This is a genomic window from Streptomyces armeniacus (assembly GCF_003355155.1).
Lineage (GTDB): Bacteria > Actinomycetota > Actinomycetes > Streptomycetales > Streptomycetaceae > Streptomyces > Streptomyces armeniacus.
Genome location: NZ_CP031320.1, coordinates 5145346 through 5258695, shown reverse-complemented (window position 1 = coordinate 5258695; position 113350 = coordinate 5145346). Strand labels below are relative to the sequence as shown.

105 protein-coding genes, 5 pseudogenes and 1 riboswitch (2 of these 111 running past the window's edge) are annotated in these 113350 nt (G+C 72.4%); of the genes and pseudogenes, 51 read left to right on the top strand and 59 right to left on the bottom strand.

What is annotated here, in order from left to right:
* A protein-coding gene (locus DVA86_RS22985; protein WP_208881042.1) for a hypothetical protein crosses the window boundary here: on the top strand, positions 1-15 show its final stretch. It extends 186 nt beyond the left edge of the window; only the last 15 of its 201 coding nucleotides appear in the window; its start codon lies beyond the left edge, outside the window; it ends in the stop codon at positions 13-15.
* A 53-nt stretch (positions 16-68) separates the two neighbouring features.
* Here the strand turns inward: DVA86_RS22985 and DVA86_RS22980 are convergent, their stop codons facing one another.
* From DVA86_RS22980 to DVA86_RS22965, 4 genes are all read right to left on the bottom strand, one after another.
* Positions 69-2360, bottom strand: a complete 2292-nt coding sequence (locus tag DVA86_RS22980) for a glycosyl hydrolase (RefSeq protein WP_208885037.1) — start codon at positions 2358-2360, stop codon at positions 69-71.
* Between the two features lie 223 nt (positions 2361-2583).
* Positions 2584-3579: a methylmalonyl Co-A mutase-associated GTPase MeaB gene (meaB, locus tag DVA86_RS22975; protein WP_208881041.1), complete on the bottom strand. Its 996-nt coding sequence runs from the start codon at positions 3577-3579 to the stop codon at positions 2584-2586.
* Between the two features lie 64 nt (positions 3580-3643).
* On the bottom strand, positions 3644-5887 hold the full coding sequence (gene scpA / locus DVA86_RS22970; RefSeq protein WP_208881039.1) for a methylmalonyl-CoA mutase: 2244 nt from the start codon (positions 5885-5887) through the stop codon (positions 3644-3646).
* Positions 5887-7872: a methylmalonyl-CoA mutase family protein gene (locus DVA86_RS22965; RefSeq protein WP_208881037.1), complete on the bottom strand. Its 1986-nt coding sequence runs from the start codon at positions 7870-7872 to the stop codon at positions 5887-5889. The genes scpA and DVA86_RS22965 overlap by 1 nt, the downstream gene beginning before the upstream one ends.
* A gap of 688 nt (positions 7873-8560) precedes the next feature.
* Here DVA86_RS22965 and DVA86_RS22960 point away from each other — a divergent pair.
* Positions 8561-9058, top strand: a complete 498-nt coding sequence (locus DVA86_RS22960) for an NPCBM/NEW2 domain-containing protein (protein ID WP_208881035.1) — start codon at positions 8561-8563, stop codon at positions 9056-9058.
* Here DVA86_RS22960 and DVA86_RS22955 read toward each other — a convergent pair.
* From DVA86_RS22955 to DVA86_RS22945, 3 genes are all read right to left on the bottom strand, one after another.
* Complete coding sequence (locus tag DVA86_RS22955) at positions 9020-12580, bottom strand: BTAD domain-containing putative transcriptional regulator (protein WP_208881034.1); 3561 nt, start codon at positions 12578-12580, stop codon at positions 9020-9022. The genes DVA86_RS22960 and DVA86_RS22955 overlap by 39 nt on opposite strands.
* 149 nt (positions 12581-12729) lie before the next feature.
* Positions 12730-13524 carry a methyltransferase domain-containing protein gene (locus DVA86_RS22950; RefSeq protein WP_208881032.1) on the bottom strand — a complete coding sequence of 265 codons (795 nt, stop codon included), beginning with the start codon at positions 13522-13524 and terminating at the stop codon, positions 12730-12732.
* A gap of 419 nt (positions 13525-13943) precedes the next feature.
* A complete protein-coding gene (locus DVA86_RS22945) occupies positions 13944-16295 on the bottom strand; it encodes an asparagine synthase-related protein (protein WP_208881031.1) in 2352 nt (783 codons plus the stop codon).
* Positions 16296-16963: 668 nt separating this feature from the next.
* Here DVA86_RS22945 and DVA86_RS22940 point away from each other — a divergent pair.
* The 4 genes from DVA86_RS22940 (at position 16964) to DVA86_RS22925 (ending at position 22469) form a co-directional block, all read left to right on the top strand.
* On the top strand, positions 16964-18433 hold the full coding sequence (locus DVA86_RS22940) for an NsdA family TPR-like regulatory protein (protein ID WP_208881029.1): 1470 nt from the start codon (positions 16964-16966) through the stop codon (positions 18431-18433).
* A gap of 112 nt (positions 18434-18545) precedes the next feature.
* Positions 18546-19838: an L-2-hydroxyglutarate oxidase gene (gene lhgO, locus DVA86_RS22935; RefSeq protein WP_208885036.1), complete on the top strand. Its 1293-nt coding sequence runs from the start codon at positions 18546-18548 to the stop codon at positions 19836-19838.
* 255 nt (positions 19839-20093) lie between these two features.
* On the top strand, positions 20094-20912 hold the full coding sequence (gene trmB / locus DVA86_RS22930) for a tRNA (guanosine(46)-N7)-methyltransferase TrmB (RefSeq protein ID WP_245997009.1): 819 nt from the start codon (positions 20094-20096) through the stop codon (positions 20910-20912).
* Positions 20913-21089: 177 nt separating this feature from the next.
* The gene (locus DVA86_RS22925) at positions 21090-22469 is read left to right on the top strand and encodes a PrsW family intramembrane metalloprotease (RefSeq protein ID WP_208885034.1); all 1380 of its coding nucleotides are present in this window, start codon (positions 21090-21092) and stop codon (positions 22467-22469) included.
* Between the two features lie 29 nt (positions 22470-22498).
* On the opposite strand, the gene DVA86_RS22920 is transcribed toward DVA86_RS22925, so the two are convergent.
* The 5 genes from DVA86_RS22920 to DVA86_RS22900 form a co-directional block, all read right to left on the bottom strand.
* Positions 22499-23194, bottom strand: coding sequence for an alpha/beta fold hydrolase (locus DVA86_RS22920; RefSeq protein WP_208881027.1), 696 nt, complete (start codon positions 23192-23194; stop codon positions 22499-22501).
* A 67-nt stretch (positions 23195-23261) separates the two neighbouring features.
* On the bottom strand, positions 23262-24308 hold the full coding sequence (locus DVA86_RS22915) for a hypothetical protein (RefSeq protein WP_208881025.1): 1047 nt from the start codon (positions 24306-24308) through the stop codon (positions 23262-23264).
* Entirely contained in the window at positions 24305-24652 is a 348-nt protein-coding gene (locus DVA86_RS22910) for a PadR family transcriptional regulator (RefSeq protein WP_208881023.1), read from the bottom strand. Before DVA86_RS22910 ends, DVA86_RS22915 begins: the two co-directional genes overlap by 4 nt.
* Positions 24653-24892: 240 nt before the next feature.
* Positions 24893-28339 (bottom strand): GH92 family glycosyl hydrolase, encoded by a 3447-nt coding sequence (locus DVA86_RS22905; protein WP_425470908.1) that lies wholly within the window; start codon positions 28337-28339, stop codon positions 24893-24895.
* Between the two features lie 199 nt (positions 28340-28538).
* Positions 28539-28961, bottom strand: coding sequence for a MarR family winged helix-turn-helix transcriptional regulator (locus DVA86_RS22900; protein ID WP_208881021.1), 423 nt, complete (start codon positions 28959-28961; stop codon positions 28539-28541).
* Between the two features lie 165 nt (positions 28962-29126).
* On the opposite strand from DVA86_RS22900, the gene DVA86_RS22895 reads away from it, so the two are divergent.
* Positions 29127-29960, top strand: coding sequence for an SDR family NAD(P)-dependent oxidoreductase (locus tag DVA86_RS22895; protein WP_208881020.1), 834 nt, complete (start codon positions 29127-29129; stop codon positions 29958-29960).
* Between the two features lie 88 nt (positions 29961-30048).
* Positions 30049-31326, top strand: coding sequence for an NADH:flavin oxidoreductase/NADH oxidase family protein (locus tag DVA86_RS22890; RefSeq protein WP_208881018.1), 1278 nt, complete (start codon positions 30049-30051; stop codon positions 31324-31326).
* Positions 31327-31361: 35 nt separating this feature from the next.
* On the opposite strand, the gene DVA86_RS22885 is transcribed toward DVA86_RS22890, so the two are convergent.
* Both DVA86_RS22885 and DVA86_RS22880 read right to left on the bottom strand, forming a co-directional pair.
* Positions 31362-31763 (bottom strand): NUDIX hydrolase, encoded by a 402-nt coding sequence (locus DVA86_RS22885; protein WP_208881016.1) that lies wholly within the window; start codon positions 31761-31763, stop codon positions 31362-31364.
* 72 nt (positions 31764-31835) lie between these two features.
* On the bottom strand, positions 31836-32327 hold the full coding sequence (locus tag DVA86_RS22880; protein WP_208881014.1) for an ATP-binding protein: 492 nt from the start codon (positions 32325-32327) through the stop codon (positions 31836-31838).
* 115 nt (positions 32328-32442) lie between these two features.
* Between DVA86_RS22880 and DVA86_RS22875 the strand changes: the two genes are divergently transcribed.
* Together DVA86_RS22875 and DVA86_RS22870 are read left to right on the top strand one after the other, a co-directional pair.
* Positions 32443-33294, top strand: a complete 852-nt coding sequence (locus DVA86_RS22875) for a helix-turn-helix domain-containing protein (protein WP_208881013.1) — start codon at positions 32443-32445, stop codon at positions 33292-33294.
* Positions 33275-33538, top strand: a complete 264-nt coding sequence (locus DVA86_RS22870; protein ID WP_208881011.1) for a DUF397 domain-containing protein — start codon at positions 33275-33277, stop codon at positions 33536-33538. Before DVA86_RS22875 ends, DVA86_RS22870 begins: the two co-directional genes overlap by 20 nt.
* 124 nt (positions 33539-33662) lie before the next feature.
* Here DVA86_RS22870 and DVA86_RS22865 read toward each other — a convergent pair.
* From DVA86_RS22865 to DVA86_RS22850, 4 genes and pseudogenes are all read right to left on the bottom strand, one after another.
* Positions 33663-34274 (bottom strand): annotated as a pseudogene (locus DVA86_RS22865) (maleylpyruvate isomerase family mycothiol-dependent enzyme); the annotation flags it as partial.
* Between the two features lie 10 nt (positions 34275-34284).
* Complete coding sequence (gene cpt, locus DVA86_RS22860; RefSeq protein WP_208881009.1) at positions 34285-34881, bottom strand: chloramphenicol phosphotransferase CPT; 597 nt, start codon at positions 34879-34881, stop codon at positions 34285-34287.
* A gap of 164 nt (positions 34882-35045) precedes the next feature.
* Positions 35046-35831, bottom strand: a complete 786-nt coding sequence (locus DVA86_RS22855) for a DUF899 family protein (protein ID WP_208881008.1) — start codon at positions 35829-35831, stop codon at positions 35046-35048.
* Positions 35832-36029: 198 nt separating this feature from the next.
* The gene (locus DVA86_RS22850; RefSeq protein WP_208881006.1) at positions 36030-36977 is read right to left on the bottom strand and encodes an alpha/beta hydrolase family protein; all 948 of its coding nucleotides are present in this window, start codon (positions 36975-36977) and stop codon (positions 36030-36032) included.
* Positions 36978-37152: 175 nt separating this feature from the next.
* Between DVA86_RS22850 and DVA86_RS22845 the strand changes: the two genes are divergently transcribed.
* From DVA86_RS22845 to DVA86_RS22830, 4 genes are all read left to right on the top strand, one after another.
* Positions 37153-37749 carry a TetR/AcrR family transcriptional regulator gene (locus DVA86_RS22845; protein WP_245997003.1) on the top strand — a complete coding sequence of 199 codons (597 nt, stop codon included), beginning with the start codon at positions 37153-37155 and terminating at the stop codon, positions 37747-37749.
* Positions 37750-37785: 36 nt separating this feature from the next.
* A complete protein-coding gene (locus DVA86_RS22840) occupies positions 37786-38763 on the top strand; it encodes an NAD-dependent epimerase/dehydratase family protein (protein WP_208881002.1) in 978 nt (325 codons plus the stop codon).
* A gap of 141 nt (positions 38764-38904) precedes the next feature.
* The gene (locus DVA86_RS22835; RefSeq protein ID WP_208881001.1) at positions 38905-39750 is read left to right on the top strand and encodes a hypothetical protein; all 846 of its coding nucleotides are present in this window, start codon (positions 38905-38907) and stop codon (positions 39748-39750) included.
* 75 nt (positions 39751-39825) lie between these two features.
* Positions 39826-40656, top strand: coding sequence for an MOSC domain-containing protein (locus DVA86_RS22830; protein ID WP_208880999.1), 831 nt, complete (start codon positions 39826-39828; stop codon positions 40654-40656).
* 26 nt (positions 40657-40682) lie between these two features.
* Here the strand turns inward: DVA86_RS22830 and DVA86_RS22825 are convergent, their stop codons facing one another.
* On the bottom strand, positions 40683-41030 hold the full coding sequence (locus DVA86_RS22825) for a glyoxalase superfamily protein (protein WP_208880997.1): 348 nt from the start codon (positions 41028-41030) through the stop codon (positions 40683-40685).
* A gap of 178 nt (positions 41031-41208) precedes the next feature.
* Here DVA86_RS22825 and DVA86_RS22820 point away from each other — a divergent pair.
* A pseudogene (locus tag DVA86_RS22820) lies at positions 41209-41969 on the top strand (SAM-dependent methyltransferase).
* 61 nt (positions 41970-42030) lie between these two features.
* Positions 42031-42474, top strand: a complete 444-nt coding sequence (locus DVA86_RS22815; RefSeq protein ID WP_208880995.1) for a PPOX class F420-dependent oxidoreductase — start codon at positions 42031-42033, stop codon at positions 42472-42474.
* A gap of 476 nt (positions 42475-42950) precedes the next feature.
* On the opposite strand, the gene DVA86_RS22810 is transcribed toward DVA86_RS22815, so the two are convergent.
* From DVA86_RS22810 to DVA86_RS22800, 3 genes are all read right to left on the bottom strand, one after another.
* Entirely contained in the window at positions 42951-44225 is a 1275-nt protein-coding gene (locus DVA86_RS22810; protein WP_208880994.1) for a M23 family metallopeptidase, read from the bottom strand.
* Between the two features lie 12 nt (positions 44226-44237).
* Positions 44238-44380, bottom strand: a riboswitch (cyclic di-AMP (ydaO/yuaA leader).
* A 209-nt stretch (positions 44381-44589) separates the two neighbouring features.
* The gene (locus tag DVA86_RS22805) at positions 44590-45801 is read right to left on the bottom strand and encodes a PP2C family protein-serine/threonine phosphatase (RefSeq protein WP_425470907.1); all 1212 of its coding nucleotides are present in this window, start codon (positions 45799-45801) and stop codon (positions 44590-44592) included.
* An 81-nt stretch (positions 45802-45882) separates the two neighbouring features.
* Positions 45883-46419, bottom strand: a complete 537-nt coding sequence (locus DVA86_RS22800; RefSeq protein WP_208880992.1) for a hypothetical protein — start codon at positions 46417-46419, stop codon at positions 45883-45885.
* A gap of 353 nt (positions 46420-46772) precedes the next feature.
* On the opposite strand from DVA86_RS22800, the gene DVA86_RS22795 reads away from it, so the two are divergent.
* Positions 46773-47699 carry a glycoside hydrolase family 16 protein gene (locus tag DVA86_RS22795; protein ID WP_245997000.1) on the top strand — a complete coding sequence of 309 codons (927 nt, stop codon included), beginning with the start codon at positions 46773-46775 and terminating at the stop codon, positions 47697-47699.
* Positions 47700-48017: 318 nt separating this feature from the next.
* Here the strand turns inward: DVA86_RS22795 and DVA86_RS22790 are convergent, their stop codons facing one another.
* Complete coding sequence (locus DVA86_RS22790; protein WP_208880990.1) at positions 48018-49376, bottom strand: FAD-binding oxidoreductase; 1359 nt, start codon at positions 49374-49376, stop codon at positions 48018-48020.
* 210 nt (positions 49377-49586) lie between these two features.
* Between DVA86_RS22790 and DVA86_RS22785 the strand changes: the two genes are divergently transcribed.
* The gene (locus DVA86_RS22785; RefSeq protein ID WP_208880988.1) at positions 49587-50123 is read left to right on the top strand and encodes a DUF6153 family protein; all 537 of its coding nucleotides are present in this window, start codon (positions 49587-49589) and stop codon (positions 50121-50123) included.
* A 105-nt stretch (positions 50124-50228) separates the two neighbouring features.
* Positions 50229-50909 carry a DUF305 domain-containing protein gene (locus tag DVA86_RS22780; protein ID WP_208880986.1) on the top strand — a complete coding sequence of 227 codons (681 nt, stop codon included), beginning with the start codon at positions 50229-50231 and terminating at the stop codon, positions 50907-50909.
* Positions 50910-51023: 114 nt separating this feature from the next.
* Here DVA86_RS22780 and DVA86_RS35445 read toward each other — a convergent pair.
* Positions 51024-51143 (bottom strand): annotated as a pseudogene (locus tag DVA86_RS35445) (RidA family protein); the annotation flags it as partial.
* On the opposite strand from DVA86_RS35445, the gene DVA86_RS22775 reads away from it, so the two are divergent.
* Together DVA86_RS22775 and DVA86_RS22770 are read left to right on the top strand one after the other, a co-directional pair.
* Positions 51106-51606, top strand: coding sequence for a TetR-like C-terminal domain-containing protein (locus DVA86_RS22775; protein ID WP_245996997.1), 501 nt, complete (start codon positions 51106-51108; stop codon positions 51604-51606). The pseudogene DVA86_RS35445 and the gene DVA86_RS22775 overlap by 38 nt on opposite strands.
* A 193-nt stretch (positions 51607-51799) precedes the next feature.
* Positions 51800-52336 (top strand): hypothetical protein, encoded by a 537-nt coding sequence (locus DVA86_RS22770; protein WP_208880983.1) that lies wholly within the window; start codon positions 51800-51802, stop codon positions 52334-52336.
* Between the two features lie 59 nt (positions 52337-52395).
* Here the strand turns inward: DVA86_RS22770 and DVA86_RS22765 are convergent, their stop codons facing one another.
* Entirely contained in the window at positions 52396-52899 is a 504-nt protein-coding gene (locus DVA86_RS22765; protein ID WP_208880981.1) for a hypothetical protein, read from the bottom strand.
* Between the two features lie 208 nt (positions 52900-53107).
* On the opposite strand from DVA86_RS22765, the gene DVA86_RS22760 reads away from it, so the two are divergent.
* Complete coding sequence (locus DVA86_RS22760; RefSeq protein WP_208885030.1) at positions 53108-53407, top strand: ArsR/SmtB family transcription factor; 300 nt, start codon at positions 53108-53110, stop codon at positions 53405-53407.
* A gap of 17 nt (positions 53408-53424) precedes the next feature.
* A complete protein-coding gene (locus tag DVA86_RS22755; protein ID WP_245997721.1) occupies positions 53425-53988 on the top strand; it encodes a YbaK/EbsC family protein in 564 nt (187 codons plus the stop codon).
* On the opposite strand, the gene DVA86_RS22750 is transcribed toward DVA86_RS22755, so the two are convergent.
* The 3 genes from DVA86_RS22750 to DVA86_RS22740 all read right to left on the bottom strand — a co-directional run bounded on the left by DVA86_RS22750 (position 53976) and on the right by DVA86_RS22740 (position 57133).
* Positions 53976-54869: an ABC transporter permease gene (locus DVA86_RS22750; protein WP_208880978.1), complete on the bottom strand. Its 894-nt coding sequence runs from the start codon at positions 54867-54869 to the stop codon at positions 53976-53978. The genes DVA86_RS22755 and DVA86_RS22750 overlap by 13 nt on opposite strands.
* Positions 54869-55906, bottom strand: a complete 1038-nt coding sequence (locus DVA86_RS22745) for an ATP-binding cassette domain-containing protein (protein WP_245996994.1) — start codon at positions 55904-55906, stop codon at positions 54869-54871. The genes DVA86_RS22750 and DVA86_RS22745 overlap by 1 nt, the downstream gene beginning before the upstream one ends.
* A 246-nt stretch (positions 55907-56152) precedes the next feature.
* Complete coding sequence (locus DVA86_RS22740; RefSeq protein ID WP_245996993.1) at positions 56153-57133, bottom strand: aldo/keto reductase; 981 nt, start codon at positions 57131-57133, stop codon at positions 56153-56155.
* A 157-nt stretch (positions 57134-57290) separates the two neighbouring features.
* Between DVA86_RS22740 and DVA86_RS22735 the strand changes: the two genes are divergently transcribed.
* From DVA86_RS22735 to DVA86_RS22715, 5 genes are all read left to right on the top strand, one after another.
* The gene (locus DVA86_RS22735; RefSeq protein ID WP_245996990.1) at positions 57291-58817 is read left to right on the top strand and encodes a four-carbon acid sugar kinase family protein; all 1527 of its coding nucleotides are present in this window, start codon (positions 57291-57293) and stop codon (positions 58815-58817) included.
* Positions 58814-59848 carry a 4-hydroxythreonine-4-phosphate dehydrogenase PdxA gene (gene pdxA / locus DVA86_RS22730; protein ID WP_245996987.1) on the top strand — a complete coding sequence of 345 codons (1035 nt, stop codon included), beginning with the start codon at positions 58814-58816 and terminating at the stop codon, positions 59846-59848. The genes DVA86_RS22735 and pdxA overlap by 4 nt, the downstream gene beginning before the upstream one ends.
* 40 nt (positions 59849-59888) lie before the next feature.
* On the top strand, positions 59889-60674 hold the full coding sequence (locus DVA86_RS22725) for a DeoR/GlpR family DNA-binding transcription regulator (protein ID WP_208880973.1): 786 nt from the start codon (positions 59889-59891) through the stop codon (positions 60672-60674).
* Positions 60675-60743: 69 nt separating this feature from the next.
* Positions 60744-61361, top strand: coding sequence for a helix-turn-helix domain-containing protein (locus DVA86_RS22720; protein ID WP_208880971.1), 618 nt, complete (start codon positions 60744-60746; stop codon positions 61359-61361).
* 55 nt (positions 61362-61416) lie between these two features.
* Positions 61417-61560: a DUF6126 family protein gene (locus DVA86_RS22715; RefSeq protein ID WP_208880969.1), complete on the top strand. Its 144-nt coding sequence runs from the start codon at positions 61417-61419 to the stop codon at positions 61558-61560.
* Between the two features lie 6 nt (positions 61561-61566).
* Here DVA86_RS22715 and DVA86_RS22710 read toward each other — a convergent pair whose 3' ends face one another.
* Positions 61567-62349 carry a thioesterase family protein gene (locus DVA86_RS22710; protein WP_208880967.1) on the bottom strand — a complete coding sequence of 261 codons (783 nt, stop codon included), beginning with the start codon at positions 62347-62349 and terminating at the stop codon, positions 61567-61569.
* Between the two features lie 445 nt (positions 62350-62794).
* Here DVA86_RS22710 and DVA86_RS35435 point away from each other — a divergent pair.
* Positions 62795-62974 (top strand): annotated as a pseudogene (locus DVA86_RS35435) (peptidase M15); the annotation flags it as partial.
* A gap of 196 nt (positions 62975-63170) precedes the next feature.
* Positions 63171-64355: a glycoside hydrolase family protein gene (locus DVA86_RS22705; RefSeq protein ID WP_208880966.1), complete on the top strand. Its 1185-nt coding sequence runs from the start codon at positions 63171-63173 to the stop codon at positions 64353-64355.
* 92 nt (positions 64356-64447) lie between these two features.
* Here DVA86_RS22705 and DVA86_RS22700 read toward each other — a convergent pair whose 3' ends face one another.
* The gene (locus DVA86_RS22700; protein WP_208880964.1) at positions 64448-65053 is read right to left on the bottom strand and encodes a dihydrofolate reductase family protein; all 606 of its coding nucleotides are present in this window, start codon (positions 65051-65053) and stop codon (positions 64448-64450) included.
* On the opposite strand from DVA86_RS22700, the gene DVA86_RS36310 reads away from it, so the two are divergent.
* Positions 64967-65770 (top strand): cholesterol oxidase substrate-binding domain-containing protein, encoded by an 804-nt coding sequence (locus DVA86_RS36310; RefSeq protein WP_208885026.1) that lies wholly within the window; start codon positions 64967-64969, stop codon positions 65768-65770. The genes DVA86_RS22700 and DVA86_RS36310 overlap by 87 nt on opposite strands.
* On the opposite strand, the gene DVA86_RS22690 is transcribed toward DVA86_RS36310, so the two are convergent.
* From DVA86_RS22690 to DVA86_RS22650, 9 genes are all read right to left on the bottom strand, one after another.
* Complete coding sequence (locus DVA86_RS22690; RefSeq protein ID WP_208880963.1) at positions 65757-66497, bottom strand: enoyl-CoA hydratase/isomerase family protein; 741 nt, start codon at positions 66495-66497, stop codon at positions 65757-65759. The two genes, DVA86_RS36310 and DVA86_RS22690, sit on opposite strands and share 14 nt — an antisense overlap.
* A gap of 13 nt (positions 66498-66510) precedes the next feature.
* Complete coding sequence (locus DVA86_RS22685) at positions 66511-67647, bottom strand: cytochrome P450 (RefSeq protein ID WP_245996983.1); 1137 nt, start codon at positions 67645-67647, stop codon at positions 66511-66513.
* 204 nt (positions 67648-67851) lie between these two features.
* Entirely contained in the window at positions 67852-69207 is a 1356-nt protein-coding gene (locus tag DVA86_RS22680; RefSeq protein ID WP_208880960.1) for a cytochrome P450 family protein, read from the bottom strand.
* 7 nt (positions 69208-69214) lie between these two features.
* On the bottom strand, positions 69215-69814 hold the full coding sequence (locus DVA86_RS22675) for a GTP-binding protein (RefSeq protein ID WP_208880958.1): 600 nt from the start codon (positions 69812-69814) through the stop codon (positions 69215-69217).
* Positions 69789-70160 carry a DUF742 domain-containing protein gene (locus tag DVA86_RS22670; RefSeq protein ID WP_208880956.1) on the bottom strand — a complete coding sequence of 124 codons (372 nt, stop codon included), beginning with the start codon at positions 70158-70160 and terminating at the stop codon, positions 69789-69791. The genes DVA86_RS22675 and DVA86_RS22670 overlap by 26 nt, the downstream gene beginning before the upstream one ends.
* Positions 70157-70537, bottom strand: coding sequence for a roadblock/LC7 domain-containing protein (locus tag DVA86_RS22665; protein WP_425470905.1), 381 nt, complete (start codon positions 70535-70537; stop codon positions 70157-70159). The genes DVA86_RS22670 and DVA86_RS22665 overlap by 4 nt, the downstream gene beginning before the upstream one ends.
* 20 nt (positions 70538-70557) lie before the next feature.
* Positions 70558-71703, bottom strand: a complete 1146-nt coding sequence (locus DVA86_RS22660; RefSeq protein ID WP_245996981.1) for an ATP-binding protein — start codon at positions 71701-71703, stop codon at positions 70558-70560.
* Between the two features lie 497 nt (positions 71704-72200).
* Complete coding sequence (locus tag DVA86_RS22655; RefSeq protein ID WP_208880954.1) at positions 72201-73055, bottom strand: NAD-dependent epimerase/dehydratase family protein; 855 nt, start codon at positions 73053-73055, stop codon at positions 72201-72203.
* Between the two features lie 133 nt (positions 73056-73188).
* On the bottom strand, positions 73189-73941 hold the full coding sequence (locus DVA86_RS22650; protein ID WP_208880952.1) for a VOC family protein: 753 nt from the start codon (positions 73939-73941) through the stop codon (positions 73189-73191).
* A 258-nt stretch (positions 73942-74199) separates the two neighbouring features.
* Between DVA86_RS22650 and DVA86_RS22645 the strand changes: the two genes are divergently transcribed.
* Positions 74200-74757 (top strand): sugar O-acetyltransferase, encoded by a 558-nt coding sequence (locus DVA86_RS22645; protein WP_208880950.1) that lies wholly within the window; start codon positions 74200-74202, stop codon positions 74755-74757.
* A gap of 3 nt (positions 74758-74760) precedes the next feature.
* Here DVA86_RS22645 and DVA86_RS22640 read toward each other — a convergent pair whose 3' ends face one another.
* From DVA86_RS22640 to DVA86_RS22620, 5 genes are all read right to left on the bottom strand, one after another.
* Positions 74761-75813, bottom strand: coding sequence for an LLM class flavin-dependent oxidoreductase (locus tag DVA86_RS22640; protein WP_208880948.1), 1053 nt, complete (start codon positions 75811-75813; stop codon positions 74761-74763).
* 141 nt (positions 75814-75954) lie between these two features.
* The gene (locus DVA86_RS22635) at positions 75955-77481 is read right to left on the bottom strand and encodes an APC family permease (RefSeq protein WP_208880946.1); all 1527 of its coding nucleotides are present in this window, start codon (positions 77479-77481) and stop codon (positions 75955-75957) included.
* Positions 77482-77557: 76 nt separating this feature from the next.
* A complete protein-coding gene (locus DVA86_RS22630) occupies positions 77558-77815 on the bottom strand; it encodes a hypothetical protein (protein WP_208880944.1) in 258 nt (85 codons plus the stop codon).
* Positions 77812-79341: an FAD-binding oxidoreductase gene (locus DVA86_RS22625; protein WP_208880942.1), complete on the bottom strand. Its 1530-nt coding sequence runs from the start codon at positions 79339-79341 to the stop codon at positions 77812-77814. The genes DVA86_RS22630 and DVA86_RS22625 overlap by 4 nt, the downstream gene beginning before the upstream one ends.
* Positions 79338-80597: a (Fe-S)-binding protein gene (locus tag DVA86_RS22620; RefSeq protein ID WP_208880940.1), complete on the bottom strand. Its 1260-nt coding sequence runs from the start codon at positions 80595-80597 to the stop codon at positions 79338-79340. The genes DVA86_RS22625 and DVA86_RS22620 overlap by 4 nt, the downstream gene beginning before the upstream one ends.
* 227 nt (positions 80598-80824) lie before the next feature.
* Here DVA86_RS22620 and DVA86_RS22615 point away from each other — a divergent pair, with 227 nt between their 5' ends.
* Entirely contained in the window at positions 80825-81574 is a 750-nt protein-coding gene (locus DVA86_RS22615) for a FadR/GntR family transcriptional regulator (RefSeq protein ID WP_208880938.1), read from the top strand.
* Between the two features lie 116 nt (positions 81575-81690).
* Positions 81691-82416 carry a cache domain-containing protein gene (locus DVA86_RS22610; RefSeq protein ID WP_208880936.1) on the top strand — a complete coding sequence of 242 codons (726 nt, stop codon included), beginning with the start codon at positions 81691-81693 and terminating at the stop codon, positions 82414-82416.
* A gap of 99 nt (positions 82417-82515) precedes the next feature.
* On the opposite strand, the gene DVA86_RS22605 is transcribed toward DVA86_RS22610, so the two are convergent.
* Positions 82516-83451: an NADP-dependent oxidoreductase gene (locus DVA86_RS22605; RefSeq protein ID WP_208880934.1), complete on the bottom strand. Its 936-nt coding sequence runs from the start codon at positions 83449-83451 to the stop codon at positions 82516-82518.
* A gap of 140 nt (positions 83452-83591) precedes the next feature.
* On the opposite strand from DVA86_RS22605, the gene DVA86_RS22600 reads away from it, so the two are divergent.
* The gene (locus tag DVA86_RS22600; RefSeq protein WP_208880932.1) at positions 83592-84065 is read left to right on the top strand and encodes a MarR family winged helix-turn-helix transcriptional regulator; all 474 of its coding nucleotides are present in this window, start codon (positions 83592-83594) and stop codon (positions 84063-84065) included.
* A 32-nt stretch (positions 84066-84097) separates the two neighbouring features.
* On the opposite strand, the gene DVA86_RS22595 is transcribed toward DVA86_RS22600, so the two are convergent.
* Entirely contained in the window at positions 84098-85972 is a 1875-nt protein-coding gene (locus DVA86_RS22595; RefSeq protein ID WP_208880930.1) for a serine/threonine-protein kinase, read from the bottom strand.
* 315 nt (positions 85973-86287) lie between these two features.
* On the opposite strand from DVA86_RS22595, the gene DVA86_RS22590 reads away from it, so the two are divergent.
* From DVA86_RS22590 to DVA86_RS22580, 3 genes and pseudogenes are all read left to right on the top strand, one after another.
* Positions 86288-87097, top strand: a complete 810-nt coding sequence (locus DVA86_RS22590; protein ID WP_208880928.1) for an FHA domain-containing protein — start codon at positions 86288-86290, stop codon at positions 87095-87097.
* A 155-nt stretch (positions 87098-87252) separates the two neighbouring features.
* Positions 87253-88176: a polysaccharide lyase family 7 protein gene (locus tag DVA86_RS22585; RefSeq protein WP_245996978.1), complete on the top strand. Its 924-nt coding sequence runs from the start codon at positions 87253-87255 to the stop codon at positions 88174-88176.
* 91 nt (positions 88177-88267) lie between these two features.
* Positions 88268-89997 (top strand): annotated as a pseudogene (locus DVA86_RS22580) (alpha-L-arabinofuranosidase C-terminal domain-containing protein).
* Between the two features lie 21 nt (positions 89998-90018).
* Here DVA86_RS22580 and DVA86_RS22575 read toward each other — a convergent pair.
* The 6 genes from DVA86_RS22575 to DVA86_RS22550 form a co-directional block, all read right to left on the bottom strand.
* Entirely contained in the window at positions 90019-90249 is a 231-nt protein-coding gene (locus DVA86_RS22575; protein ID WP_208880926.1) for a DUF6480 family protein, read from the bottom strand.
* Positions 90250-90360: 111 nt separating this feature from the next.
* A complete protein-coding gene (locus DVA86_RS22570) occupies positions 90361-91284 on the bottom strand; it encodes an SDR family oxidoreductase (RefSeq protein ID WP_208880925.1) in 924 nt (307 codons plus the stop codon).
* A gap of 27 nt (positions 91285-91311) precedes the next feature.
* Positions 91312-92070: a class I SAM-dependent methyltransferase gene (locus DVA86_RS22565; RefSeq protein WP_208880923.1), complete on the bottom strand. Its 759-nt coding sequence runs from the start codon at positions 92068-92070 to the stop codon at positions 91312-91314.
* 112 nt (positions 92071-92182) lie between these two features.
* Positions 92183-93040 (bottom strand): class I SAM-dependent methyltransferase, encoded by an 858-nt coding sequence (locus DVA86_RS22560; protein WP_208880922.1) that lies wholly within the window; start codon positions 93038-93040, stop codon positions 92183-92185.
* Between the two features lie 308 nt (positions 93041-93348).
* Entirely contained in the window at positions 93349-93519 is a 171-nt protein-coding gene (gene rpmF / locus DVA86_RS22555) for a 50S ribosomal protein L32 (RefSeq protein WP_208880921.1), read from the bottom strand.
* Positions 93520-94206: 687 nt separating this feature from the next.
* On the bottom strand, positions 94207-94425 hold the full coding sequence (locus tag DVA86_RS22550; RefSeq protein WP_208880919.1) for a hypothetical protein: 219 nt from the start codon (positions 94423-94425) through the stop codon (positions 94207-94209).
* A gap of 199 nt (positions 94426-94624) precedes the next feature.
* On the opposite strand from DVA86_RS22550, the gene DVA86_RS22545 reads away from it, so the two are divergent.
* Both DVA86_RS22545 and DVA86_RS22540 read left to right on the top strand, forming a co-directional pair.
* The gene (locus DVA86_RS22545) at positions 94625-95938 is read left to right on the top strand and encodes an aminotransferase class V-fold PLP-dependent enzyme (RefSeq protein ID WP_208880918.1); all 1314 of its coding nucleotides are present in this window, start codon (positions 94625-94627) and stop codon (positions 95936-95938) included.
* A gap of 344 nt (positions 95939-96282) precedes the next feature.
* Complete coding sequence (locus DVA86_RS22540) at positions 96283-97080, top strand: SpdA protein (RefSeq protein WP_222623354.1); 798 nt, start codon at positions 96283-96285, stop codon at positions 97078-97080.
* A 249-nt stretch (positions 97081-97329) separates the two neighbouring features.
* Here the strand turns inward: DVA86_RS22540 and DVA86_RS22535 are convergent, their stop codons facing one another.
* Together DVA86_RS22535 and DVA86_RS22530 are read right to left on the bottom strand one after the other, a co-directional pair.
* The gene (locus tag DVA86_RS22535; RefSeq protein WP_208880917.1) at positions 97330-98604 is read right to left on the bottom strand and encodes an MFS transporter; all 1275 of its coding nucleotides are present in this window, start codon (positions 98602-98604) and stop codon (positions 97330-97332) included.
* Positions 98601-99965 carry an MBL fold metallo-hydrolase gene (locus DVA86_RS22530; protein ID WP_208880915.1) on the bottom strand — a complete coding sequence of 455 codons (1365 nt, stop codon included), beginning with the start codon at positions 99963-99965 and terminating at the stop codon, positions 98601-98603. The genes DVA86_RS22535 and DVA86_RS22530 overlap by 4 nt, the downstream gene beginning before the upstream one ends.
* A gap of 86 nt (positions 99966-100051) precedes the next feature.
* Between DVA86_RS22530 and DVA86_RS22525 the strand changes: the two genes are divergently transcribed.
* From DVA86_RS22525 to DVA86_RS22515, 3 genes are read left to right on the top strand one after another with little or no spacing between them, the layout of a single operon-like run.
* The gene (locus DVA86_RS22525; RefSeq protein ID WP_208880914.1) at positions 100052-100720 is read left to right on the top strand and encodes an ArsR/SmtB family transcription factor; all 669 of its coding nucleotides are present in this window, start codon (positions 100052-100054) and stop codon (positions 100718-100720) included.
* Positions 100717-101928, top strand: a complete 1212-nt coding sequence (locus DVA86_RS22520) for a cysteine desulfurase family protein (protein WP_245996975.1) — start codon at positions 100717-100719, stop codon at positions 101926-101928. The genes DVA86_RS22525 and DVA86_RS22520 overlap by 4 nt, the downstream gene beginning before the upstream one ends.
* 25 nt (positions 101929-101953) lie before the next feature.
* Positions 101954-102277 (top strand): sulfurtransferase TusA family protein, encoded by a 324-nt coding sequence (locus tag DVA86_RS22515; RefSeq protein WP_208880911.1) that lies wholly within the window; start codon positions 101954-101956, stop codon positions 102275-102277.
* On the opposite strand, the gene DVA86_RS22510 is transcribed toward DVA86_RS22515, so the two are convergent.
* Positions 102274-102726: a MarR family winged helix-turn-helix transcriptional regulator gene (locus DVA86_RS22510; protein ID WP_222623352.1), complete on the bottom strand. Its 453-nt coding sequence runs from the start codon at positions 102724-102726 to the stop codon at positions 102274-102276. The two genes, DVA86_RS22515 and DVA86_RS22510, sit on opposite strands and share 4 nt — an antisense overlap.
* A gap of 78 nt (positions 102727-102804) precedes the next feature.
* On the opposite strand from DVA86_RS22510, the gene DVA86_RS22505 reads away from it, so the two are divergent.
* Positions 102805-103464, top strand: coding sequence for a class I SAM-dependent methyltransferase (locus tag DVA86_RS22505; protein ID WP_208880909.1), 660 nt, complete (start codon positions 102805-102807; stop codon positions 103462-103464).
* On the top strand, positions 103461-103883 hold the full coding sequence (locus tag DVA86_RS22500) for a spore germination protein GerW family protein (protein WP_208880908.1): 423 nt from the start codon (positions 103461-103463) through the stop codon (positions 103881-103883). The genes DVA86_RS22505 and DVA86_RS22500 overlap by 4 nt, the downstream gene beginning before the upstream one ends.
* A 59-nt stretch (positions 103884-103942) precedes the next feature.
* Here DVA86_RS22500 and DVA86_RS22495 read toward each other — a convergent pair whose 3' ends face one another.
* The 3 genes from DVA86_RS22495 to DVA86_RS22485 all read right to left on the bottom strand — a co-directional run bounded on the left by DVA86_RS22495 (position 103943) and on the right by DVA86_RS22485 (position 106909).
* Positions 103943-104518 carry an MFS transporter gene (locus DVA86_RS22495; protein ID WP_425470904.1) on the bottom strand — a complete coding sequence of 192 codons (576 nt, stop codon included), beginning with the start codon at positions 104516-104518 and terminating at the stop codon, positions 103943-103945.
* 51 nt (positions 104519-104569) lie between these two features.
* Positions 104570-105790 (bottom strand): FUSC family protein, encoded by a 1221-nt coding sequence (locus DVA86_RS22490; protein ID WP_245996974.1) that lies wholly within the window; start codon positions 105788-105790, stop codon positions 104570-104572.
* 327 nt (positions 105791-106117) lie between these two features.
* Positions 106118-106909 carry a class I SAM-dependent methyltransferase gene (locus tag DVA86_RS22485; RefSeq protein ID WP_208885014.1) on the bottom strand — a complete coding sequence of 264 codons (792 nt, stop codon included), beginning with the start codon at positions 106907-106909 and terminating at the stop codon, positions 106118-106120.
* A 170-nt stretch (positions 106910-107079) separates the two neighbouring features.
* Here DVA86_RS22485 and DVA86_RS22480 point away from each other — a divergent pair, with 170 nt between their 5' ends.
* Positions 107080-107673, top strand: a complete 594-nt coding sequence (locus DVA86_RS22480; RefSeq protein WP_208880905.1) for a TetR/AcrR family transcriptional regulator — start codon at positions 107080-107082, stop codon at positions 107671-107673.
* 47 nt (positions 107674-107720) lie between these two features.
* On the opposite strand, the gene DVA86_RS22475 is transcribed toward DVA86_RS22480, so the two are convergent.
* Positions 107721-109058, bottom strand: coding sequence for an MFS transporter (locus DVA86_RS22475; protein ID WP_208880904.1), 1338 nt, complete (start codon positions 109056-109058; stop codon positions 107721-107723).
* Between the two features lie 56 nt (positions 109059-109114).
* On the opposite strand from DVA86_RS22475, the gene DVA86_RS22470 reads away from it, so the two are divergent.
* The 5 genes from DVA86_RS22470 to DVA86_RS22450 form a co-directional block, all read left to right on the top strand.
* The gene (locus tag DVA86_RS22470; RefSeq protein WP_245996972.1) at positions 109115-109699 is read left to right on the top strand and encodes a CGNR zinc finger domain-containing protein; all 585 of its coding nucleotides are present in this window, start codon (positions 109115-109117) and stop codon (positions 109697-109699) included.
* Positions 109700-110069: 370 nt separating this feature from the next.
* Entirely contained in the window at positions 110070-111353 is a 1284-nt protein-coding gene (locus DVA86_RS22465; RefSeq protein WP_208880902.1) for a YeeE/YedE family protein, read from the top strand.
* A 157-nt stretch (positions 111354-111510) separates the two neighbouring features.
* Positions 111511-111996: a hemerythrin domain-containing protein gene (locus DVA86_RS22460; RefSeq protein ID WP_208880900.1), complete on the top strand. Its 486-nt coding sequence runs from the start codon at positions 111511-111513 to the stop codon at positions 111994-111996.
* A 281-nt stretch (positions 111997-112277) separates the two neighbouring features.
* On the top strand, positions 112278-112685 hold the full coding sequence (locus DVA86_RS22455; protein ID WP_245996971.1) for an ANTAR domain-containing protein: 408 nt from the start codon (positions 112278-112280) through the stop codon (positions 112683-112685).
* Between the two features lie 482 nt (positions 112686-113167).
* Positions 113168-113350, top strand: partial view of an SDR family oxidoreductase gene (locus DVA86_RS22450; protein WP_208880897.1) — the start only. 567 nt of this gene lie beyond the right edge of the window; the window shows 183 of its 750 coding nt (coding positions 1-183); its start codon is at positions 113168-113170; its stop codon lies beyond the right edge, outside the window.

The following is a 113350-nucleotide window of genomic DNA, read 5'->3' as shown; positions in this document are numbered from 1 at the left end:
GTCGCCCCGTTGTGACCCGCGTCCGGCCGGGACCGCTCGCGGTCCCGGCCGGACGGTGGCCGGTCCCGTCAGCCGGTGTCACTCGCCGACGACTTCGGTGGCACTGTCAGCGTGTGGCCGTCGGAGAAGGTCACTGTCTGCTCGCTGTCACCGTAGTTGTGCGCGGCATACGTACGGGTGTCACCCTTCGCGAAGACCGCTGCCGTCGGACTGTCGGCTGTCACCGACGTGTCAGGGGCGCCCGTCGTGGCAAGGGTGTTGATCCAGTGGTGGATGTGCGCCCAGGACTCGCCCGCCTCCGGTTCGTACTCCCGCGGGTCCGCGTCGTACGCCTGCTTGGCCGCCGCCGGATCGCTGAGCGCGCGGAACTCCCAGAGGATCTCGCGCCACTCCTGCGCGGGCCCGCCGTTCTCCCGTTCCATCTCGGCGAGGTTCCGGTCGATGGCCGCCTTGTCGCGGGCCAGGTGGAGCGAACCGCCGGTGACCGGGAGGACGTTGATGCCGTGGATCTCCTCCGGGTTGGCGGTCCACCAGGTGCTGTACGCGCCGCCGTTGCTCCAGACCATGCCGAGCGTCTGGTGCCCGAAGCCCTCGGGGAAGACCTCCTGGTCGCCGTCGAACCAGTACTGCCGGATCGTCTCCGACTCGGTCGTCAGCAGGTAGACACCCAGGTCGCGGACCGAGGTGTCGCCGGTCGCGGCGCCCCACATGATCATGGCGGCGCTGAGGTTGACCGACTCGGACGAGGACTCCTGGTTGTTGCCCGCCGCGAAGCCCTGGTGCCCCGAGGCCCAGCTGTGCCCGGCGTACACGTCGAAGCCGCGCAGGAACGGGTAACGGGCGTCGCCGCGCGCCGGGTTGGCCGCGTCCGCGATCAGCTCCTTCACCATGCCGCCCCAGGCGGAGTCGGCGGCCCACGCCGGGTCGTAGCGCGCGACCACGGCGGCGGCCATGACGTAGTACGAGTAGTGGAAGTGGTGGTCGTTCAGCTCCTTGTCGCTGCCGTACGAGGCGGGGTAGCCCGTCAGGGTCTTCCAGTCCCCGTCGTAGCTGAACTCGGAGGCGCCGCCCGCCGTGAGCCACTCCTCCAGCCGCTCCTTGACCGCGGCGAGCAGCTTGTCGCGCGCCCCGGTGGCGCCGGCCTGCTCGGCGAGGGGCACGAGCTGGGCGAGGCGGCCGAACGCCTTGCCCGTCCAGTACGTGTCCGTCGCCCCGTTGAACGGGTCGGGGGAGTCCGCCACCTCGTTGACGTACGCCGCCAGTTGGCCCTTGTCGACGCCGCCGGTCTCCGGCAGCGCGGGCAGTACGCCCGTGACGTCCTGCGAGGTGGTGAACGAGCCGCCGGCCCGTACCTTCATCGTGCCGCGCGGCGACACGTACTCGTGGCCGGTGAGCTCGTCGGAGGTGTGCTGCCACTGGTGCCGGTACAGCGCCTGGAGCGTGCCGGTCTGCTCGCCCTCGCGGGCCTCGGTCTCCAGCGTGTACGTGGCGTTGAGCCTGCCCGCGGCTGCGTCGTAGTCCCAGTCGACCTTCGAGCCGGTGACGAAGCTGTACGCGTACGTGCGGTACTCCTCCAGCGCCTCGGGGCCGGGGAGCACGGCGACGGAGTAGTAGCCGGCGTCGGCGAGTTCGGCGCTGATCTTCGTGCCGGAGACGGTCCAGTCGCTGCCGCCGGGCGCGAACAGGCCGTAGTGGTGGCCGCCGACGGTGACGCCGAGGACGCTGCCCTCGTCGGCGAACACCTCGGGCGCGGCACCGGCGTTGATCTCCGCGGCGCCGCCGGTCGCCTCGGCGTAGACGTACGGGCTGCCGTGCCCGATGGTGGCGCGCAGGGTACGGCTGCCGTCCGACCAGTACGGGCTGACGGTCCAGTCGGACCAGCCGTCGGCCTTCGTGTCGGGGGAGTCGAGGCCGGCGACGCCGAGCGTGAGGTCGGCCTTGTGCGCGAACTCGTACTGGCGGCCCTCGCCGACGACGGCCGGCTCGGTCGGATAGCCGATCTCGAGGCCGCCGTTGACGGCCTGGTAGCTGAGCGGGTGGCCGTACATGGGCTGGGAGTACGGCTTGTCCGGATAACGCTTGAACACCAGCGACGACCACCAGTCGTTGGTGGGTACGGGCTGGCCCGCCATGCGCTCGGTCACCTGCGGCGTGACCGGCCGGTCGGTGCTGTCGACCGGGCCCGAGGTGCCGGCGGGCCGGGTGTCGGAGTAACTGCCGCTGCCGACAGGGATCTCGGCGGCGGCCGCGGGCTGCCCCGGCACCAGGGAGACCCCGGCCGCGGCGGTGGCCAGGACGGTGAGGAGGACGGCCGCGCGTCTGTGTCTGCGGTGCGCGCGTCTGTGCTTGCTGCGCTGGATGTGTGATCTCACGTGCTGTGTACCTCGCAACCTTGGGGGAGAGGAGGACAGCGGACTGAGAGCGCTCTCTTGGTGCCCGTGAAGCTAGACGCGACTCCAACCTGTGTCAACGCTTCTTACGAAAGCCCGGCAGATGAGGTGTCCGGACTTCAGGAAGTGAACGCCCGAGCGGCGCCGCCGACTTGGAGCGCGGGGCGGGGGCGGGGGCGGGGCGCGGAACGCCTCAGCCCTTGCGGAACGCGTTCACGAGCCGCTCCGCCGCCAGCGTCGGCGTCAACGTCCCCTCCCGCACCTGCCGTTCCAGCTCCGGGGCGAGGCTGCGTACGTCCGGGTGCTCGCGCAGCCGGGCCATCAGCTGCTCGCGTACGGTCGCCCAGGTCCAGTCGACCTGCTGATCCCGCCGCTTGGCCTGGAGCCGGCCCCGCGCGTCCAGCAGCTGCCGGTGCGCCTCCAGCCGCTCCCACACGGTGTCCAGCCCCGTGCCCTCGCGCGCGCTGCACGTGAGGACCGGCGGCGTCCACGCCTCGTCCTGCGGCTGCAACAGCCGCAGGGCACCGGCCAGTTCACGGCCCGCCGACTTGGCCTCCCGCTGGTGCGGCCCGTCGGCCTTGTTGACGGCGACGACGTCCGCGAGCTCCAGGACACCCTTCTTGATGCCCTGCAGCTGGTCGCCCGTGCGGGCCAGGGTGAGCAGCAGGAACGTGTCGACCATGTTGGCGACGGCCGTCTCCGACTGCCCGACGCCGACGGTCTCCACCAGCACCACGTCGTAACCCGCCGCCTCCATCACGACGATCGTCTCCCGCGTCGCCCGCGCCACCCCGCCCAGCGTGCCGGACGTCGGCGAGGGCCGTACGAACGCGTGCGGGTCCACGGCCAGCCGCTCCATCCGCGTCTTGTCGCCGAGGATGGAGCCGCCCGTACGGCTGGACGACGGGTCGACGGCGAGGACCGCGACCCGGTGCCCCATCCCGGTGAGCATGCTGCCGAGCGCGTCGATGAACGTCGACTTGCCGACGCCCGGCACCCCGCTGATGCCGATCCTGCGCGCCTTCCCGCTGTGCGGCAGCAGCTCGATCAGCAGCCGCTGGGCCAGTTCCCGGTGCGTGTCGCGGGTGGACTCGACGAGCGTGATGGCGCGTGCGATCCGGGCCCGCGACCCGGACAGCACGCCCTCCACGTAGCTCTCGATGTCGATCTTCGCCGGCTTCGCTGTCATCGGTGTCAGCGGCTCACAATCGGTGCCATCAGTGCCATCTCGGTGCCATATGGGTGTCAGCAGCTCACAACTCGTGCCCGAGCGCGCCGGCCAGCTGCCGCAGCAGCTCGTACGCCGCGTCCGGGATCACCGTGCCGGGCGGGAACACGGCCGCCGCGCCGGCCTCGTACAGCGCCTCGACGTCCTGCGGCGGGATGACGCCGCCCACCACGATCCGGATGTCGCCCCGGCCCGCCTCGGCCAGCTCCTCGCGCAGCGCCGGAACGAGCGTCAGGTGCCCGGCCGCCAGCGACGAGACGCCCACGACGTGCACGTCCGCCTCGACCGCCTGCCGCGCGACCTCGGCCGGCGTCTGGAACAGCGGGCCGACGTCCACGTCGAAGCCGAGGTCGGCGAAGGCCGTGGCGATCACCTTCTGGCCCCGGTCGTGGCCGTCCTGGCCCATCTTCGCGACGAGGATGCGCGGGCGCCTGCCCTCGGCCTCCTCGAACGCCTCCACCAGTCCGCGCGTGCGCTCCACTCCCGGTGACATCCCGGCCTCTTCTCGGTACACCCCGGTGATCGTACGGATCTGCCCCGCGTGCCGCCCGTACGACTTCTCCAGCGCGTCCGAGATCTCGCCCACAGTCGCCATCGCCCGCGCCGCGTTCACGGCCAGCGCCAGCAGGTTGCCCTCCAGGCCGCCGCCCTCGCGGTGCCCCTCCCGCGCGGCCGCGGTCAGCGCGCGCAGCGCGTCCTGGCAGGCGGACTCGTCGCGTTCGGCGCGCAGCCGGCGCAGCTTCTCGATCTGCTGGGCGCGCACCGCGGAGTTGTCGACCGCACGGACGTCGATCCGCTCGTCCGTGTCGACGCGGTACTTGTTGACGCCGATCACCGGCTGCCGCCCCGAGTCGATACGCGCCTGGGTGCGCGCCGCGGCCTCCTCCACGCGCAGCTTCGGGATGCCCGCGTCGATGGCCTTCGCCATCCCGCCCGCGCCCTCGACCTCCTCGATGTGCTGCCAGGCGCGCCGCGCCAGGTCGTACGTCAGCCGCTCGACGTACGCGCTGCCGCCCCACGGGTCGACGGTCCGGCAGGTGCCGGACTCGTGCTGGAGCAGCAGCTGCGTGTTGCGGGCGATACGGGCGGAGAAGTCGGTGGGCAGCGCCAGCGCCTCGTCGAGCGCGTTCGTGTGCAGCGACTGCGTGTGCCCCTGGGTGGCGGCCATCGCCTCGACGCAGGTGCGGGTCACGTTGTTGTACACGTCCTGTGCTGTCAGCGACCAGCCAGAGGTCTGGCAGTGAGTGCGCAGTGACAGCGACTTGGCGTTCTTCGGCTCGAACTGGTTGACCAGCTTCGCCCACAGCAGCCGGCCCGCGCGCAGCTTCGCGATCTCCATGAAGAAGTTCATGCCGATTGCCCAGAAGAACGACAGCCGCGGCGCGAACGCGTCCACGTCCAGCCCCGCGTCCAGCCCGGCCCGCAGGTACTCCACGCCGTCGGCGAGGGTGTACGCGAGCTCCAGGTCGGCCGTCGCGCCGGCCTCCTGGATGTGGTAGCCGGAGATGGAGATGGAGTTGTACTTCGGCATCTTCTGCGACGTGTACTGGAAGATGTCGGAGATGATCCGCATGGAGGGCTGCGGCGGGTAGATGTAGGTGTTGCGGACCATGAACTCCTTGAGGATGTCGTTCTGGATGGTCCCGGCCAGCTTCTCGGGCGGCACGCCCTGCTCCTCCGCCGCCACGATGTACAGCGCCAGTACGGGCAGCACCGCGCCGTTCATCGTCATCGACACGCTCATGCGGTCCAGCGGGATGCCGTCGAACAGCTGCCGCATGTCGTAGATCGAGTCGATCGCGACGCCCGCCATGCCCACGTCGCCGGTGACGCGCGGGTGGTCGCTGTCGTAACCCCGGTGGGTCGGCAGGTCGAACGCCACCGACAGGCCCTTCTGGCCGGCGGCGAGATTGCGCCGGTAGAAGGCGTTGGACTCCTCGGCGGTGGAGAAGCCCGCGTACTGGCGGACGGTCCACGGCTGGTTGACGTACATCGTGGGGTACGGCCCGCGCAGATACGGGGCGATGCCCGGGTACGTGTCCAGGAAGTCCAGGCCCGCCGTGTCCTCCCCGGTGTACAGCGGCTTGACCTCGATGCCCTCGGGCGTCTCCCAGCCCAGGTCAGCGGCGCTCTTGCCGGTCCGCTCCTGGACGGCCGCCCGCCACTGCGCGGCGGTCGCACCGGGCGTCGTACCGGCCGTGTCCTCCGGGTCCAGCGCGATGCCCGTGAAGTCCGGTACGGTGCCCGGCCGTTGTGTGTCGCCCTGCATTACGCCACTCCCATACGGTCGAGAACGGACGAGAGGACGGCGACCGCGTCACTGCCCGCGTGGATGAACTCGTCGACTCCGGCCCGCTGCCACGCCTCCCGGTGCTCACCCGGCTTCCCGGCGAGCAGCACCCGCCGCGCGCCCGCCCCGGCCAGTGCCGCCGCCACCGCCCCGGCCTGCTCCGCGTACAGCGCGTCGCTGGAGCACAGGCACGCGACGCTCGCGCCGCTGCGTACGAACGCGTCGGCGGCCGTGTCCGCGTCCACCGTCACCGGCTCGTGCACGGGCTCGATGCCGCCCGCCTGGAACAGGTTCGAGGCGAAGCCCGCGCGCGCGGTGTGCGCCGCGGCCGGGCCCAGCGCCGCCAGGAACACCTTCGGGCGGGCACCCGTCGCGGCGAGGTGCGCGTCGGAACGCGCACGCAGCGCCTCGTACGCCTCGTCGCGCCGCACCCTCGGGAGACCGCTGCCCGTTGCCGGGGCGGGCGGCCGCTCGCGCTCCACGGGCGGCTGGTCCAGGATCGGGTACTCGCTGACCCCGGTGATCGGCTCGCGCCGCCGCGCAAGATCCTCCTGCCGCCGCTCCCACGTACGGGCGACGCGGTCGCGTACGAGACCGGAGCCGAGCGCCGCGGCCTGACCGCCCGCGCGCTCGATCTCCTGGAACCACTCCCAGGCGGCGTGCGCCAGTTCGTCCGTCAGCCGCTCCACGTACCAGGAGCCGCCCGCAGGGTCGATGACCCGCGCCAGATGCGACTCCTCGACGAGGATCGTCGAGGTGTTGCGCGCGATACGGCGCGCGAACGCGTCCGGCAGCCCCAGCGCGTCGTCGAACGGCAGCACGGTCACCGCGTCGGCGCCGCCCAGCCCGGCGCCCAGACAGGCGACGGTGGTGCGCAGCATGTTCACCCACGGGTCGCGCCGCGTCATCATGACCGAGGAGGTCACCGCGTGCTGCCGCTGCGCGGCGGCCGCGGACGTGACCCCGCACACCTGCGCCACCCGCGCCCACAGCCTGCGCGCCGCGCGGAACTTGGCGATCGTCAGGAACTGGTCGGCGGACGCCGAGTACCGGAACTCCAGCTGCCCGCAGGCCGCTTCGGCGTCCAGCCCCGCGTCCGTGAGCGCACGGAGGTACGCGACGCCGGTGGCCAGCGAGCAGCCCAGCTCCTCGGCGGGCGAGCCACCGGCCTCGTGGTACGGCAGCGCGTCCACGGTGAGCGCGCGCAGACCGGGGTAGTCGCGGTGGCACGTGCGGGCCAGTTCGGCGGCTGCCGCGTAGGGGTCTGCTGTGGAGTCTGCGTCTCCTGTGCCTGCGGTTGAGGCCGTGCCTTCTGTTGAGGCCGCGCCTGCTGTGGAGCCCGTACGGGCGAGGGTGGCGAGCGGGTCCGCGCCGAGGTTGCCGAGTGCGGCGCTGCGTGGCACGTCGCGCTCCGCGTACAGGTCGAGCAGCGCGCGGGCGGCGGGCGCGAAGTCCGTACCGGCGTCCAGCACGACCGGCGCCAGATCCAGGTACACGCCGCGCAGGGCCGTCGGCAGCGCGGACACCGGGATGCCGCCGGAGTCGCCGGAGCCGTCGTCGTCTGGGCCGTCTGAGCCGTCCGCGCCGACGGAGAGCCACAGGGCGCCGACGCCGTTCTCCAGGTCGTTGAGCACCGCCTCGTTGACCCGTTCCGGATCGGACCCGGCGTGCCGCTGCCGCACCTCCCAGCCGGCAAGCGCGGTGCCCTCGGGTTTCCCGCCCCGTACGAAGGGGGCGGCACCCGGGAAACCGGGGTCGGCGGCCGTGTCGTCGGCGGTGTACAGCGGACGGGTCGCAAGCCCGTCCTGAAGCGGAGTGGACAGGGCGTCCTCAGCCGCGTCCCCGGAGTCCGGAGTGGCACCCGTCTTGCGCAGCACGCCTTCGACGAGGCGCTGCCACTGCTCGCGCGACGCGTCCGGGAAATCGGCGGCGAGGGAAAGCCCGTCGTCGGGCAGGACCGTCATAAGAGCAGGTTAGAGGAAGCGGCTAAAGGGAGTCCTGCCCGAACGGACGTGACGTTGGCCTCGCGGCGGCGAATCGGGACAGAGGGAATGCCTTACTAGAAGTCCCACTAGTTCAGCCCACCCGCCACGCCAGCCCGTCACCCCAGGCAATCCAGCCCGTCCGGCGTTTGAGGACGGCCCTCAGCCCGCGGCGTGGGACCGTCGCCTGTGGGCATGCACCACGTCGTGCGGGGCGCGGCCCGGGAACGGGCCGGGGTTCGTCCTCAACGCCGGACGGGCTGGATTTTGTGCGGTTCATCCATGGCTGCCGCGCAAGCCGGCTGAGGACTGTCCTCAAGCGCCGGACGGGCTGGAGAGGGTGCGGCTTCGCGCACAACTGCCGCTCGGACGTGGCCGAGGGCCGTCCTCAAGCGCCGGACGGGCTGGGTGGCCCGATCGGCTGGGTGGTCGGCAGCGGCCGGAAGCGAGGGATGGGCGTCGTGGCCCGGAAAAGGCAGGGGCGGCGGAGGCCGCCCCTGTCCTAGCGTCGGCGCATGAGCCCCGAACACCCCACCCGTTACGGACCGGTCCTCGACCCCCGCCCCCTCTTCCCCCGGGTGCTTATGAGTTTTTGGAAGCCACCGAGGACGACCGAGACCTACACCTAGGCCTTCGTCGGCAGCGGCAGATGGGTATAAGGGACAGCCCGGTGCCCGAGCCCACCCCCACGCCCACTCCGACACCGCCGCCCAAGCCGCCGCCACCCGCGGACTACCAGCTGAACCGGCTGGAGTACGACCTCCTCGACCGGGACGGCAAGAAGGACGAGCCGACCGTACGGATCGGCGAGAGCAGCTGGATGTGGCAGCGCGAGCAGGTGCGGATCGACGGCAAGACGTACAGCCACGGCATCACCGTGAACTCGCTTTCGAGGGTGACGATCGACCTCAACCGCGCCTGCACGGCGTACGACGCGCTCGCCGGAGTCGATCAGCTGACCCTGGGGAATCGTTCGGTCCGGTTCTCCGTGCTCGGCGACGGCGCACAGCTGTGGGAGTCCCCGATGGTCCGCCGGAACCAGCCGCCCGTGCCCGTGCACGTGCCGCTCAACGGTGTGGAGACGCTGCAGCTCGTCGTGCAGCCGCGGGGCCCGATGGGCGCGGCGGCGCTAGCCGACTGGGCGAACTCCGAGATCACCTGCCGCTGACGTCGCGTCCGTCAGGAGCGCGCCGAGCAGCTCCGCCGCCTCCGCCGGCGACGGCGCCGGGCCGTCCACCGGCTGCCCGCCGGCGGTCGCCCGGATGCGCCCGTCCTCGCGCAACTCGGGGACGCTGGCAGGCAGTTCGCCGCGCGCCTCGACGGCGCCGTCCGCCAGCCGTACGGCCGTGCGCGGATGCCCGGCGGCCAGCACCGCGATCGCGGCGCTGAGCAGCAGGGTCGCCGTCAGGGTCTCGGGCATCTGGCAGTCGTCCGCCGTCCGCAGCGTGTCCCGCATCTCCCGTACGGCCTCCAGCGGCCGTACGCCCTCGGCCGCGGTCACGCGCGCGGCCTGCGCGGAGAGTACGAGGTGGAAGACCGCCGGGGGCGTGCCCCGCGTCGCGAGGTCCGCGGTCTGCCCGCAGAGTGCGCGGGCGCGCGCCGTGTCGCCGCGCTCCAGGCAGATCCAGCCGCGGAGGAACGTGCTGTACGCCTGCGCGTCCACGACGTTCAGCCGTTCGGCGTCCTCCATCGCGCGCTCGGCGAGCCTCTCGGCCTCGCCGACGTCCCCCTGCCGGTACCAGGTCTCGGCGATACGGGCGAGCAGGAACGGTATCTCCGTCTGCGCGCCCAGTGCCTGCGCGTGCCGCAGGGCGGTCTCGTAGCGGCGCCGCGCCTCGTCGTACGCGCCGCGCATCGTCTCGATCTCGGCGTGCAGCCCGGACACCTGGCTGATCAGCCAGCGGTCGCCGGTGGCCTGCGCGAGAGCGTCGATTTCCGGCAGATCGAAGGCCCCGCGCACGAGGCTGAAGGGGAGGTCGACGTGTATGTGCGCGCGGAAGAGGAGCACGACGGCGAGCTCCCAGGTGCCGCCGAAGGCACGGCAGTTGGCGACCGACGCGTCCATCAGGGACCCGAGTGAAGACGGTCTGCTCTCCTCGCTCACCGCGCGGTCCATGTAGACCGTGAACGGCCAGAGCAGGCCGGGGAAGCGGGTGCTCTCGGGCACCGGGCGGCGGAAGATGTCCAGAATCCGGTTGGTGGCAGGCCGCACGTCCAGCTCCATCAGCGTCTTCCGGTCCTGCTGCTCGTAGAGCAGGAAGAGGCGGAGCATCTGGAGTTCGAGGCACTGCATCTCCTCGGCGGGGTCGCAGTCCGCGAGGTCGCCCGGCAGCAGGTCGAGGGTGTGCGAGATCCACTCGCCGCCCTCGTCGCGGTAGTTGCGCAGCCACCAGAACCAGCCCATCGCCAGCACCAGTGCCACCGCGCGCTCCCGGTCGCGGGCCTGGAGGACGCGGTGCAGCACCGCACGGATGTTGTCAAGGTCGGACTCGACGCGCGGGAACCAGGCGAGCTGCTCGGTGGAACGCAGACGGGGCTCGGCGGCGGTGACGAAGCGGACGATCTGCTCGGTGTGCCGGGCCTCGGCCGCCGCCAGTTCCGCGGGGTGCTCGGCGGCGCGCTCCCTGGCGTACTCGTGGATGGTTTCGAGCAGCCGGTAGCGCACGCCGGTGTGGACGGCGGAAGCGGGCCGGTCGGTGGTGAGGATGGACTTGTCGACGAGCGCGCTGAGCACGTCGAGGACGGCGTGCTCGGGGACGTCGGGCGCGTACGCGCTGTCGGGCCCGTACGTGCCGTCGGGCGTGTCCGAGCCGGAGGCGTCCGGGGGATCTGCGGCTACGGTCCCCGGGCCCGCGCACACGTACTCCGCCGCCGACAGCGTGCAGCCGCCCGCGAAGACGGAGATCCGCCGCAGCACGGCACGTTCACGTTCGTCCAGCAGGTCCCAGGACCAGTCGACGACGGCGCGCAGCGTCTGCTGCCGCGGCAGTACGGTGCGGCTGCCGCTGGTGAGCAACCGGAACCGGTCGTCCAGCCGGTCCGCGATCTGGCGCGGGGCCAGCGAACGGAGCCGGGCGGCGGCCAGTTCGATGGCGAGCGGCAGCCCGTCCAGGCGGCGGCAGATCTCGGCGACGGCCTGCCGGTCCTGTGCCGAGGCGTCCGGGGTGAAGCCGGGCCGGGCGGCGACGCCCCGTTCGGAGAACAGGCGGTGCGCGGGCGCGGGCGGCAGCGGCTCCACGGGACGTACGGTCTCGCCCTGTACGCCGAGCGGTTCGCGGCTGGTGGCCAGGACGACGAGGCCCGGGCAGCGCGCGAGAAGCGTTTCGGCGAGGGTGGCGGCGGCGCCGATGACGTGCTCGCAGTTGTCGAGGACGAGCAGCAGCGTGCGGTGCGCGCAGTGCTCGATGAGCCGGGCGGTGGCGTCCACGGCGGCGTGCTCGTGCGCCGTACCGCCTCCGCGGGACGCCTCGATGGTGCTGGAGAAGAGCGCCGTCTCGCGCCGCCCGAGCGCGCTCAGCACCGCGCCGGGGACGGCGGCGGGGTGGTCGAGGGGCGCGAGTTCGACCATCCAGACACCGTCGGCGTACGGGGCGGTGGCGCGCGACGTGCCCAGCGAGGCGCCGGGGTGCGAGGCGCCGCCGTACGAGGCGCCGCCGTACGGGCCCGGGGCGTGCGTGGCGCCTCCGGCGAGCAGGTCGGCGACCTGCTCGGCCAGCCGCGTCTTCCCGGAGCCGCCGGGTCCGGTGAGCGTGACGAGACGAGAGCGGCTGAGGTCGCCGCGGAGGGTGTCCAGATCGGCCTCCCGGCCGACGAAGCTGGTGAGCCGGGCCCGCAGGTTGCCGGGCACGGACACGGTGTCGGGTGCGGCCCCGGCCGACTCGGCCCCCGCACCGGCCCCCGCACCGGCCCCGGGGCCGGGCGCCTCTCCGCCTGGCGCGGTCTCGTCGCGCGGGGCCGCCGACGCGAGCAGTTCCGCGTGCAGCGCACGCAGCTCCACGCCCGGGTCCGCGCCGAGCCGGTCGGCGATCTCGCGCCGTACGGACTCGTACGCCTCCAGCGCCTCCGCGAGCCGTCCCGTGTCCCGCAGTGCGCGCAGGCGGAGGGCGTGCAGAGGTTCGTCGAGCGGATGCTCGGCCACGAGTTCCCGCAGCTCGGGCAGGACGTGTGCGGCCCGGCCCAACTCCAGGTCGGCGGCGATGCGGAGCTGCACCGTGGACAGCCGGAGCGCCTCGGGGCGCGCGGCGGCCGAGGCGCGCTCCGGCAGGTCGGCGAGCGCCGGCCCGCGCCACAGGGCGAGGGCCTCGCGCAGCACGGTGGTGGCGGTGGCCGGATCGCCCGCCTCCAGTGCGCGTTCGCCGTCCTGCGCGAGCCGTTCGAAACGGTGCAGGTCCACATCGTCCGGTCCGGCCCGGAGCCGGTAGCCGCCGCCAGTGCCGGACTGCACGGCGTCTTTGCCCAGCGCGCGGCGCAGCCGCCCGACGAGTGCCTGCAGCGCGGCGGGCGCGTCCTCGGGCTGCGCGTCGGGGTCTGTCCAGACCTCCGCGATGAGCGCGTCCACCGGTACGGCAGCGCCGCTCCGCGCGCGCAGCGCGAGCGCGGCCAGCAGCGCGCGCAGCCGGTGGCCCCCGAGGGGGACCGGCCGCCCTTGCTCGTCCCGCGCCTCGGTTGCGCCCAGTATCAGGTACCGCACTCCGCCATTGTCCCCGGGTCAGGCCGCGGTGGCGGCCGAATTTCGCGCCGGGCGGTCCCCCGGCCCCGCGTCAGTCCGGCGGGGACCAGCCCCGCGGCCCCCGCTCGGGGCTGTCCTCAGCCCGGCCTCAGCCCGGCCTCAGCCCGGCCTCAGCCCGGCCTCCGTGCCTCGAGGAGAAAGCGGTGGGAGTACGCCACGAAGGCGCCGAAGCGTTCGATGAAACGGTGGAGTTCCGCCAGCCGGTCGCGGTACGCCTCCACCGTGAAGTCCGGAACGGTCCAGATCACCTTGCGGAGGAAGTGGACCACCGCGGCGATGTCGTGGAACTCCATACGCAGCGCCGCCTGCCGTACGTCCACCACCTCCAAACCGGCCGCCTCGGCCGCGGCGACGGCCGACATCACGCTCGTACCTGACGTGGTGGTCAGCGGATCGGCGGGCGGTGGCAGGGGCGGGACCGGCTGGGGCCCCATCATGTACTCGGTCAGCTCACGGACCGTGCCCGAGCCCACGTGCTGGGCGAGGTACGTGCCGCCCGCGCGGAGCACCCGGTGCACCTCGTCCCAGCGGATCACGACCGGGTGCCGGCTGGCGACCAGGTCGAAGGAGCCCTCGGGGAACGGCAGGTCGGCGTCGTCGGCCGCCTCCACGACGGTGGCGTCGAACTTGGCGAGGTTGCGGCGGGCGATCTCCACGTTCGGCGGCCACGACTCCGTTGCGGCCAGGACCGGCGGGGCGGCCGGCGCAGGTACGGAGGCGAGCACCTCGCCGCCGCCGGTCTGGACGTCGAGTCCGGCCTCGGCCCGCGCCATGCGTGCGGCCAGCAGCTTGGCGTAGCCCCAGGAGGGGCGTTCCTCGGTGGCACGGCCCTCGAACCAGGAGAAGTCCCAGCCCTCGGTCGGCACGGCCGCGCCTTCGGCGACAAGATCCTCGAACGTGGGCATGGCGCCGAGGATCGCAGGCGGCGCGGGCCGTACGCACGGGGTTTTCGGGCGGGGCTTCCGGCCCGGGGCCGCGCGCCGTTCGCTACCGGCGGTCGCGCTTGCGGCCGCGGGCGGCGGGGGCGGGCGCGCCGGTGCACACGCGGCGCACCTACGCGCACGCGCTCCCCGTTCGCTCGCACGCTGTGCCACCGCGCGCCCCGGCGGCTGTCCCGGGCCGCCACGCACTCAAGCCGGTCCGGCGTTTGAGGACGCACCACGGGTACGGCGGACCGGCAGTGGACCGCGAGGACCGAATCCATCCGGCACTTCGGTGGCCGCTTCGGTCCGTCCTCAAACGCCGGACGGGCTGGAAATGCCCGGTGGCCGCCCCGGTTCGCGTCGAACACCGCCGGACGGGCCGGACCGGTGGAGGCGGGGCGTCAGAGGGCCGGGCGTTCCTGGGCCGGGGTGACGCCTCCCGCCGCCGCCCGTTGGCGCGGGGCGGCGGAGCCCGTCCAGCAGGTGCCGCGGCGGGCGAGCAGGCGCCGTAGCCACACCTCCGTGGACACCAGGTCGGCGAGGCCGTCCAGCGGCAGCGGTTCGCCGTCCGCCGCGGCGCGCAGCGCCTTGCGGACGACGCGGGCCTCGATCAGGCCCGCGTCCGCGAGCAGCGGCGCCTCGAAGAGGTCCAGGAGCGGGCCGACGGCGACCCGCAGCCCCGCCCGCGCGGACGCCGTCTGGGAGGCGTGGGAGGGCGCGCCCCAGCCCTGGGGCAGGTCGTGTACGCCGGCGCCCGCGAGCACCGCGCGCAGCACCTGCGCCCGGTGGCCGGGTTTGACGCGTGCCGCTTCGGGGAGCGCGCGGCAGGCGCGTACCACCTGGTTGTCGTAGAACGGCGCGTGCAGCCGCTGGTTGCGGATCTCCGCGGCCTGTTCGAGCACCCGCTGGTCCGCGGCCTGGCGGGCGAGGGCTGCGCGGGCGCGGCGTTCGCCGGGGCGGGTGGCGTCCAGGGGGCGCGCGACCGCCGCGGCCTCCAGCCGCAGCGACACCTCGGCCAGCGCCTCGCCGGTCATCCAGCGCGCCGCCGGGCCGGGCCGGCACCAGGTGAGCGCGGCCAGCGACGCGTCCAGCGCGGTGGGCCCGTCGGCACCGCCGCCCATGCCGCCGGTGCCGTCGTACGGGTCGCCGTACGCCTCCGTGAACCGCCGCTCGCGCAGCCGTGCCGCGGCCTCCTCGACGCCCTCGCGGTACGACGTACGGGCGAGCTTGCGTGCCGCGCGGTAGACCGTAAGGGGCGCGAGCAGCGCGCGGCCCCCCGCGTAGCCGCGTTCCGCGCCCTCCGCGCGCGCCAACGCGCCCGCGGGGCGCAGCAGATGGCGCCGCCGCCGGTCGAGCAGGAGGTCCGCGAGCCGCGCCGGGTGCGCGTCCAGGACCTGGCGGGCGCCGAGCCCGACGAGGTGGTCCGCGCTGCCCGCGGAGAGCCGCAGCCGGTGCCTTTCGGCAGCGACGAGGGACGGGCCCGGCTCGTCGGTGAGCGGCCCGCTCTCCAGGTCGGCGTACGGGAGCGCCTCGTCGCCGCCGGTGACGACGACGTGGTGCAGACGGGGGTTCTCGGCGATGGCGCGGGCGCGTTCGAGTTCGGCTTCGTAGTCGCCGGGTGCGGCCGGGGCGGCGCCCGAAGTGGCCGCGGCCGTCAGGTCGTTGAAGGTGACGGCGAGCAGGCGTTCGCCGGCCTCGGTGTCGCCGGTGCCGACAACCGTGCCGGGCATGCCGGGCAGTCCGGCGGCGAGGAGGGCGAGGGTGGCGGAGGCGGGTCCGCCGGACAGGTCGGCGCCGATGCCGGGGGCGGGCCCGGGGCGGCCGCCCCGGGCGGCACGTCTCTCCGCGGGGCCCATGCCGGGCACGGGCCCGGGGTCGAGCCGGTCTGCGATGTCCCGGAGTGCTCCCTCGTCCGCATGCCGCGGCGCGGACAGCCGCGCCCGTACGGCCTCCACGAGGGCGTCGCGTACGCCCGCGACGGCGGTGTCCGCGTCGACGGGCGCGGGGGCGGACAGGACGAGAGACGCGGCCTGTTCGTAGCCGGCGATCTCCCGGCTGCTGCCGTCGCGCAGGATGAGCGCGTGCCCCGGCGGTACGCGTCGCACGCCCGCGTACGGCGTACCGTCGCCGAGCGCTTCGGGCGCGTCGGGGCAGGCGAGCAGGGCGGCCAGGTGTGAGATGTCGAGCTGCGCCTCGACGAGGTCGGCGAGGGGGAGCGCGGCGGTCGCGTACGCGTTGCCGCCGGCCCACGGCGTGTGGAACACCGGCCGTACGCCCGCGAGATCGGTGGGGATGGTGATGCGGCGGCCGACGCAGGCCACGGCCGTGTAGCTGCCGGGCCAGGCGGTCAGGTGCCGGAACGCGCCGCCGCGGGTGGCGAACAGGCCGATGCGGAGCTCCTCGTCGGAGGCGCCGCAGTGGCCGAGGACGGCGAGCTTGTTGTCCGAGTCGCCGTGGATGACGCGCACTTCGTCCGGGCGCCAGTCGCCGACGGCCCACAGCGGGTCGGGGTCGCCCCAGAGGAGCTGGGCGCCGACCGGGCGTACCGTTTCCCCGGCCGCCGGGCCCGCGCCGGTGCCGTACGCGCCGGAGCCGGTGCCGTACGCACCCGTGCCGCCGTACGTGTCGCCGTATGCGCTGCCGTAACCGCTCCCGTTTCCGCCGCCGTTGCCCGATCCGTTGCCGTACGTGCCGCCGTACGGTCCTCCGGGCACTCCCGCGGCGCTGCTGCTCCATCCCACCAGCCATCGCATCGCCGCCCGCCTCCGCCCGTAGCGTCCATAAGGCCCAACAGGGGCCGAAAGGCCCAAAAGCCCAACTGGGTCCAGGGGCTCGCAAAGCCCGAAAGGTGCTGTTGCCAGCCGCCGTTGTGACCATGCTGCCACGAATAGGGCATGCCGGAGGCGCTCAAGGGGCGCGCGACTTTGTGAAGTGCGCCGCGCATGCGCACCCGTGGGGCCGCCCGCGGTCGAGCCGAGCCAGGTGCGGAATATGCCGGGTGAGTCAACCGGTGTCATTCGGCCAAATGTCAGTCCGGGGGACGAGTGCGCCCCCCGGACCGAACCGCCGCCCGCGGGGAATGTAGACGGCGGTGTCCCCCAGCCCACTGGTCCAGTTCAGTGGGCCGACCCACGCGACTCACATGGAAGCGCTTCACCTCAGCCGGGCACAGAGCGCACGAACGGGCGCATGGCCACACGCCGGGAGCACATGCCCACGGCCGCCGCGACCCGGCGCTCCGCACGGACATAGATCCCGCCATCCGGGATAACGCCTCTTAACGGTCGGGATGCGGCGAACTACGCTGGGTCGCAGAACTTTCCCGTCCAAGGCGAACGGGGAAGCCCCTGACCGGAGTTCGCGGTCAGGGGTGCCTCCGCGTTCGCCGCGGGGCGGCCGTCGGTGTGTGTCAGGGGTGCGCATGTCCAGGGAGCCACGCGGGCCGAATGAGAAACTCGGCACCGTTCTCGCCCTCGCAGGAATCAGCAACGCCGGACTCGCCCGCCGGGTCAACGACCTGGGAGCGCAGCGCGGCTTGACGCTCCGGTACGACAAGACGTCGGTCGCCCGGTGGGTCTCCAAGGGGATGGTGCCGCAGGGCGCCGCGCCCCACCTCATCGCCGCGGCCATAGGCAGCAAGCTGGGGCGTCCCGTTCCGCTGCACGAAATCGGGCTCGCCGACGCCGATCCGGCGCCTGAGGTGGGTCTCGCGTTCCCGCGCGACGTGGCGGCGGCGGTGAAGTCCGCCACGGATCTGTACCGGCTGGATCTCGGCGGCCGGCGCGGCGGCGGCATCTGGCAGACGCTGGCCGGATCCTTCGCCGTCAGCGCTTACGCCACGCCCACGTCGCGCTGGCTCATCACGCCCGCCGACAGTTCGGTGGCGCGGGACGCGGATGCCGCGCGCGCGGCCGCGGCGGCGGCAGCCGCGGCGGGCAACGGCGAGGACGGGCGGGCCACCGGGCCCGCGCTGATACGCGTCGGGCACACGGACGTGTCCAAGCTGCGGGAGGCCGCGGACGAGGCGCGCCGCTGGGACTCCAAGTACGGCGGCGGGGACTGGCGTTCGTCCATGGTCCCCGAGTGCCTGCGGGTCGACGCGGCGCCGCTGCTCCTCGGCTCGTACTCGGACGAGGTCGGCCGCGCCCTCTTCGGCGCCACCTCCGAACTCACCCGTCTCGCCGGCTGGATGGCCTTCGACACCGGCCAGCAGGAGGCTGCCCAGCGGTACTACATACAGGCGCTCCGGCTGGCCCGCGCCGCCGCGGACGTGCCCCTCGGCGGCTACGTACTGGCGTCGATGTCGCTGCAGGCGACGTACCGCGGCTTCGCGGACGAGGGCGTCGACCTGGCACAGGCCGCCATCGAACGCAACCGGGGCCTGGCCACCGCCCGCACCATGAGCTTCTTCCGGCTCGTGGAGGCGCGCGCGCAGGCGAAGGCCGGCGACTCGCACGCGTGCGGCGCCGCGCTGTCCTCGGCGGAGGGCTGGCTGGAACGCGCCCGCGAGGGCGACCAGGACCCGTCCTGGCTCGACTTCTACTCCTACGACCGGCTCGCCGCCGACGCCGCCGAGTGCTACCGCGATCTGAAGGCGCCCCGCCAGGTGCGCCGCTTCACGGAGAAGGCGCTCTCGCGGCCGACGGAGGAGTTCGTACGGTCGCACGGGCTGCGGCTGGTCGTCTCGGCGGTCGCGGAGCTCGAGTCGGGCAACCTGGACGCGGCGTGCGCGGCGGGCACCCGCGCGGTGGAGGTCGCCGGACGGATCTCGTCGGCGCGCACGACGGAGTACGTACGGGACCTGCTGCACCGGCTGGAGCCGTACGGCGACGAGCCGCGCGTGGCGGAGCTGCGGGAGCGGGCGCGGCCGCTGCTGGTGGCTCCGGCGTGACGCGTGTCTCGCGGGGACGGCCGCCTGTTCCTGCGTCTGCGCCTGTCGCCGCGCCTGCGGTTGGCCCTGCGCTTTCGCGGCCGTGAGGTCCTTGTCAGTGCGGGAGTCCATGATGGGAGTCGTGACCACGGAGGCGAACAGGGCGGCGGCAGCGGCGGGACGTACGGACTCACCCGTGCCGTACGACTGCGACGTGCTGGTGATCGGCGGCGGCATCGTCGGCCTGTCGACCGCGTACGCGCTGACGCGGTCCGCGCCCGGCACCCGCGTCACCGTGCTGGAGAAGGAGCCCGGCACCGCCCGGCACCAGACCGGGCGGAACAGCGGTGTGATCCACAGCGGCATCTACTACCGCCCGGGGTCGCTGAAGGCGCGCTTCGCCGTCCAGGGCGCCACGGAGATGGTCAAGTTCTGCGCGGAGCACGGCATTCCGCACGAGCTGACCGGCAAGCTGATCGTCGCCACGGAGCGCGCGGAGCTGCCGCGCCTGCACGCTCTGGCCCAGCGCGGGCGCGAGCACGGCATCCCCGTACGGGAGCTGGGCCCGGCCCAGATCACCGCGTACGAGCCGCACGTCCGCGGCCTCGCCGCCCTCCACGTCGGCACCACCGGCATCTGCGACTTCGGCGCCGTCGCGGACACCCTGGCCCGCCTCGCGCGTGACGCGGGCGCCACGATCCGCTGCGGCGCGGAGGTCACCGCGATCGACCGCCGTACGGGGCGCGGTGTGGCCGTACGGACCGCGGACGGCACCGTGCTGCGCGCCCGCACGCTGGTCAACTGCGCGGGACTGCACTGCGACCGCATCGCCCGGCTGACCGGCGACGACCCGCGGATGCGGATCGTGCCGTTCCGGGGGGAGTACTACGAGCTGGCGGACGAGCGCTCGTTCCTGGTCCGCGGGCTGGTGTATCCGGTGCCGGACCCGGCGTTCCCGTTCCTCGGGGTACACCTCACGCGCGGCATCGACGGCGCGGTGCACATCGGCCCGAACGCGGTCCCGGCCCTCGCCCGCGAGGGATACGGCTGGGGCACCGTACGGGCGCGCGAGCTGGCGGGCGTGCTCGGGTATCCGGGCAGCTGGCGGATAGCGCGGCGGCACTGGCGGTACGGCGCGGGGGAGCTGCGGCGTTCGCTGTCGCGCCGGGCGTTCACGACGGCGGTACGGCGGCTGCTGCCGGAGGCGGCGCCCGCGGACCTGCGTCCGGCACCGGCGGGCGTACGGGCGCAGGCGGTGCTGCCGGACGGGACGCTGGCCGACGACTTCCTGATCCGCGAGGCACCGCACACGGTGCACGTCCTGAACGCGCCGTCACCGGCGGCGACGGCGTCACTCCCGATCGGCCGCGAGATCGCCACCCGCGCGCTGACCCTGCTGCGCGCATCCAGCCCGTCCGGCGCTTGAGGACGGCCCTCGGCCCGCGACTCGCGGCAGACGAACGGGACGGGCCACCACATCCAGCCCGTCCGGCGCTTGAGGACGAACCGGGGCGGCCACCGGCCCGCCGGTGGCCAGGAAGCGTCGAGGGACAGCGCACCAACATCGTGGCCAGGGGCCGTCCTCAAACGCCGGACGGCTTGGGGTGGCCGGACGGGCTCGGGGTGGCCCAGCCGAGGGGCACAACGGTCCGATCTTGCGCGCCGTAGAATTGACCGCACTGTGTCCGAGAACGAAACCCCCAGCCCAGCACCGCACGGCGCACCGCACGGCGCACCGCACGCAGACGACGCGCGCCCTGCCGAAACCGCACGCACCGCACACAAAGCAACCGCACACCACATCCGCAGCTTCACCCCCCGCCGCAGCCGCGTCACGCACGGCCAGCGCAAGGCGCTGGAGCGGCTGTGGCCGAAGTGGGGGCTGGAGGTCGACGAGCGGACGCGGCTCGATCTGCCCGCCCTCTTCGACACGCTCCCGCCGGACGCCCCGATCGTGCTGGAGATCGGTTTCGGCATGGGCGAGGCGACCGTACAGATGGCGGCGGACGACCCGGGCACGGGCATCCTCGCCGTGGACGTGCACACCCCGGGCCACGGCAACCTGCTGCGCCTCGCGGATCTGCACGGCCTGTCCAACATCCGCGTCGTGAACGGTGACGCGATCATCCTGCTGCGCCACATGCTGCCGCCCGCCTCGCTCGCCGGGCTCCGCCTGTACTTCCCGGACCCGTGGCCGAAGAAGCGGCACCACAAGCGCCGTATCGTCCAGCCGGAGTTCCTCGACCTGGCCGCCGTACCGCTCGCGCCGGGCGCGCTGGTGCATCTGGCGACGGACTGGGAGCCGTACGCGGAGCACATGCTGGAGGTGCTGAACGCGCATCCCGCGTACGAGAACACGCAGCCGGACAGTGGGGCCTCCCCGCCGAAGGCAGGGGAAGGCTTCGCGCCACGCCCCGAGTCGCGTCCCTTCACCCGGTTCGAGGGCCAAGGGCTGGACAAGGGACACCGCGTGCACGATCTGCTGTTCCGCCGCCGCTGACCCCGCCGCTGTCCCCCGCCGCCAGCGCACACCCCGGCCTGGATCGGTCGTCACGGCCCCCCGTACGGCCGTTACTGTCGACAGGTGCATCAGGGATACCAGCCAGGCCACGCGCACCCGCCGGGCGGCGCCGCCTCCGCGGTCCCCTCGTACGAAGAGGACCCGCGGTTTCCCGCGATGCCCGCGTCCCCCGCGGAGTGGCGCTACCACCCGCCGCGCGCACCGTCCTGGTGGCACCGGCACAGCCGTACGCTCCGCGCGCTGGCGGTGGCCGGCGTGCTGGCGCTGTGCGGCCTGATGATCCTCGCGCTCGTACGTGAGCAGACGGGCACCCAGGGCCTGTTGGTCGGTCTGATGCTGGCGGTGCTGCCGGTGCCGCTGCTGATAGCCGCGTTCCGCTGGATAGACGGGGTGGAGCCGGCGCCGTGGCGGAATCTCGCCTTCGCGTTTGCGTGGGGCGCCTGCGCCGCCACCCTCATCGCGCTGCTCGCGAACAGCCTCACCACCGCCTGGCTCGCCACGTCCATGGCCGACGACGACTCGTCGCGCGCCGACACCCTCGGCTCGACCGTCGTCGCCCCGGTCGTCGAGGAGCTCGCCAAGGCCGCCGCGATCCTCCTGCTCTACCTCTTCCGCCGGCGTGACTTCGCCGGCGTCGTCTCCGGCATCGTCATCGCGGGCGTCACCGCGACCGGCTTCGCCTTCACCGAGAACGTCCTCTACCTCGGCAGCGCCTACGGCCAGGACACCGCGTTCGGCGGCCCCTCGGCGCTGGCCGAGTCGGCGACGGCGACCACGTTCTTCGTACGGGTCGTGCTGTCGCCGTTCGCGCACCCGCTGTTCACGGCGCTTACGGGGGTGGCGTTCGGCATCGCGGCGGGCCTCCCGTACCGGCGACGTGCCGCCCGCGTACTGCTCCCGCTGCTCGGTCTGCTCACGGCGGTGGTGCTGCACGCCGTGTGGAACGGCGCCGCGTCCGGCGAGGGCATGACCTTCCTCGGGGTGTACGTGCTGTTCATGCTGCCCGCGTTCGCCGCCCTGACCTGGTTGGCCATCTGGTCGCGGCAGAACGAACTGCGCACCGTACGCCGTACGCTGCCCGCGTACGCCGCCGCCGGGTGGCTCTCCATGCCGGAGGCGTGGGCGCTCGCGTCGATGCGCGCACGGGCGCTCGCACGCGGGCAGGCACGCCGTACGCACGGGGCGGCCGCCGCCCGTACGGTGCTCGAATACCAGCACTTCGCCACCTCCCTCGCGCTGCTGCGCGCCCGCGCCGAACGGGGCGCGGGCGCACCGGACTTCCCCGCGCGCGAGCAGGAGCTGCTGCACCACGTGTGGACGCGCCGCGCACTGGCGGCGCCGCCGACGGAACGGGCGGCCCTGACCCTGGCGCGCCCGTTCCTGCCGCCGCAGTGGGGCGCGGCACCGTACGGGCACTGGAACGCGCCGTACGGGAACGCGCCGGGAAACGCACCGTACGGAAGCGCACCGCAGACGGGCGCACCGTACGGCGGGCAGCCGCACCCGGGCCCCGGCGCGCAGCCGCCGTACGGATGACAGCGCCCGCCCGGCGCCGGGTTCAGGCGTCAGGCGCGGGTGGGCTCCGTTGATCTGAGGAGGAGGTGGGCGAGGGCGGACGGTTGGGAGAGCATCGGCCAGTGGCCCGTGTTCAGCTCCACGAGGCGCCAGCGTTCGCTGGTCAGCAGGCGCGCCACCGCGGGCATCGGGTCGGGGCCGTCCAGCAGGCACTTGATGTACGTCGCCGGGAGCTCGCCCAGGGGCCGGGTCAGGACGGCCGGTTCGGTGAGGGCGGTGCCGGGGTGCGGGGTGGCTGCGGCGACGATGCGGGCGGTCTGCTCGTCGTCGAGGTCCTGGCCCGCGCAGTCGGCGGCCGTCAACGGCGGCCACACGCCGCCGTTCTCGGCGACCGACGCCGCCACGTCGGGCAGGGCCGACACGAACGACTCGCCGTCGACCGGAACGTTGGAGTCCACGAAGACCACGTGGGCCAGCCGGTCGCCGATCCGTTCGGCGGCCTGGCCGACCGGGATGCCCGAGTAGCTGTGCCCCACGAGGACGACGTCGCGCAGGTCGTGTCTTTCGACCTCGGTGACGATGTCCTGGACGTGGGTCTGCTGCCCGGCCGGCTCGCCCCGTCTCTCCGCCACCCCGGACAGCGTCACCGCGCGGGCGCCGCGACCGGCCGCGCGCAGCTCCGGCACCACGTCGTCCCACGCCCACGAGCCGAGCCAGGCGCCTGCCACGAGTACGAATTCCGTCATGCGGGAAACGTAGCCGAGGGGTCTGACAACGGAGCCTGCGAACGACGGCCTGACAACGGCGTCCCGCTCAGGCCGGCGCCCCGCCCCGCGCGCCCCGTTCCCGCAAGTGCCCCGCCAGCAGCGACCCGCTCGTCAGGGTGCCCACCGCGGCCACCGCCGTGAGCCAGAGCGGGCCATCACTGTGCACGTTGTGCGCGAGGTACGTGCCGAAGAGCGCGAGGGCCGCAGCGTGCCGTACGTCGTCGCGCCGGCACCAGCGCAATACGCGCCACCAGCGGCGCCGGGCCGCGTCCGATTCCGTCTCCGCGAGCCGGCGCGCGTACGCCGCCACCGGGCCGAACTCCTCCTCCGGCGCGGTCCCCGCCTCCGCCGCGTGGCGGCTCGCCTCCTCCGTGAGCTCCAGCGCGCGTGCCCGCGCGAACGCGTGGCGCGCTTCGAGGAGTTGGGGCAGCTTCCGCAGCCACGCCTCGGGCGGCAGCCCGGATGACGGCACGGACGGCTCGGACAGCTCGGACGACGCGGACGACGCGGACTTCGGCGTGTGCAGCAGCGGCCACAGCAGGAGCAGGACGCCCACCACGCACACCGACGGCGTCGGCACCCGTACGAGTGCCTCCCCCGGCAGCTGCGTGAACGCCCCCGCCGCCCCGAACAGCGCGCCCAGCGCCACCAGTCCGCAGCCCACCGCGCGCCCCCGGAAGCCCGCGCGCAGCGCGAGCGGCACGCCGTGTACGGCGGCCACCGCGGCGGCCGTACCGGCGGAGCCGGCCAGCGCCCCCGCCGTGACGCCGGTCATGAAGCCGTCCGCCACCGTCAGATACGCCCCGGTGACGAACGCCATCACCCCCAACTGCGCGGCCACGGCGGCGCCGTAATCGGCGCCCGTCCACGCGTCGGGGTCGCTTACGGGGAGGGCGCCGGCGGGCAGCCGTTCGCTGACGACCGTCTCGGCGAAGTCGTCCGGGCTGCCGAAAGCGTCCTCCGGGGTCTCGCCGCTCTCCGTACAGTGCGCGGTGACCTCCGCCAGTACGGTGTCGCGCAGGTCCTTCTCCACGGAGCGCTCGGCGAGCGCGAGCCGGGCCCGGAACTCCCAGGCGTCTGCTGCCTCGGTCACGACAACTCCTTGCCGGCCTGCCGCACAAGCCGTTCCATGGCGCGGGAAAAGTCCTCCCAGCGCGCGATCTCGTCGTGCAGCCGGACGCGTCCGGCGTCGGTGAGGCGGTAGACCTTGCGGCCGGGGCCACCCTCGCCCGCCTCCCAGCGGGACTCGACGGCGCCGTCCGACTCCATCCGGCCGAGTACGGGATACAGGGCGCCGCCCCGTACGGTGCCCAGCCCGTAGTCCGCGAGCCGCTGCACCAGCGCGTATCCGTGCCGGTCGCCCTCGGCGAGTACGGCGGCCACGCACAGGGGGAGGGCGCCGCGCAGCCAGCCGGCCGCCGCGTCCGCAGGTGCCATGTGCCGCCTCCCCTCCCGTCCCGTACCGGCCCCATGGCAGTGCGAATCCGCGTACGGACCGCTCTCGTCTCCCCGCCAACTACTCGCGGATCCTGACTAGTTCGCTTTCAGACTAGCCCCCGTACGAGACCGCCGTCCACCCCCCGCGCACACACCCGCACGGCGACGCCCCGCCCCCGCCGCACGACGCGGCGGGAAGCGGGGCGCAGGGCAAGAGGCGTGCCGTACGGCCGGTGGGGGTCAGCCGAGCAGCTCCACCTCCGCCAGCTTGCCCCCGTCACCGGCCGGTACGAGGCGGTAGCGCTCGTACGTGCCCGGCTCCGGCAGCTGGAAGACGCGCGTCTGCTTCGACCAGCGGAAGGACTCGCCCTCGCGCCGGTCCACCTCGGTCCAGTCCCCGTCGCCCTTCGGGCCGTTCGAGCCCTCCAGGACCCACCCGTCGGGCGCCGCGTCCGCCGCGTCCGAGGTGAGGGTGTACGAGGTGACGCGCGCGCCGTCGCGCACGCTCACCGGCGCGTCGGTGACGCCGGCCGCCGTGTCCGAGGTGTTGTCCAGAAGCGCTTCGGGCACGTCCGCGGAGCCGTCGGGATCGCTCACGTCCCGCGCGGGCGACGGCACCTTGTTGTCCTTCGTGACGGACGACGGCGCGTCCTTGGGGCCGCTGCCCCACTTCGACGGCTCCGGGCCCATCTCGAACTCCAGCTTGCCGCCCTTCGCCAGGACGTCGTGCGGGAGCGCGGTGGAGGACCAGTCCTTGCCGTTGACCTTCAGGCCCTGCACGTAGACGTTCTCCGCGCTGTTCTCCGGGGCCTCCACGACCAGGTCCTTGCCGTTCTCCAGGTGCACGGTCGCCTTGGTGAACAGCGGGGAGCCGACCGCGTATTCGGGCTCGCCCATCACCAGCGGGTAGAAGCCGAGGGCGCTGAAGATGTACCAGGCGGACATCTCGCCGTTGTCCTCGTCGCCCGCGTAGCCCTGGCCCAGCTCGCTGCCCAGATACAGCCGGGACAGCGCCTCGCGCACCTTCTCCTGCGTCTTCCACGGCTGACCGGCCGCGTCGTAGGTGTACGCGATGTGGTGCGACGGCTGGTTGCTGTGCCCGTACATGCCCATACGGACGTCGCGCGCCTCGATCATCTCGTGGATGACGCTGTCGTAGCTGCCCTTGTACTTCTCCTCCGCCGTCTCCGGCGTCGCGAAGTACTCGTCCAGCTTGTCGCCGAGGCCCTTCCGGCCGCCGTACAGGTTCGCCAGGCCGCGCGTGTCCTGCGGCGCGGTGAAGGCGAAGTTCCAGCCGTTCGTCTCGGTGTAGTCGTGGCCCCAGACGCGCGGGTCGAACGCGTCGGGGGAGAGGCGCCAGTCACCGCCCGGCTTGCGGCCCTGGAAGAAGTCGACCCGGTCGTCGAAGAGATGGACGTAGTTCTGCGCGCGGGAGAGGAAGTAGTCGGCCTCCTCCTTGTAGCGCTTCTCGCCCGTCTTCTTGTGCAGCGCCTCGCCCATGCGCGCGATGCCGAAGTCGTTGAGATAGCCCTCCAGCGCCCAGGACATGCCCTCGTGCGTGTCGGTGTTGGTGTAGCCGAGGAAGGGCGAGGTGTTCATGCCCTTGCGGCCGACGCCGGGGTCGGGCGGCGCGACCGTCGCGTTCTTCAGTGCGGCCTCGTACGCCGCCTTCGCGTCGAACTCCGTGCCCTTGGCATACGCGTCCGCGAACGCCACGTCGGACGACGTGCCGGTCATCAGGTCCGCGTAACCGGGCGAGGACCAGCGGGAGATCCAGCCGCCGTCCTTGTACTGCTGCACGAAGCCGTCGACCATCCGGCCGGCGCGCTTGGGGGTCAGGAACGAGTACGCGGGCCAGGTCGTTCTGTAGGTGTCCCAGAAGCCGTTGTTGACGTAGACCTCGCCGTCGACGATCTTCGAGCCGGTCTCCGTGGGCGTGTCCGGCTTCTCGGCGGGCGAGAAGGGGCTCGCGTAGCGCTTGCGCTGGTCGGGGCCGACGCGCTCGAAGCCGGAATTGGGGTAGAGGTAGAGCCGGTAGAGATTGGAGTAGAGGGTGGTGAGCTGGTCCGGGCTGGCGCCCTCGACCTCGATCGTGTCCAGGATGTCGTCCCACTCCGCCTGGGCCCCGTCCCGTACGCCCTCGAAGGAGGCGTCGGACGGAATCTCCTGCTCCAGGTTGGCCTTCGCCTGGTCGACGCTGATGAGAGAGGTGGCGATGCGCATGTGCACCGTACGGTCGGCGCCCGCGTCGAAGCGCAGATAGCCGGTCACGTCGGGACCGCCGCCGCCCTCGAGTCGGCCGCCGTCGGTCGCCTTCTTGTCGAACTCCGCGTAGACGAACATCCGTGTCGCGCCGATCGACAGTCCGCTCTTCACGTCCGAGAAGCCGGAGACGGTGCCGCCCTCGCGGTCGAGGGTGAGGCCGCCGCCGTTGTCGACGTTGTCGAAGATCAGGCTCGCGTCGTCGGACGGAAAGCGGAACCGCATCATCGCGGCGTGGTCGGTCGGGGTGATGTCCGTACGGAGCCCGTTCTCGAAAGTCACGCCGTAGTGGTGCGGCTTCGCCGTCTCGTTGGCGTGCCGGAAGGGGAGCGCGCGGGCCGTACGCGACGCGTCGGGGGTGCCCTCGGCGGCGGACGGCATCACCTGGAACGTCTGCCGGTCGCCCATCCACGGGCTCGGCTCGTGGCTGGCGCTGAACGCCTGGAGGGTCGGCAGGTTGTCCGCGTTGTTCTTGCGGGAGTACTCGTAGAGCCAGCTCGTGGAGTCCGCGTTGGTCACGGGGGTCCAGAAGTTGAACCCGTTGGGGACGGCCGTGGCCGGGAAGTTGTTGCCGCGCGAGAAGTCACCGCTGGACTGCGTGCCGCGGTTGGTCACCGCGTAGTCCGACAGGTGCTCCTTCGGCTTCTCGGGCTGCTTCGGCGCGAGCGTCACGTCGTCCACCCAGCCGCGGAAGGGGCGGCTGCCCTTCGCCGCGTCGTACGCCACCAGCACCCGGTCCACGGTCTTGCCCGCGGCGGCCCGGCCGATCCGGGCCTCCTTGTGGTTCCACTGGTTGACCAGCAGCGTCTTCGACGCGCCCTGGCCCTGCGGGCTCAGTCGGGCGCCGTGCTGGTCCTTGACGGCCAGCTCGCTGAGGTACGTGCCGTCGGTGAAGGCGAGGTCGACGGCGGCGTTCGTCGCGGAGTACGAGCGGTCCTCCTCGCCCTTCATCTCCGGGAACAGGCGGTACGACAGGACGGTGTCCTCGGTGACCCTGACGTCGGTGTCGAACACCTTGTTGTACGCGTAGCCGCGCCCGTCCGCGCGGTGCGTGCCCGCGTAACGCAGCGCGTGCTTGCCGGTGAAGCCGGCGTCCGGCTTCGCCGTGGGCGACTCGGTGGGGCCGGTGTCGGGGTGCGTGCTCATGCCCTGTCCGCCGGGCGCGCCCTCCGGCTCGACGCCGTCCGTACGGGGCTTGCCGTCCGGGCCGGTCTCCACGGTGTCGCGCCAGTCGGGGGCGGGTTCGCCCGGCTCGAAGGACGAGGCGAACTCCGTGCTGTCGACGGGGTCGGGGGCCGCGCTGGCAGTACCGGCAGTGCTGGGCGCCAGGGTGGCGAGCAGGGCTGCCGAGACGAGTACGGCGGGGGCGCGCAGACGCCGGAGAAATCCGGTGCGTCTGTGGCCGGTTGGGATTCTGCCGCGCACGTGAGCCTCCCAAGATGTGTGACAACGTTGTCAGTTGTGTGTCTCAAGTCCCCTTATGATGAAGGTGCGCCGCAAGGTGTCAAGGGTGCGGGACGCGAACGTTCCGCGTGGCGCGGCGAACGGGACCGGCCGCACCGGCAACCGGGCTGGCCGCGCGGGCCGTTGGGGACGGCCGTAAGGCACGGGTGAGGGCCCCGGTTCAGGACTCCGGTTCGAGCGCCTTCCCCAGGAGACTCGCCAGCTCGCGCAGTTCGCCGGCGTCCAGCCGGGCGAACGGGGTCAGGGCCAGCGTTGCCTCGATCACCGCGGACCGTACGCGGCGGCCGTCCTCCGTCAGCGCGACGACGCGTGAACGGCGGTCGGCGGGGTCGGCGGAGCGTTCGACAAGTCCCCGCCCGGTGAGCTGATTCATCACGAAGCTGAGGTTGGGCGCGTTGCAGTACAGCCGCCCGGCCAGCTCCTTCATCGAGGGCGGCGCCTCGGCCGGGTCGATCACCCAGAGCGCGTGGGCGGTCGCGTGCGTCAGACCGTGCTCGGCCAGGACCGCGTTGATCCGGTCGCCGGTCCGCATGAAGATCTCGTGGTTCGCCACCACCGCTGCCTCAAGTGCGCTGCGTGTCATGGCCTCATCCTATTTCACTTCGAGTCTCGAAGTGTTACGTTCATTCGAGTCTCGAAGTAATCGGCTTCTCGCTCTTCTGCCTCTTCTCGCTCCCGCTGGCCCCCCGCGCCCCGACGACGCGGCCCGGCGCCCGCGCCCACCCAGCCGAACAGGAAGCACTCACCCATGCACGACTACACGAACACCACCACCGTGGTCACCGGCGCCTCGAAGGGCCTGGGCGAGGCCTACGCACGGGAACTCGCCTCCCGAGGCGCACACCTCGTCCTCGTCGCCCGCTCGTCGGACGCGCTCAACACCCTTGCCGGGCAGCTCCGGAAGGCCCATTCCGTACGGGTCGACGTGATCGCCGCGGACCTGTCGGACCGGCGGGCGGCGCAGACGGTGGCCGACACCGTCGAGGAACTCGGCCTGGAGGCGGACCTCCTGGTCAACAACGCCGGGACGGGATCGGTGGGTCCCTTCCTCGGCCGCCCCCTCGAACCCAACCTCCGGTCCGTCGACGTGAACGTCACCGCGCTGGTCGCCCTGTGCCACCTGCTGGGCGCCCGCATGGTCGAACGCGGCCGCGGCGGCATCGTCAACGTCGCCTCCACCGCCGCCTTCCAGCCCATGCCGTACCAGGCCGGTTACGCCGCCACCAAGGCGTTCGTGCTCTCCTTCACCGAGGCGCTCGCCGAGGAGGTCCGCCACACCGGCGTACGCGTGATGGCGGCCCATCCGGGAGCGATCGACACCGGATTCTTCGACGGTACGACCGCGTCCGTCGATCCGAGGGCCGCGGACACCCCCGCCCGCATCGCAGCCGGGACGCTCGACGACTTCGCACGCGGCCGGTCCGTCTCCTACCCCGGACGCGCCTTCAACCGCGCCGGAACCTGGGCTTCGCGCCTGCTTCCCCGCACCACCGTCGTCCGCATCACCGGCGGCCTCAACCGCAAGCTCGGATTCGACGACGTACGCGACCTCGCCCCCGGCCTCGACTCCGCCGCCTCGTGACGCCCGGCCTCTACGGAGCGAAGACGCACAACGCCACCGGCAGCCCTGCCTGCCCGGACTGCCCGGAGCCGACGTCACGGGAGAAGAGATGACCACGCTGAACGAGCCCCTGCACCTGGGCAGCGGCGCTCCGCTGCCCAACCGGATCGCGAAGGCCGCGATGGAGGAGCTGCTCGCGGCACCGAGCCAACTGCCCGGTGACGAACTCCGTACGCTCTACGGCCGCTGGGCCGCGGGAGGTGCCGGGCTGCTGATCACCGGACACGTCATGATCGACGGCAGGGCCGTTGCCCAGCCGGGCGACGTCGTCCTGGAACAGGGCACGCCGCTGGAGCCGTTCCGGCGCTGGGCGGCGGCCGGCAAGTCGGCGGGCGGCCAATCGGCGGCTGGCAAGTCGGCGGGCGGACAGATCTGGATGCAGATCAACCACCCCGGGCGCGTCATCCCCAAGGACCTCGGCGGCACCACGTGGGCCCCCTCCGCCGTGCCGATCGACGCCGGCGGCTTCTCCGGCATGTTCCCGACGCCGCGGCCGATGACCGCCCAGGACATCGACGAGACGGTGGAACGCTTCGCCGTGACCGCGCAACGGGCCCGGCAGGCCGGTTTCGACGGAGTCGAGATCCACGCCGCCCACGGCTACCTCCTCTCCCAGTTCCTCTCCCCCCTGGTGAACCGGCGCGACGACCGCTGGGGCGGCAGCCTGCACAACCGGGCCCGTCTGCTGCTCGATGTCACGGTCGCGGTCCGCGAGCGGGTCGGCGCGGGCTTCGCCGTGGGAGTGAAACTGAACTCGGCGGACTTCCAGCGCGGCGGATTCGACACCGACGACGCGCGCGACGTGATCAAGATGCTCGCCGACGTGGGGGCCGACCTGGTCGAACTCTCCGGCGGCAGCATCGAGAGCCTGGCCACGGCGGGCTCCCCCGCGGACGGCCGCACCCTGGCCCGCGAGGCGTACTTCCTCGAACTCGCCCAACAGCTCGTCGCCACCTCGCCGCTGCCGCTGCTGCTGACCGGAGGGATACGGCGGCGCGCGGTCGCACAACAGGTGATCGACTCCGGAGTCGCCATGGTCGGCGTGGCCACGGCGCTGGCGACCGACCCCACCCTGCCGGGACAGTGGCTCGCCGGCGGTGACGCCCAGGTCCGCCCGCCCCGCACCCGCTTGCGGAACAGATCGCTGGCTGCGGCGGCCGTCCAGGCTGTCTCGTCGCGGCAGCTCGCCCGCCTCGCCGCGGGCAAGCCGTCGAGGACGCCGTACTCTCCGGCCGTCGCCCTCGTCCTCGAACGGGCCGTCCGTGCCCGGCGCCGGCGCGACTACCTGAAGTGGCATACGGCCACGGCCCGGGAGGGCGTCAACTGACCGGTCGTCCGCCGGGCTTCGTTCCGGCCCTCGCCTTACGCGAGTTCACCCGCGTTCTTGAGGTCGTCGAAAAGCAACTGGTCCACCGGCGGTACGCGGTCTCTGTCCGCGTACGAGAGCCATGCGGTCTCCTCGATCTCGCCGCTCGCGGCAAGCGTCCCCTGGAACTCCGCGGTGTAGCAGGCCATGCGCACCACCGTGTCCGCGGGAAGTCCGGGCCCGCCGCCCTCGTACGTGCCCACGTGGACCGCCGTCCGCGGATCGAGAAGCACCGTCAGCTCCTCCTTGATCTCGCGCACCAGGGTCTCCGTGTCGCTCTCGCCGCCCTCGCGCTTGCCGCCCGGGACGTAGAAGACGTCCTTGCCGCGCGGGCGGGCGCACAGGATCAGGCCGTTCTCGATCCTGACCCAGGCCACCGTGTCGATCAGCACGCGCACCGACCTCTTCCCGCCTCTTCCTGCTCACCGCTGAAACGGCCAGCACGGACCCTACCGGGGCGGCGGCCCACGTCACAGCAGCAGCCCGTTGCCAAGGTCGCCGCCGACCGGCAGGGACTCGGGCGCCGTCCGCAGCTCACACCACGTCGTCTTGCTCTCGGCGTCCTCGACCACGCCCCACCGGTCCGCGAACACGTCGAGCAGCGCGAGCCCGCGGCCCGACTCCTGGTCGTCCGACGGACGGACGAGGGTGGGCAGCATGTGCGGGGCGGGATCGGTCAGTTCGATACGGAGCCGGTCGTACGCCATGGTCACCCGGAGGGTGACGGGCACGCCCGCGCCGACGTGGTTGATGACGTTCGTCATCAGCTCGCTGACGCACAACTGCGCCGTGTCGGCATACGGGGCGAGCCCCCGGTGTACGAGATGGCAGCGCACCGTACGGCGTAGATCGGCCACCGCGCGCGGCTCCGCCAGCAACGCGACGGTGAGCGCGGCGGCCGACGCCCCCTCGTACGCGCCGTGCGCCTCGTGCACCCGCTCCTGCGCCCTTGAGACCCTCATTGCCCTCACCTCTCGTGCTCTCTGTGATGGAACGCTCACAGAGTGGTTATCGGCGCCGTAATGTGAAAGGTGATCAGATTCAGCAGCGCGGTGCGCTGAGATGGAGGAGTGGCCGATGCCACCACGCAAGGATCTCGATGCGGCGGCGAGCGTACCGGCGTTCTACGGCGCCGAGTTGCGGTACAAGCGGGAGGCCGCGGGGCTCACGCTGAACGAGCTCACCGAGGGCATCTACTACAGCATCGCCTATCTCAGCCAGATCGAAATGGGCGACCGCCGCATGCCACTGGATCTGGCCCGCCACGCGGACCGGAAACTGAACACGGACGGCTTCTTCGAACGCCGCTGCGAGGACGTACGGAAGGCGAAGCGCGGCGGCCACGCGGAGTATTTCGCCGACGTGGTGGAGATGGAACAGCGCGCGGCGAGCATCGAGGAATGGTCGTCCACGGTCATCCCCGGCTTGCTGCAAACCGACGGCTACGCACGTGCGCTGTTCAACGGCTCACACGTTCGCGAACTCCCGGAGAAGGTGGACGAGAAGGTGACCGCCCGGCTGGCGCGGGCGCACATCTTCGAGAGCCCAAAGTCCCCCGAATACTGGGTGATTCTGCACGAGTCCGTGCTCCGGTTTCCCGTCGCGACTCCCGGCGTCATGGCGGAGCAACTGGACCACATCGTGCAGCTGACCGGCCGGGCGCGGATGCTTACGCAAGTGCTGCCGCTGAACGCCGGGGCGCACCCTTTCATGATCGGCAGCGCCACCTTCCTCACCTTCGCCGATGCGCCTCCCGTGATGTACACGGAAGGGCTTTTCCACGGTCAGCTGATCGACGATCCGGGGCTCGTGAAGCCATACATGAGGTCGTACGATCTGCTCAGGGCCGCTGCGCTACCGCCGAAGGCGTCCCTGGCCGTGATCAAGGAAGCCGCAGAGGACTACCGAAATGACCACAGCAGAAGCTGACTTCAGCACAGTCGCCTGGCGCAAGAGCAGCTACAGCAACACCGACGGGGGCAACTGCGTCGAGGTGGGCTGGCACAAGAGCACGCACAGCAACACCGACGGCGGCGACTGCGTCGAGGTCTCCGGGTCGGCAGCCGCCGGTGCGACCCTCGTGCGGGACAGCAAGCGGCCCGCCGGTCCCGTCGTCGCCTTCGGCGACGCCGCCTGGGGCGCGTTCGTCGCGGGGCTGCGGCACCAGCGCTGACGCGCTGCCGCATCCGCAGGGACGGCAGGCGCTCCCTATGGCACCAGCGCGCCCCCAGCAGGCGACGAGCCGCCGCCGCGTCGCCGTCCCAGGTGAGGGACCGGTCATCGCGGGAGGTGCGGCCCCACACCGTGAGCAGGAGGCGTTCCGCCGGGCCCGTGAGGACGGCTATCGGGGTGCCGGGACCGTACGTCCACGAGTCGCCGGTGTCCGTCGAGGCGAGGCGGATCGCGTACGAGGGCGCGGTCGCGCGGCCCTTGCGGACCTGGCGCGGCGCCATCGTGTCGAAGACCTCCGCCACGCCGTCCGCGGCGAGTTCGGGGTCGAGCGGGCGTACGGCGTCGGGCGCGACGGCGTATTCGGCGTCCCAGCGGTGGATCAGGGTCTCCTGGGCGCGGCGGCGCTGCCAGAAGCCGACGGTGTGCGGCGGGGCGAACGTCCACGCCTCGGTGGACGGTTCGGCCTTCAGCGCGTCGAGGAGCGTCGCGGCGCTCTCCTCGTACCAGCTCACCAGGCCCGCCCGGTCCTCCGGTGGCGCCGTGCCGCCGTAGTCGCCGCGCCGCTCGGTCACGGCAGCCGCCGCCCATACGTTGCCGCGGCCCAGGTGTCTGGCGAGGTCGCGCAGCGTCCAGTCGCCGCAGTGCTCGACGGGGGCGGCGAGATCGCCGGTGTCGATGCAGGCGCGGAAGGCGTCGAGATCCCGTCGGAGGTGGGTGAGGTACGCGGCCGAGTCCATGCCGTTCACGCTAACCGGCGCCACCGACAATGCGGCGCGGGCCGCCCGGCATCGGCCGCTCAGCCGGGAAGGGGCGCCGGACGCGGGCGGCGATGGTCCGCGCGCACTCCAGGGATTCGGTGTGCGTGGTGTCCACCTCCAGGTCGTAGACGACGCCTTGGTGGACGATTTCCGCCTGCGACGCGGCCATCCCCCGGATCCGGTTTCCGCGGGCGACCTCCCGGCCCGCGGCGACTGCGCTCTCGCACCTGACGCCTACCCACAGCACGTCCAGCCCGTCGAGAGCCTTCTGCCACCGCTGCTGGGACGCCGCTCCGCCGAGGAAGACCTCATCGACGATGACCCGCGCTCCCGCCCTGACCACCGCGGCGACCCCTTCCATCCAGGCGGCCTCCAGCGTCCGGAACTCCGGCCCGACGCTCACCCCGCCGTCCGCACCGAACTCGATGCCCGTCTCCGACGCCTGTACAGACGCGGGCATCGCCTCGACCAGCATGTCGACGCCGACGGCCAGCCACGGTTCCGGCAGGACTTCCTGGAGGCACCGGACGATCCCGGACTTGCCCGAGCTGGAACCGCCGTTGAGCACGATCACCTGTGTGTTCACCGCGACACCGTAATGGAAGGCAGTTCCAGCCCGTCCGGCGTTTGAGGGCGGCCCCGTCCATGACGAAGGCGCGCTGGACCACGGGCGTGCCGGTCCACCAGCGGACGGTGGCCGCCGCGCTTCGTCCTCAAACGCCGGACGGGCGGGATTCGCGAGCGCGCGCGTCAGTGGCAGTGGTCGCCGTGCCGGCCGAGGGTCTCCACGGGGGCCGCGCCGGGGCGGGTCCACTGCGGTACGGGGCGGCTGGTCGGGCCCCACGTGGCGGTCCCGTCCGCGTCGGAGCGCCAGGACCAGCACGGGCCGCGCCCTTCGGGCCAGCCCTCGGGCTTGTCCTCCCACGTCTCGGCGCGGCCGTACGGCGTCAGATCGAGCAGGCTGAGGGAGCTGTTGACCCGCTCGTTGCCGCGGCCCGTCGTGGAGTACGTGAGGAACGTGCGGTCGCCGTCGCGCAGGAAGCAGCTGAGGTAGCCCATGTCGCCGCCGACCGGCGCGGGCACGTCGCGCACCGAGTACCAGGGCTGGGTGTAGCCCATGAACTCGACGTACGGCGCCACCTCTTCCCACCGGCCCGTCGTGACGACGGCGAACGAGACGCCGCGGGCGTTGAGATAGACCGCGTCCTTCAGATGCCAGGCCGCGGTGGTGCAGCCCTCGCACTGTCCCTGGTGCGGCGCGCCGTCGTACCACATGTGCTGGTAGAGCACGAGCTCGTCGCGGCCCTCGAACAGGTCCAGGAACGGGACCGGCCCGTCGGGGCCGACGACCTCGACTGTCCCGTCGAACTCCACCATCGGCAGCCGCCGGCGGGCCGCGGCGAGGGCGTCGCCCTCGCGGGTGTGGGCCTTCTCGCGGACCAGCAGCTCGTCGCGTGCGGTCTGCCAGGTGGCCGGGTCGACGACGGGCGGGCGGCCGGGCAGCGAGGTGGTGCGGGCGTCGGGTGTGGGCGTCATGGCGTCTGTCCTCCGTGGTGTCTCGTGCCGGACGGTGCCCCACGCGGGCGGCAACGTACGGGGGCGTCGCAGCGCCCCGTACGGTGTCGCATCGCGCGCCGTACGGTGTCGGATGCGGCCCCGTACAGGCGGTCACCGGAGACAGACTCCCGGCCCGGCCGGAACTCATCGCGGCGGACAGCCGCCGTTCTCAGCACCTCACTTGGACTCGATCCGGCCCAACGGGTGCGCGGCGCTCTCCGCCAGCACCTGCCGCGCCGCCGTCCACGCCGTGTCCCCCATCCCGAGCGCGTGACGCAGGTAGGCCCATGTGACGCGCTGGATCAGGGCGACGCGTCCGGGGTGCTCGTCCGTCGTCTCCCGGGCCTCGTAGCCCGTGATGCCGCCGAGGGAGTGCTCCGCCCCGTACAGCGTGAACAGGCTCTTGCTTCCGGGGCTCAGCACGTACGGGTCGGCGAGCCATTCCGGTCCTCTGACGGACAGCGGGAGGTCGTCCTTGTCGCCGTGGACGACGAGGGCCGGTGTGGTCATGTGCGTGAAGTCCGGGTTCATGAACGGGAAGTGCTCGGCGGCGTACGGGGTGAGGTCGGCGCCGCCCCGTCCGGCCGTGGCCAGCAGGACACCGGCCTTGACACGGGCGTCGGACAGGTCCTCTTCCGTCCCGCTGACCGGATCGAGGACGCGCAGCCCCAGCAGGTTGCCCGCCGTCTGGCCGCCGAAGGAGTGTCCGGCCGCGGCGATACGGCTCCGGTCGAGGCGGCCGGCGAGGCCGGGGACGGCGGCTTCCAGGTCGTCGAGCCGGTCGAGTACGCGTCGGGCGTCCTCGACGCGGATGCGCCAGAGCCGCGGGGTGCGGGGGTCGTCCGGGGGCAGGGCGACGGTGCGGGAGTCGAGGTGGGTGGGCTGGAGTACGACGAAGCCGTGGGCGGCCCAGAAGTCGGCGAGAGGGCCGTATCCGTCCAGCGACGAGCCGTAGCCGTGCGAGAGGACGACGACCGGCAGGCCGCTGCCGGTGACCGGCGCGGAGACCCGTACGCGCAGGTCCTCGCCTCGGCCTGGCGCTTCGAGCACCAATGGCTTCACCGAGACGACGGGGGTGGGAGCGGTGACGGGCACATCCGTCGCCGCGGTCTCTGCTGCGGTCATGCGAAAGACCTTCCTTCCGGCTGTGGGCGGGCACGGCCCGTCTGCCATCATGGTTAAACGGGACAGCGTCCCGGAACGAATATACGGGACACTGTCCCGTATAACCAGAACAGCCCGTCGGCACCTCGCCATGGCACATCGGCACGGGCACATCGGCGGCGAAGGAGACAGTGCGGTGAGTGGCAGCGAGCGCGGCGGCGCGGGAAGCGCGGCGCCCAGGCCCAAACGGGCGGACGCGCGGCGCAACGAGAAGACCCTCCTCGACGCGGCCGCAGCGGTCTTCGTCGCGTCCGGCGTGGAGGCGCCGATCCGCCACATCGCGGCCGAGGCGGGCGTCGGCACGGCCACGATCTACCGCCACTTCCCGACCCGCGCGGACCTCATCGTCGCCGTCTACCGGCACCAGGTCGAAGCCCTCGCCGAGGCCGGTCCCGCCCTCCTGGCGGCCGGCGCGACCCCGTACGCCGCGCTGGGGCAGTGGATCGACCGCTTCATGGACTTCGTGGTCACCAAGCAGGGCCTCGCCGCCGTACTGCAGTCCGACGACCCCTGCTACGACCCCCTGCACTCGTACTTCCTCGAACGGCTCGTGCCCGTATGCGCCCAACTCCTCGACGCCGCCGCCGAGTCGGGTGAGATCCGCCCCGGCATGGACGCGTACGCGCTCATGCGCGGCGTCGGCGGCCTCTGCGCGGGCGCGGGCAACAACCCCCGCTACGACGCACGCCAACTGGTCGAGACGCTCATCGCGGGGCTGCGCCGGGCAGATTGAGGCCGCGCTCCGAGGAGAGCCTTTAGCATCGTCGCCATGCGCACCGTGGTCATCGGCGGAACCGGGCACATCGGCACCTTCCTCGTCCCCTCCCTCATCGCGCAGGGCCACGAGGTGACCGTGCTGAGCCGCGGGCAGCGGAGCCCGTACGGGCCCGGGGCGCGCCGGGCGTGGACGGGGGTACGCACCGTGGAGGCGGACCGGCAGGCGGAGGACGCCGCCGGTACGTTCGGGGAGCGCGTCGCGGGGCTCGACGCCGAGGTCGTCATCGACCTGATCTGCTTCAGCGAGGACAGCGCCCGGCAGTTGGGCGCCGCGCTCGCGGGCCGCGTACGGCACTTCCTGCACTGCGGCACGATCTGGGTGCACGGCCCGAGCGCCGCGGTGCCCACCACGGAGGACTCGCCGCGGCGGCCCCTGGGCAAGTACGGGATCGCCAAGAACGCCGTCGAGCGGTACCTGCTGCACGAGATGAACGTACGGAGCGACGGTGCGCTGCCCTCGACCGTGATCCACCCCGGCCACATCACCGGCCCCGGCTGGGTGCCGGTGAACCCGGCCGGGAACCTGGACGTCGGCGTCTTCCAGGACCTCGCCGACGGCCGCCGGGTGACCCTGCCGAACCTCGGCCTGGAGACCCTTCAGCACGTCCACGCGGCCGATGTGGCGGGCGTGTTCCTCGCGGCGCTCGCCAACCGCTCGGTGGCCGTCGGCGAGAGCTTCCACGCGGTGGCGGCCGGGGCGGTCACGATGCGCGGTTACGCGGAGGCGGTCGCGCGCTGGTTCGGCCGGGACGCGGACCTGGCGTTCCTGCCGTGGGAACGCTGGTCGCAGACCGTTCCGGACGACCGCGCCGCAGTGACCTGGAGCCATCTGACCCACAGCCCGCACTGCTCCATGGAGAAGGCGGGGCGGCTGCTCGGCTTCCGGCCGAGGCACTCGGCGCTGGACGCGACCGCCGAGGCGGTCGACGCGCTCGTGGCGGAGGGACGGATCGCACCGGCGGGCGCGTAGGCGCACTCCGGCACGCAGGGCGCACTCCGGCGCGTCGGCGCCCCCCTTACCGGCGGAAACGGGCAAGCTCTGCGCGTTCACAGCGGACGATCCCCGCGCCCCCAGGCCCGGTGATCCCTCACCCCCTGGAGGCGTTTCCCCGTGCAGGACCGGAGCCTGGAAGCACTCGGCTACGCGGGAGTGCCCGCCCGTGAGCCCTTGATCTATCCGGGCCGGCTGGTCGGCAGACCCTCGTTCCTCAACGGCGACGAGCTCCTGGACCTGCGTCCGTCCGGCGCACCGCTCGGCGACTGGCCGGTGGCACTGCCCGCGGGGGCCTCGGAGCGGCCGCAACGCGCCACGGTGGACGGCCTGTTGACGCTCCTCGGAGTGCCCCCCGCACAGGAACGCTTCCCGGTGCTCGCGGTCGGCTCCAACGCCGCGCCGGGCCAGGTCCGGCACAAGCTGGCGCGGCTCGGCAGCTCCGGCGCGCTCCCGATGGTGCCCGTACGGGTCCGGGGCATCTCCGTCGGACTGTCCGGGCACATCAGCCCGGCCGGATACGTGGCGGCCGCGCCGTACGCGGACCCGGACGCGGAGTCCCCACTGGTCGCCACCTGGCTGGACGCCGCGCAGCTCAACGCCGTGGACAGCACCGAACTCCCGAACTACGGGCGGGCGTTCCTGCCCGGTGACGCGTTCCCGGTGACGCTGCCGTCCGGACGGCGGCTGCCCGGCGCGTACCTCTACTACAACGCCCGCGGCATCCTCGCCCACCCGGACGGCACGCCGCGGGCGGGCGGCGCGCAGCCCGCCGTACTGGCCCAACTGCTGTCCGAATCGCCGCGGCTGCGCGAGCTGTTCGGGCACGGGCCGGAGAGCTGGACGGGGCGGGCCGGGGCGGACGCGGAGCTACGGGCGCGGGGGACGGCCGCGTTCGAGGCGGAGGGCTGGCTGCGGCGGGAGGACGGTTTCGCCCGGTACGCGGTGCGGGCGGACCGCCCGTAGGGGCCCGGAACGCGTACGGAGGGCGGTGCCGGGGCGTCGCGGTGGCCTGTCATACCCGCCCGTTAGGCTGGCCGCATGGCCAGAATCACCGGGCTGATCAGCTACCCGATCAAGGGATGCGCAGGCTCCCCCGCGTACGACGCCCTCGTCACGCCGGCGGGCCTCGCGCACGACCGCAGCTTCCTCGTGACCACCGAGGACGGCGGCTTCCGCAGCCAGCGCCGCAGCCCCCGACTGGCCCTCATCCGCCCGGAGATCGAGCCGGAGGGCGGCTGGCTCACGCTGCACGGTCCGGGCGTGGACCCGCTGCGGATCGCCGTGGACACGGAGGCGCCGCGGCGTGACATCGAGCTGTTCGGCACCCCGTACCAGGGCATCGACCAGGGCGAGGAGGTCGCCGGCTGGCTGTCGGAGGCGCTGGGCGAGCCGAGCCGGCTCGTACGGGTGCCGCCCGAGCACCACCGGGTGACCGGCGGGCTGACCCCGGGCACGTCCGGGTACGCGGACAGCGCCCCGCTGCACCTGCTGTCGCTGCCCAGCCTGGAGCAGCTGAACGCACGGCTCACCGCGCGCGGTTCCGCACCGCTGCCGATGGACCGGTTCCGGCCGAACATCGTGCTGGACGGCTGGGACGGCGAGCCGCACGCCGAGGACGGCGTGCGGCAGCTGCGGGCGGGCGACGCGGAGTTCGGTTACGCGAAGCTGGCGATCCGCTGCGCGGTGACCACCGTCGACCAGGAGACGGGCACGAAGTCCGGGCCGGAGCCGCTGCGTACGCTCGCGGACTACCGGCGGGCGGCGGAGGGCGGCGTCGCGTTCGGCGTGAAACTGGCCGTGGTGCGGCCGGGGAAGATCTCGGTGGGAGACGAGATGGCAGTCGACGCGTGGGGGCCGTCGGAGCTGTAGGGCGGGCGGTCCACCCGTACGGCCCGTCAGCCCGCCGGGGTGCCGATCCGGAGGCGGTTGCCGTCCGGGTCGTGCAGCTCGATCTCGACCGCCCACGGCGCGGCGTGCGTCTGTACGCCGAACTCCGCGGCGATGGCCTCGACATCGCGGACCCACAGGTACACGAGCGTGTCGGGACGGGCGTCGCCCTCGTGCTCGGAGAGGAACAGCCGGATGCGGCCGCGGGCGATCTCGAGGAACGCGGGCAGCCCCGGCTCGAAGCGGTGCGACCACCGTTTGACGAAGCCCAGCCGGCCGTACCACGCGACCGCGCGCGCGGCGTCCGTGACCCGGAGGATGGGGATGACGTCCTCTTCTTCGGCTTCTTCGGCCATGCGGTCATCATCTCAGCCCGCGCGGAGGCGCGGGCGAGGCTCGCTGTCGGCCCCTTCCAGTATCTTCAGGATCGTGACAGCACGAGAGGGCCGCGGGCCGCGGAACGGCGACAGCCCGGCCGGCGGCGACGGGCCGGGCGCGGCCGACGGCGGCAGCGGCGTCGCGCACAACGCGCGCGTGTGGGACTACTGGCTGGGCGGCACCGACCACCATCCCGTGGACCGGGAGGTCGGCGACCGGATCACCGGCATGTATCCGAGCATCCGCGAAGTGGCGCGCGCCGACCGCGCGTTCCTCGGGCGGGCGGTGGAGTTCCTCGTACGGGACGCGGGCATACGGCAGTTCCTCGACATCGGCACCGGCCTGCCCACCGCCGACAACACGACGACGTGGCCCAGCGGTGCGCGCCCGAAGCGCGGATCGTCTACGTCGACCACGACCCGACCGTGCTCAAGCACGCCCGCGCGCTCCTCACCAGCTCCCCCGAGGGCGCCACCGACTATGTCGACGCGGACGCGCACGACCCGGACGGCATCCTGCGGGCGGCGGCCCGGACCCTGGACTTCGGCCGGCCGGTGGCCGTGATGATGCTCGGCATCCTCAACTTCGTGCTCGACACGGAGGAGGCCCGGAGCATCGTCCGGCGGCTGATGGACGCCGTCCCGTCCGGCAGCCATCTCGTGCTCACGCACCCGACGCTGGAGCTGGGCGGCGCCGCGAACGCCGACGCCATGCGCTTCTGGAACGAGCACGCCAAGCCGCCGATCACCGCCCGCAGCCGGGACGAGATCACCGGCTTCTTCGCGGGCATGGAGATCCTCGAGCCGGGCATCGTGTCGTGTTCGCGCTGGCGGCCGCCCGCGGCGGACACGGGCGGCGCCGCCGGGGAGACCCTGGACGAGGTGGCCCAGTACGGCGCCGTGGGCCGCAAGCCGTGACCGCGCGCCCCCATCGCATGTCGCATGCACCGCAAGCCCCGACCGGAGAGGACAACACACCGTGGCCGACGCGGAGTCAAGGGACGAAGCGCTGCTGGCGCTGCTCACCGAGTACGACCGTGGCGTGCTGGCCACGCTCAAACGGGACGGGCGCCCCCAGCTGTCCAACGTCAACCACACCTACGACCCCCGCACCCGCCTCATCCGCGTCTCCGTCACGGCGGACCGGGCCAAGACCCGCAACCTCGCGCGCGATCCCCGCGCCGGCTACCACGTCACCAGCGACGACGGCTGGGCCTGGACGGTGGCGGAGGGCGACGGCGAGCTGTCCGCGGTCGCGGCCGATCCCCATGACGAGGCCGTGGAGGAGCTGATCGACGTCTTCCGCGCGATCCGGGGCGAGCATCCCGACTGGGACGAGTACCGCGCGGCCATGGTCGCCGACCGGCGGCAGGTCGTACGGATCAGGGTGACGCGGGCGTACGGGCAGCCGCGGCGGCGCTGAACGGCCGTACGGCGCGGGCCGGTCCACGCGTACGACCGTGGGGCGGCGACGGGGCGGCCACGGGAAAGAGGCCGGCGACCCTGGTGTCGGGGGGTGTCCACCAGGGCCGCCGGGGTCTGTGCGGCGCCGTATGCGCTTACGTCCTCGCCGTACGCGGTTCGCCAAGTGCCGTACGCCGTCGTGGTTCCCGCTCGTGCCGGGCCGGAGACCGGCACCGGGCCGGGACCGGGGCCGGCCGGGGCGCGGCGCCGAGTGGCGCCCGTACAGGCCCCGTTGGCCGCCGCCCCGTCCCCTCCTGCGTTGCCGGGAGCCGAGGTGGGGGGCACAGCGCCCGGGCGGTTCGGGACGGCGGCACGGTCCCTGAGCGGGATGTGGGGGGTTCTGCGTTCCGGTTCCGGTGCTCCCGGTCCTGCTCCTGCTCAGGACCGGGGCCGGTCCGGGTTGATCCGGGTGTGGTCGGTGCGTCGCGCGTCCCGTCAGACGCTGAGGCCCTTGCCGCGCAGCCAGCTCAGCGGGTCGATCGCGTCGCCGCCGCCGGGCCGTACCTCCAAGTGCAGGTGCGGGCCGGTGGAGTTGCCGGTCGAGCCGACGTTGCCGATGACGTCCTTCGTGTTGACCTCTTCGCCTGCGGACACCTGCATGGAGGACAGGTGGCAGTACCACACCTCCGTGCCGTCGTTGAGCTCGAGCACGATGCGGTAGCCGTACGAGCCGGCCCAGCCGGCCTCCTTGACGGTGCCGGTGTGCACGGCGTTGACCGGCGTGCCGGTCGGGGCGGCGAAGTCCTGGCCGGTGTGGTCGTTCTCCCACATGCCGCCCGCCTGGCCGTAGCCGGAGGTGAGCTGGAAGTTGGAGGTCGGCAGGGTGTAGCTGCGGGCGAGCTTGGCGAGCCGTTCGGCCTCGGCCTTCTTCTTGGCCTCCTCGGCGGCCTTGCGCTTGGCCTCGGCCTTCTTCTTGGCCTCCGCGTCGGCCTTCTTCGCCGCTTCCTCCGCCGCCTGCTTGGCCGCCGCCGCTGCCGCGTCCTCGCGGGCCGTACGGTCCGCCTCGGACTGCTGCTGCGCGGCCTGGGCGAGGATGCGCTCGCGCAGCGCCTCGCCCGGGTCGGTCTGGCCGGACTCGGAGTCGGTGCCGGAGCCGTTGAGCGCGGCCTGGCTGAGGGGCGCGTGCGCCGCGGGGTCACTGCCCGCGTCGTCGTCGACGAGGCTGCCGATGCCCGGCAGGTTCTTGGCCGCGGGGATCTCGTCCGTGACGGCGCCCGCCATCGAGGCCAGGTCGGGCATCGAGACCGGGGCCGACGGCTTGTCCTTCGCCGTCGCCATGCCGCCCGCGCCGACCGCGGCTATCACGCCGACGCCGAGCACCGCTCCGCTGCGGGCCATCCCGCCGCGCTGCTTGGCGACGCGGTGCTTGCCGCGTACGGGCCGGATCGACTCCTCGGTCGGGTTCCACTCGTCCCAGCCGTCCGCCTCGGGCTCCGGGCCGTACGCCTCGACCGGCGCGAACGCCTGCGTCTCGTACGTCTCGTGCGGCTCGGCCGGCGTGAACGCGTGGGCCTCCGCGAACGCCTGGGCGTCGCCCGGCTCTCCGGCGCCTGGTCCCGCGTGCGGATCCGCGTACTCGGCGAGTCCGACGGGGGAGAAGGCCTGGGTTTCGTACGTTCCGTAGCCGTTGCCGTAGCGGTGGCCGCGGTCGTCTACCTCGTGGTGGTACGGACTGTACGAGACCTCGGGGGCATGCCTGTTGGACGCCACTGGGGGCGCTCTCCTTTCCTTCCTTCTCGCCTACCGGGTTAGCTGACGGGTTCGGAGCAGGAAGGTCTCCTACGGGCCGCGTCCATGGGCGGGACGAGTCCGATTCACCCCAATTGGTGGTTCCCCGGCTCCCTCGGTGCAGGTGTGTCAAGTTGTTGCTCGTGTTGTTGCACTTGCGGGATTAGGCGACGGCGCACGGTGCCGTCTCTCGTGACGGCAGTGACGACCGCGCTGCGTTATCGAACGTTAATAGACTTGCGGCCGAGATTCCAAGCGGTTCCAACGATTTTGCAAACGCTTTGGCCCGGACTTTGGTTTCACGGAAGGGCAATTGGGGCACGGCTGGAAGTGGATCACGGTGTGATCAGCGTCCGTTCGGGCCGTGTTCGGGCCCGCCCCACACCCCCGGCGGCCGCGCCCCCGGCGGCTTCGCCTCCCGCGCCCCGTCCGAGCGCCGCCCCAGCGCCAGCAGCGCCATGTCGTCCGTGTTCCCGCCGCCCGCGTGCTTCCGTACGTCCGCGACGAGCGTGTCCAGCAGCGCCTCCGGACCCGTGAAGCGGTGCCCGGACAGCCGCCTGACCGGGTCGTAGAACGTGCCGTGCTGGTCGCGGGACTCGGACAGCCCGTCGGTGTAGAGGAGGAGTTGGGCGCCGGGCGGCAGGTACGCCTCGTACGCGCGGTCCGGCCACCAGCCGAGCTCGCTCATGCCGAGCGGCAGCGCGGACACGGACGGCTCCAGATAACGCGGGGTGCCCTCGAAGAAGAGAAGCGGCGCGGGGTGGCCGCGGTTGACGATCCGCAGCCGCCCCGGATCCGCGGCCGGCACCTCGGCGAGCGCGGCGGTGGTGAACCCCTCGAACTGGTCCAGCCCGCGGCGCCTGCCGCCCTCCCGTTGCAGCGCCCGCTCCAGCCGGAGCGCGACGCCCTCCAGGGTCGGCTCCTCCTCGGCGGACTCGCGGAACGCACCGATGACGATCGCGACGGCCTCCACCGACCCGAGGCCCTTGCCGCGTACGTCGCCGACGATGAGCCGCACGCCGTACGGCGTCTCCTGCACCGCGTAGAGGTCGCCGCCGATACGGGCGTCGGACTGCGCCGCCTCGTAGCGCGCGGCGATGTCGAGGCCGCCGATACGCGCCGGAGGCACGGGCAGCACGGCGAGCTGGGCGGCCTCGGCGATGCCGCGGGCGGAGGCCAGCTGCCGGTTGCTGCGGCGGACGAGGCGGTTGATGCCGATGGCGAGGACGACCACGGTGGCCATGGTCGCCACCGTCATCACCTCGTCGCCCCAGGTGGGCCCGCCGACGAAGTACAGCACCAGGAGCAGGGAGGCCAGCGCGGCGATGCCGCAGGCGGCCGTGCCCACCGCGGACAGCAGCGGAGCGGCGACCAGCGGGGCGGCGGCGAACAGGGCGGTGGGCGTGTAGTCCGGCGGCAGCGACAGGTCGACGATCACGCCGGCGGCGATCAGCGCGGCCGGAATCCAGCGCGCGTACGGGTGCGGAAGGGTACGACGGGCCTGGTCGGCGCCGTTGACGGCAGGGGAGGCGTCTTCGCTGCCCGGATACTCCTTCACCGTCCCAATCTGACGGCTCACGCCCACGACGGCGACCCGAGCAGCCGGGACGCTGCTCCGGACGCGGGTGGGCGCGCGTACTCACAGGGTGCCGACGCGCTGCCACACCGGCTCGTCGTCCGGTGCCGCCGCACCGCCGTCCCCCGCGGGGGCGGCCACGGTGACCGAGGTGACCTGCCCGACCGACCCCGGCGAGGTGACCGGCCCGGTCGAGGCGACGGACACGACCGACGCGGGCCGTGCGTGCGGGTCGGTCCGGTCGTGCCGGTCGGTCCGGTCGGCCGAGGCGGTCACGGTCTGCGGAGCCCGGGAGGCCTGGGGGGCCGGGACGGCCTGGGGGGCCAGCGGACGCGGCGGGTCCATGTCGTACGGGTGCGGGGAGTCGTACGCGGACTCGTACCGCCCGGAGTCCGTACGCCTGCCCCCCTCGTACGACATCGGCCGCGCCGTCGGCGGCGGGGGCGGGGGCTCGTACGAGGGGCCGGGCCCGGTCGCGTACGAGCGGGGGCGCCCGGACGCGTACGCACGCGCGGGGTCGTCCTCCCCCGGTACGGTGCGGCCCTCGCGCGACCACTCGCGCAGCAGGGCCTCGTAGATGGGTGTTCCCAGCGAGCTCACCGGCGGGCACGGAACCGTTTCTTCCCGACCGTCGGCAGTCGTCCAGTGCTTCACCATTACTGCCATGACCTGACCAACGACCCGTGCCGCCCGGGGGTCACCCGGGCGGATCAGCGGGGTAGCCCGTTTGGCGGCACGTTTCTTCCTGAGAGCGCTCTTATTCAAGAGTTGACGTGATGACACGCATCTTGACGGGACCTCATCAAGAGAGTTAACTCACGGACCGAGAAAAGTATGGACCTGCGGCGAGCCCGTTGTCGGGCCGGCCAGCGGCATGCCTACCGGCCCGCTGCCCGGCACGAGGGCCTCACCCTTGTCACTCACAACAGCGTTCCCCCCACAGCGCAGACGAGGTGAGTTCCATCTTCCAAAGGCAGCTGAACCACGCGAGACGACGCCCTCGTACGACCGCGGCCCTGGCCGTCGGCATGGCGGCGGTCCTGAGCTGGACGACCGTGAACACCGGCATGGCCTCCGAGGACAAGCCCGCCGCCCCGAGCTCCGCCCAGGCCAAGGCTGATGCCAAGGCCGGCACCAAGGCCGTCACCTTCGAGGACAACTTCGACGGCGCCGCGGGATCGGCGGTCGACGGCAGCAAGTGGCAGATCGAGACCGGCGACAACGTCAACAACCACGAACGCCAGTGGTACACCGGCGGGAGCGACAACGCCGCGCTCGACGGCAACGGCAACCTGGTGATCACCGCCCGCAAGGAGAACCCGGGCAACTACCAGTGCTGGTACGGCCCCTGCGAGTACACCTCGGCACGGCTGAACACCTCCGGCAAGTTCACCCAGCAGTACGGGCACGTCGAGGCCCGCATGAAGGTGCCGCGGGGCCAGGGCATGTGGCCCGCGTTCTGGATGCTCGGCAACGACATGGGTGACGTCGGCTGGCCCAACTGCGGCGAGATCGACGTCATGGAGAACGTCGGCAAGGAGCCCGGCACCGTGCACGGCACGCTGCACGGCCCCGACTACTCGGGCGACGCCGCGATCGGCGCCTCGTACTCGCTGCCGAACGGCGAGGAGTTCGCCGACGACTTCCACACCTTCGCCATCGACTGGGCACCGGACAAGGTCACGTGGTCGGTGGACGGGAACGTCTACCAGACACGTACGCCGGCCGACCTCGGCGGCAAGAACTGGGTGTTCAACAAGGAGTTCTTCCTCATCCTCAACCTGGCGGTCGGCGGCTACTGGCCCGGCGACCCCGACGACAGCACGCAGTTCCCGCAGGAACTCGTCGTGGACTACGTCCGCGTGAGCACCTCCGACTAGCGGCCACCGTTACGGGGCCGGTTCCCCCACGGCCGGCCCCGTAACGGGTCGCAGCGCCGGCGGCACACCACTGCCGGCGCCCGGCATCAAGGCATCACGGCACCACCGCGCCACCGCGCCACCGCGCCACCGCACCAACCAGCACGTGTACGGCGCACGTACGGCACGTACAGCACGTACGAGCGGCACCAACCAGCGCCGCCGCCCGGCCACTTGACCACCGGCCGTTCCGGCCGCCCGGCGGCGTCACACCCCCCAGACGGCGGGCAGGGCTCCTCACCGCGCCCTGCCCGCCCTGCCGTTCGCCTCCCGCACGCGTCAGCTGCCCGTCGCCGCCTCCGTACGGAACAGCCCCGACGGGTCGTACGCCTCCCGCAGCTCCTCCAGCCGCCGCCACGTCTCCGGCTCGTACGCCTCGCGCAGCCGGCCCGGGTCGACCGCCCCGAACAGGAAGTTCAGGAACCGGCCGACCGCCCACGGCTTCAGCGGCTCCTCCAGCCGCCCGTGGAACGCGCGGGCCGCGGCCTCCTCCGGCTGCGCCGCCACCGACAGGACGCTCAGCGAGTACCGCGCGTCCCGGTGCCCCACCGCGTTGCCGTCCCGCGGCGGACGCGCGAGCGCGCCCCCGAGCTGCTGCAGCTGCACCACGCTGAAGAACTCCGCGCCGGGGCCGCCCTGTTCGGCGAATTCCGTCACCGCCGCCAGGTCGAGGTCGCTCAGCAGCATGTTCGTGCCCGTGTACGGGTGCGGGTCCGTCGGGTCGGCGTGGATCGTGGGGCTCTCGGTGTACGGCATGTCGCCGAGCTTCTCGGTGATGCGCGGGCCGACCGTACGCAGCGGCTCCACCAGCCGTTCGCCCTCGGCCGCGTCCCCCGTGTACGCGACGCGTACCTGGACGACGTGGCGCCCGCGCAGCGGCTCCGGGAGGGCCGGGATGTCCGGGTAGACGATGGCCATCACGGACGAGGTCAGCTCGTCGGGCAGGCCGCCCGCCGTCCAGTCGCGGTACGCGCGCAGCACGTCGGCGAGTAGCGCGCCGTCGAAGGCCAGCGTGCCGCCGTAGAGCCGGGGGACCGGCACGAGACCGACCTCCAGACCGGTCACCGCGCCGAACCCGGAACGTCCGCCGCGCAGCGCCCAGAACAGCTCCGGCTCCTCCCGCGCCGTGACGTGCCGCGGCTCCCCGTCCGCCGTGACCAGGTCGAGGGCCCGCACGTGGTCCGCCGCGTACCCGAACTGCCGCGCCAGCAGGCCCAGTCCGCCGCCCAGCGTGTAGCCGACGACGCCGCTGTGCGGCGCGCTGCCGTTCAGCGGCGCGAGCCCGTGCGGCGCGGCCGCCGCGATGACCTGCTCCCAGCGCGCGCCGGCCTGCACCCGTACGGTGCGGGCGGCCGGGTCGACGCGTACGCCGTCCATGCGGCGGGTGTTGATCAGCAGCCCGCCCTCGCTCGCGGCGGGCACACCGTGGCCGGTCGCCTGCACCCGTACGGGCATGCCCCGGGCGGCGGCGTGCCGCACCGCGGCCCGTACGTCGTCGGCGTCCAGCGCGCCCACGACGAGGTCCGGGCGCTGCTCCAGACCGGCCTGGAAGGCGGCGGTCTCGGCGGCGTAGCCGTCGTCGGCGGGGGCCAGGACGGGGCCCCGTACTTGCCGGGCCAGTGGGTGGGTGCTGTTCATCGCCGTGCTCCTTTTCGTGGGCCGCTGCGGGTCGCGTGCGCGTGGCGCGCTGGTCGCCCGCGCTCGTTGCCGTGCTCGTTGCCGTGCTCGTTGCCGTGCTCGTTGCCGTGGAGTATCAGCGCCTTAGTTGACAGGGAGCGTCATATTTACGATGTGTCGTCCGGGGTGCGGGAGCGGGGCCCGTACGGCGGCTCGTCTACGATGCGACGCGTGAGCCGACCCGAGCCCCACGCGCATCTGCGTCCGCAGCCGAAGCTGCGGGCGAAGGCCGGGCTCGTACTGGCGCTGCTCGCCGGGCTGCTCGGGATGCACGGCCTGGCGCCGTCGCCCGCCGCCGCGCTGCCGAATACGGCGGCGGCACACGCCCCTACGGGCGCCGGCACACACCCCGGCACTCACCCCCGTACGGATGCCATCGGCTCGGGCGGCGCGCACCGTACGGAGCACGACGCGCACCGTACGGAAGGCGACGGCGCGGGCCACCGTACGGCGCCCGCCGCGCACGGCGACCGGCACGAACGCGTCTGCCACGACGGCGGCCAGGGCCACTCCCCGCACGGCAGGCACACGGACCAGCACTGCGCGTCCGCGACCGTACCCGGCTCGCCGCCGCTCACGGGCGCGCTGGCGCCGTCCGTACGGTCGTCGGCCCTCCCCGTACCGCCGCCGCTCTCGCCCGAGTCGTACGCCCCGGTGGGCGGGCGCGCCCCGCCCACTCTCGCGGAACTCCAACTCCTGCGGATCTAGAGGCGCCCCGCGGCGGCCGCGCGTCCCGCCACGGGCGCGCGGCCGCCGCGTGCCGTCATGCCTCGATCCGTACACGCACGTACCAGTAACAGGAGTTCCGCGACCATGAACCTCAACCGACGCCTGCCCGGCGGCCGTTCACTCCGTACGGGCGCGAGCACCGCCGTAGCGACCGCCGCGCTGCTCGCCCTGTCCGCCTGCGGCGGCTCCGACGGCGACTCCGGCTCGGACTCGGGCTCGGACGGCCCGGACGCCCGTAAGTCCGCCTCGGCCTCCGCCTCCGCGCACCACAACCAGGCGGACGTGGACTTCGCGACCCAGATGATCCCGCACCACCGCCAGGCAGTTCAGATGGCGGACCTGGCCCCCACCCGCGCCTCCTCCGGGCAGGTCAAGGAGCTGTCCAAGAAGATCAAGAAGGCCCAGGACCCGGAGATCAGGACCATGACGGGCTGGCTGAAGCAGTGGGACGAGAAGGTCCCCGCTGAGGACGACGCCATGTCCGGCATGGACCACGGCGGCGGCCACGCGGACCACGGCGGCGGCGCGCGGATGCCCGGCATGATGAGCGGCAAGCAGCTGGACGGCCTGAAGAAGTCCAAGGGACGCGACTTCGACACCGCGTTCCTGAAGCTCATGATCGAACACCACAAGGGCGCGGTCACCATGGCCGAGACGGAACAGCGGGACGGCACGTACGGCCCGGCCAAACGCCTCGCCGACGCGGTGATCACCGCCCAGACGAAGGAGATCACCGAGATGAACGGCCTGCTGGGCAAGGGCTGACGAGCTGACGACCCCGCACGCGGTCACGGCCGCCCTGCCCGGGGCCGTGACCGCGTGACGGGGGCGCCACCCACCCGGGGTGGCGCCCCCGTCTCCCCGCTCGCGGTGATACGGCTACTCGACGACCGCGGTGGCTTCGACCTCGACCAGGAGGTCGGGTTCCCCCAGCGCCGCAACGCCCAGCAGCGTGATCGGCTTGACCGGGTCGACGCCGAGCTTCGCCGCCGCCCGGCTCGCGGAGGTCGAGATGTCCGCGGACCCCGTACGAGACCTCGCCGCCCTGGGCGCCGCCTACCTGGCCAACGCCTTGGAGAACCCCGACCTCTACCGCGTCATGTTCGACGCGGGCTTCGGCCTCGAAGACGCCGGCGCCGCGGACGAAACCCTGCACCGCCTCGTCAGCGCCGTCGAACGGGCCAAGACGGACAGCCGCTTCCGTGACGAGGTCGACCCGCTGGAACTGGCGACACAGAGCTGGACCATCGGCCACGGCCTCGCCTCACTCGTCGCCACAGGCCCCCTGCCGCAGCAGACACTCGCCCACGGAGTGCCCATGCTGACCGCGCTGTTCACCAGCGCAGGCGACGAACCGCGCCGATGCCGCCGGTCGGTCGAGCGCGGCTGGGGAAAGCGGCTGAGCGCGGACGCCCCGGCGACGCCCGGTCCTCCTGACGGGAGCGGCAAGCCCCGGCCGTAACCCGTACCGGCCCAGGGCCTCACCCGCCCTCTGCCCGGCTCGCCTGTCGGCAATTGTTCATCTGTTTCACACCCTTCCCACTCCTCCCGGCAGAACCAGCGGGGCCCAGGGGGCGTGAAGTGCAGAGATCCGTGACGTCGGGGGCCTGCGAGCGCCGACCGACCGGAACGCAGCAGCTGACCCAGGAGCGATCATGGCCAACCCCGCACCCCGCAATCCTTACGACGGCGCGCCGCCCGCGCGGACCACCGGACGGCACAGACCTGTCACCGTCATTGCCTTCATCGCCCACGCGCTGGTCGTCGGCCCGGCAATGGCAGGCGGATCCGCCTTCGGCATCTACCAGAGCTGGGCGTGGATGGATGCCGCCCCGCCCGGCCACAACAGGGTCTTCGGCGCCGTCCTGGGGTACATGTTCTGCACGCTGGGCGTGCTGATGGGCATCCTCGTGCTGCGTTCCGGCATTCGCATGCTCAGCGGCAAGCCGAAGACGGATCTCTGGGCGGCGCACACCTACAACACCCTCTTCGGGTTCTCCTGCCTGCTCGTGGTCAACATGGTCTTCACCTGGGACCCCGACTCGGACGGCTGGCTGGTCATGGCGCAGGCCGCCGCTGTCGCCTTCGTCGTCCTGCTCAGCGGCGTCCTGCTCGGCAACGCCAAGCCGACGAGCAACTACTTCGCCCGCCCCCGGCCTCCCCGGCCCCCGGCCCGCCGGCCCGTCAGGTGAAGCGGACGCCGGACTCGGAGCCGTAGGGCGACCCGACGGCCGGCGGTGTGGCCGCAGGCCTAGGGCCCCGTCGGCTCACGGCGTCGGCGTCCGGTCGCCCCCGGCTTCGTGACCAGCGCCACGACGGCCATGAGGGCCGCGCCGACTCCCAGACCGGCCAGGAGGGACAGGCACACCTCCCAGTGCGCCTCCACCCACATCGGCTCGCCCCGGTGAACGGAGCCGAGGAACATGCCGTTGCGACCGGGCACGAATATCGCGAGCGTGACGGTGGGCAGTACGGCGACCGCCGTTGCCGTGGCCGACACGCACCAGTACGCGACCGCCTGCCGGGACAGCGGCCTCCCCAGCTTCACCGCGCTGCGGAAGGCCAGCCCCGCCGTACTCCAGGACACGATGAGCGCGAACCCGGCAGCGGCGGCGAATCCGTGCCCGCCGCCCGGCCAACTCGGCGCCATGGTGCGCCAGATGGTGTCACCGTAGACCGCCGCGGCGGTGCACGCGGCGAGGAACAGCGCCACCCCGCCGGCACTGCTCGCAGCGGCCCGCAGCCGGCCTCGCATCGACGCTCCCCTCATACGCCGCCCCTCCCGTCTGCCGGCGCTCCGCGCACCGACGGCTGCCCCAGAGACTCGCACCCCCAGCCCGTACGCCGCGACCGCGCCCCGCGCCGGGCACGGGCACGGACAGGCCCGCAGCGGTGCCGTCCGGCGAGCGAGCGCTGGGGGCCCCTTGACGGATCACTTAGCCAGTTAGCAAACTGACTAAGTGATGGACGTGAGCGTGCTGAAGGCACTGGGCAGTGAGAAGCGGCTGGCGGTGCTGGAGTGGCTGCGGGATCCCGCAGCGCACTTCGCGCCGCAGCGGGACGGGGATCTCGTGGAGGACGGGGTGTGTTCCGTGCTCATCGCCGAGAAGCTCGGCGTGAGTCAGCCGACGGCCAGCGTGCATCTCCGGCTGCTGACCGGAGCGGGGCTGCTGCGCGCCAAGAAGATCAAGCAGTGGACCTTCTACCAGCGTGACGAGCAGCGCATCGCCGAGGTCAAGAGGATGTTCGACGAAGGATGGTGAGCGTGCCCCAGGAACACCTGTCCCCCGCCGCGACCGACGAAGGGGAGACCGGCGACGGCGACGCGTACGCGCGGCTCCTTGCGCTGCTCGACGCGCACGGTGCCCGCTACCGCGTGCTCGACCACGAACCCGAAGGCCGTACCGAGGTCGTCAGCGGCCACCGGGGGCACCCCGTGGCGCACGCGGCCAAGTGCCTTGTCGTCATGGTGAAGACCGGCAAGCGCACCAAGCGTTACTTCCTCGCCGTCGTCCCCGGCGACGCGCGCGTCGATCTGAACGGGCTGAAAGTCCTGGCGGACGGGACATACGCGTCCTTCGCCACACCCGAGCGGGCCGAGGAGCTGTCCGGAAGTGCCAGCGGCACCATCCTGCCGTTCAGCTTCCATCCGAGCCTCGAACTCATCGTCGACCCCGGGCTGCTGGAGCACCCCGAGATCTTCTTCAACGCCGCCCGGCTGGACCGTTCGCTGGCCCTGAACACCCAGGACTACGCGGAGCATCTGCGGCGGACCGGTGCGCGTATCCAGCCGATCGCCGTGCAGCAGCCGGACGGGGCGGGCCGTCCCGCTCAGCCCTCGTAGCCCGGTCCACCCGGTCCACCCGGCCCACCGGGTACGCCCGGCCCGCCCCGCGCCTCCGGCACCCCCCGCCGCCCCGCCCCCCGGTCGAACGCCGACCGCGCCCACACGTACCCCACCGCCGCCAGGCCGCCGCACCAGGCCACCGCGGCGAGCGCGCTGCCGCCGACGGCCGTCCCCGTGAGCAGCCCGCGCAGGGTGTCGGTGGCGGGGGTGAAGGGCTGGTACTCGGCAAACCAGCGCAGGCCCGCCGGCATCGTCTCCGGCGGTACGACCGCGCTGCCGAGGAACGGCAGGAACTGCACCGGCATCGGCACGTTGCTCGCCGTCTCGGGCGTACGCGCCACCAGGCCGACCAGGGCGGCCGGCCACGTCAACGCGAGGGTGAGCAGGGTGAGTACGCCGAACGCGGCCAGCCACTCGACCGGCGTCGCGTCCGGCCGGAAGCCCGCGAGCACCGCGACGGCCAGCACCAGCAGGACGCTGAGCAGCGTCTGTACGAGGCTGCCCACGACATGCCCCGTAAGGAACGAGGCGCGGGAAATCGCCATCGTACGGAAGCGGTCGCCGAGGCCGTCCGTCACGTCGACGCAGACGGCGACGGCCGTCACGAGCGCGCCCGCGGTGGCGGCGGTGAGGATGATGCCGGGGGCGACGTAGTCGACGTACGCGCCGCCGCGCGCGTACGGGCCGCCGATCCCGTCGCCCAGGGCGCCGCCCAGGACGTACGTGAACAGGAGCAGCGTCACGACCGGCATCCCGACGACCGTCAGCGTCATCGAGGGGGAGCGCCACGCGTGTCTGAGGCTGCGCCGCAGCATCGTCACCGTGTCGGCCAGGGCATGGACGCCGTACAGCCGCCGGGTACGGGCGCGGGTCGTCATCAGGCGCTCTCCTGGCGGGAGTCGGCGGGCTGCCGGGCGACCGGCCGCGGGCTGGGCTGCGAGCTGGACCGCGGTGCGGGCTGGCCGGTGAGGGCGGCGAAGACGTCGTCGAGGCCCGGGGTGTACACGGTGAGGGCCTCCGCCCGGAGCCCCGCGTCGTCCAGGACGTCGAGCACTGCCCGCAGGATCTGGAAGCCGCCGTCGCTCGGCACCTGGAGGGTGAGCTGCTCCGGGTCGCTCACCACGGCGCCGAACAGCGCGGCAGCCGAGTCGAGCGCCTCCGTGTCCGCGAACTGCAGCCGGATGTGACCGCCCGGCACCCGCCGCCGCAACTCCTCCGGGCCGCCCTCGGCGACGACCCTGCCCCGGTCCAGTACGGCGATGTGGTCCGCGAGTTGGTCGGCCTCCTCCGGATACTGCGTCGTCAGGAACACCGTCACACCGTCCTCCGCGACGAGACCGCGTACGGCCTCCCACACCGTACGGCGGCTCAGCGGGTCGAGCCCGGTCGTCGGCTCGTCGAGGAACAGCACCCGCGGGGCGCCGACGAGTGTCATCGCGAAGTCCAGCCTGCGCCGCATCCCGTCCGGGAACGTGCCCGCCGGCGAACTCGCCGCCGAGCCCAGCGCGAAGCGCCGCAGCAGGTCCGCGGCACGGCGGCGGCCCTCGGCGCGCGGGAGGTGGTGCAGGTCCGCCATGAAGAGCAGGTTCTCCTCGGCCGTGAGGAGCCGGTCCACCGCCGGGAGTTGGCCGGTGACGCCGATCGCCTCCCGTACGTCCGCGGGTTCACGGGCCAGATCGTGACCCGCGATCTGCGCCTCGCCCTCGTCGGCGGCGGTCAGCGTGGAGAGTATGCGCACCGTGGTGGTCTTGCCGGCGCCGTCGGGCCCGAGGAGCGCGAAGACCGTTCCCTCGGGCACGCGCAGATCGACGCCGTCGAGCACGGTCCGGCCGCCGTACGACTTGCGCAGGCCGAGGGCCGAGATCGCGGCGGCGCGTGGGGGCGCGGGGGCGATCCCGCCCCTCGGGCTGCGCAAGTCCTACGGCGGCCGGACCGGTCTCCGTCTCGCCGCAGCCCGAGCGCGCCGATCAGCCCGGCGGCGTCCGCGACCAGGTCGCGGAGCACGTACGGCGGCGCGTCCGGGTCGGTGGCGGTGGAACGGCCGGTGTCGCGGAGGTCGTAGCGCATGACGAGCCGGGGCCCGGCGGCGAGCCGCGCGCAGAACTCGGCGGGCCAGACGGGCAGCGAGGTGTTGACGGGGAGGACGGGGGGTGCGGCGGGGTCAGCGGTTGTACGCGGGCATCGGGCCGCGGAGCCGCGCGCCGACCTCGTCGCAGGCGGCGGTGACGTCGGCGGGCAGCGGGCCCGCCTGGGCGGCGGCGAGGTTCGCGCGCAGGTGGCCCGTCGTGGAGCCGCCGAGCAGCAGGGCGTCGGTGGAGGGGCGGTCGAGCAGCCACCGCAGGGCGAGTTCGGCGGGCGGGATGCCCGCCTCCCCTGCGATGCCGGTGAGTTGCGCGACGGCGGCGAACAGGTCCTCATGCCAGTAGCGCTGCCGGTACATCGCCGCGAGCCCGGAGTCCCCGAAGCGCCCGCCCGCCGGGTCCCGGTCGAAGCGGTGCCGGCCGGTGAGCATGCCGCCGCCGAGCGGGTTGTAGACCATGGTGGCGAGCCCGGTGGTGGCGGCGTACTCGGTGTACTCCTCCTCGATACGGCGTGCCAGCAGGTTGTGCAGCTGCTGCGCGACCACGGGCCGGGGCGCGCCCGTCTCGTCGGCCGCCCGCGTGAGTTCGGCGATCTGCCACGCCGCGTGGTTGGAGACGCCCAGCGCCCGTACGGTGCCCTCCGCCACGAACTCGGCCACGGCCGCCAGGGTTTCGCGTACCGGCGTCGTGCGGTCGGGCTGATGCAGATAGAAGAGGTCCACGTGGCCGGTGCCGAGGCGCTTCAGGCTGCCCTCCAGCGCGGCCCGCAGGCCCGCCCGCGACAGCGGCGCGTGCCCGGCCTGGTCCGGGTGCGGGATGCCGGCCTTGGTGGCCAGCACGATCCGGTCGCGGCGGCCGGGAAGCAGCTCGCCGAGAATGCGTTCGCTCTCGCCGCCCGCGTACCCGTTGGCGGTGTCGACGCCGGTGACGCCCGCGTCCAGAGCCGTGTCCAGGATGGCGGCGGCGCCGTCGCGGTCGACGGTGTCGCCGAACGTCATGGTGCCCAGGACCAGGCGCGACAGCGGGACGGGGGAGTCCGGGAGCTCGATGCGGGTGCTCACGAAGGGTTCCTTCCGGTGCGGGACACGGCGGTCGCCGTCGCGGGGAACGCTGGCACGTCTGCGCGTTCTGCGCAAGAGGTCTCGCGCAGAACGCGCAGAGTGTGTCATGCTCGGCGCCGAGGCCGCCCGCCGAGCGGCGTGCCCCCAGGAGGTGTCCGTGTCCGTCGTTCCCCGTGGCCGTGGCCGCCCCGCGAGCCGTCGCGTGCTGGCACTGGCCGACGACCTGTCCGGCGCCGCGGAGACCGGCGCCGCGCTGCGCCGCCCGAGCCGGCTCGTCCTGGCGCCCGCCGACGAGACACACCAGGGCGGCACGGCCCGTACGGATCACGGGGCCCGTACGGCTTACGCGGCCCGTACGGCTTACGCGGCCCGTACGGCGGCGCGTACGGTCGCCCGCGAACAGGCCGGGGCGGCGCGGGCCCTCGTGGTCGACCTCGACTCCCGGTCCCTGCCGCCCGAACAGGCCGCGGCAGCGCTCCGTACGGCGCTCGACGCCTGGTGGGACGGCGAGCAGACGGTCTTCAAGAAGGCCGACTCGCAGCTCCGCGGCAACCTGCCCGCCGAGACCGCCGCCTTCGCCGAAGGCGCGCGTGCCGTCGTCATCGCCCCGGCGCTGCCGGCGCAGGGGCGGACCGTACGCGGGGGAGTCGTGCACCTCGACGGCGTCCCGCTGCACCGCACCGAAGCCTGGCGCGCCGAGCCGCGTCCCGCCCCGCGGTCCGTCGCGGTGGCGCTCGCCGGGCTCCCTACGGAGGCCGTTCCGCTGGGCGCCGTACGCGCCGGGCCGCGCGCCCTCGCCCGCGTGCTGTCCGCCGCCGCCGAGCGCGGGCACCACCCTGTCGTGGACGCGGAGTCGGACGCCGACCTCGACGCGGTCGCCGCGGCGGCGCTGCTGCTCGGCCGGGACTTCCGGCTCCTGGGTTCGGCGGGCCTGGCCGCCGCACTGGGCCGTACGCCGGAGCCCTCGGCCGCGGAGCCGCGGCCCGCGCCACCGCCCGCCCCGCCGTCCGAGCGCCGCCCGCTCCTCTTCGTGGTCGGCACCGCCGAACCCCACGCCGTTGCGCAGATCGCGCAACTGGCCGCGTACGGTGCGCGGCACGTACAGCTCACTCCCGCCGAGCTGGAAGACCCCGGCGCCGTACGGCCGCTGGCGCTCGGCCCGGACGCGGTCACCGTCGTCAGCATCGACGGCGGGCAGGGCGTACGGCCGTCCGCCGCGCCCACCCTCGCCGCCGCCCTGGCCCGTACGGTCGCGGACGCGGCGGGCGGCGCGGACCTCGTCCTCACCGGAGGCGAGACGGCGCGGCGCGTGCTGGACGCCCTCGGCGTACGGGAGTTGACGCCGCTGGCCGAGATCCACCCCGGCGCGGTCCACGCGCTGGCCCCCGACGGCCGCAGCGTCGTCACCCGGCCCGGCAGCCACGGCGGCCGGGACTCGCTGCGCACGATCGCGGCGGCGCTGCGCCCGGCACCGGTACCGGCACCTGCACCGGGGCCGCCACCGCCACCGTCCGCCGTAAGCGAGCCGAACCCGCCGAACCCACCGCACAGCGCACGGCAGTTCAGCCCGCAGCACGAGAGCCCATCGCACAACGGCCCACCGCACGACGGCCCACCACAACACAGCCCGCCGCAGGACACCCCAGTACCGTCCCCCGTAGCGCCCTCAGGAGACACCACGTGAACGCAGGTCCCGCCACCCCCCGCGAACTCCCCCTCATCGCGGTGCCCATGGGAGACGGCGCCGGAGTCGGCCCCGAAGTGATCGTCGCGGCGCTCCTCGACCCCGGCGTCCCCGCCCGCTGCCGCCCCGTCGTCGTCGGCGACGCCGCACGGCTGCGGCAGGCGGCGGGCATCCCCGGACTCGACTGCGAGATCGTCCCCGTACCGCACCCGCGCGCCGCCGAGTTCGCCCCTGGACGCATCAACGTCGTCGACCTCGGCCTGCTCCCCGGCGGCCTGCCATGGGGCACGCTGTCCGCGGAAGCCGGGCACGCAGCCCACGAGTACGTACGGCGCGCCGCCGAACTCGCCCTCGCCGGCGACGTCCACGGGATCTGCACCGCGCCCCTCAACAAGGAGGCCCTGCACGCCGCGGGCCACCTCTACCCCGGCCACACCGAACTCCTCGCCCATCTCACGGGCGTCGAGGAGGTGTCCATGATGCTCTCCACCGAGAAGGTGAAGGTCATCCACGTCACCACCCACATCGGCCTCATCGACGCCGTGCACCGCATCGAACCCGGCCTGGTCGAGCGCACGGTGCGCCGCGGGCACGACGCGATGGTCCGCGCGGGCAACCCCGCGCCGGTCATCGGCGTCTGCGGCATCAACCCGCACGCGGGCGAGAACGGCCTCTTCGGCTACGGCGAGGAGGCCGAGAAGATCGTCCCGGCGCTGGAGAAGCTCCGCGGGAACGGCGTCGACGCCCGCGGCCCGCTGCCCGCCGACACCGCGTTCTTCCTCGCCTCACGCGGCGACTTCGACCTCATCGTCGCCATGTACCACGACCAGGGCCACGGCCCGGTCAAGGTCCTCGGCATCGAGGCCGGCGTCAACCTCACCGTCGGCCTGCCCGTCATCCGCACCTCCGTCGACCACGGAACGGCCTTCGACATCGCCGGAACCGGCCGCGCCGAGGCCGGTAGCATGGTCGAGGCCCTCCGGCAGGCCGCCGAGATGTCCACCGCGCCGTCCCCTGACGCCCCCTCATGACGCCCCTCGTGACGCTCTCCCGCAAAGGACTCGCCTCCTGATGCCGCCGAACGGATCCCAGGCCCGGCGCGACCGGATCCTCCACCTCGCCACCACCACCGGCCTCGCCAGCGTCGAGGAGCTCTCGCGGCTGTTCGGCGTCACCGCCTCCACCATCCGCCGCGACCTCGCCCGGCTCACCGCCGACGGCCGCCTCGCCCGCACCTACGGCGGCGCCGTCGCCCTCACCGCGCACTCCGAGGCGTCCCTGCGGCAGCGCACGGGCGAGGCGTACGAGGAGAAGCGCGCCATCGCGCGCTGGGCGGCGGCCCGCGTACGGCCCGGCGAGACCGTCCTCCTGGACGCGGGCTCCACCGTCGGCGCGCTGGCCCGCGAGCTCCGCGCCACCAAGGACCTCACCGTCGTCACGACCGGCGTCACCGCCCTGAACGAGCTGGCCGACTCCGGCTCCGTCACCGTCATCTGCCTCGGCGGCACGCTGCGCCAGGTCAGCCAGGGCTTCGTGGGCCCGCTGGCCGAAGCGGGCCTGGAGCGCATGACGTTCGACCGCGCCTTCCTCGGCGCGGACGGCGTCACCGCCGAACGGGGCATCTGCGAGGCCGAGTTGCGGCAGACCCGGCTCAAGGAGCTGATGGCGCGGCGCGCGGACCGTACGTACGTGCTCGCCCACGGCGCGAAGCTGGGCCGCGCGCCCTTTCACGCCTGGGCGACGCTGCCCCCGGGCTGGACGCTGGTCACGGACGCGACGGCGGCACCGGAGGCGGTGGAGGCGTTCACGGCGCGGGACGTGGAGGTCGTCGTGACGGAACCGGAGGACGACACCTGAGCAGTGCGGGTCTTTTGCCTCTGAGGCAAAAAATTTGCCCCGCAGGCTCCCCGCTGTCTCAATGAGGGCATGTCCCCCGACCGCCCCGGGCCCTCCGGGGAGACCCCCTCCGACGTCGGCCCCCGGCTGTACGAGCTGCGGCGCGCCAACGGCCTCACCCTGGAGGCCGCCGCCCGGCGCGTCGGGCTGTCGCCCGCGCACCTGTCGCGGCTCGAGACGGGGCGCCGGCAGCCGTCCCTGCCGATGCTGCTGACGCTGGCCCGCACCTACGGTACGACGGTCTCCGAGCTGCTCGGCGAGGCACCTCCCGAGCGGGAGCCGGTGATCCGCGCCGCCCGCACGGCGCACACCGAGTCCGGCGGCTGGGTGTACCGCGAGGCCGGCGGCGCCGGGCGCGCGATGCAGGCCCTGCGCGTACGGGTGCCCGCGGACAGCGCGCAGCGGGATCTCGTACGGGTGCACCCGGGCGAGGAGCTGCTGTACGTGCTGCGGGGCGAGCTGCGGCTGAGCCTCGGGGACGCGGAACACCTGCTGGCGCCGGAGGACTCGGCGCACTTCGACTCCCGTACGCCGCACCGCATCGCGGCGGCCACGGCGGAGGGCGTCGAGCTGCTGTTCGTGCACACGCTGCTGCGGAGCGGCGCCGCCGAGCTGTGCCTGGGCGGCACGCCGCACCGCGTCCGCTGACGCCGCCCCCGTGCCCCCGACACCATACGTACGCAGGGAAGTTGAGGCGAAGACCATGGCGAAGGACGAGCCCGGTGCCGAGCGCGGCAACGGACGCTTCCCGCGGGGCCTGGCCCTGCGGCTGTTCGTCTACCTGATCGGCGGCCACTTCATCGCGGGCTTCCTGCTGCTGCTGTTCGAGCTGGGCGGCGGGAAATAGGCCGGCTCACAGCGGCCGGACGGTGAGGATCTGCTGCGCGTACCCGACCGGCCCGCTGACGTCGTGCAGCACGGTGCTGGTCGTGCCCTGGCCGGTGGGACCGAAGGTCACCGTCGTGTCCAGCCCGGTCCAGCGGCCCTCGGGCTGCCGGTGGAGGTGGATGGTCAGGTCCACGTTGGGGAACATCCACTCGGTGGGCGACTGCCGTACGGCGATGCCGTTCGCCGTGTCCACCAGCGCGACGTACGACGCGAGCGGGCCGGCCGTCTGCCCGGCGACGAGGCTGAGGCCGGTGCCGACCCAGGCAGCCGTACGGCCCGGCTGCGGGGGCGCGACCGGGCGGATGTCCACGGACGCGATGTACCCGCCGGGCCACACGGCGTCCAGCTCCCACGTCGTGAGCTCCTCGGGCGGGGTGAGCGCCCCGTCGCCGCCGCCGGCCACGGCGCTGGTGTCGCCGGAGGCGAGGCGCCAGGCGCGGGCGCGCACCGCGGGGCGGCCGGCGATGAGGGCGGTGGCCTCGACGAGCTGGATCGTGCGCCCGGGCCGTACCGTCTCGACCCGTACCTCGCACTCGTCGAGGGCGAGCCGCCCGAGGATGTCGAAGCTGATCCGGGACAGGAGCAGGCCGCTGTCCGGCTCCGCCGCGAGATGGCGCTCGATGGCGTGCGTGATGAGGCCGCCGAGCGGGCTGAAGTGCTGCTCGGCGGGGTCCCAGGCGCCGCTGGTGTGGGGCGTGGGCTTGTAGCGGTGCTCGTCGATGGGCTCGTAGTAGCTGCCGGTGTCCAACGCGTGCTTCTCTCTCGGGCGGTGTGCCGCGGGGGTGCCGTACGGATGCGTACGGGTGCCGTACGGGTGCTCGTACGCGCGTACCCTCCGCGGACGCGGAACGTACCGGCCAGGATCACACGGCCGCCCGCGCCGCCCGGAACGGGGCTCCGGTCCTGCCCCGCTCTGCGTGAGGCGCCCCCCGTACGGGGAGGCGTACGCATACGCCCGCGATATGGCCGCCCGTCTTCACCGAGCGCATCGGCGCGGGCGTGGCGGATGTCGCTGGCCGAGGTCGGCATGGTCTACGGGACGGTGCCGTGGGTCTGGCTGATCCTGCTGCCGGGCGAGGAGTCCGGCGCCGTCGTGAGCCTCGTACGGCTGCGGGACCTGCTCACGATGACGGCGAGTCGGATTGGGCGGGCTGCTCGGTCCTGGTGGAGGTCGCGCAGTACGCCCTGCGGCAGCGGTCGACATCGGGGACTCCGACGCCACGGACGGGCTGTCCGAGCACGGCGCCACGTACGGGCTGTGCCGGATCTACCGGAACGAGCCCTGGCACTACGAACCCCGCGCCAAGGCCGGCGATCGCGGCTGCCCGCGCATGCACGCCGACCCCACCCGGGACCTGAGGATGCGGCGGTGACCGGACCAGGCTGATCGGGCCTGCTCGGCGCCTGCTCCCCGCCTGCTCGGCGCGCCTGTTGGCGCGCCGCCTGCCCCAAGGGAGCGCGGAAGAGGGGGTGTTGCAGCCCTTTACAACGTTGGAATGAGTCCTTAGTTTCACCAACGGCACGTCGGAGACAGCTCGCTCATTCCGAACAGACCCCTTTGGAGAGCACATGCCGTACAGACCCCTCACCCGCAGACGGTTCCACCTCGCGATGGTCCTCCCGTTCCTGCTCGCCCTGCTGGCGGCGCTCCTGCTGGCGCAGTCCGACGAAGCCGGCGCCGCGACCGGCACACCGCTGCGCGACGACACCGGCCTCTATCCGCGGGCGATACGCCTCGCGCACAACGGCGACGCCAACGGACGCGTCCTCGCCTCCGTCGTCTCTTTCGACGGCAACAACGGGCTCGGCGCCATCCACGAGAGCGCCGACGGTGGCCAAACGTTCCAGCAAGTCGGCACCGTCGCCGACGAAGAGGCCGCCGGCGGGCAGGGCCTGTGCTGTGCAACGCTGTACGAGCTGCCCCGGCAGGTCGGCTCGATGCCCGCGGGCACGCTCCTGTGGTCGGCGTCGGTGGGCCAGGACGAGGCCGGCCGGCGCATGGCGATCCGCGTGTTCAAGAGCAACGACGTGGGCCGCTCCTGGCAATACCTCTCCACGGTCGCCACCGCGCCCGACGAACACGGCCTGTGGGAACCGGAGTTCTCCATCGACGCCGAGGGCAACCTCGTCTGCCACTACTCCGACGAGACCGATCCCGCGCACAGCCAGAAACTGGTTGCCGCCCGCTCGTCCGACGGCGTCGGCTGGACCGGCCACCACAACACGATCGCCAGCAGCCTCGCCTCCGACCGGCCGGGCATGGCCGTCGTACGGAAGCTGCCGAACGGCACGTACTTCATGAGCTACGAGATCTGCGCGGCGGCCGGCCAGTACGTCTGCGTCGTGCACTACCGCACCTCGCCCGACGGCTGGAACTGGGGCGACCCCGCTTACCTCGGCATCCGCCCCGAGACCGGCGACGGCAAGTACTTCAGGCACGCCCCCAACCTCGCCTGGGCCCCCGAGCCCGGAAACCCGCAGGGCAAACTGCTGCTGATCGGCCAGGCCATGTTCAACGCCGACGGCTCGCGCGCCGCCGGCAGCGGCCGCACCGTATGGACCAACAGCGACAGCGGCAACGGCCCCTGGCGCGAGATCCCCGCCCCCGTGGCCGTCGACTTCACCACCATCGACTACTGCCCCAACTACAGCTCGGCGCTGCTGCCTTCGGCCGACGGCGGTCAGGTCCTGGAGATCGCCACCGACTACGACGGAAGCGTCTGCAAGCCCTACTACGCCACCGGCCCGACCTGAGCCACCCGCACCCGCGCGAGTCCGGGGGCGCGCCCCGGCGCCCCCGGACTCACGTGCCGCCCGGAACGCGCCCCCGGAACGCGCGGTGCCGCTCAGCCCGCGTTCCTGACGCGGTAACGCAGGTGCGTGACGCCGTTGCCCTCGACCACCGTGACCGGCCCCTCGAACTGCACCGGCGTGGCGCCGAGTTCGCCGAACAGCGTCTTCCCGCCACCCAGGAGGACCGGCACCAGCTCGATGCCGACCTCGTCGAGCAGGCCGGCCTCCAGGCACTGCCGGGCCATCTGCCCGCCGTTGACCCCGACGTTCCTGTCACCGGCCAGTTCCCGTGCCTTCGCGACCGCCGCCTCGATGCCGTCGGTGACGAAGACGAAGTTCTCGTCGTCCTCCGGACGGTCGTCGGGCCGCCGGTGGGTCACCACGACCGTGGGCACGTCCATCGGGTGGCGGCCGCCCCAGGCGTGCGTCATGTCGTACAGATAGCGGCCGACGATCAGCGCCCCCGTGTTCTCCCACTCCGGCTTGATCAGCCCGGCGCTCGCGGCGGAGAGGCGGATCGGCGGCACGTCGGGACTGGCCGACGGGATCTCCACGTCGCCGTTGCCGTACCACTGGAACAGCAGGTCGAAGCCGCTCTCCCCGGGGCCGGAGATGTAGCCGTCGAGGGACATCGTGGCGCCGGTGGTGACCTTGCTCATCTGACTGGCTCCTTCGTTCTCTTCGGGGTCTCGTGGAGGGGTCGGAGCCCGCACCCGTTTCTCGACATCCGCCACCGAAGATCTTCGGAAAGGCTCCGTGCGGATCCGGGAAAAGCGGCCAGGATTGGCCGCCGCACCGACGCGCACGGCGCCGGCGTCCCCGCCGACGGCCAGGCAGGCGAGGAGGTTCCCCCGCGGTGCGAGAGCCGGGTCGACATCAGCGCCGACGAACTGTTCGCCGCGTCGGGCAGCGCCGCCGCGGCGCGCGGGCGCACCCTGTCCGACTTCATGGCGGAGACGGGGCGGGCGGAGGCGATCCGGTTCGCGTTCACCGACCGCCCCCGGGTGAAGGTGTGGAGCCTGAGCCCGGCGCGCCCGGCGGTTCGCGGCCGGTCACGGGGCCGTACAACCACCCGTTCAGCGACTCGCTGCCGGACACCGGTCTCCCGGCTGCTCGGGCGGCTGGTCGGCGACGGCGCGTGGTATCCGGCACCGGCGTTCGGGGCCGCGCAGTACACGGTCGCGGCGACCGGGCGGCTTCCTGCGCGCGTGACCGCCGTACGTTCCGGTGCGGGGCAGGCGGCGATCGGCGGTGATCGCCTCGACCCCGGCCGGAGCGGCACACGGCCGAAGGCCCCCACCGGGGTGGGGGCCTTCGGGCCGGGGCGGACCGGATCAGCCCGCGCGGCTCACGGCTCACATGTCACAGGGCGGTGAGCGAGGCGGCGAGCAGGTGGCTGTCCAGCTGTGCGCCGTCCGCCATACGGCTGCCGCGGGAGTACGAGTTCAGTACGGCCTTGGCCAGCGGGAGGGCCGACGCGGGGCGTCTTGTCAGGGGGTCGGTCCAGGCCGTGATGGTGGTGTCGAGGGCGTCGGCGGGCACCGCCTTGTGCAGGACGGTCAGGTCCTGCGCGGTCTTCGCGTCGAACGCCGCGCCGGTCAGGATCAGTTCGCGGATGCGCGCGGTGCCCGCCTCGCTGAGGAGACGGGGCAGGACGCCGCCCCATACGGGGGCGACCCCGAGCGCGACCTCGGGGAGCCGGAAGCGGCACGTGTCGGTGCCGGCGCGGAGATCGCAGAAGATGGCCAGCGCCACGCCCGCGCCGATCACCCCGCCGTGCAGCTTGGCGATGCTGACCGCGTGCGTCGTGTCCAGGGCGTGGCACACGCGTCTGGCCTTGTCCGCGATGTTGCGCAACTGCGCGCCGCCGGGGTCCTCCTGGAGCGTCTGCCCGAACTCGGCCCTGTCCGCTCCGAGGCAGAAGTCCTCGCCGGCTCCCGAGAGCACCACGACACGTACACCCGGGTCGTCGTTGAGCGGCTCGAGGACCGCCAGCAGTTCGTCGAGCATGCGCGCCGTGACAGCGTTGCCGGTCTCCGGGCTGTTGAGCCGGAGTTGCAGGACAGGCCCCTGCCGCTCGATCTGCAGTGTCTTGAAGTCCATCTTCGGGGCGCCTCTATCGTGAGTCGGTGACGTACAGGGTCAGGGGGCGGCGGAAGGCGACTCGGGGCGCCCACTCCGGCGCACGTGCGAGGCGGAGGCGGGGGAAGCGGTCGAGGAGGGCGGTCACGAGGGTGACGGCCTCCTGCCGGGCGAGGGACGCGCCGAGGCAGTAGTGCATCCCCGCGCTGAAGCTGAGGTGGGTCGCCCGGCGTGTGACGTCGAAGGTGTCGGGCTCGAGGTGCTGGGCCGGGTCCCGGTTCGCCGCCCCCACGAGAAGGTGGACCATGCTGCCGGCTTCGACCCCGACGCCGTCGATCGCCGCTCCGGGGCCGGCGATACGGCTGATGACGTGGGTGGGAGGGTCGAAGCGTAAGGACTCCTCCACCGCCGCGGGCACCTGGTCGGGATGTGCCCGGAGCCAGTGCCACTGGCGCGGGTGCTGCAGGAGGTGGAGCACGGAGTGCGTCAGCAGGGTCGCGGTGGTCTCCAGGGCCGCGAGCAGGACGAAGAAGACGACCCGGTGTACGGCCTTGTCCGCGGCTTCCCGGTCGGGTTCGAGCGCGTCCCAGGCCCGGAGGCAGGCCGACACCGGGTCGCTGCCCGGCCGGGCCCGCCGCTGGCGGATCAGGGTGGTGAAGTAGTCCCGCAGCTGCTCGGTCGCCGCGTCGGAGCGTGCCAACTGGCTGGCCGAGGGCAGGAGTTCCTGCGCGAAGACCTGCTCGTGCGTCAGTTCCCGCAGGCGTGCGTAGTCGGCGGGCGGCAGGCCGAGCCACTTGCCGATGACCGTCACGGGCAGCTCCTCGCTGACAGCGGTGTGGAGGTCCGCTTCGCGCGAGTGGAGGCGTTCTGAGAGCCGCCCCGTGAGGGTCTCGGTGCTCTTCTCGACGACGTGCTGGAGGGCACGGAGCGACCGGCGGTCGAACATCGCGGCCGTGGCCTTGCGTACGTGAGTGTGCTCAGGGGGGTTGAGCGACGGCAGCGTCTGCGCCATTTCGCGCGAGGACGCGGCGGTCCACCGCGTCGCGGCCCCCTGCTGCTGCCGCCAGCGGGCGTCGGGGACCAGCCAGTCTCTGCTGCGCAGGATGTGCTCGCACAGGCCGAAGGAGGTGACGACGTGCCCGCCCCAGGGGGCGGGCACGATGTCTCCCATCGACCGGAGTTCTGCGTAGTGGGGGTAAGGATCGGTTTGTCCGCGGGAGGTGCGCAAACGGGAAAAAAGGGCCGTTACAGAGCGCCGATCGACAGTTGCGACTATCGGGGGTTCCACCGCGTCAGCTCCTTGCCACGATCATATGACCACGCTCGTAGCTACCCAGTGGATGCACACGGCATGCATTGAGCCCTGTGCGGAGCGTCACACCCCCTTGAGCCAGTTCAGGAAGGACGTCCAGCGTTTGCCGCCACGGGCGGGCTGCGCCGCGGGCGCCTGCGCGGCGGGGGTGGCCGCCGGTGCCGCCGCGGGCATCTCGCTGCTGCGCTTCGGGGACCGCGGCACCGGCGTGAACCGTACGGGCAGCGCCGTGAGCGTCTTCCCCCACGGGGTCGGCTGCCAGCTCAGCTGCCGCATGCCGACGGCGAGTTCGACGTCGGTCAGCCGGGTCAGCAGCGCTTCGATGGCCGTACGGCCGATGAGGATCGCGGGATCCTTCGCGGGGCAGACGTGCGGGCCGGCGCCGAACGCCAGATGCGAGCGCCCCCGCAGATGGTGCGAGGAGTTCCCGACGACCGCGGGGTCCGTGTTGGCGGCGGCGAACGAGATGACGACCGGCTCGTCGGCTCGCAGCACCCGGCCGTCCACCTCGACGTCCTGAACGGGGTAGTGCACGGCGTAGTTGGCGATGGGAGCGTGCCGCCACAGCACCTCCTGGATGGCCTCCTCGACCAGGAAGTGCGTTCCCGCGTACCGGTCGTCGCCCAGCAGGAGGGCCGTACCGGTGCTGATGAGCGAGGCGAGCGGCGCGGTACCGCCGGACAGCAGCGTGACGAGCTGGTTCACCATCTCGTCGTCGCTGAGGCCGGCGCCGTGCTGGAGCATGCGGGACGTGATGTCCCGGCCCGGCGACCTCCGCTTGAGCTTCACCAGCTCGTACAGCGCTTCGCCCAGGACCTTGTTCGCGTGCTCGGCGTCCGCGCCTCCCGCGAAGATCCCCGAGATGCCGTAGATGACGCGGTCGCCGATGTCCGCGGTGCAGCCGAACAGCTCGCTGTAGACCAGGAGCGGCAGCTGCATGGCGTAGTCGACGAGCAGGTCCGTCTCACTGCCGCCGCAGAACTGGTCGATCAGATACGTGGCGACCTGCTGCACGTGGCGGTCGAGCTCGTGCGGGTCCACGGTCGCCAGGGTGTCGGTGACCACCTGCCGCAGACGTGAGTGCTCGAGCCCGTCGGAGAACAGTGCGTTGGGCCGATAGGCCATCATGGCCAGCGCGGGGCTGTCCTCGGGTACGCGCCCTTCGGCGAGGGCCCGCCAGCGGCGGGAGTCCCGTACGAACGTGGCGGGGTTCTGCAGGATGTGCAGCGCGGCCGCGTATCCGGTCACCAGCTCCGCCTCGACACCGGGCGCCATCTCGACCGGAGCGCTGGAGCCGTACTGGCGCAGGGCTGCGTAGTGCCCGTCGGGGTCCGCTCCGAACTCGCTGGTGTAAAGCCCTATGCGGCCGTGTGCGGGACAGCTGGGCGGTGGCCCGTGGTGGGCCGAGTCCTGGTTCATCAGCTTCCTAAACGGTGTTGTTTTGGAGGTACTCGACGAGTGAGATCAGGGCCTCGCCGGCGGACTTCTGGTCTCGCACGTCGCACGGCACCACGGGGACGTCGCCGGGGAGGTTGAGGGCCTCCCGCACCTCGTCCGTGGCGTAAGTCGGCGTGCCGTCAAAGGAGTTGACGCCCACGGCACAGGGCAGCGCGTACTGCTCCACCGAGTCCAGGACGGGGAACGAGTCGGTCAGCCGCGTCGGGTCGACCAGTACCAGGGCGCCCAGGGCGCCGATGGACAGGTCCTCCCACAGCTGGTGGAACCGCTGCTGGCCCGGAGTGCCGAAGAGGTAGAGCACCAGCGATTCGCTGAGGGTCAGCCGGCCGAAGTCCAGCGCCACCGTCGTCGTGGCCTTTTCCGGGGTTCCCGACAGGTCGTCGATTCCCGTACTCGAAGCGGTGATCAGTTCCTCGGTCCGCAGCGGCTCGATCTCGGACACGCTGCCCACGAAGGTGGTCTTGCCCACGCCGAAATGACCGACGACGAGGATCTTCACCGCGGTGTGGACGGTTGGCTTCAGGTGCTTTTCGGAGTTCCCGTCACGCGAATCGAGTGCGGAGGCCATGGAGTACGTCCTCTAGGATCTCTATGTCAGTGCGCTCGGCCATCGCAACCGGGGCGCGGGTATGGATGAGGGAGCTTTCTGCCAAGTCGGCAAGGAGTGCTCGAACGATCCCCAGGGGCTGGCGTACGTGGCCGGCCACTTCAGCCACGGAGAGAAAACCCCCCGAGCACAGATCCACAATGGCGCGGCTCTCCGGGGAGAGCATGCGGTTCTGCGACGCGCGGTCCGTGGCGGTGACAAGCGTCGTTACCGAGAAATCCTCCGCGGTGGGCAGGACGCGGCCGTTCGCGATGACGTAAGACCGTACTAATTCACCGACCGGTTCGACCTCTTCATCTCCGGTCATGTGTGGTCGCCCGCCTCTCGGGGCGGCGAGGTCATCTCACTGCCGATCCGCTGGACAAGTTGCTGCATGCGGACAGTGATGTCTCCCATGTCCACTTCCGGAGAAGCCGCGACCGCGAGATACGTACCGGCGCTGGCCTGGTTCAGGAACAGCCAGCCGCCCTCGAATTCGACCACGGTCTGCAGCCAGCGGGACTCATTCGTTCCGTCGACGAACTTGCCGGTCGAGCGGCTGACGGACTGGAGTCCGCTCAGTGCCGCGGCGGCTGTGTCGGCCAGGTCGGTGCCGAGCCCGTCGGTGGCGCCACGCCTGAGGCCGTCGGCGGACAGGAGGAGGGCGTGCCGGGCGCCGGGCACCTTCAGCACGTCCTGCAGCATCCATGACAGATCCCGATGAATCATACTCCCTGGTCCTCCTGGCCATCCGTGGTGGACTGCCGACCCAGCCGGGTACCGCGCTGAAGCTCGGACATGGTGGCAGCGATCTTCCTGACCGGCTTCGCCGGCTCTGCTTCGCTCTCCGGGGCAGCACCACCCGGATCACGCACCAGGGCGATCGGCGCTTGCCGGGAAGCGCGCTTGGGCAGCCCGTTGGCCGTCCGGTCGGATGGGGGCTGAGGGGCGGGAGTATTCGACGAGTGGGCCACGGCCTTGTCGCTCCTCTGCTCAGTCACCGTCGTCAGGAGCTCCTGCGGAAGCCGTACGACGGCGCGCGTTCCGCCGTACGGAGAGGTGGCGCTGACGTCCACGTTGAAGCCGAAACGGCGGGCCAGCTCGGCCACCACGGGGAACCCGAACTGCGGCGGATTGCCGAGCTCCGAAAGGCCGGGCCTGAAAACGCTGGTGAAGAGTAGTTCGGCCTTCCGCCGCATCTCCTCGCTCATGCCGACGCCGGCGTCGTCGATGATGACGCACAGTCCGCGCTGAACCGGCTGCAGGTTCACCTCGATCGGGGTGTCCGCAGGCGAGTAACTGGCGGCGTTGGCCAGGAGTTCCGCCACGGCCAGGGCCACGCCGTCGATCGCCTGCGGCATGACGGCCATGCCGCTCTGGTTGCGGATCTGGACGCGCTCGAAAGGCGCGATCTGCCCCTGCGCGCTGCGGACCACGTCGTAAACGGTGGCGGGCTCTCTGCGGCGGCCGGAGAAACCGCCGCACAAGACGGCGATACCCTGGGCGCGGCGGGCGACCTGAGCGTTGGCGTGGTTGACGGCGAGGAGCTGCTGGAGGACCGGGTGGCCCCCGTACTCCCGCTGCAGCTGGTCCAGTTCGACCTGCTGCTCGGCAAGCAGCACGCGCAGGGCCTGCATTGCCGACTTGAGGACTGCGGAGATCTTTCCGTCGGTTATCTCCTGGACTTCTTCTTCGGCGGCTGCGGCTTTATGCTGCAGCGCAGCGATCTGTTCATCGCGTGCTGCTAATTCCGCGTTGCGGTGTTCGGTCGTTCGCCGGTGCCGCACGTGGAAAAGAATGGCTAGGCACGTGGCGATGACAGTGGCAGCAGCGAGACTCCAGATGAGTGTCGTCTGCAGGGAATCTGCCATGAGCCCTCTTCTTACGAAGGATGCTTTAGTGGACGTTGCCAGGCCGAGATGCGTCGAGGAGCCGCAACCCCGCAACGTCGATCGGCATCCCGTACTGCCTGCGGCCGCGACGGGTGGTCTGAGGTCCCGCCGGATGGCCGGAAGCCTCCCCCGCACAAGCAGGCCGGTGGGTGCTCGGCAACCGGCGCAATGGTAGCAGTCCAGGGGCCGTTGGTAAGCGAAGTGTATTTCCTGGATTGTCACTTGCTGCCTGCAATCGGCACCGCACGCGCCGGCGCGCGGCCGGCCGGAACAACGGGAGATCCGGTGCGGAGACCTTGGGGGTGGCTTCACGTATATGGAGACGGAGGTGACGGGCGCAGCTCTCGCCCGATTCGGCCGGAAATCCGCACACCAGTTTCGAGCCGTACCGCGCACCGGTGTTCCGCACGCGGGTACGGGCCGGCTGCCGCCGTTCCCTCACGGCGGCAGCCGGCTCCGGCGGAGCCTCGGCGGACTTACAGCACGCCCATGTCCCTGGCCGTCCACACCGACGGAACCATCGGGCGGTAGCCCAGTTCGTGGCGGATACGGGTCGTCGACATCACGCCGGCCCAGGCGTCGGTGTCCTTCCCGTACGCCTCCGGCGGCACCGGCAGGCCGTGGAACTGGAACAGGTCGGCCGTGGTGACGGGGGCGTCGTCGGCGATGTTGTAGACGCCGTGCGCCCCGGGCGCGTACAGCAGCCGCTTCAGGCCCTGCACCACATCCCTGTGGTGGCCCATGTGCAGGCGCTGCATCGCGGGCCAGTTCGGCGCCCACTCCATCGCGTTGGCCAGGTGCGGGTCCCCGTCGCCGTACACGAACGGCAGCCGTCCGATGCGCAGGTCGCCGAGGCCTTCCAGCGCCCCGAGCGCACGCTCGGCCTCCCACTTGGACTCGGGGTAGGCACCCCAGAACGGAGGCCGGCCCGGCACCGTCTCGTCGCCCTCGACGAGCGCCCTGCCGCGCCCCGCCCCGTATACGAGCCCGGTGCTGACCTGCACGAACCGCCGTACGCCCGAGGCCACCGCGGCACGGCCGAGCTCGACGGCCGCGTCCCGGTTGACCGCCCGCGCCTCCTCGTCCGGCACCCCGCGGAACGCGGCGGCCACGTTCACCACCGCGTCCGCGCCGGACGTCGCCTTGCCGAGCACCTCGGCGTCGCGCAGATCGCCGACCAGCACCTGGGCACCGAGTTCGGCGAACCGTTCGCCGCGCGCCGCGTCCCGTACCAGCACGCGCACCCCGTCGCCGGGCGCCGCGCTCTGCAGCAGCCCCGGCACGAACCGCCGCCCGACCTGGCCGGTCGCTCCTGTCACCAATGTCAGCATGGCCGCCTCCTCGTCGTCGTAGCCATGCCCGCAGCGTGGGGGAGCGGCGGGGGCGGCGGGAGAGGCGCGCTTGTCCGGGGAGCGGCGCTCCCTGGCTACGCGCAGGGGCCCGGGGTTCCCGGCATCCTCCGCGTCAGGACAGGGCGAGGACGCAGAGTTCGTGGCCCTCCGGGTCGGCGAGGACCGTCCACGGCACGTCGCCCTGGCCCACGTCGAGGCCGGTCGCGCCGAGCGCCCGCAGCCGGTCAGCTTCCGCCGCCTGGTCGTCGCCGGGGTACGGCAGCAGGTCGAGATGGACGCGGTCCGGCACGGTCCCGGCGCCGGGCGCGCGTACGAACTCCAGATATGGGCCGACGCCCTTCGCGGAACGCAACACCGCCCGTTCGTCGGTCACTTGGTGCAGGGTCCAGTCCACCGCCCCGCCCCAGAACCGGGCCATGGCCCGCGGATCAGCGCAGTCGACCACCACCGCGGCGACCGGCCCGGTGTCCCGGTGGATCTCCCGCGGCTCCAGCACGCAGAACTCATTGCCCTCCGGGTCGGCGAGGACCGTCCACGGCACGTCGCCCTGCCCCACGTCGGCGGGCGTCGCGCCGAGAGCGTGGAGGCGCGCGGTCAACTCCGCCTGATGGGCCCGGGAGTCGGTGGCGAGATCGAGGTGCACACGGTTCTTCACCGCCGTCTTGGCCTCCGGGACGGTGACGACGTCGAGGCCGAGGGCTGCCGGGTCCGGCCATACGAGACCGTCGGCGTGCCCGGGTCCCACGTACGTCGTCACGCCGGGTGTTCCGGTGACGGCGCGCCATCCGAGCGCCTCCGCCCAGAACCGGCCGACCGCCGAGTCGTCGAGGGCCTTGATGTTCACCTGGACTGGTCGCAGCGCCATGCCGGCGATCCTATGGGCCCCAACCCGGCGTACGGACACCGCTGCCGGGGTGGCCGGGTCCGGCGAAGGCGGGCGCGGCCTGGGCTGACAACCAGCCGTTGTTACTGGCTGCCGTGGTCGTTGTTTGATCCCGGCGTTCCCCGGTCGCTTTGATGACTGCGGTCAGTCCGCGATCAACCCGCGGTTGATCAACCGCCGTACCGACAGGGCCGTTCAACGGCTCCGGCCCCCAGCGCCGCCCACCGTGAGGAACCCCGTATGTCCGATCAGGACCGCCTCTACGTCCGCACACCCGAGTTCGCACGCATCGCCGAGCGCATCGAGCACGTGAACACGCTCACGTCGCGGCTCAACGGTCTGCCCTTCGACGACAAGGCCGGGCGCGGCGCCCTGTTGGCCGAGATCACCGGCAAGCCGGTGCCCGACTCCGTCACCGTCTATCCGCCCTTCTACACGCACTACGGGCTCGGCATCGACTTCGGTGAGCACGTCTTCGTCAACCAGGGCTGCACCTTCATGGACAACCTGGGCCGGGGCAGCATCCGCCTGGGCGACGGCGTCCTGATCGGCCCGAAGACCAACCTCATCGCCACCGACCACCCGGTGGAGGCCGCCCGGCGGAGCGAATACCTCACGATGGCGCCCATCACGATCGAGGCCAACGCCTGGCTCGGCGCGGCGGTCACGGTCCTCCCCGGGGTCACGATCGGTCGCGGCGCCGTGGTCGGCGCCGGAACCGTCGTCACGAAGGACGTGCCTCCCGACACCCTGGTGACCGGACCGTCCGCGTCCGAACGCAAGCGGTGGAACGGCTGAACCTCAGGCGTCCAGCGCCGGCTTGACCTTGTCGTGCACCAGTTGCAGCTGCTCGGACATGCTCAGCACGCCCGGCAGCTCCATTCCGGAGAACGCCTTCACCAGCGCGGCGTCGGTGATCGCGAGGATCATGTGGTTCACCCCGCTGGCCAGGATCTCCCGGTTGATCTTCTCGGCGCACTCCTGTGGGGTGCCGGCGACGGACAGCTTCTCCGCGAGCTCCGGCGAGGTCAGCTCGTACGCGCGCGACAGGTCTCCGGCACCGACCGCGGCGATGATCTCCCGGAGGGAGTCGGGATCGACGCCGTTGCGCCGGAGCTGCTCCGCCGGCATGGACGACGCGTACAACCCGACCATGGCCCGCGCGGCCTGCTTCGCCGCCTCGCCGTCCTCGCCCGTCGCGAACACCACCCAGGCGCCGATGTCCAGCGACTGCCAGTCCCGTCCGGCGCGCTCCGCGCCGATCCTGACGTTGTCGACGAGGTAGTCGTACGCCTCCCGCGTGTAGCTCAGCGCGTGGTGCACGCCGTCCGAGATCTCCCCGGCCGCCTGGAACGACTTCGGGCCGCGCATCGCCCCCAGCTTCAGCGGCAGCCGCTCCTGCACCGGACGGGCGAAGCTGAACAGCCCGGTGTACTGGTAGAACTCGCCCTGGAACGTGATCGCGCCGTCGTCCAGGAACGTACGCATCACGTGGTGCGCCTCCTTCACCCTGGACAGCGGCCTGGTCTTCGCCCAGTCGATGCCGTACTGCGCGAGCAGCCCGAAGTTGCCGCTGGAGATCACGCACTCCGCCCGCCCGCCGGTCAACTCGTCGAGCGTGGCGGCGGCCTGGCAGATCAGTGTCGGCTCGCGCAGCGTGATCGGCGACAGGTTCGGGCCGAACCTGATGTTCTCCGTCTTGTCCGCGGCGGCCGCGAACAGCAGCCACAGGTCCTTGTGCCAGGTCTCGTCCGCGGCGTAGGCGGCGTAGTAGCCGAGCCGGTCGGCGAGTTTGATGGACTCGATGGTCTCGTCGAGAGGGTAGTCCGGAAGCATCACATAGCTGATCTTCATGTGCGCACCTTTCGGGCTGGCTGTGCCGGGCGGTGAGGGCGTGCTCTTCCGTGTCCGTGCGTCCGTGCGTCCGCGGGCCGGTGCCTACGCGGGTCGGTGCCTACGCGGGTCCGCGGGTCCGTGCGTCCGCGGGTCAGTGCGTCATGTGCCGTCAGCCTTCCCAGGCGACGGCTGCGGTATCGCGTCCCCGGCCGGTGCCGCGCTCCTGCCGTAGGGCCGCGTGGTCACGAGCAGCACCAGTCCTGCGCCGACCACCAGTACGCCCGAGAGCGCGGTGAGGTAGTTGTCGTACCAGGGGGCTTCGGGGGTGCGGGGCCAGACCAGGTTCAGGATCGCCGCGACCCCGTAGAGCAGCGCCACCACGTTCACCGGCAGGCCCCACCGGCCGAGCGTGAACCGTCCGCTGGGCACCCAGCCCTTGACCCGGGCGCGCAGCGCGGCGAGCACCACCATCTGGAATCCGAGGTAGATGCCGAGCACCGCGAACGACACGATGCGCTCGGTGGCGTTCTCGGACAGCCGCGACGCCAGCACCACGAGCCCCGGCAGGACCGCGGCGACGAGCAGGGCGTACGGCGGCACGTGGAGCCGGGTGGAGAACCGGGAGAACGTCCCGCTCGCGGGCAGCATCCGGTCGCGCGCGTACGAGTAGATCAGCCGGCTCGCCGCCGCCTGCAGGCTCAGCGCACAGGACAGGAACGACACCAGCACCACCAGCAGTACGACCTTCGAACCGGCCGAGCCGAACGCGGCGCCGAGCACCGTGGAGACCGGATCGGCGTCCTCGCCGGAGATCACCGCGCCGAAGTCCGGGACGGCGAGCACCAGGGCGAGGCAGACGAAGGTCGCGGCGAACCCGCCGACGTAAATGGTCATCCGCATCGCCTTCGGGATGCGCCGGGTCGGGTTCGGCACCTCTTCGGCGACGTCCCCGCAGGCCTCGAAGCCGTAGTACTGGAAGATCCCGATCAGCCCCGCGGCCAGGAACGCCGTGAGGTACGAACCGCCGCCCGCGGAACCGAAGTCGTCGAAGAGCACGCCGAGGCCGTGGTGGCGCTCGCTGAGCAGCAGCCAGCCGCCCACCACGAGCGCGCCCGCGATCTCCGTGGCGAAACCGATGATCGCGGCGAGCCCGAGCATGCGGGTGCCGCCGAGGTTGATCGCGGTGGCCACGAGCAGCACCACCAGGGCGCACAGGATCGTGTTGCCGGTGCCGGACTCCAGGCCGAACAGCATCGAGGCGTAGGGTCCGGAGCCGTACGCGACGCTGGCGATCGTCACCAGCAGGGCCGTGATGTACACCCAGCCGGTCAGCCACGCCCAGCGCCTGCCCCACAGCCGCCGGGCCCACGGGTACACCCCGCCGGCGAGCGGATACTGGGAGACGACCTCGCCGAACACCAGCGCCACCATCAGCTGGCCGAGCCCCACGACGAGCAGGCTCCAGATCATCGGCGGGCCCGCGGTGGCCAGCGCGAAGCCGAACAGTGTGTAGATGCCGACCACGGGCGACAGATAGGTGAAGCCGAGGGAGAAGTTCGCCCACGGGCTCATTTCCCGGCGGAATTCGGAACGGTAACCGAGCGCTTCGAGCTGGGCCGCGTCATCGAGTCCGGACTGGGCCTTCTCGTCCGCAAAGGACTCTCGGCGCGAGACGCGTTCTGCCATGGTGCGGTCCTCTGTTCGGACTCGTCGCGGAATTCGTTCTTTCGCGGTGTCTTTCCGGCTGTGGTTGCGGCGGTTTCTAGTCGTCGATCTCGTCCAGCAGGGCCTGCGCGGAGACCACCGTGCCCGCCCAGTGGCGGTGCATCCATTCCAGGTGGTCGTGCCGGCTCGCGACGATGCGCAACGTGTCCCAGTTCGGGAAGACCTGCTGCATCACGTGCGCGGTCATCAGCCGGGGGTCCACTTCGAATACGTCGTCGAAGCGCTCGATCGCCACCTCGGTGATCTGCCTCGCCTCCGGTGCCCGTGACTGCTCGGAGTGGCGGTAGCCGCTCATGGTCCGGTCCCTCCGTCCGTGTCGTCATCCGTGTCGTACGCACGGTCCAGCCCGTACTTTCCGGGATTCATGATGTTGTTCGGATCGATGGCCCGCTTCACGGCGAGCATCACGTCGTAACCGCCGCCGAGTTCCTGCGGCACCAGATCGACCTCGCCTTCGCGGCACGACCCGTGGCAGGCGCTGATGGAGCCGCCGTAGCGCAGTGAGACCTCGGCGATGTCCCGTTTCGCCTGCACCCACGCGGCCCAGGCCTCGTCGTCCAACTGCTGTTCCCAGATGCCGACATCGATCTCCGTGAGATAGTCGACGCCGGTGTTCGCGCTGGTGTAGGTGAACATTCCCCAGTCGTCGAACATGTCGAAGCGCTCGCGCAGCCTGCGTACGATCTCGTGCCATTCCAGACGTACCTGCGGCAGCTCGCTGTAGTTGACGGCGGCGTCCTCGCAGTGCCAGCTCATCGGCACCACCTGCCCGGCCCGGGTCCGCCCGTGCAGCGGGGTCGCGTAGCGGTCGTGCCGCGCCGCCCAGTCACCTTCGGACACCTCGTCGCCGAGGTAGCGCGCGCCGTTCTCCTTGGCGATGCGCATGAACCGCCTGCCGCCGGCGGTCACTTCGTCCTCGTAGCCGTACGCCACCGCGCACACGAGCGCGCGTACGTCGGCGGGCTGCGGGATGTACGCCTCGTCGTCCCGGCGGAGATAGTCGACCTTCCACTCGTCGAACAGCACCGCGCCGGCGAAGGTGGCGACGCCCGCGCGGGCCAGCTCGCCGACGGTGCGGTACGCGCTGTCGTAGTCGGAGAACGCGAAGAACGGCGACAGCTCCGCCTCCGGCTTCGGGAACAGCTTCAGCGTGGCCTGGGTGGCGATGCCCAGGGTGCCTTGGTGCCCCATGAACAGGTGCTTGAGCTGGTATCCGCTGGAGCTCTTGGACAGCTTGCGCCCCGCGCCGTCCCCGATGTGGATCACCTTGCCGGACGGCAGTACGAAGTCGAAGCTCAGGACGAGGTCCCGGGAATGCCCGTAGCGGCTGCCGATCAGCGACCAGCCGCTGGTGCCGATCCGGCCGCCGACCAGCGAGCACGGATAGGAGGCCGGGTCGTCCGGGTAGATCAGCCCGTACGGCGCGAGCACCTCGTTGAGCTTGAGCATGCTGATGCCGGCGCCCACCGTGCAGGTGCGGTTGACCTCGTCGATCTCCACGATGCCGTTCATCCGCTTGACGTCGACCACGATGCCGCGCCGCAGCGGCACCGCTCCGTCGGTGAGGCCCGTACCGCCGTCCCGGGGGACGATCGGGATGCGGTGCGCGTTCGCGATCCGCACCACCTCGGACACCTCTTCGGTGGACCCCGGGAGCACCACCAGGTCCGGCACCCGCTCCGCCCAGCGGTGCACCGGGAACGGGGCCGGCACCCTCGCCCGGTTGAACCGGGCCGCCTTGCCGGTCAGTACGTGCTCGCCGCCGAGCACCCCGCGCAGTTCGTCCAGTACGGGTTCGGCGAGCTGTGGCGCGACAGTCATCGTCCCCGACTCCCCCCGACCTCGATGCCGAGCGACTCGGCGAGCAGTTCGTGGATGTCGACCACGTCGATCTGCCTCGCGTCGCCCGCCTCGCTCAGCGGGCGCTCCGACCAGGGGCACGCCGAGACCAGGGTGTCCACGCCGAGCCCGGCCGCCTTCTCCACCCTGGACTCGCTGATCCTCGCGGTGAGTTCGGGCTTCTCGACCGGCAGCCCTCCGCCGCCTCCGGAGCAGTACGACCACTGGGTCACGCGGTCGACGTCGTGGAAGACGAGTCCGGGGATCGCGGAGAGCACCTCCCGCGGCTCCTTCCAGATCCCCTTCCGCTTGTTGAGCCGGCAGGGGTCGTGGTACGTGACGGTCCGGTCCACGGGAACGGACGGGGTCAGCCTGCCGTCCCGGATCATCTCCGCGAGCAGCTCGACGACCAGCACGATCTCGATGTCGTACTCGTCGCCGAAGTACGCGGGGTAGTCCTCGGTGAAGGTGATGTAGTCGTGCGGGTCGAGCACCAGCACGCGCCTGACGCCGGCGGCCCGCCAGTCGTCCAGGTTGTGCCGGGCGAACCGTTTCGCCTGCTCGGTGTAGCCCATCTCCGCGGCGGGCCCGCCGCAGCACCACTGCTCGTTCATCAGCCCGAACTCGTAGTCGGCGCGCTGGAGGAGCTGCGCCACGGCGCGGGGGACCGAGGTGCGGTAGAACGCCGCCTCGCAGTCCACGAACAGGACGGTCTCGCCGCCGACGGGCAGGTTCAGCCCGTCCGACCAGTCGCGTACGTGCTCCTGGCTGACCGGGACGTCACCGAGCACGGGCTCGTGGGTGCGCTCGTCGGTGAGCAGGTTCCAGCGCTGCCACCCCTGCTGGTGCACGCCGTTGTCCACGGCGAGCGCGCGCACCGCCTTCACGAGATCCACGGTGCGGGTGCGGAACCGGTAGAAGTCGCCGGTGAACAGGGTGTTGGGGCAGCGCAGTTCGCAGGCGCCGCAACCGGTGCAGTTCACGTAGTCCTCTGCGATGTCGGCGATCTCCAGCTCGCCCTTCTCCATCGCCACGACATTGGCGTGGAACGCGGTCGGCGTCCACGACTCGTTCCGGGTCACCTGCATGACCGGGCAGACCTCGCGGCAGAACTTGTGGCCTGAGGAGAAGCAGTTGTACGCGGCGTTGCGCCAATGCTGGACGAATTCCTCGGTACCACCCTGGCCGCCGGACGCAGGTGGCGCTTCCGTTTCGTGTTCCGCGGGGGTTTCGGTCATGGGTCCACTCCAAGGGCGGCGCGGGAACGCCGTGGTGGGCAGCAGTTCGGTACGACCGGTTCGGCGCCGGGAGTGACCTGGGTCACCGGCCCGACGTAAAGGTATGAAACCATATTTCAAATCGCAACCCCCGGTACACGAATCGGCGCGGCAGTGCCGCAGACTCAAGACCGGACAACGTCCGCCGGGCGAAGGGGCAGAGGGGCGAAGGGGCGTAGGAGGTGCGCGTGGACGACAACGGCGTGTCCGGTGCGGCGCGGTACGCGGTCTTCGCGCCGCTGGAGGACGGCGGCCGCGCCGAGGTGGTGGCCCGCAGGCTGAGCGAGGCCATCGCCCTCGGCCTGATCGGCGACGGCGAGCAGCTGCCGCGCGAGAGCGACCTGGCCGCACAGCTCAAAGTCGCCACCGTCACACTGCGCGAAGCGCTGTCCACTCTGCGGCACGAAGGCCTCGTGGAGACCCGGCGGGGGAGGGGTGGCGGCAGCTTCGCGCGCTCGCCCGCGGAGGCCTCGCTGGAGCGGCTGCGCAGGACGCTGCGGGAGCTCAGCGTGCACGAGCTGCGCGAGATCGGTGACCAGCACACCGCGATCGCGGGGACCGCCGCACTCCTGGCGGCCGAACGCGCCGGACCGGACGACGTCGCCACCCTGCACGGGCTGGTGGAGCGGCTGGAGTCGGCGCGTACGCCGGGTGACCGCCGGCGGGCGGACGGCCGCTTCCACATCGAGACCGCCGCGGCCGCGCAGTCCTCCCGGCTCACGCGCCAGGAGATCGCCCTGCAGGGGGAGATCGGCGAGCTGCTGTGGATGCCCTCAGGGGAGGCCGTACCGCACCGGGAGGCGGTCGCCGAGCACCTGGAGATTTTGCGGGCCATCGAGGGGGGCCAGGGGACACGCGCACGCTCTATCGTGGAGCGGCACATCGGGCGCGGCGTCGACCGGCTGATCGAGTTCCATCTCCGGCTCGCCGGCTCGTGAGAAGGGGCCGGCCAGTGAGCACGGCAGGCTCGTGGGAACGGCAGGCTCGTGAGAACGGCGGCGCAGGACATCCGCGGACCCGGGAAGTGGGGCGAGGAGTGACCGAGACTCGACGCGTGGAGATCCGTACCGCGGCCGGCCGGGTCACCGCGGTACTGGACGACGCCTTCGGCTGGCTCGACCTGCTGGCCGACCGGCTGCGCGCACTGCACGAGCAGTCGCGGGCCGACGGACGAGCGCTGCGCGCCCACGAGCTCACCGCACTGCGGGAGCCGGTCTTCGCACGGCTGCGGGAGCACCCCAAGCTGATCGCCGGCACCGGCGTGATCCTCGCCGAGGACGTGCTCGCGGACCGGTCGCACTGGCTGGAGTGGTGGCAGAACCGGCCCGACGGCCCGCCCGCGTTCCTCGAGGTGGACCACGACCCGGCCAGCGTCGGCTTCTACGACTACCCCTCCGCCGCGTGGTTCGCCCTGCCGCGGAAGACCGGGGACCGGGTGGTCGTCGGCCCCTACGTGGACTACTCGGGCACCGACGAGTACATGCTCACGCTCGCCAACCCGGTGCGCTGCGGTGAGCACTTCCTCGGGGTGGCGGCCACGGACATCCGGGCCGACGCGTTCGAGTCGCTGCTGCTCGGCGCGATCGGGGCGGCCGGGCCGCCGGCGGCGCTGGTCAACGCGACCGGGCGGGTCGTTGCCTCGAACACACCGCAGAAGATCGCCGGTTCACTGGTCGAGGAGCGCGAACTGGACAGCGCCTGGTCGGAGGTCCCCGTACGGGATTCCGCCGGGCGCGGCTGCGCGGGCCTGCCGTGGAAGGTCTCGCTCCTGCGGGCCTGAACGCGGGGACGTCCGGTGCTGCCCCGGGACGCTTCGGCGTCCCGGGGCAGCGTGCGTGAGCGGCGGCGCCGCCGCGCTCAGGCGTACGCAGAGGCGCGGTCAGGGGGCGAGTACGACCGTCTTGCCGGGCAGCTTCCCGGCACCGGCGTCCGCGTGGACGGCGGCCAGTTCGGCCACCGGGCGGCGGGCGGCGACGTGGAGCCCGAGCGTGCCGGCGTCCAGCTTCGTGACCAGCTCGGCCAGTTGGGCTCCGTCGCTGCGCACCCACAGGCTCGCGCTGCGAACCCCCCGGGCGGTGTCCTCGGGAACCGGGCCGGCCGAGCTGGCGGCGACCCCGCCGTCGGCGACGTAGGCCGTCAGCTGTGCGAGCTCCTCCGGAGCCAGGCGTACGTGGTTCACCACGGCCTCGTACGGGCCGTCCGCGGCAGCCGGACCCGCGGCGAGGTCGAGGGGGCCGAGGACCCGGTCCGCGCCGTAGCCCCGGAGGCGGTCGGCGTGCTGCGGCGCGTCCACGGCAGTCACCCGCGCGCCCGCGTCGACGGCGAGTTGCACCACGAGGCTGCCCACCGCGCCGCCCGCCCCGTTGACCAGGACGCGCTGACCGGGCTTCAACTCCGCGAGCTCGAACGCCGTCTGCCAGGCCGCCAGGCCGGTCAGCGGCAGTGCCGCGGCGTCGGCCAGCCCGGTCGTCCGGGGCGCCGGGGCCAGGGACCCGGCCGGGGCGAGCGCGTACTCGGCGGCGCCGCCGGCGGAGTCGAGGGGCAGCATCGCCACGACCGGATCGCCGGTCTCCAGGCCCGTCACGTCCTCGCCGAGCTCGGCGACGGTGCCCGCGAGGTCGATTCCCGGCACGTACGGGAGGGCGATCGGGATCATCCCGGCCAGTACGCCGGCGCGGATGTGGTCGTCGACCGGGTTGAACGACGTGGCCGCCACCCGTACCAGCACCTGCCCGGCGCCGGGCACCGGGCGGTCGACCTCCTCGTAGCGCAGGACCTCACTGCTGCCGAACTCGTGGAAACGCATTGCCTTCATGGCACTTTCCTCCAGGGGTGTCGCCAGCTCTGTCACTTGCCTGGGCAAGCATTTTCACTTGCCCAGGCAAGTGAAAAGTAACCCATCGTGAGTTGCTCAGGCAAGTGATCCGAGTTGCCGGGGCAAGTATGATGAGGCTCATGAACACCCAGTCGCCCTGGCTCGACGACAGCCAGCAGGACCTGTGGCAGGAGCTCCTCACGGTCGTCATCGCCCTCCCGGCGGCCCTCGACCGCCAGCTCCAGCGAGACGCGGGCATCTCCAACTTCGAGTACGGGGTGCTGGCCCGGCTGTCCACGGCCGACGAGGCCACGATGCGCCTCAGCGACCTGGCCCGCGTCTGCGACAGCACCCAGCCCCGGCTGTCGAAGGTGATGGACCGCTTCGAGGCCCGCGGCTGGGTCGCCCGCCGGCCCGACCCCGGCGACGGCCGCTACACCCTCGCCACCCTGGCCGACGCCGGACGGCAGAAGCTCGTCGAGAGCGCGCCGGAACACGTCGCTCAGGTGAAGCGGCTCGTGTTCGATCCGCTCAGCGCCGCTCAGCGCCGCCATCTCGGCGCCGCGCTCAACCGCATCGCCGACACCCTGCGCCGGGAAGCCGACGGCGGCTGAACCCGCCCGGGGCCGGCCGGCCGCCCCGTCCGTCAGCCCGGGGACATGGACTCGGCGGCCGACTTGGCCAGGTCCTTGGCCAGGTCGCAGTGTTCGATGTCCTTGGGGCCCGTCCCCTTGACGATGAGGGCGACCCGCTCGGTGCCCTGCTCCCGGTCCAGGCCCGTGTACTGGCGGTGGACCAGCTCGACGCGGCAGGCTCCGGGGCCCTCGCTGTCCGGCAGGACGACGGCCTGGCGGTCGCCCAGCCTGGTCACTTCGGCGTTCTTGCCGCTCGGCAGCTTGCCCTGGTCGAACTGGACGTCCACCTCCAGTTCGCTGGTGGTGGACTTCCACTGGCAGGCCCAGTGCCCGAAGCCGGCCTCCGCGCCCCGGGCGTCGACGGCGGGCACCTTCTCCAGCGCCGCCGCGTCGAGCAGGGTGCACGCGTCCTTGTGCGCCAGCGACGCGGGCGTGAGGTCCGGGGAACGCCGGGGGACCTGGCCGCGGTTCAGCACCTTGACCGCGACGCCCGTGGCGACATCGGCGGTCTCGCACAGCCCCTGCTTGACCTTGTCCGGCTCCCGCGCCAGCACGGTGATCCGCAGGCTGCTGGCGCGGGTGCCCGTCACCGCCAGGGCCCGCTCGCACTCGTCGCCCTCGGCGGCGGGCTCGACGACCGTGACCCTGCCCGTGGTGCGTCTCTTCTCCGCCTCCGGCAGTTCCTCGGCGTCGAGCTCCACCCGGACGTCCACCACGTCCGTACGGCTCTCCCGGAGGACGACGTCGCAGCGGTTGAAGTTGCCCTGGTAGCGGTCCAGTTCGGCGTCCTCGTACGAGTCGAAGACCGTGGCGTCCAGCAGCGAGCAGGGGTCGGCCGTACGGGGGTCGCCGAGGAAGGCCGCGGACGTGGTGCGGGCCCCGGTCGGGGACGAGCCGTTGCCGTCGTCGTTCCCGTCGCCGGGCATGTTCGCCAGCAGCACCGGCAGGGCGACGGCCAGCGCCGCCGCGGCGGCACCGCCGGCCGCCAGCAGCCGGCGGTGCCGGAGGAAGGCGGACCGGTGCCAGGGGGCCGGCCGGGCCCTGGTCTGTACGACCGTGTGGGAGTAGGCCTTGGTGACCATGTCCAGCGGGAACGTCGCGAGGTCCCGTGCCTCTCCCGCGAGCTCCGCGAGCGCGCTGTGTGCCGCGGCGGCGGTGGGCCGCTTCCTCGGGTCGGGCTGGAGCATCGCGGTGAGCAGGGCGCCTAGCGGCCCGAGATGAGGGCTGATGGCCTCCAGCCGTACGGCCTGCCCGGGGCCGCGCAGCGGCGGCGTACCGGTGGTCAGCACGTACAGCGTGACTCCCAGCGAGAACACGTCGGAGGCCCGCTCGGGAGCTCCCCGGAACGCCTCGGGGGCGGCATAGGCGGGGGTGAGGCTGAGCGGCCCGTTGGGCGTGATCGTCGCGCTGGAGTCCACGCGGTGCGCGGCGCCGAAGTCGGCCAGCTTCGCCACGCGGTCCTCGGTGACCACGATGTTGCCCGGCTTGACGTCGCAGTGCACGAGGCCCTTGGCGTGCAGGGCGGCCAGCGCGTCGGCGATCTGCGCGCCGATGCCCGCGGCGTGCTCCGGGGCCAGCTTCACCGGGACGTCCAGGCTGCCGCCCTCCACGTGCTCCATCACCAGCCAGAACGCGGCGCGCTTGTCCTTGCCCGTACGGACGGCGTCGTAGAGGGTGACCACGTGCGGGTGGCTGAACCTCGCGAGTGCGCGCGCCTCGGCCAGCAGCTCGTCGAAGGCCCGCTGGCTGCTGCTCTCCGGCAGGGCGCGCTTCAGGACGACTTTGCGGCCGAGGTCGGTGTCCTCGGCGAACCAGACGGCTCCCTTCCCGCCCTCGACGGGACCGTCCGTGAGCCGGTACTTGCCGACCTTCTCCCCCCGGTGCACTACGACACTCCCCTCACGAAAGGCCGGAACCGCTGCAGTTGCCCGGAACGCGGACCGAATGTACTGCGTACTGCCCGTGGCACTCTCCGTTTACAGCCCATTTGGCGGGGCCCCTCCCGTACACCTGCCGGCGCAACTGTCTTATTCCACCGAGGCATTGGCCGAAAGCACGCCTGTTTCCGGAGGGGTCCCGAGGCCACGGGTGGACCATGGCCGTAACGCCGCGTCCGGGCGGCCCGGCGGCACCACGGCACGGCGGCCCTGCGTCCGGGCGGCCCGGCAGCCCGGCGGCACGACGACCTGGAGGAGACGGCGATGAGCGGCTCAGACAGCCTGGCGCGCGGTGTCCCGCCCGGACGGCCCCGCACCCTGCACGCGCGCACGGTCGACGGTGATCTCACCGCCCCGCCGAGCCCGGGCCTGACCGTACGCTTCGGACGCGGCGAGAAGCCTGACACGGACCTCGGCGTCGGCATGGACGACCGGCGGGTGAGCCGGCGGCACGGGGAGCTGACGTACCGCGAGGGGGCCTGGTGGCTGCGCAACACCGGGCAGCAGCTCGTACGGCTGCCGCAAGGCCTCATGCTGCACACCACGTCCCAGCCGGTGCCGCTCGCCACCGGCTACACACCCCTGTTCGTGAAGGGGTCGGGCCACCGGGAGCACCTTGTCGAGCTGTACGTCGCGGACCACGACGACCAGGGCCCGGTGCCCAGCCGCCGGGCGGACACCGTACAGCCGCAGCGGTGGGCGCTCAGCGACGACGAGCGGCTGCTGCTGGTGGTTCTCGGCCAGCACTACCTGGAGTACGAGCCGGACCCGCGGCCGCTGACCTACAGCAGGGCCGCCGAGCAGCTCGCCTACCTCCGCCCGGACGCCGGCTGGACCGCCCGCAAGATCGAGTACCGCGTGGAGGCCGTACGGCGCCGTCTGCACCGCACCGGCTTCACGTACCCGCTGATCCACGACAGGCCGGAGGAGCGTCCCTCCGACAACAGCCTCCTGCACAACCTGCTGAAGGGGCTGGTGACGTCGACCACCCTCGTACCGCCCGACCTGAACCTGATGGACGAGGACTTCGGGTGGTCGGGCACCTTCGACGGCGGGGCCACCGGCGCCGGCTGACGCGCCGCGTACGGCAACGGGCGTGCTGGTCCCGGACTTTGGGGACCCCACCCCAAGACCCCGGCCTACAGTCACCTCCGACTCGCCGCGGGCTGCCGGCCGCGCTTCATGCCGGGCCCGGGCGCACTCGTCTTGCGACTACGGAGGTCACCCCTGTGACAGACACCGGCTCTCCCACCGGCACTTCGGCCGACTCGCCGACCCGCACCGGCACTTCGGCCGGCACCGGCTCTTCCCGCTCCGGCCGCCCGCGCAGGCGCGGACGGCTGGCCCTGGCGGCAGCCCTCCCCGCCGCCGCGGTACTCACGGCGCTCGCTGCCCCGGCGTACGTACAGGCCGCCGACCCGCAGAACGGCCCCACCGCCACCGCCGCCACCTCGGACGAGGGCGGGGGCAAGGGCAAGGGCCGCGCCGAGCTGCCGTCCGAAGTGCTGGACCTCGGCAACTGGAAGCTGACACTGCCCGTCGGCGGGGACGAGGACCCCACCGAGATCGTCCAGCCCGAACTCGACGGCTACTCCAAGGACCCCTACTTCACGACCGCCGAATCCGGCGAAGCGGTCCGGTTCCGCGCCCCCGTCAACGGCGTGACCACCGGCGGTTCGAGCTATCCCCGTACGGAACTGCGGGAGATGGAGAGCGACGGCGAGGACGAGATCGAGTGGTCCTCGACCTCCGGCAGGCACACCCTGGAGGTCCGCGAGGCCTTCACGCACCTGCCCGAGGACAAGCCGCACGTCGTCGGCGCCCAGATCCACGGCGGCGACGACGACGTCACCGTCCTGCGCCTGGAGGGCACGAAGCTCTACATCACCGAGGGCGACACCGCCCACCACCACCTGATCACCGACGACTACGAACTCGGCACGGTCTTCGAGCTCAAGTACGTGGTGGAGGAGGGTGAGATCAAGGTGTACTTCAACGGCGAACTCGAGGCCACCCTCGACCACTCCGACTCCAGCAACTACTTCAAGACCGGCGCCTACACCCAGGCGAACTGCGAGAACTCCTCGCCGTGCGACGACGGCAACTACGGCGAGGTCGAGGTCCACGACGTGAGCGTGACGCACGAGGACTGACGGCCCGTCCGAACACGGGGCGGGCGCTTCCCGCTCGCACGCGAGCCGCGGTCCGGCAACGACAGCTGGGCCGCGGCTCGCGCGTGCGTCCCTGATCCCCCTCCCCGCCACCGCCGCGAGCGGGGATCCGGCCCCGGCACCCGCCGCCGACTACTCGCTCACCGTCGATCCGTCCCGCACCGGCGCGGAGATCGACGACAGCATGTACGGCGTCTTCTTCGAGGACATCAACCGCGCCGCAGACGGCGGCCTGTACGCCGAACTCGTCCAGAACCGCTCCTTCGAGTACGACCGCGCCGACAACGACTCCTACACGCCCATGACCGCCTGGACCCCGACCGCTGACGGGGGCGCCACGGGCACCGCCGAGGTCGTGGACGACAGCGGCCGGCTGGACGAGCGCAACCGGCGCTATCAGCGGCTGAAACGAGCGCGGCCGGACGGCTGGCAGTGACCGCGCAGGGCGCCGGTACGGTCCGGCTCGACATGGTCTCCCTGTTCCCGGGGGAGACGTACAAGGGCCGCCCCAACGGGCTCCGCAAGGACCTCGCGGAGAAGATCGCCGCGCTGAATCCCGGCTTCGTACGGTTCCCCGGCGGCTGTCTGGTCAACACCGGAAGCCACGAGGCGTACGAGGCGCCGGACTACGAGCGGCGCCGCTCGTACCAGTGGAAGGACACCGTCGGCCCGGTGGAGAAGCGCGCCACGAACGCCAACTTCTGGGGCTACAACCAGTCCTACGGCCTCGGCTACTACGAGTACTTCCAGTTCGCCGAGGACGTCGGCGCGATGCCGCTGCCCGTCGTGCCCGCACTGGTCACCGGATGCGGTGAGAACAAGGCGACCGACGACCCCGAGCTCCTCCGGCGGCACATCCAGGACACCCTCGATCTGATCGAGTTCGCCAACGGCCCGGCGTCGTCACCCTGGGGCGCGAAGCGGGCGGAGATGGGGCACCCGGAGCCGTTCGGCATGACCCACCTCGCGGTCGGCAACGAGGAGAACCTCCCCGACGAGTTCTTCGAGCGCTTCACCGAGTTCCGCGAGGCGATCGAGGCCGAGCACCCCGACATCACGGTCATCAGCAACTCCGGGCCCGACGACAGCGGCGAGACCTTCGACCGCGCCTGGGAGCTGAACCGACAGGCGGGCGTCGACATGGTCGACGAGCACTACTACAACAGCCCGCAGTGGTTCCTGGAGAACAACGGGCGCTACGACTCGTACGACCGCGAAGGCCCGAAGGTCTTCCTCGGCGAGTACGCCTCCCAGGACAACCGCTTCTCCAACGCGCTGGCCGAAGCGGCGTACATGACGGGCCTCGAACGGAACGCGGACGTCGTCAAGCTGGCGTCCTACGCCCCGCTGCTCGCCAGTGTGGACTCCGTGCAGTGGCGGCCCGACATGATCTGGTTCGACAGCGAGAAGTCGTGGGGCTCGACCAGTTACGAGATGCAGAAGCTGTTCATGACCAACGTCGGCGATCAGGTCGTGCCCAGCGAGACCTCCGGCACGCCCGCCGAGCCGTTCCGCCAGGTGGTCACCCGGGACGAGGCCACGGGCGATCTCATCGTCAAGGCCGTCAACGCCCAGGACACCCCCGCCCGTACGCGGATCGACCTCGGCCGGGAGACGGACATCGAGCCGGTCGCCGACCTGACCACGCTCGAGGGCGACCCGGACGCGGTCAACACCGGCACCAACCGGCCGATCCAGCCGCGCACATCGACGTTCGACGGCGTCGACAACACCTTCACGTACACCTTCCCGGCCCACTCCGCCACGTTCATGCGGATCAAGACCGGGCCGGCCCGACCGTGACGTACCGGACCGCGCCCGGCCTCACAGCAGGACGATCCAGGCGAGGAAGTAGATCACGAAGAAGGCGACCAGGATGCCGAGGGCGATCAACGGCCCTTTGCCCCAGCCCTTGGCCGGGTTGTGCGAATCCTCGGGGCCCGCCCAGGGCGTGCTGCCCTCTGCGGGCGGTGTCTCACCAGGGGGGACCTGGCCACCGGTCTCGAGTCCCGGTGTCCGGTCGGGGTCGGGGTCGGCGCCCGGTGGGTCGTTCATACGGTCCGGGTCGGCCGGGGACGGCGGTTCAAACACCTTCCGTCCGGCCGGTTCGGGGGCGTCGGCTCAGTCGCGCCCGGGCGGTTCCTCCCCACCACCGTGGTACGTGGCTTACCGCGTGTTCGTGAGGCCGCCGGTCACCGCGATGACTTCGCCGGTCGTGAAGCTGGCATCGGCGTCCGAAGCCAGGTACACGTACGCCGGGGCGACCTCCTCCGGCTGTGCGGGACGCGACTCCGACGCCTCGCTCCCCACGTGCGCGAGACCCTCCTGCGGCATGTGCTGGTCCGCCACGTTGAGGACGGTCCACGTCGGGCCGGGAGCGACCACGTTGGCGCGGATGCCCCTGTCGGCCAGATCCGGCGCGATCGACTTCGTGAACGTGATGAGCGCGGCCTTGGAAGCGGCGTAGTCGATCATCGTGGTGCTGCCCTTGAGCCCTTCCTCGGAGGCGGTGGCGATGATGGAGTCGCCTTCGTCGAGATGGGGCAGCGCCGCCACCACGAGGTGGAAGTACGCGTACACGTTGATCTTGAACGTACGGTCCCAGTCCGCCGCCGTCAGCTGCGAAAGCTCCAGCTTGCTGTTGAGGTACGCGGCGTTGTTGACGAGCACGTTCAGCCCGCCGAGTTCCCGCACCGTCCTGTCGACGGCCTCCTGGCAGAAGTCCTCGTCGTACAGGTCGCCGGGCAGCAGCAGACACGTGCGTCCTGCCGCCTCGACGGCCCGCCGGGTCTCCTCCGCGTCGGGCTGCCCGTACGGGAGGTACACGATGGCGACGTCGGCGCCTTCCCGGGCGTAGAGCAGGGCGACGGCCCGCCCGATCCCGGAATCACCGCCGGTGATGAGCGCCACCTTGCCGGTCAGCTTGCCCGCCGGCTTGTAGTTCTCCGCCCGATAGCGCGGGCGGGGTTCCATGTCCCGCTCGAGGCCTGGTGGCTGCTGCTTCTGCTTCTGGAAGGGCGGCGACGGCTCCGTCTCGACTTGAGGGGGTGCTTCCGCGTCCGCGGCGTGCGACCCGTCCTGCTGTGGCATGTCCGGTCCCTTCTCACGCGTACCAGGTCAGGGGCCGGGTTCCATGCCTGCGTGCCGATAACCACCCCCGGCGCGGGCGATGACGAGGTCTCCTTCGATACGTACTGTGGCTGCCCCTGCCTGGGTGAGCTCGGCGGCCAGGTTCGCGGCGGATACGGTCCACCAGTCGTATGCGGTGGTTGTGCGGGCGATTTCGGTGTTGCCGTCGAGGGTGCGGTAGGTCATGGTCCAGCGCACCTGGTCCGGGCCGGTCGGTACCGCGCGGCCGGTGCCCTCGTACCGCAGCCGCCCGACCGTCACACCGAAGGGCGGGGTCCGGGGCACTTCCACGGCGGTCTCAGGCGGCTGAACGTTGAACACCACGGGCGCGCCCGGTGCGAGCCGTGGCATCAGTGCCGAGAACAGGCCGCGCCGAGGGGCCGGGGCCAGGTGTCCGATCATGTGCATGCCGGTGACGGCGGCGATCCGCTCGGGCAGCGGCAACTGGGCGGCGCCGCGGGGGAAGACGGTGACGCGGTCGGCGTCCTCGCGAGCGCTGAGCCGGGCGAGCAGGACCGCACGCAGGTGCGCGGACGGCTCCGCAACGAGCACGGGGGCAGGAGGGAGGGTGTCGAGCAGGATGTCCGTACCCAGCCCGGTGCCGGCCCCGAACTCGACCACGGTGCCCGAGCCGGGGTCCGCGTCGGCCAGGGCCGCGGTGAGTCTGCCGGCCAGTCCGGTCCACATCGGCGCGCTGAGCAGGTGCAGATACTCCGCCGACGGCGAGTATTCCAGGTAGTCGGTCATGGGTGCCTTTCCGTCGGTCGGCGGGTCCGGACGGTCCGTTCGGCGGTCCGGTGTCCGAGCGGAGGTCGTGGCGCGGCCCGCGTCATCGAGGCCGCCGTCAACGTGGCTCGTGTCATCGTGGCTCGCGGGCTTCGGCTCCGCGGAGTTCGTAGAGGCTGAGGCGGTAGCCGTCGATCTTCTCGGGCACGGTCTCCGCCGCCATCCGCAGCCACGCGCGCCGTGAGGGGGAGAACCCGGCGAGGAGTTCTTCCGGCAGCTGGGCGAGGCTGCGGCTCTCCTCGAGCCGTACGCCGGGGGCCCATCCCTCGAGCTCGCGCGGGTCGTCGCAGGCCCAGTCGAACCGCGCTGCCATGAGGCTCACCACGTCGTGGCCGTCCTGGTCGGCGACGGTCGCGGAGGTGTTGCTGTCGGTCGCCAGGCGGGAGCCGGGGAAGCGGCGGGTCAGCTCGCCGATGAGCCGGCGCACTTGGTCCTCGGCGAGGTACGGCAGGACTGCCTCGATGGCGAAGAACCACGGTCCGGGCAGCTGGGCCGCCCGCTCCATCCAGGCGGTGTCGAGTACGGAGGCGGCCAGCATCTGCCGGCGGGGTTCCTCGTCCTCGTGGAAGAAGCGGCGGCGCAGTGCGATGGCGTCGGGCAGGTCGAGGTCGATCCAGTGCACGTGCCCGTTGTCGACGCGTTCGAAGCGGGTGTTGAGACCGGCGCCGACCTCGACGACGGTGCCGTCCGGGTGCCGGGTGAGGAAGCCCCGTACCCAGTGGTCGAAGAGCAGGGTGCGCGCGCAGGCGCCCAGCAGGCTGGGCTTGCCGTCGAAGCCCGAGAAGTCGTAGTCGATGGCCTCCACCATGGCCACGGCGGCCGGGTCGTCCAGCAGGCCTTCCGGGTCGCGGGTCTCCACGGCCCTGCCGTAGAGCGTGATGAGCAGCGTCTCCTCGACGGTGCCCAGCTTCGGACGGTGCGCGGCGGTCATGGTGGAGTCTCCTTTGCCGGGCCCCCGTTTGAGGGGGTGGTGACGGATGAGATCAGGCGCTCTTCGCAGGTGCCGTGAGGGCTCCCGCGAACTCGTGCTCGCAGGGTTCCTCGACGCCGTGGGCGTCCCAGGGCGGGAACGGGTCGGTGAGCGGAAGGTCCACAGGCGCTCCGGGTGGAACAGTCCGGTCCCGGGTACGTCGGCCGGGTTCACGTGCCCGTGCGGTGCGTCCAGGAGCCGGGCGGTCGGCCGGAGAGTGCGGTCACCGGCAGCGGCCGGCTGATGGTCGGGGCAGTGTCCGGCACGTGTCAGTCCTCGGGGTGCAGCAGCCCGCGTTCGTACGCCTTGACCAGGCGCTGGGGCACGAGGTGTGTGGTGCCCCGCACGGTGACGGGGACGAGTTGGGACGTCTGCGCCTTCCACTGGGCGCGGCGGTGACGGGTGTTGCTGCGGGACATCTTCCGTTTGGGAACAGCCATGGCGCCTCTCCTGGGTGGGATGGTGGCATGAGGTTATATGAAAATGACGACCATTACCATCTAGTCCGGATGTCCGACCCTGGGCCGGGCGTCATCCACCGGTGGAGGAGTCCGGCGGGGGAGCGGCGTCCATATACGGGTTCGGCGGGGCCGCGCGGTGACCCACGTGTCGCTGGGGTGCGGCGGCGCTGTGCATCCGTACGGTGACCGTCCGGGAGTCCGCTGCGCAGCACGCGATCACGATGCGCGCCAGGCTCCAGGACCGGGGGTCGCCGCTCGGTGTGACGAGCCCCGTCGTCCGTACGGGGCGGCCGCGGAGGGTGCGCCTTTCCTGCTGCCCGGCGCGCACGCGGAACTCGGTGAGAGAGCCTGCATGTTGGGCCTCACAGCAGCCAGAAACGGCAGCGCCTGCACCACGATGGACACGCCACTGTCTGCCAGGCACGGAATCCCGGGTGCGTGAGCAACGTCCTGGCCAAGGAGGTGAGTTCCAGCACCGTGGCCACCACTGCCGCCGCCACGGCGGCCGTTGTCGCCACGGCCGTCGGGGGTCTTACGGCGCGGCGGCCCCGCCCGGCGTCGCCGACCGCCCCGCTGCACCGCGACCCCGGCGCCGGGCACGTACGGGTCATGCTCGCCCGTCACGGTGCGACCGGGCCGGCGAGGCAGCCCGGCAGGCAGCGCGGCTCAGGGCAGCGCGAGGCCGTCCAGCGTGCCCTGCTTCGCCTCGTCGACGAGCGCGGCGAACTGCTCACGGCTCATCTGCACGCGCTGGCCGAAGTCGTCGGTCAGGAGGATGCGCCGGTCCGCGGGTGCCGCGGGGTCGACGAAGAGTTGCGGGCATCCGCAGTTGCACTGCCCGCAGAACGTGGCCACCGGCTCCAGACCATGGTGCTCCGCTGTCATCAGGATCGCCTCCAGACCGAAAGACGCCGTGGACGCCTCCGGGGACGCGCCGCGACGGGGGACTGGAAGAGGCATACCCGCTTCCCGCGCCCGCGGCACACACCCGTACGGGCTGTCAGGGCCATGGCGCCGCCCTGAGGCGGCTGGGAGTATCTCGGGCACATGACGTCGGTACGCAGTCTCCGAAAGGGAGTTCGCAATGGACCGCCGCTTCTTCACCACGTCCGCCGCAGGTGCCGCGTTCGCAGCGGCCGTCTGGGGCCAGACGCCCGCAGCCGCGCACACTGCCACGCACACCGCCGGGGACACCGGTGCGGACGCAGACATGCCGACGGGTATACGGGATCTGCCCGCGCTGTGGGACGTGGACCGTTCGGTGGCCAACCTGGAGAACGCCTACTGGGGTGTCATGCCCCGGTCGATCGAGCGTGAGTATCTCGAGCAGACCCGGTTCCTGAACCGGCGCAACGTGCTCTTCGTACGCGACGGGATCCCGGGGAACGAGCGCACGGAGGCCATGGACCAGGTACGCGCCGAGGTGGCGAGGCTGATGGCCGCGCCGAAGGAGGAGTTCGTCCTCACGCGCAACGGCACCGAGGCGATGCAGAACCTGATCATGCAGTACGGACGGCTCCAGCCGGGCGACTCGGTCATGTACGCGGACCTCGACTACGACGAGATGCAGCAGGCGATGGAATCGCTGCGGCACCACCGCGGCGCGAACGTCATCACGTTCGCGATACCGGAGCCGGCCACCACGGCGAACATCCTCGCCGCCTACGAGGAGCAGCTGCGGAAGGCCCCGGCGGGCCTGAAGCTGCTGCTGGTCACGCACATGTCGAACCGCACCGGCATCGTCATGCCGGTGCGCGAGATCGTGGAAATGGCCCGGGCGCGCGGCGTCGACACGCTCGTGGACGCCACCCAGACGATCGGGCACATCGACTTCACGCTGCCCGACATGAATGCGGACTTCGTCGGCTTCTCGTTGCACAAGTGGCTGTGCGCACCGCTGGGAACCGGCGCGATCTGGATCCGTGGATCGCGGCTGCGGGACATCGAGACCTGCATGGGAAACACGCTGGTCCCGGCCGACGACACGCGTTCGCGTGCCAGCGCCGGCACCGTCAACTTCGCCGCGGCGCTGACCGTGCCCAAGGCCATCGCGTTCCACGAACGTATCGGCGGCAGGGCCAAGCAGGAGCATCTGCAGGGGCTGCGGAACCACTGGGTCGAACGCGCGCGGGACATCAAGGGCCTGCAGATCCTCACGCCGGACGACCCGGAGCGCCATGGCGCGGTGACGAGCTTCCGGCTGCCTGCCATGAAGGACTACGCCCAGGCGCAGAGGATGGCGAAGATCCTCCTCGAAAAGCACCGCGTCCTGACCGTGGCACGCAAGGGCATCGCGCGGGGTAGCGCGGTACGGGTGACCCCGACCCTCTACAACACGCGCGCCGAACTGGACCGCCTCGTCAAGGCGTTGCACAAGGAGGCCGCCGCGTTCCGCTGACGCCCTGGCCGCATCCGGCCCACGCGCCGACGGGAGGCGGCCGAGCGCACAGGGGCGGAGCGCTTCCCCGGCGGAGGCTCAGAGTGGGGCGGGTGGGACTCGAACCCACGGCCGACGGATTATGAGTCCCGAGGAGACCGTCCAGGAGGATGAGCCGTGATCCTGTTTGGGCGATTTAGTCCTGCCTTGAGTCAGCATTCCGTCCAGTACGCGGAGCCTGGGACAGGCTGGTCCACGGGCGTCCGCTCCCGCATTGCTCCCGCATTCCGCGACAACGTGATGACGGGCGCTGCGGCGACGCAGACGGCTCATACCGAGCCCCCGAAACAGAAGGGGGCCTTCTGATGGCGGGCACCGATCCGAAGCCCGCTCCGGGCTGTCCCGCCAGCTCGCTCGAACGGGAGGTCACGGTTCGTGGTGTCACTCTCGTCATGGCTCTGGTCGTCGGTCTGACGTTCCTGTTCGGATTTGGGAATGTGTGGGCGCTGGCGCTGCGGTTGCATGTTCCGCCGTGGGTTGCGCCGTTGGTGGCTCCTGCGGTGGATCTGTCTGTGTTAGGGCTGTTGCTGGGTACGCGGTATCTCGCAGTGCATGGCGCGTCTCCGGAGCTGCTCCGCCCGGCGCGCCGGCTCCTGGTGTTCTCCGGCTTGGTGACGTTGGCGTTGAACGTGACGGATCCTTTGCTCGCCGGGGAGCGTGGAAAGGCCGCTTTCGACGCAGTCGGGCCGCTGCTGCTGATCGGCTGGGCAGAGGTGGGCCCGGGGCTGCTCCAGGCCATCAGCAGCACGGGTCCACAGGAGGCAGCAGGTTCCGTGGTTTTGGAGGCTGGTCAGCGCCCTCGGGCGGGGGTGGAGGAGGTGGCCCCGCGGTGGGCGGAGGACGCTGGCAGCGACGGCGAATCTGACGTCTCTGTTTCCGGTGAGGGCGCTCGGCACATCAAATCTCGATCCGGCGAGGAGGTGCTGCTGGAACGGGCTTATGAGGAGGATGCTCGGCACCGGGAGGCATATCAACGCCCGATCTCCGCGGAGACGTTGCGCAAGCGGCTGCATGTGGGGGCGGCTAGATCCCGGACGCTGGTAGCCATGATTCGCTCGACCAACAGCGATGCTCCGCACGCATCACGCCTACGACCCGAGTGACTGCACCGGGCCGAAAGCCTCGGGTACGTACAACTGCCCATAGTTCCCAGCCGACTCGACAACTGAGCTGAGCAGTAGGCTCACCACTTTTTGCTTGGCGTGTCCGGCGTTCGGGAAGGTCCCGCTGGGACCGATGGCGAGCCTGCCTGCGGACTACGTATCCATGGCGAGACGTCCGCAAAGGTCGGGTGGTGCTGGCCGAGTTGGTCGTGTCGATCACGGCGCTGGTGGTCGGACCCTTGGTACCGCTCACTGATCAGCGCGTGGGTGTGTCTCGTACATGCGTACCGCGACCAGCAGCCCGGAGGCGGCGGTGAGGGCGGCGACCGCCCAGATGGCGGTGGTGAGGCTGTAGGCGTCGGCGAGGGCTCCGGCGAGGAGGGCCCCGACGGCGAAGCCTCCGTCGCGCCACAGGCGGTAGACGCCCACGGCGCGGGCGCGCCAGGCGGGATGGGCGACGTCGCCGACGACGGCGAGCAGGGTGGGGTAGACCAGGGCGGTGCCGACGCCGAGGAGAACCTGGGCGGTGGCCCAGACGCTGAAGGTGGAGCCCGCCGCGACGAGGGCGATGGCCGCTGCCTGCAGCAGCATCCCCGCGGTGATGAGGTGCTTGCGGCCGATGTGGTCGGACCACCAGCCGGTGAGCATCTGCCCGGCGCCCCAGACGGCCGGGTAGAGCGCGGCGAGGACGCCGATCTGGGCGATGGACAGGCTGTGGGCGGCGAAGAGCAGAGGGAAGATGCCCCAGGCGAGGGCGTCGTTGAGGTTGTTGACCATGCCGGCCTGGCTGGCGGCGGACAGGGCCCTGTCGCTGAGGCTGGTGAGCCGTGCGATCTGCGCGGTGGTCAGCTCCCCGTCGTTCTCGCTGCCCGCCGGAGTGACGTGGCGGGCGGCTTCGAAACGGGCGTGGTCACGGGTCTCATGGACGGCGAGGGTGGACAGGCCCAGAGCCAGGACGACGTAGGCGGCCCCCAGCAGGAACGGCTCGGGCCGGAGCCCCGCATGCTCGGCGATGGCGCCGGTGGCCATGGCGGTGGCGGCGACGGCGATGTAGCCGGCGGCCTCGTTGAACCCCATGGCCAGGCCGCGCCGTTCGGGGCCGACCAGGTCGATCTTCATGATGACGGTGGTGGACCAGGTCAGGCCCTGGTTGATGCCGAGCAGGACGTTCGCGGCGATGATCCAGCCCCAGGTCGGGCCCCAGGCGAGCATCGCGGGCACGGGCAGGGCGACAAGCCATCCGGCGATCAGGACCGGCTTGCGGCCGAAGCGGTCCGACCAGGTGCCGGCGAAGAAGTTGGTGACTGCCTTGGTGGAGCCGAAGGCCAGGATGTAGGTGAGGGCGGAGGTGTAGGCGGAGAGGTGGAAGACGTCCTCGGCCAGCAGCGGCAGGACGGTGCGTTCCTGACCGAGCATGCCTCCGACCAGCGCGTTGACGGCGACCAGCAGGCTGAACTGGGCGAGATTGGCGCGCAGTCCGAGGCGTATGCCGCGGGAGTCCGCGGTGGTACGGGCGTTGGTCACGCACCCTCCTGCAGGGGGCGTGACGTGGCCTTGGCCCAGTCGGCGGGTCCGCCGTCGAGGACTGCGAGATCGCTGTGGCCGGCGCGCTGGAGGAGGCTGGCGGCGGTCATGGCACGTTCGCCGTGGCCGCAGGCGACGACTGCGCCCTGCGGCGCGTCGTTGGAACGGGCGGTGAGGTCGCCGAGTTCGATGTGGGCGGCGCCGGGGATGTGGGCGGCGGTGTGCTCGGCCCGCTGACGGACGTCGAGGACCGGGCGGTCGGCGAGCCGGTCGGCGGCGACGAGTTCGACGCTTTCCTGGGTTCCGCCACCCGCGTTCCAGGCGGCCATGCCGCCCGCGAGGTGGCCGGCCAGACGTTCGTACCCGATCTTCAGGGCCTGCCAGGTGAGTTCAGCCAGATCCTGGCCGGGCGCGGTGACGATCACGAGCGGGGTGTTCTCGGGCAGCAACCAGCCCAGCCAGGTGGCGAACTGATCGCGCAGCGGGATGGAGATCGCGCCGGGGATGTGGCCTGCGGCGAAGTCCGCGATCGGGCGGACGTCGAGGATCTGGGCGCCCTGCCCGAGCAGTTCGCGGACCTGGTCGCTGGTCAGTGCGGGGAGTACGGGGGCGGAGCCGAGGACGGCGGGGCCGCGCCGGTTGATCTCGCTCAGCCGGTCGAAGTAGGCGGGGTAGGAGCCGAGGCTGCCGAGCAGCTCCCGGACGAAGGTGTCCTCGTCCGGGGCGGCGAGCAACGCGTTTGCCTGCTTCTGCGCGGCGATGGTGGTGGTGCGCTCCGCGCCCGGCGGGGCGGAGCAGAAGGAACCGGCGCCGTGGGTGGGCCACACGGCGGTGGCGTCCGGCAGTTCGGCCAGCCGCCGCAGTGAGCGGTACTGGGCGCGGGCCAGTTCCTCGGCGCGGTCGGCGCCGAGCAGGTCGGTGCGGGCGGCGGAGCCGACGATCAGCGATCCGCCGGTGAACACGCCGAGTTCGCGGGGGCCGTCCGTCAGGAGGAAGGACAGGTGCTCGTCGGTGTGGCCTGGGGTGGCCAGGGCACGCAGGGTCAGCCCGCCCAGATCCGTCTCGTCGCCGTCGGCGAGCGCGGTGTGCTCGAAGGCGCGGTGTCCGGCGGCGGAGGCGAGCACCGTGGCGCCGTCGTCGTGTGCGAGCTGCACGGCTCCGGAGAGGAAGTCGGCATGCAGGTGAGTGTCGGCGGCGTACGCGACGGTCAGTCCGCGTCGGTCGGCCGCCGCACGCAGGGCGCGCAGATCGCGGCTCGCGTCCACGGCCAGGGCGCGGCCGTCGCCGAGGTCGACGAGGTAAGCGCTGTTGCCCAGCCCTTCGTCGACCAGCGGTACCAGGTGGTCGTCGGCGAAGCTCATCAGGTCCTCCAGGTGTCACGGTGGATGCCGGGTCGCTTCAGCTCCCTGCCCTAGCTACAATATTCCATGGAATGATGGAGGAAGCCATGGGAGACCCTGCGCGCAAAGCCGCGCTGTACGACGCCTTCGCCCGCACCGGCAAGGCGCTGAGCAGCGGAAAGCGCTTGGAACTGCTCGATCTGCTGGCCCAGGGGGAGCGCACCGTGGACGCGCTCGCCAAGGCGGCCGGGCTGAATCTGACCACCGCCTCGGCCCATCTGCAGACGCTCAAGCAAGCCGGGCTCGTGGCGACCCGCCGCGACGGCGTGCGCATCCACTACCGGCTGGCCGGCGACGACGTCGCCGCCCTGTACGCCCTGCTGCGCCAGGTCGCCCACATACACCAGGCGGGGGTGGAGCCCGCCCGCACCGCCTACCTCGGTGCCGACGAGGCGGAAGAGGTTGACCGTGAAGCGCTGCGGACCCGTGCCGAGGCGGGTGAGGTCGTCGTCCTCGATGTCCGACCGGCCGAGGAGTACGCCGCTGGGCACATCCCGGGTGCCCTGTCCATCCCGGTGGAGGAACTCGCCGAGCGCATCACCGAGTTGCCGCAGGACACGGAGGTGGTGGCGTACTGCCGGGGCGCCTACTGCGTCCTGGCCTACGACGCGGTGCGGCTGCTGCAGGAGCGGGGCCGCAGGGCGGTCCGGCTGACCGACGGAATGCTGGAATGGCGGCTGGCCGACTTCCCGGTCGCTGCGGACGCCGCCGCGTGACCACCCCGCACCCCGGGCTCCGGGGCGATCCCGTGTACCTGGACTACAACGCCACGACCCCCGTGGATCCACGGGTCGTCGAGGCGATGGTCCCGTATCTGGCGGACTGGTTCGGCAACCCCTCCAGCGGCCACGCCTACGCCACCGAGCCCAGGACGGCCCTGGCCCGTGCCCGTGCGCGGGTGGCAGCGCTGATCGGCGCGGACGCCGGGGAGATCGTGTTCACCGGCTCCGGATCCGAGGCGGACAACCTCGCCCTGCGCGGCGTGGTCCTGGCCGCCGGGAACGACCGGCCCCATGTGATCACCCAGGTCACCGAACACCCCGCGGTCCTGGAAACCTGCCGGGCGCTGGAACGGCTGCACGGCGCCGAGGTGACGTACCTCCCGGTCGACCGCGATGGCCTGGTCGACCCGGCGGTGCTGGCCGCAGCGCTGACCGAACGCACCGTGCTGGTCTCGGTCATGGCCGCCAACAACGAGACCGGCGCCCTCCAGCCCGTCGCCGCCCTGGCCCGCATCACCCGCGCCCACGGGGCGCTCCTCCACTGCGACGCCGCCCAGACCGCGGGGAAAATCCCGCTGGACGTACGCGAGTTGGGTGTGGACCTGCTGACGGTCGTCGGGCACAAGATGTACGCGCCCAAGGGCATCGCCGCCCTGTACGTACGCGACGGAACCCGCCTCGAACCGCTCGTCTACGGCGGCGGGCAGGAGCACGGGCTGCGGGCCGGCACCGAGAACGCCGCCCTCGCCGTCGCGCTCGGCAAGGCCGCGCAGTTGGCCGAAGACGACCTCGCCGCCGGCGGCAACCACCGCATCGCCGCGCTGCGCGATGACCTCCACCAGCGTCTGGCCGCCGCCCTGCCCGGCCGGGTGCGCCTCAACGGTCCCCGCGAGGCACGGCTGCCGAACACCCTGAACGTCAGCATCGACCACTGCCGCGGCCACGAACTTCTCCACGCCGTGCCGGAGGTGGCGGCGTCGACCGGCTCGGCCTGCCACAGCGGCGAGCACACCCCCTCGCCGGTGCTCACGGCGATGGGCCTGCCACCGGAGCGGGCCCTGAGCGCGCTACGGCTGTCGCTGGGCCGCTGGAACACACCGGAGGAGATCGATACAGCGACCCGCCTGATCGGGAGGGCTGCCGCCGGGGGAGAGCGGGACAGTGGGCCAGCCAGCCCGGGCCCCCGTGAGCGCCCGCAGTGAACGAAGCGCCGTCGACAGGAGAAACATGACAGGCGAACACCCTGCGTCGCGCCCCGGCTTGTCCACCCGCTGCGCGCCGGATCTGGTGGTCGACGGTGGGGAACTGCTCTGCGTCCAGCTGCTGTTGGTGCTGCGTCGTGCGATCGACGGCGCGCCCGCGGGGACCGTGGTCCACGTGCTCGCCAGCGACCCGGCAGCCCCGCTGGACCTGCCCGCCTGGTGCCACATGACCGGCCACGACTACCTCGGCCCCGTACCCGGTGCCGACCGGGCGGCGTACGCGCTGCGGCTGACCACCGCCTCGGTGGTCACCCTGCCCGGTGCTCCCTGGCACCGGGCGGAGCCCTAACCCTCGCCGGGATCGGCGGCCCGCAGCTGCTCGATCACCGTTTCCAGCCCAGCCGTGAAGGCGGCGAGCTGTCCCGGAGGCATACCGTCGAACAGCACGGCGGCCAGTTCATCCCGGCCGCCGCGCAGCGCCTCGGTGACCTGGCGTCCCCTGCCTGTGAGGGCGACCAGGGTCGCGCGCCGGTCGGTGGGATGGGCCGTGCGCGCCACCAGCCCGTCCGCTTGGAGCGCGTCCAGGAGCCCGGTGACGTTGCGGGGCGTGACCCCCAGCTGCCCGGCCAGCGCCCGTTGCGTCATCGGCCCGTCGTGGAACAGCGCCCACAGCACGCCCGCGCGGGCCGTCGTCAGCCCGCGCTCGGCGACTCCGCGCTGCATCATCGAACCGAGCACCTCGGCGAGTTCGAAGAGCCGGTCCAGCGAAACCCTGGCGGTCTCGGGTCCCTCCGGCATATCGTGAAGTGACTTCACTATGTAGTACCTCCGTCAATCAGGGTAGCGCCATCGTGCTGCCGGAGGGAGACCGTCCCCATGACCCAGCGGACCAAGCAGCATCCACTCTTCGCCCGCTTCTACGCGGGGTTCGCCGGTCCGGCCCTGGAGAAGGCGGGCATCACCGAGCACCGCCGCCGCCTGCTGGCCGCCCTGTCCGGCGAGGTCGTCGAGATCGGCGCGGGCAACGGACTGAACTTCCCGTACTACCCACCCGAAGTGCAGCGCCTGGTGGCCGTCGAGCCGGAGCCACGCCTGCGGGCCCTGGCCGAACGGCAGGCCCACGCTGCCTCCGTCCCGGCGGAGCTGATCGACGGCCGCGGCGAGCAACTCCCGTTCCCTGACGGCTCGTTCGACGCCGCCGTGGCGTGTCTGACCCTGTGCTCGGTGGCCGACCCGCACGCCGCCCTCGCCGAGCTGTACCGCATCCTGCGGCCGGGCGGCCAGCTGCGGTTCTTCGAGCACGTGCGGGCCGACTCGTCTGCGATGCGCCGCGTCCAGCGTGTCCTGGACGCCACCGTCTGGCCGCTGCTGAACGGCGGCTGCCACACCGGCCGCGACACTCAACAGGCCATCGCCGTCGCCGGGTTCACCCTTACCGGCATCGACCGGTTTGCCTTCCCGGAGAGCCGCATCCCCTTGCCGGCCGCCACCCACCTCCTCGGTACCGCCGTACGACCCGCGGGAGACACCCCATGACCGCCGCAGAAGACGCGGAACGGCCCGTCCCGCTCAAGGACATGAGCGCGGCGAACGCATCCGCCACCTTGCTGGAGCGCCTGGCCGACAAGCTCGGCGCCCAGGCCTCCGCGGCGGCCGTCTACGGCGAGCCGGTGGTCCGCGACGGTGTCACCGTCATCCCCGTTGCCCGGGTCGGCTTCGGCTTCGGCGGCGGCGCGGGCCGCGAGGTCGGCCCAGCCAAGACAGGCGAAGGCGGCGGGGGAGGCGGCGGAGCCGAGGCCCGACCCCTCGGGTTCATCGAGATCAGGGACGGCATAGCCACCTACAAGCCCATCCGCGACCCGTGGGCGGACGTCGTCATCCCGCTCGCCGCCCTCCTGCTGGGAACCGCGGCACCGAAGGCCTTCCGAGCCATCGCACGGCTCCAGCGACGCTGAGCCCCGGACCGCTGAGCCGATCCGACGGGGCACGTAACCCGGCCCGGGGTGGTGTGCGGTTAAACCGATTCTGCCGATGGGCGTGGCGTGTTTGTCCCGAGGGAGAGGAGGGCCGCGGTCAGGGAGAGGGCTGCGAGGAGAAGGAAGAGGGCGGGGTAGCCGCCGAGGGGGCCGGCCAGGGCTGCGCCGGTGAAGGGGACGAGGCTGGTGGCGACGGTGACGGGTGCGGCGAGCAGCGCGGACAGACGTCCGTACTGACCGGTGCCCCAGCGGTCGGCGACGGCGGTGGCCTGGAGGAGGGTGAGGTTGCCGCGGACGACGCCCGCGAGGACGGCGAGGACGACCAGGAACGGGATGGGGCCGGGAACAAGGCCGAGAAGTGCGGTGGTGGCGGCGCCCGCCGTGATGAGGGCCATCGTGCGGGTGGTGACAGAGGTGCGGCGGGCGAGTGCGGCGTAGAGCGTACGGCCGAGGGTCTGTCCGGCTCCGCCGAGGCCGAGGGCCCAGGCCGCGGTGGTGGCGTCGGCGCCGCGTGCGTGCATCAGCGGGACCAGTCCGATGACCACGGCGAAGGACGCGAACCCGGAGAGGGTCAGGGCGACGGCGAGGAGGAAGAAGGGGCGGGTGCGGGCCACCGGCCGTTGGCCCTGTCCCCTATACACATCTGCGGGGAGCGGGGCGGGGCGTCAGCCTTTCGGTTCGGGCTCGCCGAGTGCGCGCCGCAGCACGCGGCACGTGTGCTCGAACTCCTCCGTCAGCCGCGACGCCTCGACCAGCAGGATGCCGTACGGGCGCCCCGTCTCGGTCAGCGGCAGCGACTCCCGCGCCGCACATCCGGAGACCTCGTCGCGGCACTCGCCGGCCTCCTCGGTGAGCGCGCACAGGTTCCGCGTCAGCTCCGCCAGATGGTCCTGGTCGAGCTCCGCGAACTCCTGCGTGATGGCGTCCAGCCGGGCGAGGAACTCGCTGTAGCAGCGCAGGAACTCGCGGTCGTGCGGGTCGGCGCCGCCGCTGTTCCGCTGCCACTGGTGCAGGCTGCGTACGAGGGAGGCCAGCTGGTGCGTGACCCGTTCCAGCGCCTGCTGCAGGCCCTCGTACCCCTCGAAGCCGTTGTGCCCCCGATTCCGGGGCAGCTTCTGGCGCGGGTTGTAGAAGAGACTCTCGCGCGCCGTGCCGACGGCCGCCCGCGCCTGCCTCGCCGTTGAGTCCAGACCCTCCACCCTGGACAGCCACGCGCTCGTACACCCGTCGTCCAGCACGTCCTCCTCGCGCAGCACGGGATGCATGTCAGCGAGGAGGTTCTGCAGCTCACCGGCGAGATCCCGGAGCGCGCGCTCGGCGCCGCGGTGCCGCATCGGCGGCAGGACGAGCAGGTTCACCACGACGCCCACGGCGGAACCCACCAGCACCAGCGAGACCAGCGTGCCGAGCTGCGTCATGCGGGAGTCGGTGTTCGACGCGGCCACGTACGTGGAGAAGGCGAAGAACGCGGCCGTGGCCACCTGGCTGCCCTGCGCGCCCAGCCGCCGCCACTGGCCGATGGTCAGCGCCGCCAGGGCCACCAGCGCGAACGCCGCCGGCCCCGTGCCGGCCAGCAGCCCGAACACGCCCTGCAGCGCAACACCCACCGTGACGGCGCCGACGTGGGCCAGGGACTGCACCAGGGAGCGGTAGACGGTGGCCTGCATCATCCACACCGCCGAGAAGGGGGCGAAGGCGGGTGACGTCGCGTTCATGAACTCGTAGGCGATGACCCACGAGATGGTGGCCGCCAGCGCGCTCTTGACGACCATCTCCGCGCTGTCGCGCTCCCGGCCGCTCGTGGTGACGGCGCGCCGCCACCACTCCCGTGTGCGCTCCAGCGCGTGGTCGGCGGCCTCCGGCTCACCGGACATCTGACGTGCCACCGCCTGTTCCTTTCGCCGAGTCGCCGAGTCGCCGAGTTCCGCCGAGCGGTCCGGTCTGCCGTTCGCCCGCCCTCCCTGTTCGTCCCGTACCCGGGTGACCCCTCCGGGTGGGTACATGCATCGGCCTTCACGCGCCCCCTTTCCGCGGCCACCTCCAGTCCGTCCGGCGTTTGAGGACGGCCGTAACCACCTCCAGTCCGTCCGGCGTTTGAGGACGGCCGTTGGCCACGGCGTAGGTGCGGTGGGTCTTGGGCGTGTTGGCCCACTGGCTGGCGGTGGCCGCCCGGGTTCGTCCTCAATCGCCGGACGGGCTTGATTGGGTGGCGGTCATCGGACACGCGGCCCAGCAGTCCGCACAGCGGTGAGCGTCACCGTCGCGTACCGCATCGTGAACGCCCCACCCACCGCGTCGATCGCCGCCCCCACTCCCGCCAGCACCTCGTCCAACTGCCCCCGCGTAAGCCGGGCATGGCCCCCGTGGGTCGGGAGCTGGTCCAGCCACTCGTCGCGTGTGTACCGGCGCTCCCAGTCGTGTCGCCACCGTTCCGGCTCCCCGAACGCGCCGCCCGCCTGCCGTATCCCGTCGGCCACCTTCGTGAGCAGCGTCGTGTAGCCGTCGAGTACGGGTGCCGCCCAGGCGTTGTACGGCAGGTCCGGCAGGACACGGCGGTAGACGTCGGCGAAGGCCGCCGCCAGTTCCTGCGCGGGGTCGAACACGTTCCAGAACAGGGCCAGCCGGCCGCCGGGCCGCAGCACCCGTGCCGCCTTGGCCGCGCCCGCGACCGGGTCCACCCAGTGCCACGTCTGGCCGGCGGCGACCGCGTCGAACGTACGGCCCGCCGGGTCCCACTCCTCGAACGCCGCGACCTCCGTCTCGAGCCCGCCGCGGCGCGCGAACGCGGCCATCCGCGGGTCCGCGTCGACCCCGAGCACCCGGCAGCCGTACGCCTGGAACTGCCGGGCGGAGATGCCCGTACCGCAGCCGACGTCGAGGACGTCCAGGGCAGCAAGGCCGTCGCGTCCGCCCCCGGCCGCGGCGATCCGCGCCACCAGCGCGTCGGGGTAACGGGGCCGGGTGCGGTCGTAGCGTGCGGCGTCCGAGCCGAACGACTCGGCCATCTCGCGGTGTTGATGCGGGGCCGGAGCCGAAGCAGGGGCTGGGTCGGGGCGCGGCCCGGCCCCGGAGGGACGGGCGCCGTCCGACGGTAGAGTGGGCATGTGCCCACCGTAGTGGGCACATGCCCACTCGACAACCGGGCGGGCCACGGCAAGGGAAGGCGAGGACGTACGTGCCGACAGGTGTGGCCATCCGCGACGCGCGCGAGCAGCTCTTCGGCGCCGCCGAACGCGTCCTGCTGCGCGACGGGCCGAGCGCGCTCACCAGCCGGGCCGTCACGACGGAGGCGGGCTGCGCGAAGGGCGTCCTGCACCGGCACTTCGCGGACTTCGACGCGTTCCTCGCCGAACTCGTACGCGACCGGACCGCCCGCGTGGAGGACCAGGCCGCCGAGCTGCGCGAGGCCGCCGGTACCGGCACCGTCGCGGGGAACCTCACCGTGGCGCTGACCGGCCTGTTCGGGTCGGTTGCCGTCGCCGTCGTCGGGCTCGTCATTTCGCGCGACGGGCTGCGCGCGCGGCTGCGCGAGTCCGGGTCGGCCGGTATCCCGCTGCTGACGGAGGCCACTGCGATGATCGCCGCGTATCTCGACGCCGAACGCGAGCGGGGCCGTATCGCCGCCGACACCGACACCGGCGCGCTTGCCCCCGCGCTGATCGGCTCCGGGCACCTGCTGTTCGCCGACCGCAAGGGCGCGCCGCCGGAACCCGGCGCCGTGGAGAAGGTGGTGACGTCGGTCATCGCAGGCGCCGTACGGGAGCCGTGAGCCACGACCCCCATACGGCGGTGGTCACGTCCGCCTCGTCACCTGCGTCACCTGCGCCGCCGCCCGGAGCGACCCGTACGAGCCTCCGCCGCGTCGCGCGATGCTCTTGCCGAACGGGGTCTGGTCCACGCCCGGCGGGCCGGACCGCCGGTGGCGGGGACCGCGAAGTAGGCGGTCGCCGCGAGGAGTTGGACGCCCGCGGCCGCCGCCAGGGCGCCCGGCAGTGACCAGGTGGCGAGCGGGCCCGCGGCCGCCGCGCCCAGCGCGAAGCCGCTGATCTTCAGGCTGGCGCCCGTGGTGAAGATCTGGCCGCGCAGGCGTTCCGGCGCCTCCGCGTGCCGCACCGTGAACAGCGCGGTCAGCTGGGGCCCTTCGCCGAGTCCGGCGAGGAGGGCGGCCGCGACGAGCACGGCGGGCAGGCCGCCCGCAGCCTGGACCGCCAGCGCGGCCAGCGCGGCGGCCTGGACGAGGGTGCTCGTCCAGAGGACCGTGTCCGCGGTGAACGCGGCCGGGAACCGTGCCAGCACGGCGTTCGCCGTCAGGGCCGACACCGCGACACAGGAGAGCAGCATCGCGCCGTGACCCGCCCCGCCGAGGGCCCGTTCGCCCAGCAGCGGGGTGCATGCGACGAGCATGCCCTGACCCGTACAGGAGACCACCGAGGTGAGGGTCGCGCGGGCCAGCCGCGGGCGCCGTACGATGCACCGCGCCCCGGCGGCGAGGTCACCGGCCACGGAGCCGCCGTGCCCGCGTACGGGGCTGTGCCCCCGTACGCGGGCACGGCGGCTCCGTACGGGCGTGGGCCCCCGTGCGACGGCGGGCTCGGGACGTACCGGAAGTCGCCACGCCGCCGGCAGCGCCAGCCCGATCAGCACGACGGAGGCCACCACCGCCGCCGGTGCCCCGAGGAGTTCGGCCGCGGCGCCGGCGAGGGCCGGCCCGGCCAGGCTCGCCGTGCTGAACGTCATCGCGTCGAGCGCGTTCGCACGCGGCAGCCGCTCCCGCCGTACGACGCGCGGCAGTTGGGCCGTCCAGCCGCCCGACAGCGCCGGGCCCAGCAGGCCGGTGACGACGGCGATCAGGACGGTGACGGTGAACGGGAGACGGCCCAGACCCAGCAGGATCACCGTCAGGCCCAGCGCGTAGAGGGCGAGCGCGCCCGCCAGCAGCCTGCCCGGCCGTGCCGCCCGGTCCAGGAGCGCGCCCAGTACGGGGCCGCCGACCGCCGCCGCGAGGGTGATGCCCGCGAGCAGCGCCGACGCCTCGGTGGCCGAGCCGGTGAGCGCGAACGCGGCCAGCATCAGCGCCGGCCCGGACATGTCGTCGCCTGCGCGCGCGGCCCCGGCCCCGGCGAGACAGGTGCCCAGCGAGTAACGCTTCTCCATGGGCGGGACGTTACGGACGTAACTCAAAACTGCGCAATAAGCGTTACACTGGCGCCGTGTCCACCACCGACGACTGGTCCACCCGGCACTCCGTGCTGGCCACGGCGCGGCGCACAGCCGCACTCGTCAACGTCCTCAGCGGCGACGACCCGGACCGCCCCGGGCCCGCCGAGGTCGCACACGTCACGGACGTCCTGCGCGCGTACGGCGAGACGGGCCCGCTCGACCTCACCGCCCGCGACGTCGCCGAGATGCGTACGGGCGCCGCCCTGCTCCGCGAGGTCTTCGCCGCGCACGACGCCGACGCAGCCGCCGCCGTCCTGAACCGGCTGCTGCGCGCCCACACCGGGCAGTTGCGCCTCACCTCGCACGAGGGCCGTACGCCCTGGCACCCGCACCTCGACACGGACGACGACGCGGCCTGGGACGAGTGGTTCCTCGCCTCGTCCTGCATGGCGCTGACGGTCCTTGTCTGGGACCACCAGCGCCCGCCCGGCGGTGTCTGTGCCTCGCCCGGCTGCCGGAACGTCTTCCTCACGCAGGGCAGCGGCCCCGAACGCCGCTACTGCTCACGCCGCTGCGCGACCCGCGAACGCGTCGCGGCCCACCGCCGCGCCCGCTCCGCCGGACGGGGCCGCTGAGCCCCGGTGCCGCACCGGTCCCGGGGCCGCTGAGCCCGACGGGCGGGCACGGAGTGTCCGGCCGTTGAGATGCCCGTACCGGCAGCCGGGCACCGGCGCTATCCTCGTCGCCATGTCCGCACCCAAGTCCCCGCTGCGTCTCGCGCTCTTCGCGAACTCGGTCTGGTGCGTCGACGACATCCTCTGTCGTAGCTGAGCCCCCGCGCGGCCCGTACGCGTACGCCCCGCCCGCGCACGTACGGGTGTGCCGCGCCGTGCCGCACGCCCCGGCGCATCCGTCGTACGCCACCCCGCCAGCCACGCCCCAGCCCCGATCCCCGCGCCCGCGCGCCCCGCGCCGCCCCGGCGCCATGACCCCACCGGAGACCCCGTGACCGCCACCGCTCCGCCCGCCGGCGGGCCCAAGCCCGCCGCCGTACTGCTCGCCCCGTCCCCGACCTCCGCCCCCAGCCCGCCGCCCGAGCCCGCGCCCCGTGTGCGTACGGTGCCGCTCGCCGTGTCCGGCGTGCTGGCCGCCGCGCTGACCGCGTACGTGTGGGCCACGCACGGCGCGCGGCCCGGCGTACTGCTCCTGCTGGGCCTCGGCCTGGGCGTGGCACTCTTCCACTCGCGCTTCGGATTCACCTCCGCCTGGCGGCAGTTGATCGCCGTCGGCAACGGCAGCGGCCTGCGCGCGCACGCCCTCCTGCTGGGCACGACCGCGACGCTGTTCGCGCTCGTCATCGGCACCGGCACCGGGCTGTTCGGCTCCACGCCCGTGCCGTCCGCCGGGCCGCTCGGGACGGGGCTGCTGGCGGGCGCGTTCCTGTTCGCCGTCGGCATGCAGATAGGCGGGGCCTGCGCCTCCGGCACGCTGTTCGCGGTCGGCTCCGGGCAGACCTCGATCGTGCTGACGCTCGGCGGGTTCATCATCGGATCGACGCTCGCCGCCTGGCAGTTCGACCTCTGGAAGGACCTCCCCGCGCTGGACCCCGTGGTGCTCTCCGACCACGTCGGCTGGTTCGGCTCGTGGGCGGTCACCCTCGCCGTACTGGGCCTGATCGTCCTGGGCACCCGCCTCGTACAGGCCCGGCGCAACCCGCCGCCCGTCGGCACCCCGCCCAGCGCCGCCGGTGCGGCCCGCGTGCTGCGCGGCTCCTGGCCGCTGGCGGCCGGCGCGCTCGCGCTGGCGCTGCTCGGCGCCGGGGTGCTGCTGGTGTCCGGCGGCGCCTGGGGCGTCACCAGCGCGTTCAGCCTGTGGGGCTCGCGGGCCGTGGACGCGCTCGGCGGCGACCCGGCGGGCTGGACGTTCTGGCAGCAGCCGGGCAACGCGGAGATGTTCCAGGGAGCCGTCCTCAGCGACAAGACCAGCCTCACCGACATCGGCATCATGCTCGGCGCCGCCGTCGCCGCCTCGCTGGGCGGCGTCTGGACGCTGCACCGCCGGGTCCCCGGGCGTACGGCCGTCGCCGCCGTCCTCGGCGGGGTGTTCATGGGGGTGGGCGCGCGGCTGGCCGGCGGCTGCAACATCGGCGCGTACCTCGCGGGCATCGCCTCCGGCAGCCTCCACGGCTGGATCTGGGGCGCCACCGCCCTGCTCGGCACCTGGGCCGGTCTCCGGCTGCGCCCCCTGTTCGGGCTCGGCAATCCCAAGCCGGGCGACGGCGTCTGCTGACGACGGTCCCCGCGGGCGGTTAGTTCCGTACGGGAGCGGGAAACCCGGGCGGCGAGCGGGGCGGCCACGGTGTACCGGCCACGGTGTACGCGGCGGCCCACAGTGAACGGGCGGCCACGCGAGCGGCGGCCACGGTGCACGGGAGAGGTGAAGGGACGTGGGGCGAGGCGGCGACCGGACGCTGATCGAGGAGATCACGGGCATCCATCGCGAACTGCGGGAGCTGCTGCTGCGGATCGACACGCTGCCGTTCGGCGACGAGCGGTTCCGCGGCCTGGTGGACCAGGCGATCACGGTGCTCCGCAGGCACGCGCGGCTGGAGCGGGCCCACCTCTTCCCGGCCGTACGCGCCCACCTCGTCCGCGGCGAGGCCCTCGCCGAACGGGAGCTCGCGGACCACGCCAGGATCGAGCGCGCGCTGACCGGGCTGACGCGCCTGGCGCCCACGGACCCGGTGTTCGCGCCGCGGCTCGACGCGCTGATGCAGACCGTACGGTGCCACTTCGCGCGGCAGGAGGAGCACCTGTTCCCGCGCCTGCGCGACATGGTGCCCGCCTGGCGGCTGCGCGCCCTGGGCGACGAGGCGCGCCGCTCCGAGCGGACGTACGGCAGGCTGGCCGGCCCGCCGCTCGGCGTGCTCTGAGGAGCCCGGTTTCGGCGGCGGACGTGCTGGCTACGCGGGAGGTGCGGGCGCTCCACGCGTGACGCCCGTAGGCACCGGATGGTTGGCAAGGACACAGCCGCCGGTGCCGCCTTTCCCGGAGCCGGGCGCGGGCCCGTGGCCGGGGAGTGGCCGGGGCGAACGGTGGCGGTTGCATACGGCGGGGCAGTCGAGTCACGATCGAAGGGCCGGAGCAAGCGGTCTCCAGATGAAGGATGCGATCCCGGAAGGAACGAGCTCGCCGCGAGAAAGGAGCCGCTGGGATGAGTGCTCTCCAAGGCCCCGCTCGTAGTGGCACCCGGCCCGTGGAAGAGGAGAGTCCGGTGGACAGCGCCGTGGGCGCGGGGGTGCGGCACTTCGGGCAGGAAGCGGAGCTGGACCGGCTGCGTTCGGAGGTCGGTGATCTGCGGCGCGCGCTGCGGACACACCCGGTCATCGACCAGGCGCGCGGCATCGTGATGGCCCGGGCCGGCTGCGGCCCGCAGGCCGCCTGGGAGGTGCTGGTCGAGGTGTCCCAGCACACCAACACCAAGCTGCGTGTGGTTGCGGCCGACGTGGTGGCGGGCGCCGGCGGCAGGCCGTTGCCCGAGCCCCTGCGCCGGGCCCTCGCCGCCGCCTGCCGCAGGCACGGGCGCGCGGCCACGACCACGGGTGAGGAAGCCGCGGAGTGAGAAGGCCCCGAGTGAGAAAGCGGAGTGAGAAGGCCGAGTGAGAAGGCGGATTGAAAAACTCGCACAGAGGTACGCGGTACGCGTCGGGGAACAATCCGGCACGTTTCCCCGTTGAACCTGATGCGGTGCTGGTGAGGGGAGAATGTCCCCGGGCCTCACACAGCGCCTGTGGGGAAGATCGTTCGGCTGAAGCCCCACAGTGCCTTCCCGCCGAGAGGTGACAGCCCTCGCGAGCGCCGGCACGAGCCGCCCCCGGTCAGGCACCCCCCGTCCTGGCCGGGGGCTTCGTGCGTTCCGGTTCCGGTCAGCTGTCCCGCGGCGGCCGTGGCACGGCTGACCGGGCGGTATCGAAACTCCTTGTGGCGCCACCCAAAGTGTCTGTTACCCAGCGTGGTGGCCTGCTGCCTAGCCTCGGCGGCAGGACCGGTGAACACGCCGGTCCGGCACCGGAAAGTCGTCACAGGACGTGAGGAGTGCTGGACATGGCTGAGAACACACTGCGGGGCAAGGTCGCGGTCGTCGGCGGCGGCGAGAAGAACCTGGGCGGGCTGATCAGCAGGAAGTTCGCCGAGTACGGCGCGAAGGTCGTGGTGCACTACCACGGCTCGCAGAGCGACGCGGAGCAGACCGTCAAGGACATCCAGGGGGCCGGGGGACAGGCCGTC

Excerpts from the sequence above, each read along its gene's own strand:
- DVA86_RS22890 (WP_208881018.1), top strand. The coding sequence starts at position 30,049 with ATGACCACGCTGAACGAGCCCCTGCACCTGGGCAGCGGCGCTCCGCTG.
- DVA86_RS22540 (WP_222623354.1), top strand. The coding sequence starts at position 96,283 with ATGGCGGGCACCGATCCGAAGCCCGCTCCGGGCTGTCCCGCCAGCTCG.
- DVA86_RS22570 (WP_208880925.1), bottom strand. The coding sequence starts at position 91,284 with ATGCCACAGCAGGACGGGTCGCACGCCGCGGACGCGGAAGCACCCCCT.
- DVA86_RS22650 (WP_208880952.1), bottom strand. The coding sequence starts at position 73,941 with ATGGCGCTGCGACCAGTCCAGGTGAACATCAAGGCCCTCGACGACTCG.
- DVA86_RS22485 (WP_208885014.1), bottom strand. The coding sequence starts at position 106,909 with ATGGCCGAGTCGTTCGGCTCGGACGCCGCACGCTACGACCGCACCCGG.
- DVA86_RS22940 (WP_208881029.1), top strand. The coding sequence starts at position 16,964 with ATGTCCAGGGAGCCACGCGGGCCGAATGAGAAACTCGGCACCGTTCTC.
- DVA86_RS22830 (WP_208880999.1), top strand. The coding sequence starts at position 39,826 with ATGGCCAGAATCACCGGGCTGATCAGCTACCCGATCAAGGGATGCGCA.
- DVA86_RS22780 (WP_208880986.1), top strand. The coding sequence starts at position 50,229 with ATGAACCTCAACCGACGCCTGCCCGGCGGCCGTTCACTCCGTACGGGC.
- DVA86_RS22675 (WP_208880958.1), bottom strand. The coding sequence starts at position 69,814 with ATGGCCTCCGCACTCGATTCGCGTGACGGGAACTCCGAAAAGCACCTG.
- DVA86_RS22680 (WP_208880960.1), bottom strand. The coding sequence starts at position 69,207 with ATGAACCAGGACTCGGCCCACCACGGGCCACCGCCCAGCTGTCCCGCA.
- DVA86_RS22475 (WP_208880904.1), bottom strand. The coding sequence starts at position 109,058 with ATGGAGAAGCGTTACTCGCTGGGCACCTGTCTCGCCGGGGCCGGGGCC.
- DVA86_RS22910 (WP_208881023.1), bottom strand. The coding sequence starts at position 24,652 with ATGGCACCTGCGGACGCGGCGGCCGGCTGGCTGCGCGGCGCCCTCCCC.
- DVA86_RS22455 (WP_245996971.1), top strand. The coding sequence starts at position 112,278 with ATGAGTGCTCTCCAAGGCCCCGCTCGTAGTGGCACCCGGCCCGTGGAA.
- DVA86_RS22840 (WP_208881002.1), top strand. The coding sequence starts at position 37,786 with ATGCGCACCGTGGTCATCGGCGGAACCGGGCACATCGGCACCTTCCTC.
- DVA86_RS22770 (WP_208880983.1), top strand. The coding sequence starts at position 51,800 with ATGGCCAACCCCGCACCCCGCAATCCTTACGACGGCGCGCCGCCCGCG.
- DVA86_RS22900 (WP_208881021.1), bottom strand. The coding sequence starts at position 28,961 with ATGACACGCAGCGCACTTGAGGCAGCGGTGGTGGCGAACCACGAGATC.
- DVA86_RS22635 (WP_208880946.1), bottom strand. The coding sequence starts at position 77,481 with ATGGCAGAACGCGTCTCGCGCCGAGAGTCCTTTGCGGACGAGAAGGCC.
- DVA86_RS22645 (WP_208880950.1), top strand. The coding sequence starts at position 74,200 with ATGTCCGATCAGGACCGCCTCTACGTCCGCACACCCGAGTTCGCACGC.
- DVA86_RS22575 (WP_208880926.1), bottom strand. The coding sequence starts at position 90,249 with ATGAACGACCCACCGGGCGCCGACCCCGACCCCGACCGGACACCGGGA.
- DVA86_RS22790 (WP_208880990.1), bottom strand. The coding sequence starts at position 49,376 with ATGAACAGCACCCACCCACTGGCCCGGCAAGTACGGGGCCCCGTCCTG.
- DVA86_RS22725 (WP_208880973.1), top strand. The coding sequence starts at position 59,889 with ATGCCGCCGAACGGATCCCAGGCCCGGCGCGACCGGATCCTCCACCTC.
- DVA86_RS22705 (WP_208880966.1), top strand. The coding sequence starts at position 63,171 with ATGCCGTACAGACCCCTCACCCGCAGACGGTTCCACCTCGCGATGGTC.
- DVA86_RS22880 (WP_208881014.1), bottom strand. The coding sequence starts at position 32,327 with ATGAGGGTCTCAAGGGCGCAGGAGCGGGTGCACGAGGCGCACGGCGCG.
- DVA86_RS22630 (WP_208880944.1), bottom strand. The coding sequence starts at position 77,815 with ATGAGCGGCTACCGCCACTCCGAGCAGTCACGGGCACCGGAGGCGAGG.
- DVA86_RS22620 (WP_208880940.1), bottom strand. The coding sequence starts at position 80,597 with ATGACCGAAACCCCCGCGGAACACGAAACGGAAGCGCCACCTGCGTCC.
- DVA86_RS22510 (WP_222623352.1), bottom strand. The coding sequence starts at position 102,726 with ATGCCGGAGGGACCCGAGACCGCCAGGGTTTCGCTGGACCGGCTCTTC.
- DVA86_RS22760 (WP_208885030.1), top strand. The coding sequence starts at position 53,108 with ATGGACGTGAGCGTGCTGAAGGCACTGGGCAGTGAGAAGCGGCTGGCG.
- DVA86_RS22550 (WP_208880919.1), bottom strand. The coding sequence starts at position 94,425 with ATGACAGCGGAGCACCATGGTCTGGAGCCGGTGGCCACGTTCTGCGGG.
- DVA86_RS22605 (WP_208880934.1), bottom strand. The coding sequence starts at position 83,451 with ATGAAGGCAATGCGTTTCCACGAGTTCGGCAGCAGTGAGGTCCTGCGC.
- DVA86_RS22870 (WP_208881011.1), top strand. The coding sequence starts at position 33,275 with ATGACCACAGCAGAAGCTGACTTCAGCACAGTCGCCTGGCGCAAGAGC.
- DVA86_RS22850 (WP_208881006.1), bottom strand. The coding sequence starts at position 36,977 with ATGACCGCAGCAGAGACCGCGGCGACGGATGTGCCCGTCACCGCTCCC.
- DVA86_RS22825 (WP_208880997.1), bottom strand. The coding sequence starts at position 41,030 with ATGGCCGAAGAAGCCGAAGAAGAGGACGTCATCCCCATCCTCCGGGTC.
- rpmF (WP_208880921.1), bottom strand. The coding sequence starts at position 93,519 with ATGGCTGTTCCCAAACGGAAGATGTCCCGCAGCAACACCCGTCACCGC.
- DVA86_RS22545 (WP_208880918.1), top strand. The coding sequence starts at position 94,625 with ATGGACCGCCGCTTCTTCACCACGTCCGCCGCAGGTGCCGCGTTCGCA.
- DVA86_RS22655 (WP_208880954.1), bottom strand. The coding sequence starts at position 73,055 with ATGCTGACATTGGTGACAGGAGCGACCGGCCAGGTCGGGCGGCGGTTC.
- DVA86_RS22500 (WP_208880908.1), top strand. The coding sequence starts at position 103,461 with ATGACCGCCGCAGAAGACGCGGAACGGCCCGTCCCGCTCAAGGACATG.
- DVA86_RS22665 (WP_425470905.1), bottom strand. The coding sequence starts at position 70,537 with ATGCTGCAGGACGTGCTGAAGGTGCCCGGCGCCCGGCACGCCCTCCTC.
- DVA86_RS22965 (WP_208881037.1), bottom strand. The coding sequence starts at position 7,872 with ATGACGGTCCTGCCCGACGACGGGCTTTCCCTCGCCGCCGATTTCCCG.
- DVA86_RS22515 (WP_208880911.1), top strand. The coding sequence starts at position 101,954 with ATGACAGGCGAACACCCTGCGTCGCGCCCCGGCTTGTCCACCCGCTGC.
- lhgO (WP_208885036.1), top strand. The coding sequence starts at position 18,546 with ATGGGAGTCGTGACCACGGAGGCGAACAGGGCGGCGGCAGCGGCGGGA.
- DVA86_RS22855 (WP_208881008.1), bottom strand. The coding sequence starts at position 35,831 with ATGACGCCCACACCCGACGCCCGCACCACCTCGCTGCCCGGCCGCCCG.
- DVA86_RS22750 (WP_208880978.1), bottom strand. The coding sequence starts at position 54,869 with ATGACGACCCGCGCCCGTACCCGGCGGCTGTACGGCGTCCATGCCCTG.
- DVA86_RS22670 (WP_208880956.1), bottom strand. The coding sequence starts at position 70,160 with ATGACCGGAGATGAAGAGGTCGAACCGGTCGGTGAATTAGTACGGTCT.
- DVA86_RS22945 (WP_208881031.1), bottom strand. The coding sequence starts at position 16,295 with ATGCGATGGCTGGTGGGATGGAGCAGCAGCGCCGCGGGAGTGCCCGGA.
- DVA86_RS22590 (WP_208880928.1), top strand. The coding sequence starts at position 86,288 with ATGAGCGGCTCAGACAGCCTGGCGCGCGGTGTCCCGCCCGGACGGCCC.
- DVA86_RS22765 (WP_208880981.1), bottom strand. The coding sequence starts at position 52,899 with ATGCGAGGCCGGCTGCGGGCCGCTGCGAGCAGTGCCGGCGGGGTGGCG.
- DVA86_RS22530 (WP_208880915.1), bottom strand. The coding sequence starts at position 99,965 with ATGAGCTTCGCCGACGACCACCTGGTACCGCTGGTCGACGAAGGGCTG.
- DVA86_RS22895 (WP_208881020.1), top strand. The coding sequence starts at position 29,127 with ATGCACGACTACACGAACACCACCACCGTGGTCACCGGCGCCTCGAAG.
- DVA86_RS22715 (WP_208880969.1), top strand. The coding sequence starts at position 61,417 with ATGGCGAAGGACGAGCCCGGTGCCGAGCGCGGCAACGGACGCTTCCCG.
- DVA86_RS22640 (WP_208880948.1), bottom strand. The coding sequence starts at position 75,813 with ATGAAGATCAGCTATGTGATGCTTCCGGACTACCCTCTCGACGAGACC.
- DVA86_RS22660 (WP_245996981.1), bottom strand. The coding sequence starts at position 71,703 with ATGGCAGATTCCCTGCAGACGACACTCATCTGGAGTCTCGCTGCTGCC.
- DVA86_RS22925 (WP_208885034.1), top strand. The coding sequence starts at position 21,090 with ATGCCCGCGTCCCCCGCGGAGTGGCGCTACCACCCGCCGCGCGCACCG.
- DVA86_RS22700 (WP_208880964.1), bottom strand. The coding sequence starts at position 65,053 with ATGAGCAAGGTCACCACCGGCGCCACGATGTCCCTCGACGGCTACATC.
- DVA86_RS22920 (WP_208881027.1), bottom strand. The coding sequence starts at position 23,194 with ATGACGGAATTCGTACTCGTGGCAGGCGCCTGGCTCGGCTCGTGGGCG.
- DVA86_RS22720 (WP_208880971.1), top strand. The coding sequence starts at position 60,744 with ATGTCCCCCGACCGCCCCGGGCCCTCCGGGGAGACCCCCTCCGACGTC.
- DVA86_RS22690 (WP_208880963.1), bottom strand. The coding sequence starts at position 66,497 with ATGGACTTCAAGACACTGCAGATCGAGCGGCAGGGGCCTGTCCTGCAA.
- DVA86_RS22685 (WP_245996983.1), bottom strand. The coding sequence starts at position 67,647 with ATGGGAGACATCGTGCCCGCCCCCTGGGGCGGGCACGTCGTCACCTCC.
- DVA86_RS22600 (WP_208880932.1), top strand. The coding sequence starts at position 83,592 with ATGAACACCCAGTCGCCCTGGCTCGACGACAGCCAGCAGGACCTGTGG.
- DVA86_RS22525 (WP_208880914.1), top strand. The coding sequence starts at position 100,052 with ATGGGAGACCCTGCGCGCAAAGCCGCGCTGTACGACGCCTTCGCCCGC.
- scpA (WP_208881039.1), bottom strand. The coding sequence starts at position 5,887 with ATGCAGGGCGACACACAACGGCCGGGCACCGTACCGGACTTCACGGGC.
- DVA86_RS22560 (WP_208880922.1), bottom strand. The coding sequence starts at position 93,040 with ATGACCGCCGCGCACCGTCCGAAGCTGGGCACCGTCGAGGAGACGCTG.
- DVA86_RS22950 (WP_208881032.1), bottom strand. The coding sequence starts at position 13,524 with ATGCCCACGTTCGAGGATCTTGTCGCCGAAGGCGCGGCCGTGCCGACC.
- meaB (WP_208881041.1), bottom strand. The coding sequence starts at position 3,579 with ATGACAGCGAAGCCGGCGAAGATCGACATCGAGAGCTACGTGGAGGGC.
- DVA86_RS22625 (WP_208880942.1), bottom strand. The coding sequence starts at position 79,341 with ATGACTGTCGCGCCACAGCTCGCCGAACCCGTACTGGACGAACTGCGC.
- DVA86_RS22875 (WP_208881013.1), top strand. The coding sequence starts at position 32,443 with ATGCCACCACGCAAGGATCTCGATGCGGCGGCGAGCGTACCGGCGTTC.
- DVA86_RS22565 (WP_208880923.1), bottom strand. The coding sequence starts at position 92,070 with ATGACCGACTACCTGGAATACTCGCCGTCGGCGGAGTATCTGCACCTG.
- DVA86_RS22505 (WP_208880909.1), top strand. The coding sequence starts at position 102,805 with ATGACCCAGCGGACCAAGCAGCATCCACTCTTCGCCCGCTTCTACGCG.